Consider the following 97,427-nt stretch of genomic DNA (forward strand, 5'->3'; position numbering starts at 1 on the left):
GACCACCCGCAGCCCGGCGGACACGGCCTCGGCCGCCAGCGGCAGGCCCACATAGCCAAGACCAAGAACGACCAGGTCGGAGCTTGCCTCTGTCTTCTCCACCAGGATCTCCTTACACAACAGACTCAGGACACACGGCACATGACGTGCGATTCGTCGGGACGGGGTCGGGGACCGCCGCACGCACCTCGCGTTCATCCGACCGCACCGGCGGACGGCGCCCTGCGCCGCTCCTAGGAACGGTGCAGCCGTCTCTGGAGCGCTCCGAGGGGCGGCGGAACGAGCACCAGGTGTGCGCCGGACCGGAGGGATCCTGGTCGGGCAAGGTGCGTGAACAGGACCCTGGGACGCAGCGGCGTCCGCCTGACCTTGAGGGAGAGGCCGCCCCCGCCACCGGTGAAGTAGTACTCCACGGTGCGGACTCGCGCGTCCCTCCCACCGAACCTCATCAGGGTACGCCGCGTTCGACGTGTTTCGATCCCGGGGGCTCGCCTGGCCCCCATCCGGGTCCGCCACAGCACCCCCTCGTCCTCCACTTCCAGGTAGAGGTCCCACACGCCGACGCCGAGCCCGCCCCGCAGCACGGCGTCCAACGGCGCCACGGCGGTCGCGAACCCGGCCGCCTCGGAGCGCTGCCGCTCGTCCCACTCGGGGTTCAGCCGGTCCCCGGCCGCCCCCGGCTCGAAGGGGACCCGGTACTCCCCGTCCCCGTCGCGCTCACGGACCAGCACCCAGGCGCGCGCTCGGGGGGACATCGCGTACCGGTCCGGACGCACGGCCCCGGCCAGTCGCAGTCTCGCGCCCGACCAGCGCACCTCGGTGACGTAGTGGCCCAGGACCAGTTCGTCGGTCACGTCGAAGAAGGAGTCCGGGATCCCCAGCTCCGGATCACGGAAGTAGGGGTAGTCGGCGTAGGCGCGACCTTTCTCACAGTGGACCGTCCAGGGCTCGCGGTCCAGGTGGAAGCGCATGGCCCTGATCGCCTCGTCCATCCTGCCCCGGCGGATCAGCTCCAGTCGCAGCCGGTCCCCCGCGGGCAGTCCGTCGAGCACACCCTGGCCGCACCATCGGCGGACGAACCCCCGGAAGACGGCGAACGCCTCCTGCCGCACCCGGGGGTCGGGCTCCAGCCCCAGGTGCTCCAGGAACTCCCGCTGTTCGCTCTGGAAGTGGCGCCTGAGCAGCAGGTCCCGGTCGGGCCCCTCGGGCACCTCACTCGGGATCAGCTCGAACATCGCGCGCAGGAAGGGCAGGCGTCGGCGCGCCCCTCCCGGCCGTCGGGTGTTGTTCTGCCCGTCGGAGCGCAGGTCCGCGTAGTAGCAGTCGTAGTCGGCCACGACGGAGATCCGCCGCGCCCGCAGGTAGGCGGTCGCGACGAAGGGCTGGTCCTGCCCCACCGGCAGGTCGGTGCGGAACCTGAGCCCGAGCTGCTCCAGGAAGTCCCGTCGGAAGAGCTTGAGGGGGTTGAGCGCCCAGTAGACGCGTGAGGCGAACAGGGGCGCGTCAGTCTGGTTCCGGACGAACATGGTCCTGGGCACCGTGCGGCCCCCCGACCCGACCATCCGGCCCAGGACGATGTCGGAGCCGTGTTCCGTGGCCATCGCGAGCATCCGCTCCAGGGCCTGTTCGCCGAGCCAGTCGTCCGCGTCCAGGAAGAAGACGTACCTTCCCCTGGCGACGTCCAGACCGGTGTTGCGCGGTCCCGCCGGTCCGCCGGAGTTGTCCTGGTGGATGACCCGCAGCCACGGTCTGGTCGCGGCGAGGCCGTCGAGCTCCTCGCCCGTCCCGTCGGTGGAGCCGTCGTCGACCACGACGCACTCCAGCGCGTCCGTTCCCAGGGTCTGGCGTTCGACCGACTCCACGCAGCGGGTGACCAGGCCCCCCGCGTTGTAGGCCGCGATGATCACGCTGACGTCCGGGACACCGTTCACGGAGCGGTCACCGCCGTTTCGGCGCCCTGACGCTCCCTCACGTGCCGGGCGGTCCGCTCGTAGAGGTCCGCGACGGCCGCGGCGAACCTCGTCTGCGCGTCCGGGGAGTCCGGGCCGAGCAGGTACTCCTTCAGGTCGCGGCGCTCCTGGAGCATCGGGTCCCGGCCCCTGAGCGCGGCCAGCGCCGTGTCCAGGCCCGAGGCGTCGGGGGCCAGGAGGTAGGCGGCCCGGCTGGTGGGGTGCTTGATCCGGAACTCCTCGTCGGTGATGCCCTCGCAGTTGGTGATCGCGTAGGGCTTTCCGCTGGCGACGAAGTCGGCGACGACGCTGGAGATGTCGCTGACGAGCAGGTCCGACTCGTTGAAGCAGGAGTAGAGGGTGGGTGTGGCCCCCTCGATCACCAGGTGCTCGCGGTCGCCGACCCCGGACCAGAACGCCTCGTCGGAGGAGTGGTCGCCCCCGACCCTTCCCCCGGCCCGCCGGATGAGGTCCACGACCCGCTGGTGGGCCCGCTTGGCGGCGGGGCTCCTCATCCCGGTGAAGGGGTGCGGCTTGTAGACCACCCGCAGCTCGGGGGAGGCGTCGAGGAGCGCGGCGACGAGGTTCGGTCCGGCCTCGATCAGGGAGGTGTTGCCCGGGTCGTCCGTCCACCCCTCCCAGGTGGGGGCGTAGAGCACCGTGCGGACCTCACGGCCGGGGCCGGTGGTCCGGATCGGAGCGAGCTGGGGCCGCCCCACCTCCACGATCTCGTCGTCGCGGACACCGACCGCCGCACGCGCGTACCGGTCCCGGCCGCCCCGGCCCGCAGTCCACACCTCGTCGTAGACCTTGCTGAAGGGGTTGACGCTCGCGACCTTGTCGCTGTCGCCGTGCCCGATGAAGACGTGGCGCATCCCGGGGTTGCGGAGCATGTGGATGTTCTTGCCGGTGTTGGCCGAGTAGAGGGCGACCCGCGCGTCGGCGAAGTCCAGGGCCATCAGGTCCGTGGCCTTGGGCACGCACAGGACCGGGAGCGTGGTGGGGCCGAGTCTGTCCGCCACCGGCCGTTCCCGCAGGACGACCACACAGCGCTGCGGCAGCTTCTCCACCGTGCCCAGCCACATGTTCACCTGGTAGGCGGAGTCCGCCGAACCGCTGAAGTACAGGACCACTTCGGGGCGGTAGGAGTTCAGCCAGGACTGGACGCCGCGCATGCCCCGTGCGGCGCCGGACGCGCGCCTGGCACGCGACCACTCGGCGCACACCGCGCCGACGAGCGCGAGCGTGGGGAGGACGCAGAGGGCGCCGCCGACCACGGCGACCGGGGCCGCCCCCGTCAGGGCCGCGGCGCCCACGCCCAGGACCAGCGGCGCCTCCAGGAGGACGGCGGCGGGGCCCGACACGGCGGAGAGCAGACGCTCGCGGGGCTTGAAGGGCGCAAGGCCGGGGGCGTCGATGTTGCGCACGTCCACCGGTGGCAGGGCACGCTGGATCAGGACCGTCAGGCCCGCGCAGAGGACCCTGCCGCCGACGAGCACCGCGGCGGCGGCCAGGACCCAGCCGGCCGCCGCACCGGCCAGGAAGGCCAGGGTGAGCGCGAGCGCGACCCGGACGAGCGAGCGGGACGGGACGCCGAAGCCGACCCTGTCCAGGACCGCGCCGAGCTTCCTCGGCGTGCTCCGGAGGGCGAGTTCGCCCGCGTAGCCGACCAGCGCCGCGACCAGGAACACCGCGGGGAGTCCGGCGACCAGGGCCACACCGGACACGAGCAGACCGAGGCCGGTGAGGGCGACACCGGCCAGCAGGGAGGGGCGCTTGATCTCCATCAGGCCGACTCACCGTTCCGCGCCGGGTTCTCCCGACGGACGTCCACGGTGTTGCCGGTCAGGTCCGACAGCAGGACGTCGACGGAGGTGCGGGCGACCTGGTCAGCGCTGAGCAGGGTGTCCGCGGGCTCCTCGCCGAAAGCCTTGGTGCGCATGGGGGTCTGGGTGCGCTCCGGGTTGATGCAGTTGATCCGGACCCCGGCCTCCGACCACTCGTCGGCCAGTGCCTGGGTGAGGTTGACCGTGGCGGCCTTGGCGGAGGAGTACAGGCTGTACTCGGCCCGCCCCCGGGTGTAGGAGCTGGACGTGTACAGCAGCAGGTGCCCCTGGGTCTTGGCCAGGTAGGGGAACGCCGCGCGGGCGATGTGCACCGGCGCCAGGTAGTTGACGCGCAGCGACTCCTCGATGTCCTCGGCCGGGGTTCCGTCGAGGCGGCCGATCCGCAGCACACCGGCGGTGTTGACCACGAAGTCGACGCGGCCGGTGGCCGAGTACGCCTGGGACAGGGCGGCGGCGACGTCGTCGGGGTTGGCGACGTTGGTGCGGGTGGTGCTGCGGGAGTAGCGGAAGACCCGGGCGCCGTGCTTCTCGGCCAGGTCGGCCACGCCCGCGCCGATACCGTAGCTGCCGCCGAAGACCACGACCGTCCTGCCGGAGAGCCCCCGCGTGTACTCGTCGTCGGCGTACTCGGGGGTGACGGCCGAGGAGAGCTGGAAGAGCTTGTCCGCGATGAAGATGTCGACCGGCTGGGTCACCTTCATGTTGCGCTCCTCGCCCTCGACCACGTAGATGGGCACCTCGGGCAGGTAGCGCAGGACGACCGAGCAGTCGTCGGTCGCCTCGAAACCGGGGTCCTTCCAGGCTCGGGCGTAGGCCTCGCGGATCGTCGAGCACCGGAAGGCCTGGGGGGTCTGCCCGCGCCGCAGTCGGGAGCGGGTCGGCACGTCGGTGATCACGTGGTCCTCGTTGACCTGGATGATCGTGTCCGAGGAGGGGATCGCGACGTCGACCGCCGAGTAGGTCTCCAGGGCGGTAAGGCAGTCGTCGATGATCCGCTGGGAGAGCAGGGGCCGGACCGCGTCGTGGAACAGGACGTTGGTGGAGTCGGCCGGGTAGTGCGACAGGGCGTCCAGTGCCAGCTGGGTGGTGGCGTTGCGGGAGGTGCCTCCCGGCAGTACCTGGGACACCTTGGCGAAGCCCGCCTTGGCGACGATCTCCTCGGCGTCGTTGACGAAGCCGGGGTTCATCATGACCAGCACCTCGTCGACCCCCCTGGCCTGCTCGAACAGGCTCAGGGTGTGCTCGAGGATGGTCTTGCCCGCGATCTTCAGCAGCTGCTTCGGCGTCGCGAGCCCGATACGCTGCCCACTGCCTCCGGCCAGGACGACGGCGACCGTACGGGTCGCGGGGCGAAGAGGGGGCCGTGCGTCAACGCTCGTGGACAAAACGATCTCCAAGAGAGGGGCTTCACCAGACGGGTCACGGGGAAGTGCCCGGGCACGGCGAGGGCACGCGTCAACCTCTGCCGCTACAGACGAACACTGAAGAAACCGGACACGTAAGATTCATCGGGACTTCACGGACACTCTATGTCAACCAGGAACCTGGTTCGCGGGTTCCTGCGCTGGGCCTTCCGCGTGAAACGGGGCCGTTCGACGGGGCGACACGCATCGGTGACTTCATGGGGGAAGACGCCCGAGCGGAATGGTCGGTTCGCATGATCTTGATCACCAAAGGGTTACTTGTCCGTCATGATCGGGACTGAGGAAGTTCACGCGTCGCCCGGGGCGCCCCGGGCACACGTTCGCCCAGTTCGGGATACGTGATCACACAGATTTCATCTCGACTCGGCAACGGGGGGCGCGCGTTCCACGGGGCGGTGACGGGGCCCGCCGATACTGGACCGGCAGGGTAGGCCCCCGGCCTCGACCGCCGCCACGGCTCCACCGCCACGCCAGGCCCCCTCCTCGGGCCTCCGCCGCGCCCCTGCCGCCACCTTCGCCCAACCCGAGGCTGACTCGTGTCCGATCCTGCCCTGAACCGCACCACCGGCACGGTTCCCGCGACCGCCACCGTCCGCCGCCCCGACATCGAGGGCCTGCGCGCCGTCGCCGCGCTGCTGATCGCCGTCTACCACATCTGGTTCGGCACGGTCTCCGGCGGCGTGGACGTCTTCCTCGTCCTCACCGGGTTCCTCATCACGGGCTCCCTGGTGCGCGCGTTGGAACGCGACGGGCGGATCGCGTTCGGGGCGTTCTGGGCCAAGCTCGTCCGACGTCTCTTCCCGGCGGGCGCGATCGTCCTCGGCGCGGTCCTGGTCGGCGCCCACCTGTTCCTGCCCCGGTCACGTTGGACCGAGGTCATCGCCGACGTGCGTGCCGCGGCGCTCTACCACGGGAACTGGCACCTGGCGCTGGGCTCGGTCGACTACATGGCGGAGAACGGCGCCGCCAGCCCGGTCCAGCACTTCTGGTCGCTGGGCGTGCAGGGGCAGTTCTATCTCCTGTGGCCGCTGCTGCTCACGGCCGCCGGGCTCGCGGCCGCGGTGCTGGGCGCCCGGGTCCGCGCGGCCTCGACGGCGGCGCTGTCCGCCGTGTTCGCCGGGTCGTTCGGGTACTCGCTGTGGATCACGGCGAACGATCCCGTCTGGGCCTACTTCGATACCGGCGCCCGCCTGTGGGAACTCGCCCTGGGCGGGCTGCTCGCCCTGGCCCTGCCCGGCGTCCGGCTGCCCGCCCGGGTGCGCGGCGCCGCCGGGTGGACCGGGCTGACCGCCCTGGTCCTGTGCGGTGTCGTCGTCGGCGACCGGCTGCCCTACCCGGGCCTCGCGGCGCTGTGGCCGACCCTCGCGGCGGTCCTGGTCATCGCGGCCGGGGCCGGTACGGACGCGGGGCGGCTGTCCGCCAACCGGCTGCTGGAATGGGCGCCGCTGGCCCGGCTGGGCGGGCACGCCTTCCCGCTGTTCCTGTGGCACTGGCCGATCCTGGTGTTCTACCTGGAGGTCACCGGGAGCGAGCGGCCCACGCTCGGCGGCGGGCTGATCGTCCTGGGCCTGTCCTTCGCCGCCGCGCTCGCCACGAGCCGGGTCGTCGACGGCGGACTCACCCGGCTCATCCGGACGCGGACGGCCCCGTCGTGGTCGCTGGCCGCCGGGGTCCTGTTCGTGGTGCCCGTGCTGGTCGGCGGACTGGCGTGGTCCCAGGCGATCCAGCGTGACCGGGAGCTGCGGCTGGAGCTGGCCTCCGACCCCACCGCCTACCCGGGCGCGGGTGTGCACCTGAGCCCGGTGCTGGCCGAGGAGCTGCCCGACCTGCCCGTGTACCCCGACACGACCACGGTCGCGCGCGAGACCATCGACCAGACCCGGGCGTGCAACGCGCTCATCGACGACACCGAACTCGTGCGGTGCGACGCCGGGGACGCCGAGGGCGGCTACACGATCGCGCTCGTCGGCAGTTCGCACGCCCGCCACTGGTTCCAGGCGTTGGAGACCCTGGCCGACCGGCACGGCTGGCGGCTGGTCGTGATGACCAAGAACGCCTGCCAGTTCAGCGCGGCGGACCAGACCTACCGGGGCGAGGCGTTCGAGGAGTGCGACGCGTGGAACGACCAGGTCATGGCCGAGCTGCGCCACCTGCGCCCCGACGCGGTGTTCACCACGGGCACGCGGACGCGGAAGGGGGCCGACCGGCCGGAGCACGTGCCGGACGGGTACGTGGAGCGGTGGCGTGAGCTGGACGGGTGGGGGATCGACGTGGTGGCGGTGCGCGACACCCCGCGGTTCGGGTTCGACGTGCCCGAGTGCGTCGACCGCCACGGAGCCGACTCCTCGGAGTGCGCGGAGCGGCAGTCGTACTCGATGGCGCGTACGTCCCCGGCCAACGCGCTGACGGACGTCCCGGACAACACGGTCTTCGTGGACATGACCGAGTACCTGTGCTCGGACGGCCGCTGCCCGGGGGTCATCGGCAACCAGTTGGCGTACTACGACACCAACCACATGTCGTACGCGTTCTCCCGGTCCATGGCGACCGTCCTGGAGCCCGACCTGCTCGACGCCCTGCCCGAGGCCCCGGAGGCCGACGCGAGCCTGGTGGAGTCGGCGGCGGTGCTGTACGGGGAGACCTAGCCGTGTTTGTTCTGGGCCTCCGCTTCGCTTCGGCCCGGGTTCGGGCGCCCCGAAGGCAGGGATGCTTCATCCTCGGCGGCGCCTGACGCTCGTTCCTCGCTACGCGGCTTACCTCGCCTTGCAGCACCCTGCCGGTGCCCGAACGGCGGCGGCCGCCCCCGAGGGGACGGCCGCCTCGCACGCGGGTCGGGGCTACTCGCCCTTCCACACGGGGGCGCGCTTCTCGGCGAAGGCCGCCGCGCCCTCCATCGCGTCCTGGCTGACGAAGACCGGGCCCGCCAGCTCGTTCTGCCTCTCCCACATCTCCTCGGTGGACCAGTCGTCGGAGGACTGGATGACCTGCTTGGACACTTTCAGCGCCAGAGGGCCGTTCGGGGTGATGCGGGCGGCGAGCTCCCTGGCCCCGGCCAGGGCGCCACCGCTGGGCGTCACCTGGTTGACCAGGCCGAACTCGGCCAGGCGCGCGGCGTCGACGAAGTCACCGGTCAGGGCCATCTCCATCGCGATGTTGCGGGGGATCCGGTGGTGCAGGCGGAGCAGGCCGCCCGCGCCCGCGACGAGGCCGCGCTTGACCTCGGGGATGCCGAACCTGGCGTCCTCGGCGGCGACCACCAGGTCGCAGGCGAGCACCGCCTCGAAGCCGCCCGCGAGGGCGTACCCCTCGACCGCCGCGATGAGCGGCTTCTTCGGGCCGCGCTCGGCGAAACCGCCGAACCCGCGGCCCTCGACGAGCGGCAGCTCGCCCTTCATGAACGCCTTCAGGTCCATCCCCGCGCAGAAGGTCCCGCCCGCGCCGGTGATGATGCCGACGCTCAGGTCCTTGCGGGCGTCCAGGTCGTCGAGTGCCTCGGCGACCTGCCGGGCGACGGCGGCGTTGACCGCGTTCTTGGCCTGGGGCCGGTTGATGGTGATGACGGCGATGCCGTCCTCGGCCGTGTAGAGAACCTCGTCGGACACGGGGACCCCCTACTTCGGCGGCATGCGCAGGGCGCCGTCGATCCGGACGACCTCGCCGTTGACGTAGCTGATCTCCAGCAGGGCCCTGGCGAGCTTGCCGAACTCGGCGGCGGTGCCCAGGCGCTTGGGGAAGGGCACCGGCGCGGCGAGGCGCTTCTTGAACTCCTCGGCGCCCTCGCCCTCACCGTAGATGGGGGTCTCCAGGATGCCGGGGGCGATGGTGTTGACGGTGATGCCGACCGCGGCGAGGTCGCGCGCGGCGGGCAGGGTCATACCGATCACGCCGCCCTTGGAGGAGGAGTAGGCGATCTGGCCGATCTGGCCCTCGATGCCCGCCAGGGAGGCGGTGTTGACGATGGCGCCGCGCTCGCCGTCCTCGTTGACCGGTTCGGTCTTGGCGATCTCGGCGGCGGCCAGGCGCAGCACGTTGAAGGTACCGATCAGGTTGACCTGGATGATCTTCTGGTAGCTGTCCAGGTCGTGCGGGTTGCCGTTCTTGTCCACGGTGCGGTTGGCCCAGGCGATCCCGGCGCAGGAGACGGCCGCGCGGAAGGGCTTGCCGGTGTCGACGGCGGCCTGGACGGCGGCCTTGACCTGGTCCTCCTGGGAGACGTCGGTGTTGACGAAGACACCGCCGATCTCCTTGGCGATGGCTTCGCCGCGCTCGGCGTTGAGGTCGGCGATGACGACGGTCGCGCCGGCGCTCGCGAGTTCCTTGGCGGTGGCCTCACCGAGGCCGCTGGCGCCGCCCGAGACGAGGGCGGAGATTCCGTTCAGATCCATGAGCCGCACTCTACAGACGATGTGACCCACGCACTAGAACCGGGTTCGGTTTTTCGTGGACCGGAACTCGTGGCCCGGTTCATCCCGAGCCAGGCGCGGGTGAGGTCGCGCAGTTCGTCGAACTCCCCGGGCCGGGGCGGGACGGGGGCGAGCAGGTCGCCATCGGGCACCGGACGGGGCGCGGGAACGCGTGGGGCCGCGTGTTTGGGGGTGTAGGCGGGGGTCGATACCGGGGGGCCGTCGGCGGTCGGCCGGGTCGTGCGGGCGCGCAGGCGCCGGGCGGGGTGCGCGCTGGCGTAGGCGAGGTCGCGCTCGTGGGCGAGGTAGAAGGGCCGGACGAGGGCGGTGTCGTCGACGGGAGGGGCCGGGCGGGGCGAGGGCGAGGCGGGGACCGACGCGGGCTCGGGAGTGGGTTCGGAAACCGGGGTGGGCACCGGCGCGTAGCGGCGGACCCGGGTGGAGCGGCGCCGACGGGCGCTGTGGCGGCCACGGGCGGGGGCGAGGAGGGTCTTCAGGCAGTCCAGGGCGGAGCCGAGGACGGCACGGCTAGACTCAGCCATGTCGGCAATCCGTTTCTTCAAGGGTGGAAGTTGCTGGCCACGACCCCGGGCGGTTAGGTACCGTCGCGGGGTCTTCGTATGCGGTTGTCGTTCGCGACAAAGAGTAGAGCACTCCGGCGGATTGGGTGAACTTTTCTGCGAAACCGCGCTGCTTTGAGAACCAGGTTTTTCATTTCCCCAGTTCAACCGGCGTGTCGCACAGAACCAGCCCGGTTTATCCGCCAAGCCAGAAGAATCCACTTTCGCCCGAATTCGACGTGCCTATTCCAGAAGATCTCGGCCGTCGTGCGTACGGATCCGCGGCGGCCCGGAGAGCACGGCGTCCAGGAGGCGGCAGGCGTAGGCGGGAGCCATGCGCTCCCGCACCTCATCCGGGGTGCACCACTCGACACGGGTGGCTTCCTGTGACGGCCGAGGCTCTCCGTCGCGCGGAGTGCAGCGGAAGACCAGGGCGACGATGCCGCGTTCGAGGTTCTTGTAGACCCCGGTCAGCTCCCCCACCCGAACACGCAGGCCGGTCTCCTCCAGCACCTCACGCCGCACCCCCGGATTCGATGTCCTCGTCCAGTTCGAGGACGCCACCAGGCGGTTCCCAATGCCCGTTGTCGGTGCGCTGGATCGCGAGGACGCGCCCGTCCTCGCGAATGACGGCTCCGGCGACGGAGACCGAGTGCATGGCGGGGAACGGCGGGGAACTCATTCCCTGCGAGCGCCTTCGGGCCAGATGACGTCGACCGGGACACCCCTCCCCCGGGCGGCCTCGACCGCGTCTCCCGTGCCGCCCTTGCCATCGGAGGGCTGGCCGTCCCAGACCGCGAACAAGCGGTCGATCCCGCCCAGCACGGCCTCGTTGGCGTCCTCGTAGGCGGTGCGCCCGGCCGTCCGGTGCGGCATGTACCGCACCAGCGCCGACCGCATGAGCAGGCCGTCGAACCGGTCCAGATTGTCCGGCTTGACCTTGGCCTCCCGGTAGTCGACCGATGGCAGGACGACCTCCAACCGCCCTCCCGCGTCGAGCACGACCTCCGCGAAGAGCTGATCGGCCCCACGCGCCAGGCACGACAGACCGGTCAGGTCGCCGTTCGCGTACGGGGCGAGAGCCTCCGCCAGCGCCGCGCGCACGAGCGGCACGCTGTCCGCGCTGAGGTTCGAGTGCCCAGTGATACCGATGCGCGTCACACCGACTCCTTCACGTCCGACTGTCCGGCCAGCAGGGTATTCGACAACTCGTCCCGGACCTCCGCGACGGAGGGATCCCGGTGGAAGGCCGCAGCCTCCCTGTGCCAGTCATGCAACCGCCGACGGACACGCCCGGAGCCGAGAGTACGTTCGATTGAAGCGGCTTGACGCACTACACGAGCGGCTTCGGTTGGCTCGCCGAGCAACAAGTAGGTCCTTCCGAGCCCAACGAGGTCGAATGCCCGATTCCGTTTCTTCTCCGAGTCTCGTAGTTGAAGCGCCTGGTTAATGTAGATTGCGGACAATTCAGCATGTTTGCGAAGAACTACCCTATCCTGCTGCTCCGACGCCAGATCTCGGTAACGGGCACCGACGACACCAGACAGTTCCGCATGGTCAAAGTTGCGTGCCCAGTGGGGAAAGCCGTCCTCACTACCGGATCCCAGCAGATCCTCAGCCTGGGAGACGGTACGGTGAAATGCCTCCGCCCGTCCCATACGCGCATACGCCCACCCCTCACGCGTTCGCAGCAGGGAGAGGACCTGTGCCGGCGCCTGGTGTGCGTGTGCGCTGTCGAGGGCGAGCCGGGAGATATCCAAGGCGTCCTGAGGGCGCTTCACGTCCAGCATCTGACGTGCCATATCGGCGAGGACTCCGACGCCGTACAGACGGTGTTCGGGCCCAGCCTGGTGGATCGCTCGCAAGGACGCCGTGTAGTACCTCTGCGCGGTGGGGTGGTCCCCCTCGTCGTAGGACATCGAGGCGATGATCTTGGACAGTTCGGCCATCACCGCGAACAGTCGCGACTGGACACCGGCGGGTTGAGGCGTATCGACGAGCTCCCCCACCTCAGAGAGTTGACCGACGACGGCCTTGCGACGAATACCCAGACGCCATCGGTCGTCCCAGTGCCGGAGCGCAACAGTCGCGGCTTCGATCCGCCGTAGCTCCGACTCCCCGATCGTGCCCCCTCGGGGGCCGGGCAGCCTGGATGCGGGCATCAGCCAGTGTTCCAGCGTCTCGGTCAGAGCCGCGCCTACGACGAGAGCGCCGCCCACAGCGAGAGCGTCTCTGCGTTTCATCAGGTCCCTCAGGGTGATCTCAGCAATGTCCTGCACTGTCCTTGGCGCTGACCATAGATCACCTGAGCTGCTTTGGGACACTTCCGCCTCTGTGTCCCTATAGCTGAATCCAGCACACGAATCGGCAAGGCCGAGAATCCTTCTCGGTTCGTTCGGCATCCTGAGGCCCTCGGCGATGCGCTGCCAGGTCCGCAAAGCTGTGACCTGGCGCTTTCCAGACATGATTCCGCTGACATGCGGCTGTGCCATGTCGATGGCAGCACCGACCATCTGCTGGCTTGCCCCGAGGTACTGCCTGACCAGACGCAGCAGTGCTCCGGCGTCCTGATCCTCAAGAGCCTCCAGAACATCAGCACGTGACCAGAACGTGGGTGGAGCGGGCAGCCACGAAGAACGAAGAGGGCCGTTCACACATACCGCCTGTGGATATCGCTGCTGGATTCCGAGGTTACGGCTCTCTGACGTTACATCGCCGTACGGAGTCCCTACACGAAAACGACCATCCTCGTGATGGACATTGAGGTGAACGGTGATGACCACCCCACTGACAACAACCACGGTGACGCCCCGACGGCTGAGCTTCGCCGACCCCAACCGGTGCGGGATCATGCTCGGTCCGGACCTCTACCACGTCCGTGTCGCACGCACCTGGGCCCACCAGGTCGCATGCACCACGCCCAACGCAGCCTTTCCACTGGTCACCGTGGTCAGCGAGCTCGTCTCCAACGCGCTGCGGCACACCTGCTCCGGTGACCCTGGCGGCACCACCCGCGTCGTGATCGAACGCCGCCCCTTCTCCTATGTCCTCACCGTCACCGACAACGGACCCCGTCCCGGAGACACCATCCCCGTCCCCCGTATCGAGGGCCCCGACAACCCCCGGCCGATTGGCGGCTACGGACTCCGGATCGTCGACACCCTCGCCGCCTACTGGGACTGGTCCGGCACGGCCGGAGGTCCCCTCACTGTCCGCGCCCTCATCGAACACGCCCCCCGCCCGATCCGGAAGGGACGAAAGAAGGTAGGACGACCGTGACCACCTCCCTCGAAAGCGCTACCCCCACCGGCCCGACCGTGCCGCCGTTGCGGTTCGTCTGGTTGGAGATCACCGGCAAGTGCCAACTGGCGTGCACCCACTGCTACGCCGACAGCGGCCCTGACGGAACCCACGGCACCATGACCACCGACGACTGGCGGCGTGTCATCGACGACGTCGCCCACACCGGCGCTGGCATGGTCCAGTTCATCGGCGGCGAACCGGTGCTCCACCCCGGCCTGGGCGAGCTGATCGAGCACGCGCTCAACCAGAGGCTCGAAGTCGAGGTCTTCACCAACCTCGTGCACGTCCCACCGGGGCTGTGGGAGGTCTTCAAGCGCCCCGGTGTGCGGCTGGCAACGTCCTGGTATTCGGACAACCCAGACGAGCACGAGCAGATCACCCAGCGCCCCACCCACGCCCGCACGCTCGCCAACATCGCTGAGGCCAAGCGGCGCGAGATTCCTTTGCGCGCTGGTGTCATCGGTGTTCTGGAGTCCCAGCGCAGCGACCAGGCGAGCCGTACTCTCCTCGACCTGGGAGTCGACGAAGTCCGGTACGACGACCTTCGAGGGGTCGGCCGCGGTGCCGTCGCGGAGGTTGAGCCGGACACGTCGGTGTTGTGCGGGCGGTGCGCGCACGGCAACCTCGCGATCTCCCCCACAGGTGAGGTGTGGCCGTGTGTCTTCACCCGGTGGATGCCGATCGGTAACGTGCGCGAGCAATCGTTGAACGACATCCTCAACAGCGACCGGATGGCTACGGTGGTGGGTGAGCTTCGCAAGGAGTTCACCCACCGCGCGGTATGCGTGCCCAACATGTGCGACCCGCAGTGCGGCCCCTCGTGCAGCCCGGCATGCCAGCCCAAGGGAGACTGCACCCCCGCGGGCAACTGCGCCCCGAACTACCGGTAGAGGAACAGCGTGTTCGTCCAAGGCATCGACATCCCCGAAGGACTCGACCCTCCGAACCCGACCGCGTGGCCGTACTCGGTTCCGGCCGTCGGCCGCCTGCTCACCGAACCGCTGGAGTTCCACGCCCCCGTGACGTTCCTGGTGGGCGAGAACGGTTCGGGCAAGTCGACCCTGGTCGAGGGGATCGCCGAAGCCTACGGCCTGGACGCGCGCGGCGGCCGGGCCGGACGCAAGTACGCCAACAACCGACCCAAGACCCCCCTGGGCGAGCGGCTGCGCCTGGACCTGACCGCACGCGGCGCCCGGCAGTTGTCCTCCGGGCGCCGCGCCCGCACCGGGTACTTCCTCCGCGCCGAGACCACGTTCGGGTTCGCCGAGGCGGTCTCGGGCATGCACGGCTACTGGGAGGAGAACCTGTCCGAGCACAGCCACGGCGAAGGGTTCCTCATCATCCTCCAGAACATGTTCGACAAGCCCGGCCTGTACCTCATGGACGAACCCGAGGCCGCGCTGTCGTTCATGTCCTGTCTGCGCCTGGTCGGACTCATGCACGACCTGGCCGAAGCCGGGTCGCAGATCATCTGCGCCACACACAGCCCGATCCTGTCGGCGACCCCGGGCGCGGACATCATCGAGGTCGGTGACCACGGGGCGCGCCGCACGAAGTGGGACGAGTTGGAGATGGTCGACCACTGGCGCCGCTACCTGTCCGATCCCGGCAGGTACCTACGCCACCTGATCGACGCATGACCTCGGCCCAGTCACTGGCGAACCAGCGTCACCGGGCGCGCATGCGTGAACTTCTCACCCGAGCGGCGGAGGGTTTCGGCACCATCCTGGTGGGTGAGGCGGTGTTCGGGTGGCGTGACCGCAGCATCGGCGCACCCGCCCACGGACCTCGGGGAGACGCGTGGGTACGCGTGACCACCGAGCACCTCTCGTGGGCGCACGGCACCTACTGGACGGGCAACGCCGACTCCTCAGCCATCACGAACGTTCCCAAACCGGAGATGATCGAGGTGACCGAGTGGGAGGATACGCCCAACCGTGTCCGGGCCGAGTTAATGACGCGCCTCCCCGGGCGGGTGTGCTCACAGACCGCCGAGCTCCGGCATTCTCCCGAGCTCGACGACACCTGGTGGACGGACCTGAAGGCGGCGGTCGACCGTGTCGGGGAGACCTCCACGGAGCGGGTCGCGGTCAGCCAGGAGGCCATCACACGTCGGCTGACGGTGTTCTTCGCGGACGCCATCGACCCGACCGTCCACGAATGGCGCACTGCCCACGCCGACCTGCACTGGAACAACCTGCTCGCCCCAGAACTGGGCATTCTCGACTGGGAGAGTTGGGGGCGGGCGCCGGCCGGACTCGACGCCGCGACCCTGTTGTGCCACAGTCTCTCGCGGCCAGCGACCGCGACCCTGGTGCGTGAGACCTTCGCCGACCAGCTCAACACCCCGGACGGTGTGCGGGCCCAGCTCTACGTCATCGCCCGACTGCTGCTGCGCATCGAACGCGGTGACAGTCCCGAACTGACGATTCCGCTGCACCGCCACGCCGCAGGGTTACTCCACGGCTGAGGAGCGGAGTGGGGCTGTGCTCCTGACAGCCCTCCGAGTTGCTGCCCCAGGGATGGAGAACCCGCTACCAGGGCCACCAGGGGACGGGGGCCTCCTCGACCGGCTCCTCGTCCTCCGTCTCGGTCGGTTCCGGCTCGGGGCGCTCCGGCTGTGGTTCGGGGGCGGGCTGCTCGGGTTCCGGCTCCGGCTCGGGTTCCTCCCCGGACGTCGCGGAGGCGGTCGCGGAGGGCGACGCCTCCGGTGACGGCGGGGACGACGGTTCCTCCCCCTCGTCGTCCTGCGGCAGGACGGCCGAGGCGGTGGGTGTGGAAACGGCGCTCGGGAGCGGCGAGGCCGGGTCCGTGGCCGGACCGGAGGGCAGTTCCTCGGCCTGCCCCACGCGCTGGCGGTCGTCCCCGCCGGTCTCCGGCGGGGCCTGGGACACGAGGACGAAGACGAGCACTCCGGACATGGTGATCACGCCCACGGAGCAGGCGATCGCTGCCTGGAGGAGACGCTGGCGGCGCCGTTCGATGCGGCGCGCCTCGCTTCGCCGGAGTCGCGTCGGATGAGATGTGCGGGTCATCGCGTGCGTCGGCTTCTCTTGGGAGTCGGTGGCGGGCTCGGCCCCACGGGGCGTGGAGCCCGCGGAAGTTCGGGCTACCTTACATAAGCGGGGCGTGAGATCGCACGTTACCCGGGAGGAACCCACGCCGCGCGGGAAACGCGAAAAGGGCGCCGCACATGATCGCGTGCGGCGCCCGGTCGGGGCGTTGGGCCCCTCGGCCGTCCCTGCGCGGGACGGGCCGACACGACACCCCGACGTCCTGGTCAGGAGGCGAGTTCCCGGGTCACCCTCCTGAGCATGAACTCGGAGGACTCCCGCGCCCGCTCCTCCCACGCGAACACGCACACCGTGGCCACGCCGTCGAAGTTCAGGTCGCGCAGTGTGCCGAAGAACTCGTCCCAGTCCACCTCGCCCTGGCCGATGTCCAGGTGCTGGTGGATCCGCGCGGGGGTGCCGGGCGGGTTGAGGATGTACCGCAGCCCGGACGAGCCCTTGTGGTCGAACGAGTCGGCGATGTGCACGTGCTGGAGCTTGTCGCCCGCGTACTCCATCATCCGCCGGATGTCCGCGCCCGGTTCCTCCCCCGACAGGTGGAAGGTGTGCGGCGCGCAGTACAGGTAGTTCACCCAGGGTCGGTTGATCGCCCGGACCAGGTCCACCGCGGGTTCGTTGACCTCGCAGAAGTCGTCCGGGTGCGCTTCGAGGTTGAGGGCGATCCCCTCGCGCTCGAAGATCGGCAGCAGCTCCTCCATCGACCGCCAGAACGCGCCCTCGCTCTCGGCGGCCCGCTCCGGTCGGCCGTTGAACTCGGAGTTCATCAGGTTCACGTCGAGCTCGACCGCGACCTCGATCATCCGCTTCCAGTAGCGGACCGCGTCCCGGCGCTCCTGTTCGATCGGGCTCGACCACCTGTACAGCGGCAGGATGGAGGACAGCTTCACCCCGGTCTCGCGCAGCGCGGCCCTCAGCTCCGCCACCCGGGCGTCGTCAGCCCTCGGGTGCCGGAAGAACGGCATGAACTCCGCCCGGGGGGAGAGCTCGATGTACTCGTAGCCCAGGTCCGCCACGGTCCGCACCATCTCGGTGACCGGCAGCCCCCGGAACATGTACGGGTCAATGGCGATCTTCATGTCCTGTCTCTCCCTCAGGCGTAGAACGCCGGACGTTCCTTGATCCCGGTCTCGACGACGCCGCCCGAGTACAGCGACCGCACCAGGGCGTCGGTGACGATCGCCGCGGCGTAGCCGTCCCAGGCGTTCGGTCCGGTGGTCGGCCTGCCGGCGGCCACCTCGTCGATCCACGCCTGGAACTCGGCGTCGAACGCGGCGGCGAACCGCTTCACCCAGTCCTGGAGGACGGGCGTGCTCCTCCAGCCCGCCGAGCGCACCACCGCACCGGGGATCTCCGGAAGCCGGATCGTGCCCTCCTCCCCCACGACCTCACAACCGATCTCGTAGCCGTACTGGCAGTTGACGAACACCTCGACGTCCACCCGGGCGCCGCCGGTCATCTCGAGGAGCATGATCTGCGGGTCGCGCAGGTGCTCGAACCGCCTGGCGGTCGGGCGCGGGGTGAGCACCTGCACGGCGGAGATCTCGTCGTCCAGCAGCCAACGCACCGCGTCGACCTCGTGCACGGCGGTGTCCTGCGCGGCCATCTCGGAGTGGTAGGACTCGGGCACGGTGGGGTTGCGGTGCACGCAGTGCGCCATCAGCGGCGTGCCGATCGTCCCCTCGGCGATGGCCTCCCTCATCTGCCGGTACCCGGGGTCGAAGCGGCGCATGAAGCCGACCTGGACCAGACGCGAGCCGTGCGCGGCCTCCGCGTCCAGGATGCGCCGGGCGTCCTCGGCGGTGGTGGCCAGCGGCTTCTCGCAGAAGACCGGCTTGCCCTCGGCGATCGCCGCCAGGACCGACTCGGCGTGCGCCGGGCCCCAGGAGGTGACCACGACCGCCTCGACCTCCGGGTCCGTGATCACGTCCGTGCCGGTGGGCAGCACACGCGCGCCGGTGCCCTCGACCGCCCCGGCGGCGCGGTCGACGTCGATGTCGGTCGCCGCCACGACCTCGGCACCGCCCACCGAGGCGGTGATCCTGCGGATGTGCTCGGCGCCGATCCAGCCGGTGCCGATCACTCCTACCTTGACGGTCATCGTCCCTTACCTCTCTTGGTTCCTCGACGGCCGAGCGGGTGTGGCCACCCGGCCGTCGCACTCGGTCTCCCCGGCCGGCGGGGCCGGGGTCCCCGGTCGGCCGGAGACACCGGCCGATCCGGTCAGCGCCCCTGGACGGCCGGGCCCTCGCCCGCCGCGTCGTGCGCCGGACCCTCCTCCGGTCCCCTGCCCCGCGCCAGCTCGTGCTGGAGCGCGTCCAGCTCGGCGCCGCCCGCCATGTGGTGGGTGAGGTCGTCGAGGGTGAGGTCGGACCGGGGCCGGTCGAGCTCGGTCTCGCCCAGCTTGATCACCACGAAGTGGTCGCCGACCAGGTACGCGTGGTGCGGGTTGTGCGTGATGAGGATGACGCCCAGACCGGCCTCGCGGGCCGCGTCGACGTACTTCAGGACCACACCCGACTGCTTGACGCCCAGCGCGGCGGTCGGCTCGTCCAGGATCAGCACGCGGGCGCCGAAGTAGACGGCCCGCGCGATGGCCACGACCTGGCGCTGGCCGCCGGACAGGTTGCCGACGGGAGCGTCGATGTCGGGCAGGTCGATGCCCATCTTCCTCAGCTCCTCGTCCGCGATGCGGCGCATCCGGGCGACGTCGAGCATCCGGAGGGGACCGACGCCCCTGTGCAGCTCGGATCCGAGGAAGAAGTTGCGCCACACCGGCATCAGGGGAACCATCGCCAGGTCCTGGTAGACCGTGGCGATGCCCCGGTCGAGGGCCTGTCGCGGGGACGAGAAGTCCACCGGTTCGCCGTCCACCAGGTACTCGCCCGACGTCGGCCGGTACAACCCGGCGATGATCTTGATCAGTGTGGACTTGCCCGCGCCGTTGTCACCGAGGATGCAGGTGACCTCGCCCGCGTCGACCCGCAGACCGATCCCGGCCAGGGCCCTGATGTTGCCGAAGGTCTTGCCGACGTCGCGCAGTTCCAGCAGCGGCGCCTTCTCCGGTCCGGCGCCCGCGGCCCCCGTCGGCGTGGTGCCCGTCTCGGTCATCGTGCTCACCCCGGTCACCTCTTGTTCGCTTGTGTACGGACCCAGCCGTTGACCACGACGGCCAGCAGCAGCATCGCCCCGACGAAGAAGAACACCCAGTTGTTGTCCCAGCCGGCGAGGACGATGCCCTGGCGGGTCATGCCGTAGATGAACGCGCCGACGGCGGCGCCGATCACCGTTCCGTAGCCACCGGTGAGCAGGCATCCCCCGACGACGGCCGCCATGATGTACAGCAGCTCGTTGCCCACGCCCTCACCGGACTGCACCGTGTTGAACATGAAGAGCAGGTGCATGCCGGAGAACCAGGCCATGAGGCCGACCGTCATGAACAGGCCGATCTTGACCTTGGCGACCGGGACACCGACCGCCCGGGCGCTCTCGGCGTCGCCGCCGACCGCGTAGATCCAGTTGCCGACCTTGGTGCGCATCAGCACCCAGGTCGCCAGTCCGACGAACACCATCCACCACAGGACGGTCACGCGGACCTCGACCCCCGCGACGCCGAAGCTGGAGGCGAAGACCGCGCGGGCCGAGTCGAAGCCGTCCATCGCCGAGATGTTGCGGGTGGAGACACTGCCGGTGACCAGCTTGGTGATGCCGATGTTGAGCCCCTGCAGCATCAGGAACATCGACAGCGTCACCAGGAAGCTGGGCAGTCTGGTGCGGACCAGGATCCACCCGTTGAGGAACCCGATGGCGAGCGACACCGCCAGGGCGAACAGGACACCGACCCACACGTTCAGCGAGAAGTACCAGGAGAACATGGCCGCGGACAGGCCGGAGGCGACCACCGCGACACCCGCGGACAGGTCGAACTCACCGCCGATCATCAGCAGCGCCACGCCCACGGCCATGATGCCGATGGTCGAGCTGGCGTAGAGGATGTTGGTGAACGCGCCCGCCGAGCGGAACGGGTCGGCGATCGTGAAGAAGACGGTGAAGACGATCACCGCGCCGACCAGGGAGCCGACCTCGGGTCGGGTCATGAAGCGGCGCAGCGTGGATCTGCGGCTCACCCGGAGGGTTCTCTCCGAACCGCCCCCCGGACGCAGCGCCTCGGACGTGAGGGTCTGGCTCATCGTCACCGGGTTCCTTCCTCGGCGAACACGGCGACCTCGTCGATGTTGGTCTCGTCGATGAACGCCGGACCGGTCAGGACGGGCTCGCTTCCGCCGCCGGAGATGTTGCCGTTGGTGTTGTGGAGCCACAGGCCGTCCACGGCCAGGTAGCCCTGGAGGTAGGGCTGCTGGTCGACGGCCCACTCGACGATGCCGCCCTGGATGGCGCCGACGAGGTCCCGGTTGGTGTCGAAGGTGGCCACCTTCGCGTCGCTGCCCGCGTCGTCGACCGCGTCGACGGCGGTCATGGCGATCGGCGCGCCCAGGGTGACCACGTAGTCGAACTCCTCGTCCGCCTGGAGGCTGGAGGCGATGCTGGACCGGACCTCCGGCATGTTCGCGCTGTCCACGTACAGCACCTCGGACTCGCCCTCGAAGGCATCGCCCAGGGAGGCGCACCGGGTCTCCAGGGCCACGTGGCCCTGCTCCTGGATGACGCACATGACCTTCTCCGCGCCGACGTCGTTCAGCCGCTCCCCGAACGCGGTACCGGCCAGGTGCTCGTCGGTGCCGAAGTACTCCAGCACGCCCATGTCCTGCCACTCCTCGATCCCGGAGTTGAACGCGACCACCGGGATGCCCGCCTCGACGGCGTCGGAGATGGCGCCCTCCAGCGCGTCCGGCTTGGCGAGGGTGACGGCGATGCCGTCCACCTCGCGGTCGATGGCGTTCTGGATGAGGTTGGCCTGTTCCCGGGCCTCCGGCGCGGAGGAGTACTCCAGCTCGATCCCGCTCTTGGCCGCCGCGTCCTCGGCTCCCGCGCGGATGATGTCCCAGAAGGTGTCACCGGGGACCTCGTGCGTGATCATCGCGACGGTCATGTCGGGCAGCTCGACGTCACCGCCGCCTCCGCCGGTCTCCCGGCCTCCCTCCGAGCTGCACGCCGTCGCGGCGAGCGACAGGCTCACGGCCCCTGCGATCAGGGCGGTGTGGGTGGTGTTGCGCTTCATGGTTCGACCTCTTGTCGGTCTGGGGGATTCACTCAACCTGTGGTTGGTCGCAGGGGCCGGTGCGACTTGCGGGGAGTCCGCGCTTTGGGCGGCGGGCTCAGCGTGTGGTACGGACGTCAGGCCCTCTGGTGGCGCGCTCCCAATCCGCAGCTGTTGAGGTATCTGCGGGTCCGGACCGCGATGGGCAGCGGAACGTCCGGCTCGCACGGGTACAGGTCCTGCTCGACGATCACGAAGAGCCGGGCGTCGACCTCGTCGAGCGCGTCGATGACGGCCTTGGGCGAGGGCTCGCCCGCCGGGGGCTCCACGCACACGCCGCGCTTGACGGCCTCGCCGAAACCGAGCTTCTCCTCGTGGACCTGCCGGACGACCTCCGGGTCCATCTGCTTGATGTGCACGTAGTCGACGCGCTCGGAGTACCGGCGGATCAGGTCCACGGCGTCACCGCCGCCGTAGGCCACGTGGCCGGTGTCCAGGCACAGGGAAACCAGGTCGGGGTCGGTCCCGTCGAGGAACCGCTCGATCTCGGGCTGGGTCTGGATGTGGGTGTCGGCGTGCGAGTGCAGGCACAGGCGCACGTCGTAGTCGTTCAGCAGGATCCTGCCGAGCTCGTCGGCGGACCGGTGGAGGTTCCTCCAGCGGCCGTCGTCGAGCGTCGGGGACTCGGTGAACTCCCCGGTCTTCTCGTCCCGGTACATGGGCGGGATGAAGACCAGGTGGTGCGCGCCGACGGCGGCGGTGAGCTCGGCGACCCTCCGGACGGTGGCGACGGTGTCGTCCCATGCGTCCGGGTCGTGCAGGTTGCCGAACACCGTGCCGCCGGAGACCTTCAGGCCGCGCCGGCCGACCTCGTCGGCGAGGCGCTTCGGCTCGGTGGGCAGGTAGCCGTACGGACCCAGTTCGAGCCACTCGTACCCGGCCTCGGCCAGCTCGTCGAGGAAGCGGTGCCACGGCGTCTGGTGTTCGTCCTGCGGGAACCACACCCCCCATGAGTCGGGGGCGGATCCCAGGACCAGTTTCTCCGTCATGTCCATCTCGTTTCGTGAGGGGTGTGGCTGGTCACCCGGCCGGAGCCGGTCGCGGTTTCGCGGCGAGGGGTTTTCGGGGTGTCGTCCGGGCGCCCGGACCCGGGCCGGAGCGGAGGCCCGGAGCGGACACCCCCTAACCGTGGGTGGGGAAGTTGAAGGCGGCCTCGACCGAGCGGCCGACGTGCGGCCAGCGGCTGGTGACGACCTTGGCGCGGGTGTAGAACCGCACGCCCTCGGGGCCGTGGATGTGGTTCCCGCCGAAGAGCGAGTCCTTCCAGCCGCCGAAGGAGTAGTGCGCCATCGGCACGGGGATCGGCACGTTGACGCCGATCATCCCGACCGTCACCCTGCGCTGGAAGCGGCGCGCGGCCTCGCCGTCGCTGGTGAAGATGGCGGTGCCGTTGCCGTACGGGTTGGCGTTGACCAGCGCGATCGCCTCGTCCAGATCGGCGGCGCGGACGATGACCAGCAGGGGCCCGAAGACCTCCTCCCGGTACACGTCCATGTCCGGGGTGACCCCGTCGAGCACCGACGGGCCGACGAAGAAGCCCTCCTCGTGCCCCTCCACCCTCAGGTCGCGGCCGTCGACCACGACCACCGCGCCCTGCTCCTCTCCGGAGGTGACGAACCCGGCGACGCGGTCGCGGGCCTGGGCGGTGATGACCGGGCCCATCTCGTTCGAGGGGTCCTGCCCCGGGCCGACCCTGACCGCCTTGGCCTTGTCGGCGAGCACCGGCACCAGGGCGTCGGCGGCCTCGCCGACGGCGACCGCGACGGAGATCGCCATGCAGCGCTGACCGGCGGAGCCGAACGCGGCCGCGGTCAGGTGGTCGGCGGCGAACTCCAGGTCGGCGTCGGGCATGACGACCGCGTGGTTCTTGGCTCCGCCCAGGGCCTGGACGCGCTTGCCGGAGGCGGTGCCGCGCTCGTGCACGTACCTGGCGATCGGCGTGGAGCCGACGAAGGAGACGGCCTCGACGTCCCCGTGGTCCAGGAGCGCGTCGACGGCGGTCCTGTCCCCGTGCACCACGTTGAACACGCCGTCGGGCAGCCCCGCGTCGGCGTAGAGCCGGGCGACGAGGTTGGACACCGACGGGTCGCGCTCGCTGGGCTTGAGCACGAACGTGTTGCCGCAGGCGATCGCGATCGGGTGCATCCACAGGGGCACCATGATCGGGAAGTTGAACGGGGTGATCCCCGCGACGACGCCGAGCGGCTGACGGAAGTCGAAGGAGTCGACCCCGGTGGAGATCTGGTCGGAGTAGCCGCCCTTGAGCGCGCTGACGATGCCGCAGGCGTACTCGACGACCTCGCGGCCGCGGACGATCTCGCCCCTGGCGTCGTCGACCACCTTGCCGTGCTCGGCGGCGATGATCCGGGCCATCTCGTCCTCGTGTCTGGCCAGGAGCTCGCGCAGCGAGAACAGCACGCGCGTGCGCTTGGTCAGGGACGAGTCGCCCCAGCTCTCGAAGGCCCTGGCCGCCGCGGCGACGGCGGCGTCGACGGCGGAAGGCTCGGCGAGCAGGACGTCGGCCTGCCGCTCCCCCGTCGCCGGGTTCCACACCGGCGCGGTGCGGGTCGAGGCCCCGAAGGTCGCGGCCCCGTCGATCCAGTGCTGGATGGTCTTCACTGTGGGTTCCTCGGATCCGGGAGGCGTCACAGGTAGTGGCGCTGTCCCTGCTTGTGCGAGCGGTAGGTCGGATAGGCGTCGCGGGTGGAGTCGAGGTCGGACACCTGGCTGACGGGCACGTCCCACCAGGCGCTGCCGGGCGGGTTGGGGCCCTCCGGGTCGGTCTCGATGTGCACGACCGTGGTGGTGTCGGCGGCCTTGGCCTCGACGAGGGCCTGGCGGAACTCCTCGATCCCGTCGGCGCGGATGACGCGGGCGCCGAGGCTCGCGGCGTTGGCCGCCAGATCGACGGGCAGGACGGGCCCGTCGAGCTGTCCGGTGGACGGGTCGCGGTAGCGGTACCTCGTGCCGAACCGCTGGGAGCCGAGTTCCTCCGACAGGGACCCGATGGAGGCGAAACCGTGGTTCTGGACCACGACGATGATCACCTTGATCCGCTCGGAGACCATCGTGACGATCTCCTGGGCCATCATCAGGTAGGACCCGTCGCCGACCAGGACGACCACCTCACGGGAGGGATCGGCCATCTTGACGCCGGTCCCGCTGGCCACCTCGTAGCCCATGCAGGAGTAGGCGTACTCGACGTGGTAGGACTTCGGGTCCCTGGCCCGCCAGAGCATCTGGAGGTCCCCGGGCATGCTCCCGGCGGCGTTGACGACCACGTCGCGGTCGTCGAGGACGTCGTTGAGCGCTCCGAGCACGGCCGTCTGGGCGGGCGGCGGGCCGTGCTCGACGGTGTAGCAGGCGTCGGTGACGGCGGCCCACTCGTCGGCCAGCGCCCGGGAGCGGGCCCAGTGGTCGGCCGGGACCTCCCAGCCGGCCAGTTCCCGGCGCAGCGCCTCCAGGCCCGCGCGCGCGTCGGCGACCAGCTGGGTGGCGGCGTGCTTGGCCGCGTCCAGCCGGGCCACGTTCAGGTTGACGAAGGTGACGTCCGGGTCGGCGAAGACCGTGTGGCTGGCGGTGGTGAAGTCGCTGTAGCGGGTGCCGACGCCGATCACCACGTCCGCCTCGCGGGCGAGCGTGTTGGCGCTCCTGGCGCCGGTGGAGCCGATCCCGCCGACGGCGCGGTCGTGGTCCCACGGAAGCGCCCCCTTGCCCGCGTGGGTGTCGGCGACCGGGATACCGGTGGCCTCCGCGAACGCGCGCAGGGCCGCGCACGCCTCGGAGTAGACCACGCCGCCGCCCGCGACGATCAGCGGCCGCTCCGCGCGGCGGATCACGTCGGCGGCCCGCGCCAGGGCGTCGGGCTCGGGCACCGGTCGGCCGATGTGCCAGACGCGCCGGCGGAAGAACTCCACCGGCCAGTCGTACGCCTCGGCCTGGACGTCCTGGGGCAGGCAGAGGGTGACCGCCCCGGTCTCCGCCGGGTCGGTGAGCACCCGCAGGGCGGCCTGGGCCGCCGGAATCAGCTGTTCGGGGCGCGTGATCCGGTCGAAGTACTTGGAGACCGGCCGGAACGCGTCGTTGACGGTGACGTCGCCGCCCCGGGTGTCCTCCAACTGCTGGAGCACCGGGTCGGGCATGCGCGTGGCGAACATGTCGCTGGGCAGCAGCAGGACCGGGATGCGGTTGGTGGTGGCCAGCGCGGCGCCGGTGACCATGTTGGTGGAGCCGGGGCCGGTCGAGGCCGAGCACGCGAAGGTCTGGAGCCGGTTGCGGGTCTTGGCGAACCCGACGCTGGCGTGGACCATGCCCTGTTCGTTGCGGGCCAGGTAGTAGGGCAGGTCGGCCTCGCCGGTCGTGGCGGCCTGGAGCAGCGCCTGGCCGAGGCCGGCGACGTTGCCGTGCCCGAAGATGCCCCACACCCCGGGGATGAACCGCTGCTCGACGCCGTCGCGCTCGCTGTACTGCGCGGCGAGGAAGCGGACCAGGGCCTGGGCCGTGGTGAGCCTGACGGTGGACCGGGTCATCACGCCTCCCTCTCGACGGCGGAGGTCAGCGGCAGGCGGCGGTCCGTCTCCTGGTCGGCCCAGGTCTGGCGCACCCACCCGTGGGCGGGGTCGTCGCAGATCCTCCAGGCGCGTTCCTCGCCGGGGCCCGCCATGACGTTCAGGTAGTACAGGTCGTATCCGGGGGCGGCCATGGAGGGGCCGTGCCACCCGTGCGGGATGAGGACGGCGTCCTCGCTGCGGACCTCCTCGAAGACGTCGATGGGACGCTTCTCGGTCCCGTAGACCCGCTGGTAGCCGATGCCGGGGCCGGTGGGCCCCTCGGAGACCTCGTAGTAGTAGATCTCCTCCAGTTCGCACTCGGTCCCGGTGGCCTCGTCGTGCTTGTGCGGCGGGTAGGAGGACCAGTTGGACGCGGGGGTGAGCACCTCGCAGGCGATGAGCCGGTCCGCCTCGAAGGTCCCCGGTACGCAGAAGTTGTTCACCTGGCGGCTGGACTGGCCGGCGCCGCGCAGTTCGACCGGGACGTCCTCGGCGGCGCCGTACCTGGCGGGCAGGCGCCGGTCGCAGCGCGCGGACGGGAGCGCGAACCGGCCGCCCCCGCTGCTGGTGACCGTGGCGCGGGAGTCGCGCGGCAGGTAGACGAAGTCGGTGACCCGGGTGAACACGCTCCGCCGCCCGGTGACGCGGAACTCCTGTCCGTCCACCGTGACGACGCAGCCGCCGTCCAGCGGCAGGACGAGCGTCTCGGCGTCCCCCGTGGTGATCTGCTCGGTGGCGCCGGGCGCCAGTTCCAGGACGCGCAGCCCGCAGTAGCCCCACCCCGCGGACTCGGGGGTGATGACGGTTCGGAAGGGCTTGGCCGCGGTGCTTCCCGCAGGCAGGTAGTGCTTGGTGTCGGTCGGACTCACAGCAACCCCACAGCGGTGTCGACGGCGGCCACGACGTCGTCGTCGGCCGGGTACAGCAGGGACCGGCCCACGGTCAGGCCGATGACGTTGGGCAGTTTGAGCGCCTCGCCCCAGCGGGCGAACGCGGCGTCGGGGTCCTGCGACAACTCCCCGCCCAGCAGGACCGTGGGCAGGGTGGAGGTGGCCACGACCCGCTCCATCTCGTCCACGACCGGGAGCTTGAGCCAGGTGCGGGCCGAGGTGTTGCCGAGCCCGGAGCCGATGGCCACGGAGCGGGCGACCGCGTCCGGCGACAGGTCGTTGCGGACCACGCCCCCGGTGCGGCCGGAGATGAACGGCTCGACCATCGCGATGACGCGGGCGGCGTTGAGCTCGTCGACCGCCCTGGCGCAGCTCTCCAGGGTCGGGACGGTCCGGTCGTCGTCGTAGTCCAGCCGGAGCAGCATCTTGCCGCCCTCGAAACCCATCCGGGCGATCCCGGCGGCGTCGTAGCCGGTGAACCGGTCGTCGATCTCCCACGCGGCACCGGCCAGCCCGCCGCGGTTCATCGAGCCGAAGACCGACTTGCCGTCCAGGACCCCGCTCCCGTCGGGGTTCCGCAGCAGGAGCAGGTCCTCCAGGATGTCCGCCGTGGCCAGGACACCGGTGACGCCGGGACGCGCCAGCGCGGTGCGCAGCCGGTCGAGCAGGTCGGCGCGGTCTGCCATGGCCATCGGACGGCTGCCCGAGCGCAGCGCGCCGCGGGCGGGATGGTCGGCGGCGACGATCATCGCCTTGCCGTTCCCCGCCACGGGCGAGGCGGGCCGGACCCGCTCGGCGGCGGCCTCGGCGATGGCGTCGGGGTGGTGCAGGCGGGTCTCGACGATGGATCTGAACAGGTCATCCGGCATGGGCCGCCTCCTCCAGTGTGGCCTCGACCTCGGCGGAGGTGGGCATGGCGTCGGAGCAGGACAGGCGGGAGGCGACGATGGCGCCCGCGGCGTTGGCGAAGCGCATGACGCGTTCGGTGTCCCACCCGGAGAGCAGGCCGTGGCACAGCGCGCCGCCGAAGGCGTCGCCCGCGCCGAGGCCGTTGACCACCTCGACCGGGACCGGAGCGACGCTGACCTGGCCGGAGTCGTCCACGGCGAGCACCCCGGCGGGTCCCCGTTTGACGACGGCGAGGTCGATTCCGGCCGCGCGCCCGGCCTTGGCCGCGGCCTGGGGGTCGCGGTCCCCGACCGCGGTCTCCCACTCGTCGAGGTTGCCCGCGGCGACGGTGGCGTACGGGAGCGCCTCGGCGACCCAGCGGCGGGCCTCCGCGCGGGACTCCCAGAACATCGGCCGGTAGTCGAGGTCGATGACGGTGATCCCCCGCCGTCCCCGTGCCCGGAGGGCCTCCAGGGTGGCGGTGCGGCTCGGCTCCCGGCTCAGGCCGGTGACGGTCACCCAGAACACGTCCGCCGTGGCGATCGCGTCCAGGTCGAGGTCCTCGGCCCGGATCATCAGGTCGGGCGCGACGGGGTCGCGGCCGTAGAAGTACAGGGGGAAGTCGTCCGGAGGGAAGATCTCGCAGAACGTCACGGGGGTCGGCAGGTCGGCGACCGGCGTGACGAAGCGGTCGTCGACTCCGAACCCGCGCAGCGCCCGGTGGACGAACCGGCCGAAGGGGTCGTCGCCGGTGCGGGTGATCACGGCGGACCGGTGGCCGTGGCGCGCGGCGGCGACGGCGACGTTGGTGGGACTGCCGCCCAGGAACTTGCCGAAGGAGCTCACCGCGTCCAGGCCGACCCCGGTCTGCTCGGGGTAGACGTCGACGCCGACGCGGCCCATGGTGACGACGCCGAAGGGCGCGTCGGAGCTTCGGCCTGCACTGGCGTTCACGGGGACCTCCGTGGATAGCGGTACACCGGGGCTTCTCTTCTCTTCCTCGGGTGCGGTTCGTCGGTGGTGTCCCGCGCTCCGGACGGCGCCGGCCGCGGGGGATGAACTCCCGGGACTAGCGCGCTCTACTAGAGCGCTCTAGTCTGAGCAATGGTGATCCAGGTCACATGTGGTGTCAATACCCCGTTCCGGATCTGGTAGGAGAGGTAGGGCGATGGGAGGCGACAGAGTGACCAACACCGACGGCGACACCGCCCCCGGGGACGACGCCTCGAAGCGTCCGAACCGGCGCGGGAACCGGCGCCCCACCATGGAGGACGTCGCCGCCCGGGTCGGGGTCTCGCGCGCCCTGGTCTCCGTGGTCTTCCGCGACGCCCCGGGTGCGAGCCCGCAGACCCGCGCGCGGGTTCTGCGCGCGGCCGAGGAGATCGGTTACCGGCCGGACGTGGCCGCGCGAACCCTGGCCAGCTCGCGGAGCCGGGTGCTCGGCGTCATGCTCACGGTGCACAACGCGTTCCACGCCGACCTCGTCGAGGCGGTGTACACGGAGGCGGAGCTGGTCGGCTACGACGTCCTGTTGTCGGCGCACGCGCGCACCCGGCATACGGAGAAGGCGGTCGGCGCCCTGCTCGGACACCGCTGCGAGGCGCTGATCCTGCTCGGCCCCGAGACGACCACGGACTTCCTCGGCGAGGTGGTCGAACGGGTCCCCGTGGTGTCGGTCGGCCCGCGCTTCCCCGGTGTCCACGTGGACACCGTGCGCACGGCCGAGGGCAGGGCGACCCGCCAGGCACTCGACCACCTGGGGGGACTCGGCCACCGGGACATCACCCACCTGGACGGCGGCACCGGCGCGGGATCGGCCGAGCGCAGGCGCGCCTACCGCGACTGGATGCGCCGCCGCGGCCTGGCCGACCGCGTGCGGGTCCTGCCGGGCGACCACACCGAGTCCAGCGGGGCCGAGGCCGCGCACCGGCTGCTCGCCGAGGGGCGCGTCCCCACCGCGCTGTTCGCCAGCAACGACCGGTCCGCGATCGGCTTCCTCGACGCGATCACCCGCGCCGGGGTGCGGGTCCCCGAGGACATCTCGCTGGTCGGGTTCGACGACATCCCGCTGGCCCGGCTCGCGCACATCCAGCTGACGACGGTCCGCCAGGACGTCCAGGGGCTGGCCCGCGCGGCCGTGCGCGCCGCCATCGACCGGTTGGCGTCGCCGGACCTGCCCCCGCGGGTCAGCGTGCTCGAACCGGAGCTCGTGGTGCGCGGCACGACGGCCGCCCCGCGGGCCGCCGGGACCTGCTGAGTTCACGGGCGCACCTCCTCGATCCGCACCGGTCGGCCCTCCCGGCGCGACCGTTCGGCGGCGTCCGAGACCAGGACCGCCTCCAGCGCGTCGGCGACGGTGCACGGGCTGGGGCCGCCCTCGCGCACGGCGCCGAGGAAGGCCGCGATCTCGGCGCCGTAGGCGGGGGCGAACCGGGACCAGAACTCGTGGTGGGGGTCCTGGGAGGGGAAGTCCGCCCCCGCCTCGGCCGAGCGGAGGGCTGCGTGCCCGTCGAGGCCGACCGCGACGGTCCCGGCCGAACCGGCCAGCTCCATCCGCACGTCGTACCCCGCGCCGTTGTAGCGGGAGCCCTGCACGGTGGCCAGGGTCCCGTCGTCCATGCGCAGAACCGCCGCCGCGGTGTCGACGTCGTCGGCCGCGGCGAAGTACCCGGCGCCGCGGTTGGCGCCGTAGGCATGGACCTCCGCGACCTCGCGGCCGGTGACCCAGCGCAGGATGTCGAAGTCGTGCACGAGGCAGTCGCGGAAGAGTCCGCCCGAGGTCGGCAGGTACTCGGCGGGCGGCGGCGCGGCGTCGCAGGTCACGGCGTGCACGCGGTGCAGCTCGCCCAGTTCGCCGTCGCGCAGGGCCCGCCGCGCCTCGGCGTACCCGGCGTCGAAGCGCCGCATGAAGCCGATGTGGACCAGGACCCGGCGCTTGTCGACCTCGCGCAGGACGTCGACGGTCTCCGCGACGGTGGGCGCGACCGGCTTCTCGCAGAAGACCGGCGTCCCGGCGCGGACCCCGGCCAGGATGAGCTCGGCGTGCGCGGAGGTGGCGGCGGCGACCACGAGCGCGTCGACCGCCCCGGGGTGGAGGAGGGTGTCGATGGTTCCGGCGACGTGGGCCCCGACCCGCCCGGCGACGTCGCGGGCGCGGGCGCCGTCGGCGTCCACCAGGACGAGCTCGCCGACCTCGGGCCGCGCGGCGATGGCCGCCGCGTGCGACGCACCGATGCGTCCCGCTCCCACCAGTCCGACGCGCATGCCCACCCCTTCCGGTGTCCGGGCTCCGGGACCGGTCGGCCCCGGGGTTCACGTGGCTGTTCCGTGGGTCACAGCCACGGCCCCATGTTCACTCGGGCGAAACAGACCTGTCAATAGTTTGTCTAGACATAATTACCTATGAACGTAAAGACAACCGGGCATCATTACACTGACCGGGGGAGGGCGACTCCTCCGAGGCCGCACACGACGAACGGACGCGCACGTGACCGAGACCCCGCTGTCGATCCCGATCGACCGGTCCAGCCCGGTACCCCTGTACTTCCAGGTAGCCCAGGAGCTGGAGCGGCGCATCACGTCGGGCGAGCTGGCCGTGGGCACGCGCCTGGAGAACGAACTCGTCCTCGCCGAACGGCTCGGGCTGTCCCGGCCCACGCTCCGCCGCTCCATCGAGTACCTGGTGGACCGGGGACTCCTGGTCCGCAAACGCGGCGTGGGAACCCAGGTCGTCATGCCCCGCGTACGCCGACCGCTGGAGCTGTCCAGCCTGTACGACGACCTGAGCCGCGCCGGGGAGCACCCCCGGACCGAGGTCCTGAGGCTGGCCGTGGAGGCCCCGCCGGACGCGGTCGCCGCCTCGCTGGAGGTCGATCCCGGCACCGAGGTGTACGTGCTGGAGCGGCTCCGCTACGCGCGCGACGAACCGCTGGCCCTCATGCACAACTACCTGCCCGTCGGGCTGGTCGACCTCGACGAGGGAAAACTCGCCCACCAGGGGCTCTACCAGCTGCTGCGGGCGGCGGGCGTCACGCTGAAGATCGCCTCGCAGAGCATCGGGGCGCGCAACGCCACGGCCGCGGAGGCGCGCGTGCTCGACGAGACGCGCGGGGCCCCGCTGCTGACCATGGAGCGCACCGTCTACGACGACGTCGGCCGGGTGGTCGAGGTCGGATCGCACGTGTACCGGGCCTCGCGCTACTCCTTCGAGCTCACCCTGACCGACTGACCCTCTCCGCGAACCCCCGCGATCGTGTCGTCACCGTGCGCTACGTTCCTGCCATGAGAAGACCGGCAGTACTAGAGTGGCCCCAGGAATCGACCGTGGAGGATTCGATGACCGCCGAGCCGCTCCCTGAATGGTTCACCCCACCACCCGGCGGCTGGACCGCCGATGACATGGACGAACTTCCCCCGGGAGCCCCCCGGATGGAACTCATCGACGGAGCGCTCGTTTTGCTGTCCCCCCAGACCAAGTTCCACGCCAAGGTCATGCTCCGCCTGGTGGCCGCCCTGGAAGAGGTGGCCCCGGAAGGCATCGACATCCTGCACGAGATGACCATGAAGCTGGGCAAGTACCAGCGGCCGGAACCGGACGTCCTCGTCTACAGGTACGAGGAGGGGGACGACGACCGCCTCGACTGGTACAGGGCCACCCACGTCCCGCCCGAGGACGTGCTCATCGCCGTCGAGATCGTGTCCGAGGAGTCCCAGGACCGGGACCGCACCACCAAACCGCTCAAGTACGCCCAGGCGGGCATCCCCCACTTCTGGCGGATCGAGCCTGAGAAGAACGGCCCCGCGATCCACGTCTACGAGCTCGACGGGACGCGGGACCCCAGGTACGTCCCGATCACCATTGCCCGGGAGCGGCTCAAACTGGACGTCCCGTTCCCCATGGACATCGACGTGAGGGCACTGGCCCGGAGGTAACACCATCTGTCCGGCACGGCGTCGACCGGGTCTCGGTCGGACCTGCCGCGGCGGTCCCGCCGCGAGGGTGGCGAAGCCCTCCGGACTGTCGGGGACGGCGACGGACACTGTCACCGTCGGGGCCTTCCTTCCCCGCCGTGCGCCGGCCGGGCGGTCAGTGCTCCCGGTCCGGAAGCGTCTCCCGCGCCAGTGCGGCGGCACCGATCAGCCCCGCCTCGTTGCCCAGCGCCGCCGCGACCACACGCGCGGTCGGCCGGTAGCCCCGCCCGGTCAGGTTGCGCTCGAAAGCGGTCCGGGCCGGGCCGAGCAGCAGCTCACCGGCCTCCGACACCCCGCCGCCGATGATGAACAGCTCCGGGTCGAACGCGGCCGCCAGGTTGGCCAGGCCGGTACCCAGCCACGTCCCCACGTCCTCCAGGATCTCCACGCACGCCCGATCGCCCTTGCTCGCCAGCTCACTGACCAGGGGTCCGGTGATCAGGTCGGCGTCACCGCCCACGGCCTGGTGCAGCACCCGGGCCACGGGCGACTCGGCGCGCACCAGTTCCCGGGCCTCCCGGGTCACGGCGTTCCCGCTCGCGTACTGCTCCCAGCAGCCCCGGTTGCCGCATTCACACCGGTGGCCGCCCGGGACCACCGTCATGTGGCCGAACTCCCCCGCCAGCCCGTAGCGGCCGCGGTGCAGCCGTCCGCCGAGGACCACCGCCCCGCCGATCCCGGTGCCCAGGTTCACCACCACGACGTTGTCCACGCCCTGCCCCGCCCCGGCGCGCACCTCCGCCCAGGCGGCGGCGTTGGCGTCGTTCTCCACCACGACCGGCAGGTCGAGCCGGTCGGAGAGCGCGTCACGGAGCGGCTCCCGGCGCCATGACAGGTGCGGGGCGAACAGGACGTTCGCGCGCTGCTCGTCGACGAACCCCGCGGCGCCCACTCCCACGGCGACCACCGTGAACTCCCGCATCAGTTCCCGGACGACACCGACGATCGTCTCCTCGACGACGGCCGGGCTCTTGCTCCGCTCCGGAGTCTCGGTCCGCAGGCGGGCCAGCACGTGTCCCTCGGCCGTGACCACACCGGCGGCCACCTTGGTCCCGCCGATGTCCACCCCGATCGTCAGGGCGTCCTCGGCCCGTGGCTCCGTCATACGTTCACTCCAGTGTCCCGACACGCGATGACCGGGGGCCGTCGGGACGGCCCCCGGTCATCACAACGCTCACACGCCCGTCTCTCTGCCCACAGACCTCGGCTCCGTTCCGTTCCACCGGTCACCCGAGGGGGTTCGTCGCTCGGGCGCCGGCAGGGTGCTGACGGACAGGGCTGCGCCGAAGGCGTCCGTCTAGCCCAGCGCCGACCGCACCGCGGCGGCCAGGCGCTCGGCCACGGCACCGGCCTGCTCCTGTTCCGGGGCCTCGACCATCACGCGCACCTTCGGCTCGGTCCCGCTGGGCCGGAGCAGCACACGCCCGCTCGTGCCGAGTTCGGCCTCCGCCTCGCGCACGGCGGCGGCGAGCTCCTCGGACTGGTGGGTCCGGGACTTGTCCACACCGGACACGTTGATCAGCACCTGCGGCAGCCGCGTCATCACCTTGGCCAGCTCCGCCAGACCCAGCTGCCGTCGCGCCATCGCGGCCAGCAGGTGCAGACCGCACAGGACGCCGTCCCCCGTGGTCGCGTGGTCCAACAGGATGACGTGCCCGGACTGCTCCCCGCCCAGGCCGTACCCGCCGCGCTTCATCTCCTCCAGGACGTACCGGTCGCCGACGGCGGTCTCCACCACGGCGATGCCCTCACGCTCCATCGCCTGTTTGAGCCCGAGGTTGGACATGACCGTCACCACCAGGGTGTCCTCGACCAGACGGCCCGCCTCCTTGGCCTCCACCGCCAGGATCGCGAGGATGTGGTCACCGTCGACCACCCGCCCCTCGGCGTCCACGGCCAGGCAGCGGTCGGCGTCGCCGTCGTTGGCGATACCGGCGTCCGCTCCGTGCAGCACCACCGCCTCGCGGAGCGCCTCCAGGTGCGTGGACCCGCACCCCTCGTTGATGTTGAGCCCGTCCGGCCGGTCGCCGATCGTCACGACCTCGGCGCCCGCCCGGCGCAGCGCCTCGGGCGCCACGGTGGACGACGCGCCGTTGGCGCAGTCGACGACGACCTTCAACCCGTCCAGCCGGTGCGGCAGCGACGACAACACGTGCTCGACGTAGCGCTCCGCCCCGTCGGTGGCGTCGGTGACCCGTCCGACCGCGTCGCCGACGACCGGGGGCGCGGGGACGCCGAGCATCCCCTCGATCTCGTCCTCCAACGCGTCCTCCAGCTTCTGGCCGCCGCGCGCGAAGAACTTGATCCCGTTGTCGGGAGCGGGGTTGTGACTGGCGGAGAGCATGACGCCGAAGTCGGCGTCCAGCTCCCCGGTCAGGAACGCGACGGCGGGGGTCGGCAGGACGCCGACCCGGACGACGTCCACACCGGTGCTCGCCAGTCCGGCGACCACGGCCGCCTCCAGGAACTCACCCGAGGCCCTCGGGTCCCGGCCCACGACGGCCCGGGGACGCCACCCCTCGGTACGGTCGGCGAGCACGCGGGCCGCCGCGACGGACAGCTCCAGAGCGAGTGGGGCGGTCAGGTCCCGACCGGCGACACCCCGTACACCATCTGTTCCGAACAGCCGTGCCACAGGCCACAGCCCCTTTCGAAAGCGGCGCCGGACACGGCGCCGGAGAAGAAGATCGACGTGGCGCGGACGCCACCGAACAAGCGAAAAACCCGTACGCCGCCCCCGACTCGGGGACGACGCACGGGTGGAGACTCAGCCGAGCGGGTGTCGGCGCATGAGCACTAGCGCTTGGAGAACTGGGGAGCCTTGCGCGCCTTCTTGAGACCGGCCTTCTTCCGCTCGACCTCGCGGGAGTCGCGGGTGAGGAAGCCGGCCTTCTTCAGGGTCGGGCGGTTGTTCTCCGGGTCCAGGGCCGCGAGCGCACGGGCGATGCCGTGGCGCAGCGCACCGGCCTGGCCGCTGGTGCCGCCGCCGTCCAGACGGGCGAAGACGTCGTAGGCGCCGTCGAACCCGAGGGAGACGAGCGGCTCCTTGATGGTCTGCTGGTGGACCTTGTCCGGGAAGTACACCTCGAGCGGCTTCCCGTTGACCTTCCACTCGCCCGCACCGGGAGTGATGCGGACACGCGCGACGGCCTGCTTACGGCGACCGGTGCCGGCGCTGGGGCCGGAGGCGGTGGGGACGTAGGCGGCGGTCGTCTCGTCGGACTCGCTGGTGTACTCGGAGGGGAACTCCTCCGGGTTCTCCGCGTAGTCCTGGGCGACGTCTTCGATGCCGGTGGGCTCGGACACGGTTCTCCTCGTGCTTCCTGTAAAGTCTCGCGAACGCCTAGGCGGGCTGCTCGATCTTGCTGATTTCGAACGGCACCGGCTGCTGGGCCTGGTGCGGGTGCTCCGGCCCGGCGTACACCTTGAGCTTCTTGGCCATCTGGCGGCCGAGCGAACCCTTGGGCAGCATCCCCTTGACGGCCTTCTCGATGGCCCGCTCCGGGTGCTTCTCCAGCAGCTCGGCGTAGGCCACGGAGCGCAGACCGCCCGGGTAGCCGGAGTGCCGGTAGGCGCGCTTCTGGGCCAGCTTGTTACCGCTCAGGGCGACCTTCTCGGCGTTCACGACGATCACGAAGTCGCCGGTGTCGATGTGGGGCGCGTAGTACGGCTTGTGCTTACCCCTAAGGAGCGTGGCAACCTGGCTCGCCATACGCCCGAGCACGAGATCGGTGGCGTCGACTACATGCCACTGACGCTGAACATCGCTTGGTTTGGGGCTGTATGTGCGCACGATCGTTTGCCTTCGCTCTTCAGTCGGCTGCCCCATCCCGCACGGGGATGGCGGACTCGTATTACGAAACGCCGCCGCGGTTGCGGGACGTTCTTGGCCGGATGTCCCATGCCAATGAGGACGATCCGGAGGTGAGTGCGCAGACGATGGTGCGTGGATCGGCACCCGACTTCTTCGAGTCTGGGGCCCACGGCAACTCAACGCACAACGACGGAATATCCTACCTGGCCACCATGCGCAGGTCAAAGCCAGCGGCGGGGCGACCCGGCAAGACCACGCCTGGCGGGAAAGCGCCGGCACGGGGTCACATCCGTGACCTCTCCGCCTTTTATTATGCCTGCCGTCGGGAGTGCTTCGTCCTTCCCCCGCCTCCGCGTTGGCTACGCTTGCACCGAAAGGCCGTTCTCAGCCCGCCTCGACGGGCGCGGACGCGAATCGTGGAGACGCCCGTCACGGTAGCCCCGAGCAGGGACCCGGCGGCCGTCCAATCCCCCCTCTGAGCCTTCGGAGACACCCATCAGTACGCACCCGAACCAGCCGCAGCCCGGCCCCGACGGGTATCCCACCGGCCCGGAGAGCGGTGACGGACAGGACCTGCTCGGCCCCGCCCCGGCCCGGCCCGACGGTCAGCATCCCACACACGGCGCCCCGGCGCCGCACGGCGCGCCCGGACAGCCGATGCCCCTTCCGCCGCACCCCGACGCGTACGGGCAGCCGTTCTCCCCGCCCCCGTCGACCGGCCCCGGCGGCCCCCGACCCGGCGTTCCCAGCGGGCCCCAAGCTCCCGTACACAACGGCCCGAGCGGTCCGCAGGCCCCCGTGCCCGGCGGCCCCAGCGGCCCGCAGACACCTCCGTCCCGCCCGTCGGCCCCGGGGTCGCCGAGCGGAGGACAGCCGCCGATGGGTCCCGGAACGCGGCAGCCGTACGGCTCCGCCCCGACGGGCGGCCAGCCCGGGATGACACATCCCACACCCAGCGGCCCGAACCCGCCCGTCGGCCGCCCCGGATCCGGCCCGCAACCGCCCCAGCGTCCGGGCACGGCCCCACACAGTCCCGCGGCACCGCCGCAGCCGCCGTTCCCTCCGGGACAGCCCGGCACCCCCGGCCGACCCTCGCCGGGCGGCCCCGGGCAACCCGCCCGGGGCGACCACGGACAGCCTCCGGCCGTCCACCAGGGCAGCGGCGGCCAGCCCCCCGGGGCGCCCCCGACGGGAACCCCGCAGGGACCGCCCCCGCCCCCAGCGCCGCCGCAGGGCGCACCGATCAACCCGCCGCCGTACGCCCAGCCGCCCGGCCAGATACCCCAGGGCCACCAGCCGCCCGGCGCGCACCAGGCGGACCCCGCGCTCCCGGTGGACGCCGCGGGCCCCACACAGCACATCCAGGCGGTCCCCGCCGCTCTCGGCCCGCGCGAGGACCGCCCGCTCTACCGCGACGAGGTCCCCGAGGACGCGGGCGCGGCCACCGCACAGTTCGACCTCCAGGACCTGGACGACTACGACGGCTACTCCGACCGGCCGTCCACCGGGTCCCGCGACTCCGGCGGGGGGAGGACGAAGCTCCTCCTCATCGCCGGTTTCGTCGCGCTGCTCGTCGTCGCGGGCGGCGGAGCCTTCCTCTTCGCCCGGAACGGAGCCTCCTCCGGGGGCTCCTCCGACGGCGCCACCGGCCCCGAGGGGCCGCTCTCCGCCGAGGCCCTGTTCCCGGAGACCGTCGACATCGAGGGCGCCGGCACCTTCACCCGCGTGGTGACGGAGGACACCGAGGACTGCGCGACCGCCGCCCACGGCGACTACGGCGCCGTCCTGACCGAGCAGAACTGCGAACAGGTCATCCGGGCCTCCTACCTCAACGAGGAGGAGACGCGGGCCGTCACGGTCGGAATCGCCACCATGGCCACGGAGGGCGAGGCGGTCACCGCCCAGAGCGAACAGAACCTGGTCGCCGCCAGGTGGTTCGCCGGACTCGCGGGCGAGGAGGGCAGCGGCACCGAGCGCCTCGGCTTCGCCGGCGGTTACGGCAGCAGCGGCCAGTGGGGCAACCACATCGTCTTCTCCCTGGCCGCCAACAAGGACGGCAACGACGCGGAGGAGGACTCGCAGGTCGCGACCGAACTCCAGACGATCGGCGAGGGCTTCCTCGACGAGACCTTCGGCCTGCTCACGGACGGCGGAGCCTGACGCGCCGCCGTCGACACGCGTGAGGGCGCCCGGAAGCCGTTCCGGGCGCCCTCACGCGTGTTCGGGTGTCCTCGCCGTCCGCGCGTCCCCACAAAGCTCGGCCGGGGCTCGGGGCGTGGAGAACGGTGTCCTTCATCCTCGGCGGCGCCCGCCTCGTCCCTCACCGGCGGCTCGCCCCGTCCTGCAGAACCCCGTACGCCCCTCGCGCTCAGCCCCGGTGACCCGGGCACGGCAGGGTCCGCACCCTCCGGGTGGCGGTGGCGCGCTCGGCCAGCTCCTCGTCGGCCGGGTAGCGCACCTCCTCCAGGCTGAGCCCCTCCGGCCCCACCACGTGCACCGAGGAATCACGCACAGCGGCGTCGAGCACCTCGCCGGGCCACGTGACCCCCCGGCGGCCGTCCCCGACCGCCAGGAGCGCGCCCACGAGCGCGCGGACCATGTTGTGGCAGAACGCGTCCGCCTGGATCGTCCCCCGCAGCAGGTACCGGTCCGTGCGCTCCCACTCCAGGCGCAGCAGTTCACGGATGGTGGTGGCGCCCTCCCGCTTCCGGCAGAACGCCGCGAAGTCGTGCTCGCCCACCAGACGCGCCGCGGCCTCGTTCATCCGGTCCACCTCCAGCGGGTTCCGGTGCCAGAGCACGTACCGCCGCAGCAGCGGGTCGGCCCCGTAGGGAGCGTCGCTCACCAGGTAGGCGTAGCGCCGGAACAGCGGTGAGAAGCGCGCGTCGAACCCGGGCGGCGCCAACCGCACCCCGGTCACCCGCACGTCCCTGGGCAGCACACCGGCCAGACGGCGCGCCACCCGCTCCCCCTCGCTCTCCCAGACCGCCGCCGGGACGTCGGCCTGGGCCACCTGCCCCCTGGCGTGCACCCCGGCGTCGGTGCGCCCGGCACAGGTCAGCGAGACCGAGGGCAGCCGCAGTACCCGCGCCAGCGCGGCCTCCAGCTCCCCCTGGACCGTACGCCGACCGGGCTGGACCGCCCATCCGGAGAAGTCCGTGCCGTCGTAGGCGATGTCCAGCCGCAGCCGGACCGTCGTGTCGTTGTCGTCCATCGCACCCCTCCCGGAAGAAACACGAGTGCCCGACCCCCAGGGGATCGGGCACTCGACGGACGGTGGGCGCCGGGTCCTCGCCCGACCACGCCATCGCGTCCTACTTGCTCTCGGAGCTCTCCTCAGCGGAAGCCTCGGCCGGAGCCTCAGCGGTCTCCTCGACCGGGGCCTCGGTGGCCTCGGCGGCGGGGGCCTTGGCCGGAGCGGCCGGGGCGGCGAGCGCCTCGACGAGCTCGATGACCGCCATCGGGGCGTTGTCGCCCTTGCGCGGACCGATCTTGGTGATGCGCGTGTAACCACCGGGGCGGTTCTCGTAGCGCGGACCGATCTCGGTGAACAGCTCGTGCACGACCGACTTGTCCGTGATCTCGGTCAGGACCTGGCGGCGGGCGTGGAGGTCACCGCGCTTGCCGAGCGTGATGAGCTTCTCGGCGTAGGGGCGCAGGCGCTTGGCCTTGGCCTCGGTGGTGCGGACACGGCCGTGCTCGAACAGCGCGGTGGCGAGATTCCGCAGGATGTGCCGCTCGTGAGCGGGCCCGGAACCCAGACGGGCGCCCTTGGTAGGCGTGGGCATGGTGTCGTTCTCCTAGTGATGCGGTCCGCGGCCGCACTCGGCCGGGGACCATGTGGGCGACGAAGGTCGGTTAGTACTGCTCCGTCTCGACGAAGGACTGGCCCTCGTCGTCATCGGAGCCGTAGGAGTCAGCCGCGGTGCTGGGGTCGAATCCGGGCGGGGAGTCCTTCAGCGACAGGCCCATGTCGACGAGCTTCTGCTTGACCTCGTCGATGGACTTGGCGCCGAAGTTGCGGATGTCCAACAGGTCCTGCTCGGAGCGGGCAACCAGCTCGCCAACGCTGTGGATGCCCTCACGCTTGAGGCAGTTGTACGACCGGACCGTGAGGTTGAGGTCCTCGATCGGCAGCGCCAGGTCCGCCGCGAGGGCGGCGTCCGTCGGCGACGGGCCCATGTCGATGCCCTCGGCGTCGACGTTGAGCTCGCGCGCCAGGCCGAACAGCTCGACCAGGGTCTTGCCCGCGCTGGCGACCGCGTCACGGGGACGGATGGCCGGCTTGGTCTCGATGTCGACGATCAGACGGTCGAAGTCGGTGCGCTGCTCGACACGGGTGGCCTCGACCTTGTACGTCACACGCAGCACGGGCGAGTAGATGGAGTCGATCGGGATGCGGCCGATCTCCTGGCCCGCCTGCTTGTTCTGCGTCGCCGAGACGTAACCGCGGCCGCGCTCGACCGTCAGCTCCATCTCCAGCTTGCCCTTGCCGTTCAGCGTGGCGATGTGCAGGTCGGGGTTGTGCACCTCGACACCGGCCGGCGGGGCGATGTCCGCCGCGGTCACCACACCGGGGCCCTGCTTGCGCAGGTACATCAGCACCGGCTCGTCGTGCTCGGAGCTGACGACCAGGCCCTTGAGGTTGAGGATCATCTCGGTGACGTCCTCCTTGACACCGGGCACGGTGGTGAACTCGTGCTCGACGCCCTCGATGCGGATGCTGGTGACAGCCGCGCCGGGGATGGAGGACAGCAGGGTACGCCGAAGCGAGTTGCCGATGGTGTAACCGAAACCCGGCTCCAGCGGCTCGATGACGAACTTCGAGCGCAGGTCCGAGATGGCTTCCTCGGTCAGCGTGGGACGCTGTGCGATCAACATGGTCCGTGTCTTCCCTTCCACATGGCCGACCGCTATTTGACGGCCATCGGACGGACACCGTCCAGACGACGGTGTCCACTACTCGGATTCCTACCCAGCCCGCGCGGCCCCAACGGGGACCACGCGGGCCAAGCGCCGCGTACGCCCCGCGCGGTAGGAGGCGCGGTGCGACGGCCGGGGGTCAGACCCGGCGGCGCTTGGGCGGACGGCAGCCGTTGTGCGGAGTCGGGGTGACGTCCTGGATGGAGCCGACCTCGAGACCGGTCGCGGTGAGCGAGCGGATGGCGGTCTCCCGACCGGAGCCCGGGCCCTTCACGAAGACGTCCACCTTGCGGACGCCGTGCTCCTGGGCACGGCGCGCGGCGGCCTCGGCGGCCATCTGCGCGGCGTACGGGGTCGACTTACGCGAACCCTTGAAGCCCACCTGTCCGGAGCTGGCCCACGAGATCACGGCACCGGTGGGGTCGGTGATGCTCACGATCGTGTTGTTGAACGTGCTCTTGATGTGAGCGTGACCGTGAACAATGTTCTTCTTTTCCTTGCGGCGCACCTTACGCGCGGCACCCTGCTGACGGCCCTTAGGCGGCATGAGCGAAACTCCCAGAGATCATCGGTCCGTGTGTGTCTCGGACGCGGTCGACAGTCCGAGCGGACTACTTCTTACCGGCCTTCTTCTTACCGGCCACGGTCTTCTTCTTGCCCTTGCGGGTACGGGCGTTCGTCTGCGTGCGCTGACCGCGGACCGGGAGGCCACGACGGTGCCGGATGCCCTGGTAGCTGCCGATCTCCATCTTGCGACGGATGTCGGCCTGGACCTCACGACGCAGGTCACCCTCGACCTGGTAGTTGGCGTCGATCCACTCGCGCAGCTTGACCAGGTCCTCTTCGGACAGGTTGTAGACGCGCGTGTTGCCGTCGACACCGGTGTTCTTCAGCGTTTCGAGCGCGCGCGTGCGACCGACCCCGAAAACGTACGTGAGAGCGATCTCCACCCGCTTGTCGCGGGGGAGGTCGACGCCGGCGATACGTGCCATGTGGGCGAGACTCCATCCAATGTGTGTGCGGAGGTCTGACCCGTTCCACCCTCCCGTCGCCCAACCGACGAGGCCCCGGCCTCCGACCGGGGGTGGTTCCCGGGCACTCCCGGGAATCGGAACAGGTGTTCGTTCTTGCAGGCCCAGTGGGGAACGCGTTCCCCGTTCCGGGCGGTCGCGACGCGGAAGCCGCGGCGAGCGAGGGTGCTAGCCCTGGCGCTGCTTGTGCCGCGGGTCCGAGCAAATGACCATGATCCGGCCGTTACGGCGGATCACGCGGCACTTCGCGCAGATCTTCTTCACGCTCGGCTTGACCTTCATGGTGACTCCGAACTCGATGTCACCCGCTCTGGGCCGTGCGGCCCGCGACGGGCTACTTGTAGCGGTAAACGATGCGCCCGCGCGTGAGGTCGTACGGGCTCAGCTCCACGACGACGCGGTCGTCGGGGAGAATACGGATGTAGTTCATCCGCATCTTGCCGCTGATATGGGCAAGGACCTGGTGCCCGTTGTCGAGCTCTACCTTGAACATAGCGTTGGGTAGGGACTCGACAACGGAACCCTCGATCTCGATGGCGCCGTCCTTCTTTGCCATGTCCTCCACGCCTCGCTCATCGATTGGTTGATCAGGACAACCCGACGGGTCCGGTGTGCCCTCGCATGACACGAGGGCCCCGACGACGGTGCAGGGAAGCCAACCGTCGTCGACGCCGAAGCACACTGGAAGTTCGGGCCAACTGCGAGAGCGTACGTCGTCGGGAAGACGGGGCACGAAGAAGGCAGACTGACCCAACAGCCCGCGTATGGGCAGTGTCAGTCTATCCCCTCCGGGCAAGTACTCCTAACCGGCGGGCAGAGAACCCTACACCGTCACGTCGACGGGGCGAAACGGCCCGCCCGGGCCCGGCACCCGGACACGGGGCGAGGCGGAGCGGAGGCCCGAAGCACACACGGTCCGGAGATCAACCGCCGTCCTGACCCCGTTGGGCGGCCAGCACGCCCACGGTCACCACACCCATCACGATCCCCCACGGGCCCAGGACCCACAGGAACCACGGGTAGCTGTTCTGTCCGGTGAGGAAGAGGATGAGCCAGATGACGAAGCACAGGACGTTGACGCCGCCGTAGAGGATCCACGGCACGAGCAAGGCCGGGTCGCGCATGCTGATCGGGGGCGCCACGGCGAACTCGGCGCCGCGGGGGGCGGAGCCGGGCAGGTCGGCGAGGTCGCGCTCGGGCAGGTCCCTGGTCACCTCCGCCAGCTCGCCGACGGTGCGTGCCTTGTACGCCTGCCCCAGGCGGTCGGTGAACTCCTCCTGGTCCAGCCGCCCCTGGGCGAACTGCTCCTGGAGGAGTCGGGCCACCCGGTCGCGTTCCTCGTCGGACGTCCGCATCGACGGAACCGGTTCGGACACCGCGCACACCTCGCTTCTCCCCCGGAGGGCGCCACGCGCCGCGCGGCGCGGAAGGTCACTACCAGGTCGGCTGAACGAACCCCATCTCCGCGATTTTATCGCGGTTGGACTCGCGTGCGGTCAGGACCAGCGGGCCCTCGGCGGTGATGGCCACCGAGTGCTCGAAGTGCGCCGCGCGCTTGCCGTCCCTGGTCACGACGGTCCAGTCGTCGTCGAGCGTGACCACGTCGTGCCTGCCGAGCGTGGTCATCGGCTCGATGGCCAGGCACATCCCCTCGACCAGGCGCTGGCCCTTGCCGCGCCGGCCGTAGTTGAGCACGTGCGGGTCCATGTGCATCTCGGTGCCGATGCCGTGGCCCCCGTACTCACGGACGTTGCCGTAGCCGCCGTGCTTGGAGATGTGGGCGGCGATCGCGTGGCCGACGTCGCCCAGGCGCTTGCCCGGGCGCAGCTCGGCGATCCCCTTCCACATGGACTCCTCGCACACCTCCATCATCCGGAGGTCCTCCGGACGGCCCTCGCCGACCGCGACGGTGATCGCCGAGTCGCCGTGCCAGCCGTCCAGGACGGCCCCGCAGTCGATGGAGATGATGTCGCCCTCGGCCAGCACCCGCTCGGCGCTGGGGATGCCGTGGACGACCTCCTCGTTGACCGAGGCGCAGATGGAGCCGGGGAAGCCGTGGTAGCCCTTGAACGACGGGACGGCGCCCGCGTCGCGGATCATCCTCTCCGCGATCGCGTCCAGCTCCAGGGTGGACACCCCGGGCCGCACCGCGGCCCGGAGGGTGTCCAGGGCACGGGCCACGACCTGGCCCGCCGCCCTCATCTTGGCGATCTGCTCCGGCGTCTTGATCTGCACGTCCGGTTCCGCCTTACGAAACATCAGGAGCCGGCCTTCCCGACCTTCTCCTCGATGGCGGCCTTGGCGCGGGCCGTCACCTCCTCCACGGCACCCGCCGCGGCGATGGTGGACAGCAGACCCTCCGCCTCGTAGAACTCCACGAGCGGAGCGGTCTGCTCCCGGTAGACCTTGAGACGGTGGCGGATCGTCTCCTCGCGGTCGTCCTCGCGCTGGTAGAGCTCGGCGCCCTCGGTGTCGCAGCGGCCCGCCGTCCTGGGCGCGTCGTACTCCACGTGGTACACCCGACCGCACTCGGGGCACGAACGGCGGCCGGAGAGCCGCTTGACGACCTCGTCCTCGTCGACCCTCAGCTCCAGTACGACGTCGAGCCGTGTCCTGAGCTCGGCGAGCATCTCCTGGAGTTTCTCGGCCTGGGGGACGTTGCGGGGGAAACCGTCGAGCAGGAAGCCCGGCTTCGCGTCGTCCTGGGCCAGGCGGTCCTTGACCATGGCGTTCGTGACCTCGTCCGGGACGAGGTCGCCGCGGTCCATGTACTCCTTGGCCTTCTTGCCCAGCTCGGTACCGCCGCTGACGTTCGCCCGGAAGATGTCGCCCGTGGACACCTTGGGGACCGACAGCTCGGCCGCGAGGATCTGGGCCTGGGTGCCCTTACCGGCCCCAGGGGGTCCCACCAATACTGCACGCATTTATCGCAGAAAACCTTCGTAGTTCCTCTGCTGGAGGTGACTCTCGATCTGCTTCACCGTGTCCAGCCCGACACCGACCATGATCAGCACGCTCGTACCGCCGAAGGCGAAGCTCATCGAGGCGCCGGTGGCGCCCAGAGCCACCATCGGCAGGAGAGCGATCACGCCCAGGTACAGGGAGCCGGGGGTCGTCAGCCGCTTCAACACGTAGTCGAGGTACTCGGCGGTCGGACGCCCCGGTCGGATACCCGGGATGAACCCACCGTACTTCTTCATGTTGTCGGCGACCTCAACGGGGTTGAAGGTAATGGCCACGTAGAAGAAGGCGAAGCCGACGATCATGAGGAAGAACGTCGTCATGTACACGGGGTGGTCGCCGGTGAGGAAGTAACTCTGGAGCGTCCTGATGACGACGTTGTCCGACTCCGGACCCACGAGGTTGATGATCATCTGCGGCAGGAACAGCATCGACGAGGCGAAGATCACGGGGATGATGCCCGCCTGGTTGACCTTCAGCGGGATGTACGTGGAGCTGCCGCCGTACATCCGCCGGCCCACCATCCGCTTGGCGTACTGCACCGGGATGCGGCGCTGCGCCTGCTCCATGAAGATCACGGCGGTCACCAGCGCCAGGGCCGCGATGCAGATGATGATGAAGGCCCAGACCGAGCGCTCCTCGTACATGCCCAGGATCGTCGACGGGAGCACCGCGATGACGGTCGTGAAGATCAGCAGCGACATGCCGTTGCCGACGCCGCGCTCGGTGATGAGCTCACCGAACCACATCACCAGCATCGTGCCCGCGGTCATGACGAAGACCATGGTGACCAGGGTGATGATGTCCTGGTTGGGCATGTAGGCCTGGACCGGAATGATCCCCTGGAACAGCAGGTTGGTCCGGGCCATCGCCACGATGCTGGTCGACTGCAGGACCGAGAGCATCAGGGTCAGGTAGCGGGTGTACTGTGTGATCTTCGCCTGACCGGCCTGGCCCTCCTTCTTGAGGGCCTCCAGACGGGGGATCACCACCGTCAACAGGTTGATGATGATGCTCGCGGTGATGTAGGGCATGACCCCGAGCGCGAACACCGCCAGCTGCAACAGCGCACCGCCACTGAACAGGTTGACAAGGTCGTACACACCTGTGGCGTCACCGGCCTGCAGCGCCTCCATCTGGTCCCGGATCGCGGCCGAGTTGATGCCCGGCGCGGGAATGACCGCCCCCAGACGGAACAGCGTCAGGATGAACAGTGTGAACAGCAACTTGTTGCGCAGATCGGGCGTGCGGAATGCACGGACGAACGCACCTAGCACGTCTCCTCCTGCGCGATTTCGGCGGCGGAACGGGTTCCAGACATCGCGGCCGATCCTGAATCGTCGTAGATCGTCAGCACGGGGCTCCTGCCCCGTACTCGGAAGTACTCACATTACGTCAAGCGGGGGGTTCGAACAGATGGCACTGTAACAGTCATCACCCCGGCGCGGCGGACCGACCGTCATAACGATCGCCACTCACAACGCGCGAGGGCGCCCGCCGGCGGGTCGGTCACTGACCTGCCGGGCGGGCGCCCCCTGCAAACGCATCGCGGGGAAGACCCCTACAGCTCGGTGACGGAGCCACCGGCGGCGGTGATCTTCTCCTTCGCCGAGGCGGAGAACGCGTTCGCGCTCACCTGCACGGCGACGGTGATCTCACCGGTCCCCAGCACCTTGACGGGCTGGTTCTTGCGAACCGCGCCCTTGGCGACCAGGTCCTCGACCGTGACCGTGCCACCCTCGGGGTAGAGCTCGGTCAGGCGGTCCAGGTTGACGACCTGGTAGGTCGTCTTGAACCGGGCGTTGCTGAAGCCCTTGAGCTTGGGCACCCGCTTGATGAGCGGCATCTGGCCACCCTCGAAGCCGGGGCGCACGGTGCTGCGAGCCTTCGTGCCCTTGGTGCCCCGACCGGCGGTCTTGCCCTTGGACGCCTCGCCGCGGCCCTTGCGGATCTTGGCCTTGTTGGCACCCGGGGCCGGCCGCAGGTGGTGCAGCTTGAGCAGCTCGTCGGGGTTGTAGTCGCTCATTCGGCAACCTCCTCGACAGAGACGAGGTGCGAGACGATCGTGATCTGACCGCGAACCTCGGGACGGTCCTCACGGATGGTGGACTTGCCGATCCGGCCCAGGCCCAGCGTCTGGAGGGCAGCGTGCTGCTTCTCCTTGCCGCCGATCTTGGAACGGGTCTGCGTGATCTTGAGCTTGGCCATGGTCAGGCTCCTGCCTTCGCCTCAGCACGAGCACGCAGGAGCGCGGCCGGGGCGATGTCCTCGATCGGCAGGCCACGGCGGGCGGCGATCTCCTCGGGCTGGTTGAGGCCCTTCAGAGCGGCCACGGTGGCGTGCACGATGTTGAGCGGGTTGGACGAGCCGAGCGACTTGCTCAGGACGTCGTGGATGCCGGCGCACTCCAGGACGGCGCGCACGGGACCGCCGGCGATGACACCGGTACCCGGGGCGGCCGGACGGAGCAGGACAACGCCCGCGGCGTCCTCGCCCTGGACCTGGTGCACGATCGTGCCCTGGACGCGGGGGACGCGGAAGAAGTTCTTCTTCGCCTCCTCGACACCCTTGGCGATCGCGGCCGGGACCTCCTTGGCCTTGCCGTAACCGACACCGACCATGCCGTTGCCGTCACCGACGACGACCAGGGCGGTGAAGGAGAAGCGACGGCCGCCCTTGACGACCTTCGCGACCCGGTTGATGGTCACGACCTTCTCGATGTAGGAGACACCCTTGTCTGCGGCGCCGCCGCGGCGATCGTCACGGCGATCACGCCGCTCGCCACCGGCGCCGCGCCGCGGTGCTGCAGCCATCAGTGGTTCCTCTTCTCGTGGTTGATGTTGCCAGGTACAGAGGTCATCGACTAGAACTCCAGTCCGCCCTCGCGCGCCGCGTCGGCGAGCTTGGCGATACGGCCGGCGTACTGGTTCCCGCCGCGGTCGAACACGACCTGGGTGATGCCGGCGTCCTTCGCGCGCTGCGCGAGGAGCTGGCCCACCTTGACCGACCGGTCGGACTTGGTGCCCTCAAGCCCGCGGACATCGGGCTCGACGGAGGACGCGGCGGCCAGCGTGTGGCCCTTCGTGTCGTCGATGATCTGCGCGACGATGTGCTTGGAGGAGCGGAACACGGCCAGACGCGGACGCTCGGCGGTGCCCACGACCTTCTTGCGGACGCGGAACTGGCGGCGCGCACGGGAGGTGGCGCGCTTGGCGGTCCGCTTGCGGCTCACGGTGATGCCCATGCCTACTTACCAGCCTTTCCGGCCTTGCGGCGGATGTGCTCACCCTGGTACCGCACGCCCTTGGCCTTGTACGGGTCAGGCTTGCGCAGACCGCGGATGTTCGCGGCGACCTGGCCCACCAGCTGCTTGTCGATGCCCTCGACGTGGAGGAGCGTCGGCTTCTCGACGCGGAACTTGATGCCCTCGGGGGGCTCCACCACGACGGGGTGGCTGTAGCCCAGCGAGAACTCCAGGTTGGCGCCGCGGGCCTGGACGCGGTAACCCACACCGTGGATCTCCAGCGTCTTGGAGTAGCCCTCGGAGACACCCTTGATGAGGTTGGCGATCAGCGCACGGGTCAGACCGTGCAGCGACCGGTTCTCCGGCTTGTCGTCGGGACGCACCACCGTGATCAGGCCGTCCTCGTCCTTGGTGACGGTGATCGGCTCAGCGATGGTGTGCTTCAGTTCGCCCTTCGGCCCCTTGACAGTGACGTCTTGCCCGTCAATCGTGACTTCGACGCCCTTGGGGACCGAGATCGGCAGTCGACCGATACGCGACATGCTTCAATCTCTCCCTGTTACCAGACGTAGGCGAGGACTTCGCCGCCAACGCCACGCTTCTTGGCCTGCTTGTCGGTCATCAGGCCACCGGACGTCGAAATGATCGCCACGCCGAGGCCGCCCAGCACCCGGGGCAGGTTCTCCTTCTTCGCGTACACCCGCAGACCGGGCTTGGAGACCCGGCGGATGCCCGCGATGGAGCGCTCACGGGTGGGGCCGTACTTCAGGTCCAGGACGAGGCTCTTGCCCACGGCGGCCTCTTCGGTCCGCCAGCCCTGGATGAAGCCCTCCTGCTGGAGGATCTCGGCGATGTGCGCCTTGATCTTGGAATACGGCATCGTCACGGTGTCGTGGTACGCCGAATTCGCGTTACGCAGACGCGTCAGCATGTCTGCGATCGGGTCGGTCATCGTCATGGCCGACTGGCCCTTCCTCACCGCGGTTTCCGAGTGCGGGCCTTCCCAGAGCCTGTCCCCGCACGGGCGTACCCGTGGAGGTGCACAACCGGACCTACGGCGTGGTCGTGGGCACCGCGATCCCGAGAGGGACTGCCGTGCCCTGATGGTTGGATGGTGCCAGACCGTTCCCGACGTGTGGGAACGGTCACTGCTGTTGAGCCGGTGAGCGGCGGCTCCGGGGGGCGGCCCCGCGGTGCTCTCCCCTACGGGAGCGCGGACGGGGCCGGCCCCACCGGGAACTACCAGCTCGACTTGGCGATACCGGGCAGCTCGCCCCGGTGGGCCATCTCGCGGAAGCAGATGCGGCAGAGGCCGAACTTCCGGTAGACGGCGCGGGGGCGGCCGCACCGCGAGCATCGAGTATACGCGCGAACGGCGAACTTCGGCTTGCGGGCCGCCTTCGCGATCAGGGACTTCTTAGCCATCTTGCGTTACCCCTCAGGCTTCCTTGAACGGGAAACCGAGCCGCTTGAGCAGGCTGCGGCCCTGGTCGTCGTTGGTCGCCGTGGTGACGACCGTGATGTCCATGCCACGCTGCCGGTCGACCTTGTCCGGGTCCACCTCGTGGAACATGACCTGCTCGGTCAGACCGAAGGTGTAGTTCCCGTTCCCGTCGAACTGCTTCGGGGACAGACCGCGGAAGTCCCGGATCCGGGGCAGGGCCAGGGAGAGCATCCGGTCGAGGAACTCCCACATCCGGTCGCCGCGCAGCGTGACGCTGGCGCCGATCGGCTGCCCCTCGCGCAGCTTGAACTGCGCGATGGAGTTCTTCGCGCGGTTGATCCGCGGCTTCTGCCCGGTGATCGCCGACAGGTCGGCGACCGCGCCCTGGATCAGCTTCGCGTCCCGCGCCGCCTCGCCGACACCCATGTTGACCACGATCTTCGTCAGACCGGGGATCTGCATGACGTTGGTGAGCTCGAACTCCTCCTTGAGGGCGGGAGCGATCTCGTTACGGTACTTCTCCTTCAGCCGCGGCATCGGAGGGACCGTGATGTCGTTGGTGACCGTCATCAGATGTCCTTACCAGTGCGGCGGGAGACCCGAACCTTGGTTCCGTCTTCCTCGAAGCGGTAGCCCACCCGGGTAGGCTTGCCGTCCTCCGCGAGCGCGACGTTGCTCACGTGGATCGGGGCCTCCTTGGTGACGACCTCGCCCTGCTGGCCGCCCGCCGGGTTGGCCTTCCTGTGCTTCTTGACCAGGTTGACGCCCTCGACGACGACACGGTCCTCACGCGGGAGGGCCTTGACGACCTTCCCGGTGGCACCCTTGTCCTTGCCGGCGATGACGATGACCTCGTCGCCAGATTTGATCTTCATCGCCTACAGCACCTCCGGCGCCAGCGAAATGATGCGCATGTACTTCTTGTCCCGCAGCTCGCGCCCGACCGGGCCGAAGATACGGGTGCCTCGCGGGTCCCCACCGTCCTTGATGAGCACGGCAGCGTTCTCATCGAAGCGGATGTAGGAGCCGTCGGGCCGGCGGCGCTCCTTGACGGTGCGCACGACAACGGCCTTGACGACGTCGCCCTTCTTGACTCCAGCGCCAGGCAGGGCGTCCTTCACCGTGGCGACGATCGTGTCGCCGATCCCGGCGTAGCGCCGACCCGAGCCACCGAGAACACGGATGGTGAGGATCTCCTTGGCACCCGTGTTGTCGGCGACCTTGAGTCGCGACTCCTGCTGAATCACGTCTGCTCCTGATGTGATGCGTGCGGTCCACTGCCGCACGGCTAGGTGGTCTCACCCCTCGCGCCGGCGGCCGACACCGAGTGTCGGCCGCCGACAGGCCGGGGTTACTTAGCCTTCTCCAGGATCTCCACGACGCGCCAACGCTTCGTCGCGGAGAGCGGCCGGGTCTCCATCAAACGGACCCGGTCACCGACGCCACAGGAGTTCGCCTCGTCGTGCGCCTTGTACTTGGTCGTCCGACGGATGACCTTGCCGTACAGGGCGTGCTTGACGCGGTCCTCGACCTCGACAACGACGGTCTTGTCCATCTTGTCGCTGACGACGTAGCCCTCGCGCACCTTGCGGTAGTTGCGGGTCGCGGTCTGGTTCTCACTCATTCGGCTGCTTCCTTCGTCTCCTCAGCCGACTCACCAGACAGCGGGACGATGCCCAGCTCGTGCTCCCGCAGGACCGTGTAGATCCGCGCGATCTCACGCTTCACGGTACGCAGACGGCTGTGGTTGTCGAGCTGGCCGGTGGCGGCCTGGAAGCGGAGGTTGAAGAGCTCGGTCTTCGCTTCCTTGAGCTTGCCGACCAGGTCCTCGACGGACTGGTCACGCAGCTCGTGGGCAGTCACGGACTTCGCCATCACTCCCCCTCCCGCTTAACAAACTTGCACTTCATCGGGAGCTTGTGCATCGCACGGCGCATAGCCTCCTTGGCCACCGCCTCGGGCACGCCCGACAGCTCGAACATCACGCGCCCGGGCTTGACCGGCGCGACCCACCACTCGGGCGAACCCTTACCGGAACCCATGCGGACCTCGGCGGGCTTCTTCGTCAGCGGGCGGTCCGGGAAGATGTTGATCCACACCTTGCCGCCACGCTTGATGTGCCGCGTCATGGCGATACGAGCCGCCTCGATCTGGCGGTTCGTCACGTAGGCCGCGTCCAGCGCCTGGATGCCGTACTCACCGAAGGTCACCGTGGTACCGCCCTTGGCCTTGCCACGAAGGTCCGGGTGGTGCTGCTTACGGTACTTGACCTTACGAGGAATAAGCACTGGTCAGCTCCCCTCGGTCTTCGCGGACTCAGCCGGGGCCTTGGACTCGGCGCCCTGCTGGCCACCCTGCTGGCCGCCGCCACCGCCGCCACGACGGCGGCGCTGCGGACGCTCGCGGCGCTGACCGCCACCACCGCCGGCGGAACGCTGGGCGGCCTGGGCCGCCTCGCGCTCGGCGCGGGTCGCGGGCGCGTCGCCCTTGTAGATCCAGACCTTCACGCCGATGCGGCCAAAGGTCGTGCGGGCCTCGAAGAAGCCGTAGTCGATGTCGGCGCGCAGCGTGTGCAGCGGAACCCGACCCTCACGGTAGAACTCCGAGCGGGACATCTCGGCCCCGCCCAGACGGCCACCGCACTGGATACGGATGCCCTTGGCGCCGCTCTTGACGGCGCTCTGCATGGCCTTGCGCATCGCGCGGCGGAAGGCCACGCGGCTGCTCAGCTGCTCGGCGACGCCCTGGGCGACGAGCTGAGCGTCGATCTCGGGGTTCTTGACCTCGAAGACGTTCAGCTGGACCTGCTTGCCGGTCAGCTTCTCCAGGTCGGTCCGGATGCGGTCGGCCTCCACACCGCGGCGGCCGATGACGATGCCCGGCCGGGCGGTGTAGACGTCCACGCGGACACGGTCACGGGTGCGCTCGATCTCGACCTTGGAGATGCCCGCGCGCTCCATGCCGCGGGTCAGCATCCGGCGGATCGCCACGTCTTCCTTGACGTAGTCCTTGTAGGCCTTGTCCGCGTACCAGCGGCTCTTGAAGTCGGTGGTGACACCGAGGCGGAACCCGTGCGGGTTAACCTTCTGCCCCACTATCGGGTCCTTTCCTTCGTCTTGGACGAGGCGCCCGAGTTCTCAGCGACGACCACGGTGATGTGGCTCGTGCGCTTGGTCACCCGGAAGGCGCGGCCGAAGCCTCGCGGACGAATGCGCTTCAGGGTCGGACCCTCGTCCACCCACGCGCGCTCGACCACCAGCGTCTCACGGTCCAGCTTGTCATTGTGCTCAGCGTTGGCGATGGCACTGGCCAGTACCTTGCCAACAGGCTCGCTCGCCGACTGGGGCGCGAACCGGAGCACCGCCTGTGCCTCGTCAGCGGGCAACCCGCGAATAAGGTCCACCACCCGGCGGGCCTTCCGGGGCGTAACACGGACGAACCGTGCCTGAGCCCTCGTTCCCATCGCTTTTCCCTCGCTCACGGAAATTCATCTCCACTCACCGTGGAGAAATGGTTCTTACTCCTGCTGCAACCGCTAACGGCGGCTACGGCGGTCTTCCTTGACGTGGCTGCGGAAAGTACGCGTGGGAGCGAACTCGCCGAGCTTGTGGCCGACCATCGACTCGGACACGAACACGGGGACGTGCTTGCGACCGTCGTGGACGGCGATCGTGTGGCCGATCATCTCCGGGACGATCATGGACCGCCGGGACCACGTCTTGATGACGTTCTTGGTCCCCTTCTCGTTCTGCGCTTCCACCTTCTTGATCAGGTGGTCGTCGACGAAGGGACCCTTCTTCAGGCTACGTGGCATCAGACGTGCTCCTTACCGCTTCTTCTTACCGCTACGCCGACGCCGCACGATGAGCTTGTCGCTGGCCTTGTTCTTGGCCCGGGTCCGGCCTTCCTTCTTACCCCAGGGGCTGACCGGGTGCCGACCACCGGAGGTCTTGCCCTCACCACCACCGTGCGGGTGGTCAACCGGGTTCATGACCACACCACGGACGGTGGGGCGCTTGCCCTTCCACCGCGAGCGGCCGGCCTTACCCCAGTTGATGTTGGACTGCTCGGCGTTGCCGACCTGTCCGACGGTCGCGCGGCAGGTGATCTCCACCATGCGCATCTCGCCGGAGGGCATACGCAGCGTGGCGTACCCGCCCTCCTTGGCCAGGAGCTGGATCTGGGATCCCGCGGAGCGGCCGAGCTTGGCACCGCCACCGGGCTTGAGCTCCACCGCGTGCACGAACGTACCCGTGGGGATGTTGCGCAGCGGGAGGCAGTTGCCCGGCTTGATGTCCGACTGCGGACCGTTCTCGACGCGGTCGCCCTGCTTGAGGCCGGCGGGCGCCAGGATGTAGCGCTTCTCGCCGTCCACGTAGTGCAGCAGGGCGATGCGGGCCGTGCGGTTCGGGTCGTACTCGATGTGCGCGACCTTGGCCGGCACGCCGTCCTTGTCGTGGCGACGGAAGTCGATCACGCGGTAGGCGCGCTTGTGACCGCCACCCTGGTGGCGGGCGGTGATGCGGCCGTGGCCGTTACGCCCGCCCTTGGAGTGCAGCGGACGCACCAGGGACTTCTCCGGCTCCGAGCGCGTGATCTCGACGAAGTCGCTCACGCTGGAACCGCGACGACCCGGTGTCGTCGGCTTGTACTTACGAATGCCCATCTTCTTCGCGCATTCCTTTACGTGTTACTTGGTGTGTAGCGGTCAGACCCGGAAGGTCAGACACCGAAGATGTCGATCCGGTCGCCCTCGGCGACACCGACGATCGCGCGCTTGGTGTCGGGACGCTTCCCGTAACCGAAGCGGGTGCGCTTGCGCTTGCCCTTGCGGTTGATCGTGTTCACGCTCGTGACCTTCACGTCGAAGATCTTCTCGACCGCGATCTTGATCTGGGTCTTGTTGGCGTCCGGGCGGACGATGAACGTGTACTTGTTCTCGTCCATGAGCCCGTAGCTCTTCTCGGAGATCACCGGCTCGATGATGATGTCCCGGTGGTCGGCGATCCTCACTGGTCGTCCTCCTCGGACTGCGCGGCCTTGGCAGCACCGGCCGCGTGGGCCAGGAACTCGGCGTAGCCCGCCTCGGTGAAGACCACGTCGTCCGAGTAGAGGACGTCGTAGGTGTTCACCTGGTCCGCGTCGAGGATGTGGACCTCCTCGAGGTTGCGCAGGGCGCGCCGGTTGTGCTCGTCCTCGCGGGCCAGGACGACCAGGACCTTGTCGGACTCGGTCACCTGACGCAGCGCCTTGCGGGCCGTCTGCGTGAGCTTGGTGTCGGCGTCCTCGGCAACGAAGGTGCTGAGGACGTGGATACGCCCGTGGCGCGCCCGGTCGGAGAGGGCTCCGCGCAGGGCGGCGGCCTTCATCTTCTTCGGGGTGCGCTGGGAGTAGTCCCGCGGCTGGGGGCCGTGGACCGTGCCGCCGCCGGTGTACTGCGGAGCCCGGATGGAACCCTGTCGGGCCCGGCCGGTCCCCTTCTGGCGGTACGGCTTCTTACCACCGCCGCGGACGTCGCCGCGGGTCTTGGTGGCGTGGGTGCCCTGGCGGCCGGCGGCCAGCTGGGCGTTCACGACCTGGTGGATCAGCGGGATGCTGACCTGCTGGGCGAAGACGCTCTCCGGCAGCTCCACGCTGCCCTTGGCGCCGCCCTCGGGGTTCTTGACCTCGATCTGGGCCATGGCTTACTTGTCCCCCTTCACAGCGGTGCGGACGAGCACCAGACCGCCGTTGGGACCGGGAACAGCACCCTTGACCAGGATGAGACCCTTCTCCGCGTCCACGGAGTGGACGGTCAGGTTCTGGACGGTCTTGCGCACGTTGCCCATGCGCCCGGCCATCCGCATGCCCTTGAAAACGCGGCCGGGTGTGGCGCAGCCGCCGATGGAACCGGGAGAGCGGTGCTTGCGCTGCGTGCCGTGCGTGGCGGAGAGACCACGGAAACCGTGGCGCTTCATCACACCGGCGAAGCCCTTGCCCTTGCTCTTGCCCGTGACGTCGACCTTCTGGCCGCTCTCGAAGCTGTCCGCGGAGATCTCCTGGCCGAGCTGGTACTCGGAGGCGTCCTCGGTGCGGACCTCGACGTAGTGCCGGCGCGGGGTCAGGTCGTGCTTGCGCAGGTAGTCGCCGAGCGGCTTGTTCACCTTGCGCGGGTTGATCTGCCCGTAGCCGAGCTGGATAGCGGAGTAGCCATCGGTGTCCGGAGTCCGGATGCGGCTCACGACGCACGGACCGGCCTTCAGAACCGTCACGGGCACGATCTTGCCCGCGTCGTCGAAGACCTGGGTCATGCCGAGCTTCTCGCCCAGAACTCCCTTGATCTGCTTGGTGGCCATGTCTGTGCGTCCTTAAAGCTTGATCTCGATGTCAACGCCCGCCGGAAGGTCGAGCCGCATGAGCGAGTCGACGGTCTTCGGCGTGGGGTCGATGATGTCGATCAGCCGCTTGTGCGTGCGCATCTCGAAGTGCTCGCGCGAGTCCTTGTACTTGTGCGGCGACTTGATGACGCAGTAAACGTTCTTCTCCGTCGGCAGCGGCACCGGGCCCGCGACCTGTGCGCCAGTTCGCGTCACAGTCTCGACGATCTTCTTCGCCGAGCTGTCGATGACCTCGTGGTCATAGGCCTTTAGCCGAATGCGGATCTTCTGTCCCGCCATGTGGCCTGTTCGTCCTTCGCTTCAGTGTCCGTAACGGTGTCTGTCCCGGTCACAGACGCCCAGGCCCCGGCGGAGACCGCCGTTGTAGCCGTGAGCCCCTATTCCCTTGAGAAACCGCAACAGGGCTTGCCCCTGCGGTGCGTCACCGTCACAGAGCCCGATGACGTCTTTGGTGGTGTGGTGGTCGGGCCGTGCGGACACGGCCCGACCACCACGTTGGGGTGGCGGTTTCGCCACCCCAACCTGGGTACTACTTGAGGATCTTCGTGACGCGACCGGCGCCGACGGTCCGGCCACCCTCACGGATGGCGAACTTCAGGCCCTCTTCCATGGCGACCGGCTGGATGAGCTGGACGGTCATCTCGGTGTTGTCACCGGGCATGACCATCTCGGTGCCCTCCGGCAGCGTCACGACGCCGGTGACGTCGGTCGTGCGGAAGTAGAACTGCGGGCGGTAGTTGTTGAAGAACGGCGTGTGGCGGCCACCCTCGTCCTTGGACAGGATGACGACCTGGCCCTCGAACTCGGTGTGCGGGGTGGTCGTGCCCGGCTTGATGACGACCTGGCCGCGCTCGACGTCCTCGCGCTTGATGCCGCGCAGGAGCAGACCGACGTTGTCGCCGGCCTGACCCTGGTCGAGCAGCTTGCGGAACATCTCGACACCGGTGACCGTGGTGGTCTGCTTCTCTTCCTTGATGCCGACGATGTCAACGGTCTCGTTGACGTTGATGACGCCGCGCTCGATACGACCGGTGACGACGGTGCCGCGACCGGTGATCGAGAAGACGTCCTCGATCGGCATGAGGAACGGCTTGTCGGTGTCACGCTCGGGCTCGGGGATGAAGCTGTCCACGGTGCCCATGAGCTCCAGGACGGAGTTGGCCCACTTCTCGTCGCCCTCGAGGGCCTTGAGCGCGGAGACCTTGGTGACCGGGACGTCGTCGCCCGGGAACTCGTACTCGTTGAGCAGCTCGCGGACCTCGAGCTCGACGAGCTCGAAGATCTCCTCGTCGTCCACCATGTCGGCCTTGTTCAGGGCGACGACGATGGCGGGGACGCCGACCTGGCGGGCCAGGAGCACGTGCTCCTTGGTCTGCGGCATCGGGCCGTCGGTGGCGGCCACGACCAGGATCGCGCCGTCCATCTGGGCCGCACCCGTGATCATGTTCTTCACGTAGTCGGCGTGGCCCGGGCAGTCGACGTGGGCGTAGTGACGCGCCTCGGTCTGGTACTCGACGTGGGCGACGGAGATGGTGATACCGCGCTCGCGCTCCTCAGGAGCGTTGTCGATGTCCTCGAACGGGGTGAACGGGTTCAGCTCCGGGTACGCGTCGTGCAGCACCTTGGTGATAGCCGCGGTCAGCGTGGTCTTGCCGTGGTCAATGTGACCGATGGTGCCGATGTTGACGTGCGGCTTAGTCCGCTCGAACTTTTCCTTCGCCACTGGATGTCTCCTAGACGTACAGAGCTATCTGGTGCCCGTTCCCGCGGCCGCGGGAACGGGCTGGTTACGTGTCCGCGAGCGACTACTCGCCGCGGACCTTCGCCACAATTTCTTGGGCGACAGCGGACGGAACCTCCGCGTAGGAGTCGAACACCATCGAGTAGTTGGCTCGACCCTGCGTGCGGCTACGCAGGTCACCCACGTAGCCGAACATCTCGGAGAGAGGAACCTGGGCCTTGACGACCCGGACGCCGGAACGCTCGTCCATGGACTGGATCTGTCCACGGCGGGCGTTCAGGTCGCCGATGACGTCACCCATGTAGTCCTCCGGAGTGGTGACCTCGACGGCCATGACCGGCTCCAGGAGCGTGGGCTTGGCGAGCTTGACGGCCTCCTTGAAGGCCATCGAGCCGGCGGTCTTGAAGGCCATCTCGGAGGAGTCGACCTCGTGGTACTGACCGTCCGTCAGCGTCACCTTGATGCCGACCAGCGGGTAGTGCGCGAGCACACCCAGCTCGGCGGCCTCCTGGCAGCCCGCGTCCACCGACGGGATGTACTCCCGCGGGATGCGGCCACCGGTGACCGCGTTGACGAACTCGTAGCCGGACGCGTCGCCGCTCTCGGTCTCGAGGGGCTCCAGGTCGATCTTGACCTTGGCGAACTGACCCGAACCACCGGTCTGCTTCTTGTGCGTGTAGACGTGCCCCTCGACCTTCTTGCGAATGGTCTCGCGGTACGCCACCTGCGGCTTACCGATGTTCGCCTCGACCTTGAACTCGTCGCGCATGCGGTTGACGAGCACCTCGAGGTGCAGCTCACCCATGCCGGAGATCACGGTCTGGCCGGTCTGCTCGTCCGAGGCCACCTGGAAGGAGGGGTCCTCGTCGGCCAGGCGCTGGATCGCGATGCCCAGCTTCTCCTGGTCGCTCTTGGTCTTGGGCTCGATGGCCACCTCGATGACCGGAGCCGGGAACGACATGGACTCCAGGACGATCGGAGCCGACTGGTCGCACAGCGTCTCACCGGTCGTGGTGTCCTTCAGGCCCATGACGGCGACGATGTCGCCGGCGCCGGCCTGGGAGATCTCCTCACGCTTGTTGGAGTGCATGCGGTAGATCTTGCCGATGCGCTCCTTGCGGCCCTTGAGGCTGTTGAGCACCTGGGTGCCCTGCTCCAGGACGCCGGAGTAGACGCGCACGTAGGTCAGCTTGCCCAGGTGCGGGTCGCTCATGATCTTGAAGACCAGGGCGGACATGGGCTCGTCGACGCTCGGCTTGCGGGCGAGCTTGGTCTCCTCGCTCTCGTCCTTGGGGTCGTGGCCCTCGATGGCCTCGACGTCCAGGGGGGAGGGGAGGTAGTCCGTGACCGCGTCGAGCAGGGGCTGGACGCCCTTGTTCTTGAACGCGGTGCCGCACAGCACCGGCACGGCGGTACCGGCGATGGTGGCGCGACGGATCGCGGGAACGAGCTGCTCCACGGTGGGCTCCTGGCCCTCCAGGTACAGCTCCATGATCTCGTCGTCGGCCTCGGCCAGCGTCTCGATGAACTGGTCACGCGCCTCGCGGGCGGCGTCCGCGTGGGTGTCGGGGATGTCGATCGTGTCGTACATCTCGCCCAGCGCGGCCTCTTCGTTCCAGACGTAGGCCTTCATCCGGACGAGGTCGATGACGCCCTTGAAGTCGCTCTCGGCGCCGATGTTGAGCTGGATCGGCATCGCGTTCGCGCCCAGGCGCTCGCGGAACATGTCCACGCAGCGCTGGAACTCGGCGCCGATCTTGTCCATCTTGTTGACGAAGCAGATGCGCGGAACACCGTAGCGGTCAGCCTGGCGCCAGACCTGCTCCGACTGGGGCTCCACGCCCTCCTTGGCGTCGAACACGGCGACCGCACCGTCGAGGACACGCAGCGAACGCTCGACCTCGACCGTGAAGTCGACGTGGCCGGGCGTGTCGATGATGTTGATGGTGTGGTCGTTCCAGTGGGTGGTGGTAGCAGCCGAGGTAATGGTGATACCCCGCTCCTGCTCCTCCTTCATCCAGTCCATCGTGGCGGCGCCGTCGTGGACCTCACCCACCTTGTGGGTGACACCGGTGTAGTAGAGGATGCGCTCGGTCGTCGTGGTTTTACCCGCGTCGATGTGGGCCATGATGCCGATGTTTCGCACCTTGGCCAGGTCAAGCAAAGTCTTAGCCATGAGGCTCGTCGTCCCTCGGTCTGTTCCGATCCAGCCGCTTTACCAGCGGTAGTGAGCGAAGGCCTTGTTCGACTCGGCCATCTTGTGCGTGTCCTCACGCTTCTTGACGGCCGCGCCGAGACCGTTGCTGGCGTCGACCAGCTCGTTCATCAGACGCTCGGTCATGGTCTTCTCGCGACGCTGACGCGAGTAGGAGACCAGCCAGCGCAGGGCCAGCGTGGTGGACCGGGAGGCGCGAACCTCGACCGGCACCTGGTAGGTCGCGCCACCGACGCGGCGGCTGCGGACCTCGAGCGCGGGCTTGACGTTGTCCAGGGCGCGCTTGAGAACGACGAGCGGGTCCTGGCCGGTCTTCTCGCGAGCACCCTCCAGGGCGTCGTAGACGACGCGCTGGGCGATGGAGCGCTTGCCGTCGAGCAGCACCTTGTTGATCAGCTGCGTGACGAGCGGCGAGCCGTAGACCGGGTCGGTGATGAGCTGGCGCTTCGGCGCCGGGCCCTTGCGCGGCATGCTTACTTCTCCTTCTTGGCGCCGTAGTGGCTACGCGCCTGCTTGCGGCCCCGGACACCCTGGGTGTCGAGCGAGCCGCGGACAATTCGGTAGCGGACGCCCGGCAGGTCCTTCACACGACCACCGCGGACGAGCACGATGCTGTGCTCCTGGAGGTTGTGGCCGATGCCGGGAATGTAGGCAGTGACCTCAATGCCGCTGCTCAGCTTCACGCGAGCGACCTTGCGCAGAGCGGAGTTGGGCTTCTTCGGCGTAGTGGTGTAGACACGCGTGCACACACCACGACGCTGCGGACTCCCCTTCAGCGCCGGGGTCTTGTTCTTTGCGACCTTGTCCTGTCGGCCCTTACGGACCAGCTGCTGGATGGTGGGCACCGCGTCTCCGTCTTCCTCGTGACCTACGCCGGTTCTCGTAGCCGATATCGCTATTGACCTGCTGGATTTCCCGAATCTTCCCGACCCCCGATGTCGGGCGTGTCGCGCTCGTTCTCGCGCAGGGCGAAGCGGAGCACACCCGGCCAGGGGCCGTTGATGGAAGGGGGTTCACATGAGCGGCACGCCAGTGCCGAACCTCGGGAGGGTTCAGGCCGCTCCCGGTCGGGCGAAAGGCGCCGCACACACACGTGTGACCCGTCGACTCACGGGCACAATCACACAGGCTACCGCTCGCCGTGTACACGGTCAAAACGGTGTGCGACATGGCGAGTTTCGATCCTCGCGTAGCCGTGGGTCCCCTCTAGTCTACGCGCTTCGGGGCTTGTTTCGTCCCAGCTTTCCGTGCTGGATGGGGATGTCGTCCCCCACACGGACGGCCGCCCTCCGCCGGACGGGGTCCGGAGAGGGCGGCCGATGCGCTAGAGGACGAAGAAGAAGGCGACCGAGATCACTGTGACCAGGATGCCGACCACCGCGAACACCGTTCCGGTGGTGATCAGCCCCAGGCCGTCGAGTTGGCCGTTCGACCCGCGGATCGCCCGCTTGGCCTTCGGCCCGGTGACGAACAGCGCCACGGCGGCGGTGACCAGACCGATGCCGGGCAGCAGTGAGGCCAGGCCCAGCCACAGGGTGACCAGCGCCCCCCGGTCGGTGTCGGCGAGGAACTCGATGCTGTCGTAGCCGGGGTAGGCGTCGCCCACCTCACCGCCGGGCGGCCGGTCGTCGAAGCCGGGGAAGTCGCTCGCGATCGGGTCGCGCCGCCGCCGCTGCTTCGACCGGTCCACCGGCATCCCGTAGTCGGCGGGGGTGAACCCGTCGTCGTAGGCGGACTCCGAGTCCGGCGCCTGCGGACCGCCCGCCTCCTCCGGTGCGGGCCCCAGGTCCGAGGGCACCCCGGGAGCGGCGGCGCGGGGGGCGTCGTCGTAGCCGTCCGCCGTGTCCTCGTCGTATCCGGTGTCGTGGTACCGGGAGTCGTACGGCTGCCCGGCGTACCCGTCGTCGGCGTAACCGTCCTCGGGGTAGCCGTCGTCGGCGTACCCCTCGTCGGTGTAGCGGGGGTCGTCGTAGCCGTCCCCGTAGTCGTCGTAGTCCCCGTCGTCGTAGGCGGGCGCCCCCTGGCGGTCGGCCCCCGGCTCGGGGTCGTCGAAAGAGAGGGCGTCGAACATCTGCGTGGCGCCGCCGGGCTGCTGGTCCGCGTCGCGGACCTCCGCCTCGTCCTGGGAACGGGCCCGCGTCTGCATCTCGGCGATCGCCCCGAGCGGGTCGTCGGAGGAGGGAACGGCGGCGGAGAGGGCGCCGGTGTCCGGGTCCTCGGGGTCCGCCCCCCACTCCCGGAACTCGGGTTGGGCCGGGCCGTTCTCACGGCGGCGTCGCTCGGCCTCGCGCACCGAGTCGGGCAGACGGGCGTCGTCCCGGTCGAACACCCACGTGTTGCCGGTGCCGCCCCCGGGCGGATCCTGCTCGACGGGTGTCGGGGCGGGCGAGAGTTCGTCGTCGTAACCGTCGGTGGACCGGCCGGTCCACGGCTCGGCGGCCCCCGCGCCGTCTCCGTCCCGGGCCGAAGCCCAGGCGTCGAGGTCGTCGGTGCGCTCGTCCCACGCCCGGGGACCGCCGGGGTCACCGGAGCGACGGGCGTCCGTGCCCCAGGAGTCGGCACCGAGTTCGTCGTCGGCCCAGGAGTCCGGAGGCGGGGCCAGGGGGTCCGGACCCTCCGCCGAGGGCATCGGGGGGCGGGGCCCGAGTCCGTCGTCGGTCGGGGCGCCGGGGGTCCAGGGCTCGTTGGCCGGAGGAGTGCCGGGGGACCACGCCTCGTTGACGCGGTCGAGGGCGGAGTCGGGGGTCCAGGGCCGGTCGGTGGAGGCGCCCTGGGGCTCGTCGGCACGCGCAGGCTCGGCCGCCCACGGCCGGTCACCCCGGTCATGTGCGTCACCGGTGTCCCACTGCTCATCGGCCGCGGGCGCGGTGGGGTCGGCGGGAGCGGTACCCGTCCCCCACGGTGCGTCGGCCGACGGCGACGCGGGCTCGGAGGACCACGGCTGGTCGGTCTCGTCGAGCGGCGAAGCAGCGGCCCCGGAGGACTCGGCGGCCGCACCCGGCGACCACGGCTCGTCATCCCGGTCACCCGCGTTCCACGGCTCACCGCCCAGGGAGGAAGCGGGGTCCGGCGACCACGGCTGATCGACGGAACCGTCCCGGGACCCGTCGAACGACGGCACGGCGGACCCGGCGGACGGACCGCCCGAAGCCGAGGGCGCACCCGGCGACCACGGTTCATCGCCCAGGAGACCCGCGTCATCAGGGGCCCCCGGAGCACCGGTCGACGGAGCGGCGGTCTCGGGGGACGCCGAGGCGGAGGGGGCGACACCCGGATCCCACCGCTCGTCACCCGAGGCGCCATCGGATCCCGGGGACCACGGCTGGTCGATGCGCGGCGCATCGGAGGACCACGGATTATCACTCAGGCCACCCGGTCCACCGGCACTCCGCGACTCGTCGACAGACGGGTACTCGGGCTCGGCCGTCCACGGCTGAGCGGTGGAAGCGCCCCGGGACTCGTCGAACGACGAAGCGGCGCCCGATGCCCAGGGCTCCTCACCCAGGCCATCCGTGTCACCGGCACCCCGCGACTCATCGACCGGGGAGGAGGCGGGGTCCGACGACCACGACTGACCGGTGGAACCGTCCCGGGACCCGTCGAACGACGGCGCGGCAGACCCGACGGACGCGCCCGGCGACCACGGCTCATCACCCAGGCCACCGGTGCCACCGGCACCCCGCGACTCATCGACAGACGGGTACTCGGGCTCGGCCGTCCACGGCCGGTCACGCGTGTCATCGGCGTTCCACGGCGTGTCCTCGGATTCGGGAGGCAGCGGGACCTCCGCGCTCGCCGCGATCCCCGGGAAGCTCGGCTCGTCATCCGGCTCGGGCTCCCCAGGGACCCGGGTCAGCGGCTCGTACGCCGAGGGGCTGGCACCGGGGTAGGAGAGGGCGCCCGGTGTCGGCGGGGCCGGAGGGGTCTCCTGCGGCGGGCCGCCCAACGCCTCCGGGTACGGCTCGACCATCGGGGGGCGCGACGTGCTCAGCCCCGCGTAACCCCCGCTGTCCGGGAAGACCGTGTCGCCGGTCTCACCGTTCTCCATCGGGTCCTGGTACTCCGACTGCGTGCGGTAGCGGTTCTCGCTCGGCTTGAACCACGAGTCCGCCTCGCGCGCGCCCGAGTCCCGTCCGCCCCCGTTTTCAGTCACTGTGCGCCTGCTCTCCCGACAGCGCCGAAGCGCCCTCTCCCCGTCCACACCGCGATGTGCGGACCGACCACGTCGAACGGCGGCGGCACCACCCCCGTGAGGAGGTGGTGGACCGCCGCCGTCCGTTCAGTCAACCGCTCTTACCGGTTGTAGGGCCCGAAGTCGTACTCCTCCAGCGGGACGGCCTCGCCCGACCCCTGCCCGAAGGTGTACTCGCTGGGCTCCTCGTACCCGGAGACCGAGTACATCGAGGCCTTGGCCTCCTCTGTCGGCTCCACCCGGATGTTGCGGTACTGCGGAATACCGGTACCGGCCGGGATGAGCTTACCGATGATGACGTTCTCCTTGAGGCCGAGGAGCGGGTCGCTCTTGCCGTGGATCGCGTTCTCGGTGAGCACCCGGGTGGTCTCCTGGAAGGAGGCCGCCGACAGCCAGGACTCCGTGGCCAGCGAGGCCTTGGTGATGCCGAGCAGCACCGGACGTCCGGCCGCGGGCTGTCCGCCCTCGGAGACGACCCGGCGGTTGATCCGCTCGAACTTCGGCCGCTCGACCATCTCACCCGGCAGCAGCTCGGTGTCACCCGACTCGAGGATGTTCACCCGCTTGAGCATCTGGCGGACGATGATCTCGATGTGCTTGTCGTGGATGGACACACCCTGCGACTTGTAGACCTCCTGGACCTCCGACACGAGGTGCTGCTGCACCGCGCGCGGGCCCTGGATGCGGAGGACCTCGTGCGGGTTGATCGCACCCTGGATCAACTGCTGGCCGACCGACACGTGGTCGTCGTCGCTGACCAGGAGCTGGGCGCGCATCGGCACCGGGTAGGCGATCTCGTCCGAGCCGTCGTCCGGGATGACGACGATCTTACGGCTCTTCTCCGTGTCGTCGATCCGGATCCGGCCCTCCATCTCGGAGATCGGGGCCACGCCCTTGGGGATGCGGGCCTCGAAGAGCTCCTGGACACGGGGCAGACCGTGGGTGATGTCCTGACCAGCCGAACCACCCATGTGGAAGGTCCGCATGGTCAGCTGGGTACCGGGCTCACCGATGGACTGGGCCGCGATGATACCGATCGCCTCACCGACGTCCACCGGCTTGCCGGTCGCCATGGAGCGGCCGTAGCAGGTGGAGCACACACCGATCTTCGCCTCACAGGTGAGCGACGAGCGGATGCGCACGCGGGTGATGCCCGCCGCGACCAGCTTGTCGATGTTCTGCTCGGAGGTGTCGGTGAGCGCGGGCAGGATGACGTTGCCGTCCGCGTCCACGACGTCCTCGGCGAGGGTGCGACCGAAACCGGTGTTCTCGACGTTGTGCTTGCGCACGACGGCGCCGGAGGCGGTCTTCTCACCGATCTCGTGCCAGAGCGAGCGGTCGGTGCCGCAGTCGACCTCGCGGACGATGACGTCCTGCGCGACGTCCACCAGACGACGGGTCAGGTAACCCGAGTCGGCGGTACGCAGGGCGGTGTCGGCCAGACCCTTGCGCTGACCGTGCGTGGAGATGAAGTACTCCAGGACGGACAGGCCCTCGCGGTAGGAGGACTTGATCGGGCGCGGGATCGTCTCACCCCTGGTGTTGGAGACCAGACCGCGGATACCGGCGATCTGACGCACCTGCATCGGGTTACCGCGGGCGCCGGACTGGACCATCATCCACACCGGGTTGTCGGCGGGGAAGTTGTCCTCCATGTTCCGGGCGACCTCGGCGGTGGCCTGGGTCCACACCTCGGTGAGTTCCTGACGGCGCTCGTCGTCGGTGATGAGACCGCGGTCGAACTCGCGCTGGATCTTGTCGGCCTTGCGCTCGTAGCCCTCGAGGATCTCCGTCTTGGCCGGAGGCGCGACGACGTCCTCGATACCGATGGTCAGACCGGACCGGGTGGCCCAGCGGTAACCGGCGTCCTTCAGGGCGTCCAGGGTCGTGGCGACCTGGACCTTGGGGTAGTTCTCGGCCAGGTCGTTGACCAGCGCCGAGATCTGCTTCTTGCCCACCTGGAAGTTGACGTACGGGTAGTCGACCGGGGTGGTCTCGTTGAAGAGGTACCGGCCCAGCGTCGTCTCCAGGGTGTAGGGCTCACCCGGCTGCCAGTCCTCCGGCGGGGTCCAGTCCTTGGGCGCGGGAGCGCCGTCGGCGATCCGCAGCCGGATCTTGGCCTGGAGGTCGAGGTCGCCCAGGTCGTAGGCCATGATCGCCTCGGCCGGGGAGAGGAACGCCCGCCCCTCGCCCTTGGCTCCGGCCTTCTCCGTCGTCAGGTAGTACAGACCGATGATCATGTCCTGGGTGGGCATGGTCACGGGCTTGCCGTCGGACGGCTTGAGGATGTTGTTCGTGGCCAGCATCAGCAGCCGCGCCTCGGCCTGGGCCTCGGCGGACAGCGGCAGGTGCACGGCCATCTGGTCACCGTCGAAGTCGGCGTTGAACGCCGTGCAGACGAGCGGGTGGATCTGGATGGCCTTGCCCTCGACCAGCTGCGGTTCGAAGGCCTGGATGCCCAGGCGGTGCAGCGTCGGAGCACGGTTGAGCAGCACCGGGTGCTCGGTGATGACCTCTTCGAGGACGTCCCACACGACCGGGCGGGACCGCTCCACCATCCGCTTGGCGCTCTTGATGTTCTGCGCGTGGTTCAGGTCGACCAGGCGCTTCATCACGAACGGCTTGAACAGCTCCAGGGCCATCTGCTTGGGCAGACCGCACTGGTGCAGCTTCAGCTGCGGACCGACGACGATGACCGAACGGCCGGAGTAGTCGACGCGCTTACCGAGCAGGTTCTGCCGGAAGCGGCCCTGCTTGCCCTTGAGCATGTCGGACAGCGACTTGAGCGGACGGTTGCCCGGACCGGTGACCGGACGGCCGCGGCGGCCGTTGTCGAACAGGGCGTCGACGGCCTCCTGGAGCATCCGCTTCTCGTTGTTGACGATGATCTCGGGCGCGCCGAGATCGAGCAGTCTCTTGAGGCGGTTGTTCCGGTTGATCACCCGGCGGTACAGGTCGTTGAGGTCGGAGGTCGCGAAGCGGCCACCGTCCAGCTGCACCATCGGACGCAGGTCCGGCGGGATGACCGGGATGCAGTCGAGCACCATGCCCATGGGGCTGTTGGTGGTGTTGAGGAACGCCGAGACGACCTTGAGCCGCTTGAGGGCGCGGGCCTTCTTCTGGCCCTTGCCGGTGCGGATGGTCTCGCGGAGCTTCTCCGCCTCCTGGTCCAGCTCGAAGTTGGAGAGCCGGTCCTGGATGGCCTGGGCGCCCATGCCGCCGCGGAAGTACTTCCCGAAGCGGTCCCGCATCTCGCGGTAGAGCATCTCGTCGCCCTCGAGGTCCTGGACCTTGAGGTTCTTGAAGCGGTTCCAGACCTCGTCGAGGCGGTCGATCTCGCGCTGGGCCCGGTCGCGCAGCTGGCGCATCTCGCGCTCGGCGCTCTCGCGCACCTTGCGGCGGGCGTCGCCCTTGGCGCCCTGCTCCTCCAGCTCGGCCAGGTCGGCCTCGAGCTTGCGGTGGCGCTCCTCGATGGTGGAGTCGCGGCGCTGCTCCAGGTGCTGTTTCTCGACCGAGATCCGCGCCTCCAGGGACTGCAGGTCGCGCTCACGGGCCTCCGTGTCCACCCACGTGACCATGTAGGCGGCGAAGTAGATGATCTTCTCGAGATCCTTCGGCGCCAGGTCCAGCAGGTAGCCCAGACGGGAGGGCACGCCCTTGAAGTACCAGATGTGCGTGACGGGCGCGGCCAGCTCGATGTGGCCCATCCGCTCACGGCGCACCTTGGCACGGGTCACCTCGACGCCGCAGCGCTCACAGATGATGCCCTTGAAGCGGACGCGCTTGTACTTGCCGCAGTAGCACTCCCAGTCCCGGGTCGGACCGAAGATCTTCTCGCAGAAGAGGCCGTCCTTCTCGGGCTTGAGGGTCCGGTAGTTGATGGTTTCGGGCTTCTTGACCTCGCCGTGCGACCACTGGCGGATGTCGTCGGCCGTGGCCAGGCCAATGCGCAGCTCGTCGAAGAAGTTGACGTCGAGCACTTAATTCGTCCCCTGCTCTCGAAGATCGCGGAAGTTAGACCTCTTCGACACTGCTCGGCTCACGCCGACCCAGGTCGATTCCCAGCTCTTCCGCCGCGCGGAAGACGTCCTCGTCGCTGTCCCGCATCTCGATGGACATACCGTCACTGGACAGCACCTCCACGTTCAGACAGAGCGACTGCATCTCCTTGATGAGCACCTTGAAGGACTCAGGGATGCCCGGCTCGGGGATGTTCTCGCCCTTGACGATGGCCTCATAGACCTTGACCCGGCCCACCACGTCGTCGGACTTGATGGTGAGCAGCTCCTGGAGCGCGTAGGCGGCGCCGTACGCCTCCAGCGCCCAGACCTCCATCTCACCGAAGCGCTGACCGCCGAACTGCGCCTTACCGCCCAGCGGCTGCTGGGTGATCATCGAGTACGGGCCGGTGGAGCGCGCGTGGATCTTGTCGTCCACGAGGTGGTGGAGCTTCAGGATGTACTTGTAGCCGACGGAGATCGGCTCGGCGAACGGCTCACCGGTGCGGCCGTCGAACAGCCGCGCCTTGCCGTCCTCGTTGATCAGGCGGTTGCCGTCCTTGTTGGGACGGACCGACTGGATCAGGCCGCTGAGCTCGTCACCGCGCAGGCCGTCGAAGACCGGGGTGGCCACGTTGGAGTCGGGCTCGGCCTCGGAGGCCCCGATCTCGTGGAGCGACTGCTTCCACGGTTCGTCGAGCCCGTCGACCTTCCAGCCGTTCTTGGCCAGCCAGCCCAGATGGACCTCCAGGACCTGGCCGACGTTCATACGGCCGGGGACGCCCAGCGGGTTGAGGATGATGTCGACCGGCGTGCCGTCCTCCAGGAAGGGCATGTCCTCCTGGGGCAGGATCTTGGCGATGACGCCCTTGTTGCCGTGCCGGCCGGCGAGCTTGTCGCCGTCGGTGATCTTGCGCTTCTGGGCGACGTAGACGCGGACCATCTCGTTGACGCCCGGGGCGAGCTCGTCGCCGTCCTCACGGCTGAACACGCGGACGCCGATGACCTTGCCGGTCTCGCCGTGCGGGACCTTCAGGGAGGTGTCGCGGACCTCGCGGGCCTTCTCGCCGAAGATGGCGCGCAGCAGGCGCTCCTCCGGGGTCAGCTCGGTCTCACCCTTGGGGGTCACCTTGCCGACGAGGATGTCGCCGTCGACGACCTCGGCGCCGATCCGGATGATGCCCCGGTCGTCGAGGTCGGCCAGGACCTCCTCGCTGACGTTGGGGATCTCGCGGGTGATCTCCTCCGGGCCCAGCTTGGTGTCACGGGCGTCGACCTCGTGCTCCTCGATGTGGATCGAGGAGAGGACGTCGTCCTGCACCAGACGCTGGGAGAGGATGATCGCGTCCTCGTAGTTGTGGCCCTCCCAGGACATGTACGCCACGAGCAGGTTCTTGCCCAGCGACATCTCACCCTGGTCGGTGGACGGGCCGTCCGCCAGGACCTGGCCCTCCTCGACCCGCTGGCCCTCGTGCACGATCGGCCGCTGGTTGAAGCAGGTGCCCTGGTTGGAGCGCTGGAACTTGCCCAGGCGGTAGGTCTTGCGGGTGCCGTCGTCGGCCATCACGGTGACGTAGTCGGCGGTGACGTCCTCGACCACACCGGCCTTCTCCGCGAGGATGACCTCGCCGGCGTCGGTGGCGGCGCGGTACTCCATGCCGGTGCCGACGTAGGGCGCCTCGGCCCGCAGCAGCGGCACGGCCTGGCGCTGCATGTTGGAGCCCATGAGCGCGCGGTTGGCGTCGTCGTGCTCCAGGAAGGGGATCATGGCGGTGGCGACCGACACCATCTGGCGCGGCGACACGTCCATGTAGTCGACCTCGTCCGAGCGGACCTGCTCGAACTCCTCGCCCTTGCGGCGCACCAGGACGTGGGACTCGGCGAAGGTGCCGTCCGGGTTGATCGGCGTGTTGGCCTGGCCGATGACGTACCGGTCCTCCTCGTCCGCGGTGAGGTAGTCGACCTGGTCGGTGATGCGACCGTCGACCACGCGGCGGTACGGGGTCTCGACGAACCCGAAGGAGTTGACCCGGCCGTAGGCGGCCAGGGAGCCGATCAGACCGATGTTGGGACCCTCGGGGGTCTCGATCGGGCACATCCGGCCGTAGTGGGAGGCGTGGACGTCACGGACCTCGAAGCCCGCGCGCTCACGGGACAGACCGCCCGGGCCCAGCGCCGAGAGGCGGCGCTTGTGGGTCAGACCCGCCAGCGGGTTGGTCTGGTCCATGAACTGGGACAGCTGCGAGGTGCCGAAGAACTCCTTGATGGAGGCCACGACGGGGCGGATGTTGATCAGGGTCTGCGGCGTGATCGCCTCGACGTCCTGGGTGGTCATCCGCTCGCGGACGACGCGCTCCATACGGGCCAGGCCCAGGCGGACCTGGTTCTGGATGAGCTCGCCGACCGTGCGCAGGCGCCGGTTGCCGAAGTGGTCGATGTCGTCGGTCTCGACGGGGCGGACGCCGATGGCCGTCTCGCGCTCGACCTCGCCAGCGTGCAGGCGCACGAGGTAGTCGATGGTGGAGACGATGTCCTCTTCGGTGAGGGTGCCCTGGGTGTAGTCGGTCTCCAGACCGAGCTTCTTGTTGATCTTGTAGCGGCCGACCTTGGCCAGGTCGTAGCGCTTGGGGTTGAAGTAGAGGTTCTCCAACAGCGCCTGGGCCGACTCCTTCGTGGGCGGCTCCCCCGGACGCAGCTTGCGGTAGATGTCCAGCAGCGCGTCGTCGGTACCCGCGGTCGGGTCCTTCTCCAGCGTGTTGCGGATGGACTCGTACTGGCCGAAGCGCTCGAGGATCTGGTCGGTGGTCCAGCCCAGCGCCTTGAGCAGGACGGTGACGCCCTGCTTGCGCTTGCGGTCGATACGCACACCGACGAAGTCGCGCTTGTCGACCTCGAACTCCAGCCAGGCGCCGCGGGACGGGATGACCTTGCAGCCGAAGAGGTCCTTGTCCGAGCTCTTGTCGACCGACCGGTCGAAGTACACGCCCGGGGAGCGGACCAGCTGGGACACGACGACGCGCTCGGTGCCGTTGATGATGAAGGTGCCCTTGGCGGTCATGAGCGGGAAGTCGCCCATGAACACCGTCTGGCTCTTGATCTCACCGGTGTCGTTGTTGATGAACTCCGCCGTGACGAACATCGGGGCGGAGAAGGTCATGTCCTTGTCCTTGCACTCCTCTTCGGAGTACTTGGGCGGCTCGAACCGATGATCGCGGAACGACAGCGACATCGTGCCCGAGAAGTCCTCGATCGGACTGATCTCCTCGAAGATCTCTTCGAGACCTGACTGCTCCGGAACGTCCTTGCGGCCAGCGTTTCGGGCCGTCTCGACCCGGGTCTTCCACTTCTCGTTGCCCAGCAGCCAGTCGAACGACTCGGTCTGCAGGGCGAGCAGGTTCGGGACCTCGAGAGGTTCCTGAATACGGGCGAACGAAACGCGGTGCGGACCAAGGGCGTTAGCGGAGGCGTTGCGCGAGGCTGCCAACAGGGGTCCTTCCGAAGGCTTGTGGCGGTTGAAGCGCGCACGCCAGACGATCCGTCACGGGAGGACCGCCGCAACACGGTTGAGACGGTCACAACGAGCGGGAACGGGCTACCGTGTCCAGACGAAAACGGGATGGCGGAAGCCGTACACCGACACAGGGATCACCAAAGGGCAGCGCAAAAGAGCAGTGTAGCCGAACACCACACCGCTGTCCACTCACGGTCCACGGCGCCACTCACGACACCGGCAGGATCACCCCTGGCGGGCGATCCGTCAAGCCCGGACACCGTCCCGGGCGCGGAACACGACCCCGGATTCCGTCCCCGGGCACCCGCCGGGACCGCACGGGTGGTCCAGCGCGCCCGCCCCGGCCCCGAGGGGGGTACGAGCCGTCGGACACCCGGAAGAGTTCCCCCGCCCAGGTCGGGTAAACACTCTCCCCCGGGCCCGTCAAGAATCCCGGGACGGGAGATTATCGCGTCCGCCGGACAGTTCGCACACGCGGATCCCCGTCCCACCGCCGACCCAGCTTCGCACACCTCACCCCCGGGAAGGGATCGGACACGGCGCCGAGGGCGGGGAAGGGGCCGTCCCCGCCACAGGACCCCGGACACACGACGGCGCGGCCGCCCCTCCCGGAGGAGGAACGGCCGCGCCGCGGGTGCCAGCGGGCCCGTACGGCCCGCGTGGGACTACTTGAGGGTGACGGTGGCGCCGGCGCCCTCCAGGGCGGCCTTGGCCTTGTCAGCGGCCTCCTTGTTGACGCCCTCGAGCAGCGGCTTCGGAGCGTTGTCGACCAGGTCCTTGGCCTCCTTCAGGCCCAGGCTCGTGAGGCCGCGGACCTCCTTGATGACCTGGATCTTCTTGTCACCGGCGGACTCGAGGATGACGTCGAACTCGTCCTTCTCGGGCTCGGCCTCGGCGGCACCGCCACCGGCGCCCGGAGCGGCGGCGACGACGGCGGCCGGAGCGGCGGCCTCGACGTCGAACTTCTCCTCGAACAGCTTCACGAACTCGGACAGCTCGAGGAGGGTCATCTCCTCGAACGCGGCCAGCAGGTCCTCGTTGCTGAGCTTCGCCATGATGCGATCTCTCTTTCTCTACGGACACGCGCGCCCGTCGGCGCCACGTGCGAGCCATGAGGCGGATGACGTCGACATCCGCCGGAAAACAGGTTGTCTAGGCGGCTTCCTCGGAGCGCTTGTCCGCCAGGGCCTGCGCGAGACGCGCAGCCTTGGTCGGGAGCGCCTGGAAGACGGCGGCGGCCTGGCCCTGCTTGGCCTTGAGCGCACCGGCCATCTTCGAGAGAAGCACCTCGCGGGACTCCAGGTCGGCCAGCTTGGTGACCTCGTCGGCGGACATCGACCTGCCGTCGATGACGCCGCCCTTGATCACCAGGGGCTCGTTCGCCTTCGCGAAGTCACGCAGGCTCTTGGCGGCCTCGACCACATCGCCGCGGATGAAGGCGACGGCGGTGGGGCCCTCGAGCAGGTCCTTGACCTTCTCGTCGACCCCGGCCTCGCTCACGGCGATCTTGGTCAGCGTGTTCTTCACGACGCGGAAACGCGCGTTCTGGCCGAGGCTGCGGCGGAGCTCGTTGAGCCCGGCCACAGTGAGTCCCCGGTATTCCGCCAGCACGGCGCCGTTCGACTCACGGAGTTCCTCCGTGAGTTCGGCGACCGCGGCTGCCTTGTCCGGCCTCGCCATGGGACTCCTTCCAACAGTGAACGCTGGTTGGTCCCCAAGGACTCATGCGATCGGCGTCAGCACGAGAAAAAGCCCCGAGCGCCAGGCGCACGGGGCACGACCGCGTCCGCGGGGCGTCAGGACGCGCCCGGAACGGGAAAGCTCTGGTGACACCTGCGCGGGCGCCCATCGCGGATGGGTCCTTAGGTCACCCGTTCGGGTGACGACCAGCGGTCTTCGGCAAGTACCCATGCTACAGGAGCCGGAGGGATGCCGGGAACGGATTCCCGGGCGACGGACGCTCCCGCAGGGTGACGCACCTCACGAAACCCCGGAAAGGTGGGACAACGTCCCAGTAACAAACGTCGGCGAACGTCCGGAACGTCATACCCGCATGCCAGTATGACGCTTCGGGCGTGTCCGCCCCGACGAGTTCTCTTCCCCCGACCGAGAAGGTATCCACCCACATGAAGACCCGTGTGCCGGCTTTCTTCGCCGCCGGCGCCCTGACCCTGTCCCTCGCCGCCTGCGGTGGTGACGAGCCCGCGGAGCCCGAGGAGACCACCGACGCGGCCGCGGAGGAGGGCGAGGGCGGAGGCGTCCTGAGCCTCCTCGCCGACCTCGCCTCGACCACCGAGGAGGTCGACAACTACACGATGGACATCGCCGTGACCACGACCGACCCCGAATTCGGGGACTCGGAGGTCACGATGACCTACGAGGTCATGGACGACCCGGAGGCCGTGCAGGTCACCATGGTCATGCCGGACCTCGGTGAGATGTTCCTGGGCCTGGCCGAACTCAGCGGTGAGAGCTCGGACCTGACCGCGGAGGAGCTCGGCACCTCGATCTTCATCATCCCCGCCGAGGGCGAGCCGCTCGTGTCCAACCACAACGGCAATCTCGACGTGCCCACCGAGTGGGCGCGCGGCGCCAGCGGCATGGAGGGCGCCCCCTCCCCGGAGAACACGTTCGACGCCTCGGACCTCTCCGACATCGCCGGGGTGGTCGCCGGAATCGAGACGTTCGAGGAGGCCGGGAGCGAGGAGATCAACGGCGTCGGGACCACCCGTGTCGACGGCTCGCTCACCGGTGAGGAGATCGACGCCCTCCCCGAGGAGCAGCGGAGCGCCCTGAACAAGCTCACCGGCGGCTCCCTCGAAGGCGCCATGAACATCTCCCTCTGGATCGCCGACGACGGCTTCCCGATGCGCATGGACTTCGCCGACGACGTCTCCGACGTCTCGATCGTCTTCTCCGCCCTGGGCGAGACCTCCTTCGAGATGCCCTCCGAGGACCAGATCACCGACCAGTAGTCGGCCTCGGCTCTCCGGCACGACGACGGCCCCCGGTTCCCGAGCGGGAACCGGGGGCCGTTCGGCTGTAGGCCGTTCGGGCGCCCGTGATCAGGCTTCGAGCGGGATGCTCGGGCCCATGGTCGTGGTGACCACGGCCTTCTTGATGTAGCGCCCCTTGGCGGCGGACGGCTTGAGGCGGTTCACCTCGTCGATGGCGGCCTGGTAGTTCTCCACCAGCTTGGCGTCGTCGAAGGACGTCTTGCCGATGATGAAGTGCAGGTTGCCGTGGCGGTCGACGCGGAACTCGATCTTGCCGCCCTTGATGTCGGTCACGGCCTTGGCCACGTCCGGGGTGACGGTGCCCGTCTTGGGGTTGGGCATGAGACCACGCGGACCGAGCACGCGGCCGAGGCGGCCGACCTTGCCCATGAGGTCCGGGGTCGCGACGACGGCGTCGAAGTCGAGGAAGCCGTTCTGGACCTCCTGGACGAGGTCGTCGTCACCGACGTAGTCGGCGCCAGCGGCGCGAGCCTGCTCCGCACGCTCACCGGTCGCGAAGACCAGGACCCGGGCGGTCTTACCGGTGCCGTTCGGCAGGTTCACGGTGCCGCGGACCATCTGGTCGGCCTTGCGCGGGTCGACACCCAGACGCAGGGCGACCTCGACGGTCGCGTCGAACTTCACGCTGGCGGTCTCCTTGGCGAGCTTCACGGCCTCGGCGGGGCTGTAGAGCTTGTCACGGTTCACCAGCTCGCTGGCTTTGCGGTGGTTCTTGCTGCGCTTCACGCTGTTCTCCTGTGGAACGTGTGGTCGATGGGCCAGCGCCTGGCCCTGCCACTGTCGGTTCTTGACGACGAGCACCCCACGCGGCCCGGACGTCGGCCCGGAGCCCCGCTGCGGGGAGCTACTTGACCTCGATGCCCATCGAGCGGGCGGTGCCGGCGACGATCTTGGCGGCGGCCTCGATGTCGTCGGTGTTGAGGTCGGGCAGCTTGGTCTGCGCGATCTCGCGGACCTGCTCGGCGGTGATCGAACCGGCCGTGCTGCGACCCGGGTCGGTGGCGGCCTTGTCCAGGCCGGCGGCCTTGAGGATCAGCTTCGGCGCCGGGGGCGTCTTGGTGACGAAGCTGAAGGAGCGGTCCTCGTAGATGGAGATCTCTACGGGGATGACGTTGCCGCGCTGGCCCTCCGTAGCAGCGTTGTACTGCTTGCAGAAGTCCATGATGTTGACGCCGTGCGGACCGAGGGCGGTACCGACGGGCGGCGCCGGGGTGGCCTGACCGGCGGGGAGCTGCACCTTGACGAGTGCGGCCAGTTTCTTCTTCGGAGGCATATCGGGTCCTTTGCCTGATGTGCGATGTGTGCTGGTCCCCGCCCTGCCGTGGGCGGAGCACAAGAGTGGGTCCGCCCGGAGGCGGACCCACCAAGTCTACGTCGACCGGGTCACTGCCCGGACGGTTCAGATCTTGGCGACCTGGTTGAAGGAGAGCTCGACCGGGGTCTCGCGGCCGAAGATCGACACGAGCACCTTGAGCTTCTGGGTGTCCGGGTTGATCTCGCTGACCGTGGCGGGCAGGGTCGCGAACGGACCCTCCATGACGGTGACGGACTCGCCGACCTCGTAGGCCACGTCGGAGCGGACCTCGCCGACACCGGCGGCGGCCTTGGCCTTGCGCTCCTCCTCCGGCTCCTCCTCGGGCTCGGGCGCCAGGAGCTTGGCGACCTCGGTGAGGCTGAGCGGGGCGGGCTTGTTGGACAGGCCGACGAAGCCGGTCACGCCCGGGGTGTTGCGGATGGCCGACCAGGACTCGTCGGTCAGGTCCATGCGGACGAGCACGTAGCCGGGCAGGACCTTCTCGGTGACCTGCTGGCGCTTGCCGCTCTTGACCTCGGTGACCTCGTGCTCGGGCACCTCGACCTGGAAGATGTAGTCCTCCATGTTGAGCGACTGGGTGCGGCTCTCGACGTTGGCCTTGACCCGCTTCTCGTACCCGGCGTAGGTGTGCACGACGTACCAGTCGCCGGGAAGCAGGATCAGCTCGTTCCGGAACTCCTCGACGGGGTCGAGCTTGGGGAGCTCGGGCTCCTGCTCGGCCTCCTCGTCGGCCTCGTCGGCCTCGTCGGCGTCGCCGGTCAGCTCCGGGCTGTCGGTGTCGGCCCGCTCGGCCGTGTCCTCGGACAGCTCGCCCGCCGGGCCGGCCTCTTCCTCCGACGGCTGACCCGGCTCCTCTTCGGGGAAGTCGTCAGGGGTCAGTGGGGACTCGGACACGGCTGCTCTTTCTCTCGTCGGATGCGCTACTGCGGGTCGACGCGCACCGGACAGCGGTCGACGTCGAACCCCGTCCTGCCAGCTTACGGTCTCCGCGCCCGGGATGGGACCAGGCACGGGGCGACGCGGGCGGCGACCGTGCCGCGGTCGCGACGCGAACCCGGTCCGGGGCCGGGGATCGTCGGGAGAGGGCCTCAGTCGCCCTTGCTGCGCATGAGCCCCATCGCGCCGAGGATGACGGCGAGGCCGCCGGTGGCGATGCTGGTCCACATCGGCAGGGACTGGAACTCGCCCTCGGGGCTGAATCCGGCGTAGAGCCAGGTGGTGAGCTCGGCGAAGACGAAGTCGAGGAGTGAGACGTAGCTCAGGACGAGGACGACGAACACCAGGACGACGATGGTGTACGTGACCAGCTCGCGGCGCGTGGGCCAGCGGACCTTGCGCAGCTCTCCGACGACCTGCTTGGTGAAGGTCACAGGACCGGTACGACGCTTGGGCTCCTTGTCGGGCTTGGCGTCGGCGTCAGTCTGGGTCACCTGGGGTCCTTAGGGTCGCGGGCTGCTGGTCATCCCCGTAGTTCCGTATACCCCGCGCGGTGCGGCGGCCACCAGGCCGCCACACCGCGCGTTCGTGCAGGGCAGGAGGGACTCGAACCCCCAACCGCCGGTTTTGGAGACCGGTGCTCTGCCAATTGAGCCACTGCCCTTGAGCGGAAACTGCGTTCCCCACCATAGCCGGTCCGAACCGGGTCCGCACCCCGCTTGTCCGCGGGGCCGTCCCGCCGTCGGCCGGTCGGCGCGAACGAGTGTATGCCCTGGGCGCGCGGAGGCCAAACCGCGCCCCTCCGGCCCACCCCGGCGCACCGGCCCCGCGCCCGGCCTGTACCCTCCCCCGGCACCGCGGTCGGGGGCACGTGACACCATGGAGGCATGACTGAGCGACCGCGAGTCTCTGCACGTATCAGCGCTATCTCCGAGTCGGCCACCCTCGCCGTCGACGCGAAGGCCAAGGCCATGAAGGCGGAGGGGCGCCCCGTCATCGGCTTCGGGGCCGGAGAGCCGGACTTCCCGACCCCCGACTACATCGTCGAGGCCGCCGTCGAGGCGGCCCGCGAGCCGCGCTTCCACCGCTACACCCCGGCCGGGGGCCTCCCCGAGCTGAAGAAGGCCATCGCCGAGAAGACCGCCCGCGACTCCGGGTACCGGGTCGAGCCCTCCCAGGTCCTGGTGACCAACGGCGGCAAGCAGGCCATCTACGAGTCCTTCGCCGCCCTGCTCGACCCGGGGGACGAGGTCATCATCGTGGCCCCCTACTGGACCACCTACCCCGAGTCCATCAAGCTCGCGGGCGGCGTCCCGGTGTACGTCACCACCGACGAGACCACCGGCTACCTGGCCAGCGTCGAGCAGCTGGAGGCCGCGCGCACCGAGCGCACCAAGGTCCTGGTGTTCGTCTCCCCGTCCAACCCGACGGGCGCCGTCTACCCGCGCGAGCAGGTACGCGCGATCGGCCGGTGGGCCCTCGAACACGACCTGTGGGTGCTGACCGACGAGATCTACCAGCACCTCGTCTACGGCGACGCCGAGTTCTCCTCGATCCCCGTCGAGGTGCCCGAGCTGGCCGACCGCACCGTCATCGTCAACGGCGTGGCCAAGACCTACGCCATGACCGGCTGGCGCGTGGGGTGGATCATCGGCCCCAAGGACGTGGTCAAGGCCGCGGGCAACCTCCAGTCGCACGCCACCTCCAACGTCGCCAACGTCTCGCAGGCCGCCGCGATCGCCGCCGTCTCCGGTGACCTGTCCGCCGTCGACACGATGCGCGAGTCCTTCGACCGCCGCCGCAGGACCATCGTCCGGATGCTCAACGAGATCGACGGCGTGGTCTGCCCGGAGCCGCAGGGCGCCTTCTACGCCTACCCGTCCGTCAAGGGCGTCCTCGGCAGGGAGATCCGCGGCCGGCGGCCGAGCACCTCCACCGAGCTGGCCGAGCTGATCCTGGAGGAGGCCGAGGTCGCGGTCGTGCCCGGTGAGGCCTTCGGCACCCCCGGCTACCTCCGGCTGTCCTACGCGCTCAGCGACGAGGACCTCGTCGAGGGCGTGAGCCGCATCCAGAAGCTGCTGGCCGAGGCCGAGTAGACGTGCCCGCTTCGGGCCCCGCTCCGCCTCGGCCCGTGTCCTGGCGCGTGAGGAGCCGGGGACTCTCCGTCCTCGTCCTCGCCTGACGCCCGTTCCTCGCTGGCGGCCCGGCTCGTCCCCGGAACCCCGGCGGCGCCCGAACGGATCGGCGGGAGCGCCCCCGACCGCGGTCGGGGGCGCTCCCGCGTTCGCGTTCGACCGGTGTTTCCCGTCCGGTCTTCGGGTCCCGGTACCACGCGTGCGCGGTTTGCGGCAGCATTGCGTCATGGAGACACCGACCAGCGCCCGCCGGTTGGACCGGCTGCCCAAGGCACACCTGCACCTGCACTTCACCGGATCGATGCGCCACTCGACCCTCGTGGAACTCGCGGGGGAGCACGGGATCCACCTCCCCCAGGCCCTGGTCGACGAGTGGCCGCCCAGACTGCGCGCCACGGACGAACGCGGCTGGTTCCGCTTCCAGCGCCTCTACGACATCGCCCGCTCGGTCCTGCGCAGGCCCGAGGACGTCCACCGGCTGCTGCGCGAGGCGGCCGAGGACGAGCGGGCCGCGGGGTCGGGGTGGCTGGAGATCCAGGTGGATCCGAGCGGGTACGCCGCCCTGTTCGACGGCCTGACCGCCACCCTGGAACTCATCCTGGACGCCGCGCGCGCCGCCGAGCGGGACACGGGCGTCCCGATCGGCCTGATGGTGGCCGCCAACCGTACGCGCCACCCGATGGACGCCCGGGCGCTGGCCCGGCTGGCCCGGCAGTACGTGGGCCGGGGGGTGGTGTCCTTCGGCCTGAACAACGACGAGCGCCGGGGGCGGGCGCGCGAGTTCGAGGCCGCCTTCCGGATCGCCCGGCGCGCGGGGCTGCTGTCGGCGCCGCACGGCGGGGAACTCCTGGGGCCGCGCAGCGTGCGCGAGTGCCTGGACGACCTCAGGGCCGACCGGGTGGGGCACGGCGTGCGCGCGGTGGAGGACCCGCACCTGGTGGAGCGGATCGCCACCCAGGGCGTGACGCTGGAGATCTGCCCGACCTCGAACGTCGGGCTGGGGGTGTTCGAGAGGCTGGAGCACCTGCCGCTGCGCAGACTCTTCGACTCGGGGGTGCAGATCGCCCTGGGCACCGACGACCCGCTGCTGTTCGGGCCGCGCCTGGTCGAGCAGTACCGGATCGCGCGGGAGGTGTTCGGCTTCTCCGACGCCGAGCTCGCCGAGCTGGCGCGGATGTCGGTACGGGGATCGGGCGCCCCGGAGGCCGTGCGCAAGGACCTCCTGGCGGGGATCGACGCGTGGCTGGCGGCGCCTCCGGAGGGCGACCCGGTCTGAGCCGGCCCCGGGGCCGGTTCAGCTCAGCAGGAGCCAGGCTCCCTGGCCGGTCATGGCCGCCCCCGCGGCGAAGAACAGGGCCGCGGCGCCCCTGCGGACGGCCTGTTCGGGGAGCTTCCTGCCGAGGACCGCGCCGAGCACGATGGCGACGGCGTCCGCCGCCACCATGCCGACCGTCGAGCCGATCCAGACCGCCAGCCAGTGGTACTGGGTGCCGACGGTGACGGTGGCGAGCATGGTCTTGTCCCCGAGTTCGGCGGCGAGGAACACCACGAACACGGTGAGCAGGCCGGAACGGATCCGCCGGGAGGCGGCGCGCTCCTCGTCCCTGGCGGTCATCTCGTCCCCGCGCAGGGTCCAGAACCCGAAGACGACGAAGGCGAGCCCGGCCGTGAAGGTCAGCCAGTCGGTGGGGATACCGGACCCCAGGACCTCGGCCAGCAGGACGCTGCCCGCGTGGACGACGGCGGTGGCCGCGGTGATGCCGAGGATGACCGTGCGGGCGCGGTAACGGGTCGCCAGGGACATCGCCACCAATTGGGTCTTGTCGCCCATCTCCGCGACGAGAATGGCGATGCTGCTCACAGCCAGACCCGTGAGAAATGCCGTCACACGTCCTCCTCCGACCGAGGGTTTCGGGCAGAAGGAAGCAGGGAACGCCCCTTCAACCCGGTCGTTTCCTACCGGGTCAAAGGTCTCGTCCGCCCTGGCCGGAACCTGCGTGGTGGCTGTTCATCCACCGCCGTGACGGGCTCGTGCGACCGGGCCGCCGGGCGGCCAGTGTGTCGATCGCACGCATTGGGGACTACTCCCCTTCGACGAACACGACTTTATCAAAACAAAGGGAAAAGGCAATTCATTCGCCCGGCGAATTTGTTTTTCAGGAGCCCCTGATAAACAAGTTGGCCGTGCCCAACTCAAGAATTGGGCGCGGCCACGGGAGCGGGGGCGCACCCCCTACAGGGACACCCCGACCAGCACGGGTTCGTTGACCAGGCGCACGCCGAACGCGGCCTCGACCCCGGACCGCACCTCGCGGGCCAGGTCCAGCAGGTCGCGCGTGGTCGCGCCGCCCGGGTTGGTCAGCGCCAGCGTGTGCTTGCCCGAGATCCGGGCGGGGCCGGCCCCGTACCCCTTGGTGAACCCGGCCCGGTCGATCAGCCAGGCGGCGGACAGCTTGACGTTGCCGTCGCCGTCCGGGTGCCCGGGGACCTCGACGTCCGGGCCGAGCCGCGCGGCCGCGCGGTCGCGCACGGCGGCGAACTCCTCGGCGGTCACGACGGGGTTGGTGAAGAACGACCCCGCGCTGCGCGTGTCGGGGTCGTCCGCGTCCAGGACCATGCCCTTGCCCGCGCGCAGGGCCAGAACGGTCTCCCGGGCCCTGGCCAGGGGCACCCGGGCGCCCGCCTCGGTCCCCAGGGCCCTGGCCACCTCGGCGTAGCGGATGGGTCGGCTCAGCTCGGATCTGCGCAGCTCGAAGACGACCTCGCACACGACGTAGCGGTCCTGGCCCTTGAACACGCTGTCGCGGTAGGTGAAGCCGCACTCGGCGTTGCTCATGGTGCGCCGCTCACCCGTGCGCCGGTCGTGGACGAGCACCTCGCGCACGGTCTGGCTGACGTCCTGGCCGTAGGCGCCCACGTTCTGGATGGGGGTGGACCCGACCCGGCCGGGGATCCCGGACAGGAACTCGATGCCGCTGAGCCCCTCGGCGACCGTGCGCTCCACCAGCGGATCCCACTCGACGCCCGCCTCCGCGCGCAGCAGCACGACGTCCTCACCGGTCTCGGGGTCGCGTCCGGCCTCGGTGAGAAAGACCCCGCGCGAGTCGACGTGCACGACGGTGCCCGCGAAGCCGTCGTCGGCGACGACCAGGTTGCTGCCGCCGCCCAGGACCAGGAGCGGCTCGCCGTCCCGGTCCGCCGTGGTGACCGCCTCCACCAGCGCCTCGGTGGTGCGGGCGGCGAGGAAGGTCTTGGCCGGGCCGCCCAGCCCGAGCGTGGTGTGGTCGGAGAGCAGGGCTCCGGGGAGTGTGGACACGGGTTCTACCTCACTGCTTCACTGCCGCCGCGACACGGTGGTGGGGCGGGCCCGCCGTTCAGGCCAGGCGGACGACGGCGGTGGACTTGGCCAGTACCTTGGCGCCGCCGGAACGCGCCGTCAGGAGCACGTTCACGGTACCGTCGTCGTTCTTGGCCCGCACCTTGCCGCCGACGGTGATCTCGGCGCCCTCGTCGTCGTCGGGAACCACGACGGGCGCGGAGAAGCGCACCGAGTAGTCGACGACGCAGCCGGGGTCCCCGGTCCAGTCGGTGAGCACCCGCCCCGCCTCGGCCATGGTGAACATGCCGTGCGCGATCACGTCGGGCAGGCCGACGGACTTGGCGAAGCGCTCGTTCCAGTGGATGGGGTTGAAGTCGCCCGAGGCGCCCGCGTAGCGGACCAGGTCCAGGCGGCGGACCCGGAAGGTCCGCTCGGGCAGTTCGGTGCCGACCTCGACGTCGGCGTGGCGCAGGCTCACGGTCGCGTTCCTCACGTTCCTGGTCGTCGGAAGGGTCCTGGTCAGGCGCGCACGACGAGCATCATGCCCGCCGTGACGACGTGCTCGCCGTCGGCCGCCGTGGCCACGGTCTCCAGCGTGAGCATCCCGTTGCCGCCGAGGGTCCTGACGTCGGCGATCCGGGTGACGGCGGTCAGGACGTCGCCCGCGTGCAGGGGGCGGGTGTAGTGGAAGCTCTGGTCGCCGTGGACGACGCGGGAGAAGTCCACCCCCAGGTCGGGGTCGGCGACGGCCTGCGCGGAACCGGCCATGCCCAGGATGACGGGGAAGGTGGGCGGCGCGATCACGTCGGGGTACCCGGCGGCCTTGGCCGCCCCGGGATCGACGTAGACCGGGTTGGGGTCGTTGATCGCCTCCGCGAACTCGCGGATCTTGCCTCGGGTCACCTCGTAGGGTTCCGGCGCCGGGTACTCCCGGCCGACGTACTCGGCGTTGATCGCCACGGTCTCCCTCTCCTGGTCCTCCTTGCCCGGGGAGGGGCCCCGGACACACGAACAACCCGGCGAGCGGATCGCTCGCCGGGCCGGAAGTCTAAGTCGAACGGAGCCACCGCTCACACGCGCCCGCGGGCGGGCGACGGCACACGACGGGACTCAGCGGGTCTCGCGGTGCTCGTTGTGCTTGCGGCAGTTCGGGCAGAACTTCTTGATCGCGAGACGGTCGGGGGTGTTCCGACGGTTCTTACGCGTGATGTAGTTCCGGTGATTGCACTCCTGGCAGGCCAGGGTGATCTTCGGCCTCACGTCGGTGGCAGCCACTTCGGAGTGCCTTTCTCGCTGGAGACGGTACTTGGTGCGCAGTGAACACTGCAAAGGGCCCGCGTCGACCCCTGAGATGGCCTCAGGGGTCAGCGGGTTGGTAGCGGAGGCCGGACTTGAACCGACGACACAGCGATTATGAGCCGCTTGCTCTACCGACTGAGCTACTCCGCCCCGATCGGTGGGGACGGTCACTGCTGACCGTTCCCGGTGCCAGGCCGGTAGTCGCTCCACCGGCCACCCACCTGAGTGGACCGGACCGCTTCAAGTGGTGGAGCCCCTTTACGGAATCGAACCGTAGACCTTCTCCTTACCATGGAGACGCTCTGCCGACTGAGCTAAAGGGGCGCGCTGTGGGGCTTTCTCTCGTCCGCCCCGGGGGCGTTGCCCCCTTGCGCTGGTCATGACTATACAGGTCTTCGGGGGTGGTCTGCCAAATCAAATCCCCTCCGCCCCCGTACGGGGCCCCCGTCCACGCGCGCACCCCACCCCTCCGGGGGGAGAAACCCCAGCGCAGAGACGGTCTCGCGGCTCGGGACGCCCTCGCGCGCGGAGCCCGTGGAGAGCGTCGATGTGATCCAGACCGCTCTCCTGGGGCGGCTCCCCGGGCTCATCCGTCCCCCTCCGTCACCCACACGTTGGACATGGCGTCGCGGTTGATCGTGCGGATGGCGGCGGGCAGCCCGAGCCGCCGCAGGGCGTCGGACAGGCGCGTGTCGTGCGTGAACACGATGAGCTGCCGGTGGCGTCCCACCTCCGACAGGACGGAGGCCAGGCCCTCGACGGTCTCGGTGTCCATCGCCTGGACCGGGTCGTCGAGCACGAGGAAGCCGAAGGGGTTCCCGTCCACGAGGGCGCGCGGCAGGCAGATGGACAGCGCCAGCGCCTGGAACTCGCCCTGGCTGAGCAGACCGGGCGCGCTGGTCTGGTCCTCCACCCCGTCCACGGACACGTCCACCTCGACCCTGCGCCGGGCGCCCCGGCCGATGAGACGCATCCCCTGGAGGTCGATGTGGCGCTCCTGGCGCAACCGGAACCACACCTGCTCGGCCTGGGCCGCGACCGGACCCAACTGCTGCGACCGCAGCTCCCTGGCCTGCTCGGAGAGCCAGTTCAGGGCGGCCTCGGCGGAGGCCAGCGTCTCCCGGGCCGCGATGGCCTCCTGGGCGTCGTCGAGCCACCCGGAGAGCTGCTCGGCCAGGGGCGCCCATCCTCCGCTGGGGTCCTCCAGCCGCTCGCTGGCGTCGCGGCGGGCGCTGACGGCGGCGGCGCGGAGCTTGCGTCCGACCGTCTCGATGTGCTCGGCCAGCTCCCCGAGGTCGGTGATGTCCGCCCCGGACTCCCACAGGGCCCACACCTGTCCCAGTTCGCTCTCCGGCGGCAGCCATGAGGGCGCCGGGGCCAGGAGGAAGCGCGCCTGGTCGCGCGCGGCGTCGGCGCGCTCGTAGGCCGCGGAGGCGGGCGCGGCCTGGGCGCGCAGCGTGCGGAGCTGGGCGCCCGCCCGACGGACCCAGTCGGGGCCCAGGGCCCCCTGTGCGGAACAGGTGGGGCACGTGGTCTCGGTGGGGTGGCGCTGGTGGTGTTCCAGTGCCTGTTCCAGGAGGCGGACGACGCCGTGGGCGTGGTCGCCCTTGGTCCCGGCGGCCATCGCGAGCTCCATCGCCGCGCCGCGGAGCTCGTTGACGACGTCGTTGATCACGACCCGTTCGGGGACGGAGAGCCGACGCAGTCGGCGCAGGACGGTGTGGAGGGCGGGGTCGCTCGGGCCGTCGTCGGCGGCGATCGAGCGCAGCGCGTCCAGGTCCAGGTGCGGCGCCGTCAGGAGCTGGGCGGCGCGGGCGGCGCGGGGGTCGTCCGAGTCCTGGAGCGCCTCCAGGAGGAACCTGAGTTCGCGGGAGGGTCGGTCACGGCGCTTGACCAAGCCGTCGCACACCCGGGCCAGCCTCCGTTCGGCCTCCGCGAGGCCGGTGAGGCCCAACAGGGCGGTGAGGGTGTCGTAGAGTTCGGCGGCCCGCCCGGTGACGGTGCGGCCGAGTTCGTCGTAGGACAGGAACGGCCGGTAGCGGACGAGGTGCTCGCCCCAGGCGAGGGTGCGCAGCGGGGCGGTCTCCCCGTCCGGGTGGACCACCTCGCCGCGTGCCGAGCGCACGCTCTCCCCGGTCCAGCGCCGGTTGACCCGGGTGGGGCCGTCGTCGCCCGCGATGTGCAGGTCGACGGTGGCCTCGGTGCGCTCGTCGTAGTGGAGGTTGCGCCACCCGTCGCGCCACCCGGTGGGCATGGCGTCCCAACGGGGGTTGCGACCGGTCAGGGCGGCCTCGGCGGCCTCGGCGAAGCTGGACTTGCCCGAGCCGTTGCGGCCCACGATGACCGTGAGACCGGGGCCGGGCGGGAAGGTGAGTTCGGCGGGGCGGCCGATGCCGCGGAAACCCTGCACCCGGATCCGGGTGAGGTAGGCGCGGCGGACCGGGCCCGCCGGGCGCCTCTCGGGTCCGGGTGCGGCGCCCTGGGCGGCGTCGGGCATGCGCTCGCCGTTCAGCAGGGCCGTCAGGGCCTCGTCGCCCCACAGGGCGGCGGTGACCCAGGAACGGACCTCGGCGGGCAGCCCCGACCCCGCCAGTTCGTCCAGGAGCCCCTCGGTGACGGGGTCGTCCACGGGCGGTGGGGCATGGCGGTCGTGCCGTCCCCGGTCGTCGAACGCCTCGGGTCCCCGAGTCACCTGCGCCACCCCGCTCCGTTGTCGATCCTGCACAAGCAGATTAGGACAGAGAGGGAAGTACGGCCCGAACTTCCCCCCGTTCTCTCCCCGTTCACACCCCGACCAGCCTGCGCCTGCTCCCGTCCCAGGTGAAGTGCAGGGTGGCGATGCCGGGCACGTCGGGGTCGCGCAGGCACTCGTAGATGTTGAGGCTCGGCACGCTGGCGAAGCAGCCCCACACCCGTTCGGAGGTCAGCACGAAGTCGAGGTCGAGTTCGACGAGCAGGCCGAGCAGGCGCCCGTGGGTGGGTTCGTCGACCTTGGCGAACGCGTCGTCGAGCAGGATGAGCCGCGGCGCCCACGGGGCGTGGGCGCCGAGGGCGTCGAACTGGGCGGCCGCGGCGGCGAACAGCACCAGGTAGGCCACGACCCGCTGCTCCCCCTGGCTGAGGGCGGTCCGGTGGCCGAGCCTGCGCTCGTGGCCGCTGCTGTCGGTGACGTAGACGGTGAAGGCGAACCAGGAGCGGTAGTCCAGGGCCGCGCGCAGCTGGGCGCCGCCGGTGGCGGTGGGGTCGAGTCGACGGATCGCCTCGATGCAGCGGCGCAGGGCGTCGCGCAGGCGGGTGGTCTGGACCCGGGTGCGCTTCTCGGCCGGGGTGGCCAGGAGCGGGACGACGGCCTCCACGTCGGCCCCGGCGTCGGGGGCCAGGTCCCAGTCCAGGCGGACGCCGAGACCGGCGGAGGTGGTGACGTCCTTGAGGACCCCGTTCATGGTGGCGATGAGGCGGCGCGCCTCGTCGATCTGGCGGGAGAGGTGGCCGGCGAGCTCGCCGAGGAGGTGCCGCTCGAAGGCCTCCTCCTCGGCGATGGCGACGGTCTCCTCGGCGCGCGCGGCGGCGGCCGTGAGGCGTTCCGCGTAGGCGGTGACGTCGTGGGCGCCGTCCTCGTCGTGGACGGTGAGCCGTTTGAGTCCGCGCGGTTCGCTGAGTTCGGTGCGGGTCTGGGACCAGCCGACCGAGGCGAGCAGGCGGCGCAGCTCCTCGCGGCTGCCGAGGATCGCGCTGTCGTCGACCTCGGCGACGTCGTCCTGCTCGGCGAGCCCCTCCTCCAGTTGGGTGACGAAGTCCTCCAGCAGGGCGAGGCGGGCGTCGGGGCCGGGCGGCGCGCCGGAGGCCGCCTCGGGCGCCGGGGCGTCGGCGCCGTCCGCCGGAACGGCGCTCTCGGCGCGGGCGGCGAGGTAGCGGGCCAGGGGCGCGTCAGCGGCCGCGCAGGCGGCGAGACCGGCGGCGCCGAGCAGGACGGCGTCGGGGGTGTCGCCACAGGTCCCGGAACCGGTCGTGACGGCGGAGACGAGCGCGTCCCCACTGGCGAGGGCCAGACGGACCTGTTCGGCCCGTTCCCGGGCGGCGGCGGCGAGGCGGGCCTCGGCGCTGACCCGGTCGTCGCGGGCGCGCTGGGCCGCGCGTTCGAGTTCGGGCAGGCGGGCGGCGGCCTCCTCGGCCCGGGCCCGGACCTGTTCGCGGGCGACGTCGAGCTGCTCCTCGGGTACGCCGCGGGCGCGGTCGCCGAGCTCGATCTGACGGCGGACCGTGATCATGTCGTCGATGGCGGCGGCCCGGACGTCCTCGGCCAGGATCCGGTCGGAGCGGGCGCGCCCCCAGGCGGCGAGGTGGCGCTCGTGGTCGGCCAGGCCCCAGGCCAGGACGTCGAGGTCGCGCAGCGCCGTGGCGACCAGGACGCGCAGGTGGTCGAGGGCGCGCAGGGTGCTGTCGAGTTCGGCGCGCACGGTCGGGAGCGGGTGCGTCGAAGCCCCTCCGTGGGCGGCGGCGGCCTCGCGGAGCCGGGCGCGGATGTCGAGGAGTTCGGCCCGGGCCTCGTCGGCGGCGGTCTGGGCGATGTCGTGGGCGCGGCGGGCGGCGGCCACGTCGGCCCGGGCGACGTCGAGGGTGGCCCAAGCGCGGACCAGCGGGGCGGGGTCGGGGAGGTCGCGGGAGATCTCCAGGAGTTCGGCGTAGGAGCTCTCCACGGCCCAGCGGCGCTCCCCGGCCTCGGACAGCAGCGCCTCGGCGATGGCCCGGCGCCGTTCGGTGTTGGCCAGTTGGCGGTCGCGGGCGCGTTTGCGGGCGGCCTCTCCGATGAACTCGGGCTCGGACTTGTGGTGTGTCCCGGAGGCGACGCCGAGGCGCCAGCCGCCGCCCAGGGACACGGAGCTGACGGTGGCGACCGCAGTGTCGCGGCGGTGCTTGGGTTCGGAGTCCTCGGCGGCGTCCTGGGCCTCGGAGCGCAGCGCGATGGAGGAGAGCAGCGTACGCAGCGTGTCGTGGCTGACCCCGGTGTCGGGGGAGGCGACGGGGACGAGGGCGTCGAGGAGGGTGCGGCCCTTGGCGGGGCGCGCGGGGGTGAGGACGACGTCGCGGGTGGCGGGGTCGTGGAGGGCGCCGTCCGCGCGGATCCACGCGGTGAGCAGTCCACTGGCCTCCAGGGCGGCCTCGAGTCCGGCTCGCTGTTCGTCGGTGAGCGTCTCGGCGAAGTCGACGGCGAGGTGGAAGGGGACGCCCTCCCCGTCGGGGCGGGGGTGGGTGGCCCAGGCGGGGCGCTCGGGGGCGTGGTCGGCGCTCCGGGTGCGGCGGTCGGCGAGTTCGTGGAGTTCGTCGGAGAGCTGGCCCTCCTCCCCCACGGCGACGTCGCGGCGGGCGCGCAGCTCCTCCAGGAGCGGGTCGACGGCGGCGTGGGCCAGCCGGGAGACGGTGGCGGGCACGTCGGCGGCCAGGACGCGCAGGTCCTCGCTGATGGGCAGTTCGACGCTGCCCTCCAGTTCGTGGATGGCCTCGCCCAGGGCGTGGGCGTGGCTGGAGTCGCGCAGGCGGGCGGCCCAGGCGCGGACGCCCTCGGCGTAGTCGGCGCTCTCCTCGCGCAGGCGGGCGATGGCGTCGCGTTCGCGGGTGTGCGCCTGTTCGAGGTGGGCCTCGGCGCTCTCCGCCTCGCTGGTGAGGGCGACCAGGCGGCGGTCGGCGGCGGCCTCGGCGGTGGTGAGGCCGGTGAGGCGGGTGGCGGCGTCGGTGCGGGCGTCGGCGAGGGCGGCGGCCGAGGTGTACCGGTCGTGGAGCCGGCCGAGGTGCTCGCGCAGGGCCTCGAGGTCGATGCCGTCGACGGGCGGCCGTTCGACGGCCTGTTCCAGGCCCTGGAGGTCGACGCGGGTGGTGCTCTCCCGGGGGGCGTGGACGCGGGCGTCGGTGTCGGGGACGCGGCCGAGGGCGGCCGGGTCGATCCCGGCGGCGACGGCGGCGCGGGTGGCCTCGGCGTGGGTCTGCCGGAGGACGTCGAGGGCGCGTTCGATGGCCCTGGTGTCCTCGCCGAGCCGCTCCACGGCGTGGTCCTCGGTGCGTTCGGCGTGTTCCGCGGCGACCCAGGCGGCTTCGGCGGCGCGGATGTAGGCGCCGATGGCGGCGTCGTAGGCGCGGCGTTCGTTGTCGGTGGCGGTGGCTCCCCCGCCCCCGGCGGCGGCGAGGGTGCCCGCGTCGGCGTTGGCGGTGTCCCGGGTGCGGCGGGCCTGGTCGCGTTCCTCGAAGACACGGCCCTCGGCGGTGACGAGTTCGTCGAGTTCGGCGCGCAGACGGTCGGCCTCGGCGGTGCGCTCGGCGCAGGCGTCGAGGCGCTCGCGGACCGCGGTGGCGCGGGCGCGCAGGGCGTGGACCAGGTAGCCGCGGTAGTCGGTGAGGAAGTCGGCGACCCCGGCGTCGGCGCGGGTGAGGGCGTCCTTCTCGGCGCGGGCCTGTTCGAGGTCGGCGATGTTGCGGGCGACCTCGTCGAGGACGGTCTCGTCCATCGGCGGCAGGGCCTCGGACAGGACGCTGACGAGTTCCCCGGCCTCGAGGCGGTCGCCGATGGTGGGCCTGCGCAGGCGGTAGAGCAGGTGGACGAGGTTGCGGTAGCGGACGGAGTCGTCGAGGCCGAAGAGGGCGCTCATGACGCGGGCCCGGTAGGCGACCGGGCTGGTGAAGCAGTGGTCGGCGCCGAGTTCGGAGCGGAGGCGGTCGACGGGTTTGGGCCGGCCGTCGGTGACCAGCTCCAGGTCGTACCCGACGCGGCGCTCGGTGACGAAGAACACGCAGCGCGGGTCGGCGTCGCCGACGGCCAGGACCGCGGCGCCGAGGGTGAGGTGGCGGGGCGGGGTGTCCGGGCCGTCGGCGGGGTCGTCCCGTTCCGGGGCGGTACCCCGTCCGGCCGCGTCCAGCCCGCGGTCGCCCCGCGCGGTGGTGAACTCGACCCACAGGTAGCCCAGGCGCGTGGCGGGGCCGGTGCCGTCGGGGTCCTCGTCCTGGTCGTCGGGTTCGGTCCGGGCCGTGCCGCCCAGCAGGTCGGGGCCGGTCTCCTCGGGGTCGGGGCCGCGGCCCGTCCGGGGGCCGTCGGCCATCAGCCAGCGCAGGCTGGTGCGGTTGGTGCCGGTGGTGTCGAGGCGGCGGACGTCCCCGTCCAGCAGGAAGGGCAGCAGCATCTCCAGTGCCTTGGACTTGCCCGCGCCGTTGCGGCCGCGCAGCAGCAGCCGCCCCTCGGCGAAGTCGAGGACCTGGTCGTCGTACTGCCAGACGTTGCGGATGCCCGCCCGTTCGAGACGGTAGCGGGGGGTGCTGGCCGGGTCAGTCGGAACCGTTCCGGGGGTCTGACTCGTCTCCTGGGTCACCACTGGTCGCGCTCACCTTCTCGTTCGCCACCGCTTGCAACACGGACGCCACGCGGCTCAGATCACCGTGGGGGTCGGCGCCGACCCCGGGCGCGCCGGGGTCGGCGCCACTCGTTTCGTCGGGGTGTGTCCGGCTGTTGTCGTCATTGTCCTGGATCCGGGGGACGCGCTCGTCCACGTCGGCGCCGTAGCGGGCGGCCGCGGCGGTGAGCCGTCGGTGGCCGGGGGCGCCGACGAGCAGGCCGAGGTCGACCAGCAGGGTCAGCACCCGCGCGCGGAGCCGGTCCGGGTCGGGGATCTCCGGTCCGGCCGTGCGGGCCCACTCGGCCCGTTCCGGGGTTCCCTCGGCGCACAGGACGTCGAGGGCGGTGTCCAGTTCGTGTTCGGGGACGGGGACGGCGGTGGCGGGTCGGCCGGGGTGCAGGCGGCCGGAGAGGTGTCGGATCAGGGCGAGAGCGGTCTGGCCGACGGGGTCGTCGGAGGGGAAGGCCGCGTGCGGGGCGGCCTCGTCGGGGGAGACGAGTGCGACGCCCTCGGCGCGGACCTCGGTGTCGACGCCGAGGAGGTTGCCGAGGGCGGCGGCAGCGCGCCACTGGTGGGCGGCGAGCCGGTCACGCTGGCGGTCGGGGAGTTCCTCGCGGTAGACGACGGCGGTCTCCGCGAGCAGGCGGCGCAGGGCGATCTCCCCCGCCTGGTCACCGGAGGGGTCGGGGTCGTCGGCCTCCGCGAGGAAGGTGTCGGGGGTGTCGTCCGCGTGCGGCGGGTGCGCGACGACGGAGCGGAGTACCTGGTGTTCCGGGTGCAGGAGGGGGTCGGCGGTGGCGTCGGCGCGGTGGTCGGCGATGGTTCCGGACACCTCGGTGAGGGCGCCGAGGTCGACCAGCCGGGTCAGGGCGGCGCAGAACGCGCGGCGTTCCCCGAGTCCGCGCGCGGGGTCGGCGTCGACACCGGCCTCCCGTCCGGCGGCGCGGACCCGGGCGGCGAGCGTCCGGACGGGGACGGCCGTCGGTTCCTCCACCAGCACCGCCAGGGACAGCGCCAGGTAGGTGTGGACACGCGGGGTGAAGCGGGCGCCGGTGTGTCGGGTGTGGGGCCGGGTGACCTCGGTGACCAGGCCGCGCTTGGCGAGGCGCGCGTGGTCGTCGGCGACGGTCAGCCGGTAGCCGAGCACGCGGTGGAAGCGCTGGATGAGCCACTCGGCGTGCGAGCGCACCAGAGCGAACTCGGCCGGGTGGGTACGCGCGGTGATCAGCGGCCACGCCATGAGCGCGCGGGCGGCCGCCTGGCGCTCGCCGATGAGGGCGGCGTCCTCGCTGTAGGTGTCCGTCTCCTTCACCCCCGTCTAGTGGTCGTCGCGCCGGTGCGCGGACAGGTCGATCGGTCCGGTGGTCTCGTTGTCGGGGTCGCCGCTCGCCGGGGGCGGGGCGCTCCGGGGGGGTGGGGCGTCCCCGTCGTCCGGCCGGCTCTCGGGGGCGGGGGGTGCGGCCGTGGCGGTGTCGGGGGCCCCGTGGTCCTGCCGGGGGGCGGCGACGTCCTGGGGCAGGAGGGAGGTGAGGAGCTCCGTGGCGGTCTGGGGTTGGGCGGCTTGGCGGGGGTGCGGGGACGCCGAGGCTCGGTCGGCGCCGGGGGGTTCCTCGTGCGCCACGGTGTCCCGGGGGTCGGGGGACTCCACCGGGTCCTCCCGAGGATCGGGTGACTCGGGGGTCTCCTGGATCTTCTGAGGTGTGTCGGCCTCCGGCGTCTCGGGCTCCCCCTGGGCGGCCGGAGCCTCCTGGGGTCCGGAGGGATCCTGGGCCGGTGAGTCCGCACGGGTCTCCTGGAGTCCCTGGGTCCCCTCACCCTCCCACGTCTCGGCAGCCTCCCGGCCCACCGGGTTCACCAGGATCTCGGAAGGCGTCCGGTCCGCCGGGTTCTCCCGGGGCTCGGAGGGGTCCTGGTCCCCCTGACCCACCGGGCTCTCCCGCGTCTGGGAAGGCTCCCCTCCCGCACGGTCCTCGGACGGCTCCCGGGTGCCGGGCTCGGGCAGGGGAGGGAGTTCGACGACGTGCTGGTCGTAGGGGGTGACGCAGAGGCGCAGCCCCTCCAGCGTCAGCTCGCCGCCCTCTCCCAGGACGGTGACCTCGGCCCCGGGTTCGGGGACCACGTGCAGCCGCAGGGAGAACTCCAGGTCCCCCGCGGACGTGGGCCGTCGGCTGGCGTCACCGGAACCGAGGGCCGCGGTGAGGAGCTCCATGAGGACCTCCATCCCGGCCCCGGACAGGTCCAGGCTGGCCCGGACCCCCGTGGGTTCGGTGAGCAGGGACCGCACCTGCGCGGCGCCCGCGCGGCGCCAGTGGGCGGAGGACTCGGCGGCGTCGCGAAGCCGGGCCCGCTGGGCGCGGTGGTCGCGGACGGGTTCGGGCGGGCGGGTGCCGGGGCGTTCGGTGACCGGACTGCGGTCGGGGTCGGCCTGCCACCAGCTGGTCGTGGCGGCGACGCCGTCGTCCACGCGGCCCCCCAGGTGGAGGGAGGCGTGCAGGCCGTAGGCGGCGGTGGCCAGCGCGTCGGCGCGGTCGGGGTCGGCCTCCTCGAACCAGGAGGCCAGGCGCAGCAGGGCCGCGCGGCCGTGCCGTGGCGTCGGCTGGTCGCCGGCGCCGTGTCCGTCGTGCGTGCCGTCCTCCGGACGTTGCTTGAGTCCCACAACTCAGCAGAGTAGAGACCTCCCGGACACGCCACGCCCGATTCGGCCCCGCATGGTCCGACCGAGCCACCCCCATCACCCGCCCTGAGCAGGGACTATGCACTTTTTCGGAAGTTTGGCCCGATTCCGGGTCACGGCCTCACTCCTCCGGCGGCAGGTCCAACCGGCCGCCGTCGGCGGACTCCATCGCCTCACGGACGTCGGCGGGCATGTCACCGTCGGGGTCGCTGACCGTGTAGGTCGAGAAGTACGTGGTGCCGCCGACCTCCGTCGGGTCGGAGAGTTCGACGTCCACCTCGTAGGGGTCGTCCACGCAGTTCTGCTCGAAGCACCAGGTGCCGGAGAGCTCGCCGTGCCCCCGCGCGGTGTCCTCGGACCACTCCTCCCAGTTCATCCGGCCGAAGGTGGTGAACTCGGTGGCGACGTAGTCCGTGGGCCGCTGGTCGTCGTACCCCTCGGGATCGCCGTAGCGGTTGAACACGTAGGTTCCGCCGTCCCCCCCGTCGGAGTAGGGCGTCCCGCCGTCGTCGGGGGAGGTCTCCCCCTCCTCGATCTCCTCGGGTGTGGTCACCTGCTGTCCGCAGGCCGTCAGCAGGGCAAGGGCGATGCCGCTCAGCAGGACACGCTTCATTCCGACCTCCTCCGTGGGACCCCATCATGCCCCTGAACAGCGAGAAGGCCCCCCAGCACACGCCGGGGGGCCTCCGAACCGCTCTGTTCCGTCACTGTGGGGCCAACGGCCCCGCCACACGCGGGTGGGCTAGAAGCCGTACCCGCTGTCCTCGTTGCTCAGGTTGGTGCTCTCCGGGCCGTTGGTGCAGTCGCCGGTGGTCTGCGGCGACAGGACCGGGACGTTGACGGCCACCAGGCCGACGGCCGCGCTGGTGTTGCAGAGCTGGACCGGAACGACCTGCAGGTTCTGGTTGTACTGCTGGTCGCCGCCGTGCGAGGCCGAGGCCGGGGAGGCCGCCAGAGCCGCCCCGAACGCGATCCCCGCGATGGCACCGGCCGCGGTGAGCTTACGCAGCATCGCTGGTTCTCCTTAGTCGATGTTGGTGTGCGTGGGCCCGTTGACGCAGTCGCCGGTGGTCTGCGGCGACAGGATCGGGATGTTGACACCGGCCAGGAGACCCACGGTCAGCTCGGTGTTGCAGAGCTGGACCGGAACGACCTGCAGGTTCTGGTTGAACTGCTGGTCGCCGCCGTGCGAGGCGGAGGCGGGCGTGGCGGCCAGGACGGCGCCCAGAGCAATACCGGCGACGGCGCCGGCGGTGGTGATCTTGCGCAGCATGTCGGTAAACCCCTAGTGGATGTTGGTGGAGACCGGGCCGTTGGTGCAGTCGCCGGTGGTCTGCGGCGACAGGACCGGGACGTTGACGGCCACCAGGCCGACGGCCGCGCTGGTGTTGCAGAGCTGGACCGGGATGCCCTGCAGGTTCTGGTTGTACTGCTGGTCACCGCCGTGCGAGGCCGAGGCCGGGGAACCGGAGAGGACCACGCCGAAAGCGGCGCCAGCGATGAGGCCGGCAACACCGAGCTTACGCAGCATTTGCATTACCCTTCAGAAAAGATTGTGAACTGTCTCGGTCTGGCGAATTGCCGGCGACTAGCTGATGTTGGTGCCGACGGGCCCGTTGACGCAGTCGCCCGTGGTCTGCGGCGACAGGATCGGAATGGTGACGGCAACCAGGCCGACGCTGCCGGTCAGGTTGCAGGACTGGATCGGAACCACCTGCAGGTTCTGGTTGAACTGCTGGTCGCCACCGTGGGAGGCGTAAGCGGGAGCCCCCGTGAGGATCGCGCCCATCGCGGCACCGGCGACCAGGCCAGCAGCAGCCATCTTCTTGATCATGACTTCCCCCGAGAATCAAAGCGAGGTGTTGACAGAAAAAGACGCAGGCGCTCTTGCACCTGTGTCGCGGTGGACTGGGGCAATCATCATCCGCCCCCCGTTTTTTGTCAACGCCGAAACCCGGAAAGCAATTTGTCCGTATTGTCCGCGACATTCTTTATGCGCAGGGAACGAATCATCACCAAAGCCCGCACGGACCCATGACAGCGACCTGGCTCGCTATTCCCCCGCCAAGACCCTCAGGACAGACGAAGAGCGCCAAAGCCACGAATCCCCGCACACCCCCCGCTCCCCCACCCCCGGATCCCCCGCTCCGCCGGAGAAACCGCAGATCAGCGACGTGCGGCCACACGGCGGGAAGCGGCCGACCCCCACGAGCCGTCCATCGCTCAGCGTGATTTTCCCGTGACGGCATCGCGATCCATCCGCGACCGGCCGAATCCACCGAGAGTGACGACGGCGGCCTCCAGGGCCCGCCAGGGCTCACAGAGAGTGACGCACACCACTCTCGCCGGGACACGGGACCCCGGACACGCGAAAGGCCCCGGTGACCAGCGTGTCCGCTGGTCACCGGGGCCTTCTCCCCGTGTGGCAGGTCAAGGATTCGAACCTTGGAAGGCAAAGCCGACGGATTTACAGAACTCTCCCACTTTGCCCCGCTTCGTCACTCTGACCTGCGCATACGTCCGGTTCGGAGGGTGTTCCAAGCCGGACGTTCCATGGTGGTTCCACCGGAGGCGCTCAGACGCCCTCCGCCGACTCCCGATCGGCCTACGACGGATCACCCGCGAGCCGATCCGTTCGGCCGTCAGTCACCGTCTCAGGGATTCGACTCGTGATCTTGGTGGGACTTGCGGCGAGGAACCAGCAGTCCTCTCCCTGAGCCTGCCGCCGCAGAACCCACAGAACTCACACAACCCCCGTCCTGGCTGGTCAGCACCCCGGTACTCCAGTTGTAGATCCGTTTTGTCATGATTCTTGGGCTGCCTGTCTGCGGTAG

Annotated in this window: 95 protein-coding genes, 3 tRNA genes and 2 pseudogenes; 12 read left to right on the forward strand and 88 right to left on the reverse strand. The window is 70.1% G+C overall.

What is annotated here, in order from left to right; genetic code table 11:
* Nucleotides 1-233: 233 nt before the first annotated feature.
* From DVR05_RS19625 to DVR05_RS19635, 3 genes are read right to left on the reverse strand one after another with little or no spacing between them, the layout of a single operon-like run.
* Entirely contained in the window at nucleotides 234-1,931 is a 1,698-nt protein-coding gene (locus tag DVR05_RS19625; protein WP_116247383.1) for a glycosyltransferase family 2 protein, read from the reverse strand.
* Nucleotides 1,928-3,736 (reverse strand): CDP-glycerol glycerophosphotransferase family protein, encoded by a 1,809-nt coding sequence (locus DVR05_RS19630; RefSeq protein WP_116247384.1) that lies wholly within the window; start codon nucleotides 3,734-3,736, stop codon nucleotides 1,928-1,930. Before DVR05_RS19630 ends, DVR05_RS19625 begins: the two co-directional genes overlap by 4 nt.
* Nucleotides 3,736-5,181 (reverse strand): bifunctional cytidylyltransferase/SDR family oxidoreductase, encoded by a 1,446-nt coding sequence (locus DVR05_RS19635; protein WP_116247385.1) that lies wholly within the window; start codon nucleotides 5,179-5,181, stop codon nucleotides 3,736-3,738. The genes DVR05_RS19630 and DVR05_RS19635 overlap by 1 nt, the downstream gene beginning before the upstream one ends.
* A 575-nt stretch (nucleotides 5,182-5,756) precedes the next feature.
* Between DVR05_RS19635 and DVR05_RS19640 the strand changes: the two genes are divergently transcribed.
* On the forward strand, nucleotides 5,757-7,865 hold the full coding sequence (locus tag DVR05_RS19640; protein WP_116247386.1) for an acyltransferase family protein: 2,109 nt from the start codon (nucleotides 5,757-5,759) through the stop codon (nucleotides 7,863-7,865).
* A gap of 192 nt (nucleotides 7,866-8,057) precedes the next feature.
* Here the strand turns inward: DVR05_RS19640 and DVR05_RS19645 are convergent, their stop codons facing one another.
* From DVR05_RS19645 to DVR05_RS19670, 6 genes and pseudogenes are all read right to left on the reverse strand, one after another.
* Entirely contained in the window at nucleotides 8,058-8,822 is a 765-nt protein-coding gene (locus DVR05_RS19645; RefSeq protein ID WP_116247387.1) for a crotonase/enoyl-CoA hydratase family protein, read from the reverse strand.
* A gap of 9 nt (nucleotides 8,823-8,831) precedes the next feature.
* The gene (locus DVR05_RS19650) at nucleotides 8,832-9,605 is read right to left on the reverse strand and encodes an SDR family NAD(P)-dependent oxidoreductase (RefSeq protein ID WP_116247388.1); all 774 of its coding nucleotides are present in this window, start codon (nucleotides 9,603-9,605) and stop codon (nucleotides 8,832-8,834) included.
* Nucleotides 9,596-10,165 carry a hypothetical protein gene (locus tag DVR05_RS19655; RefSeq protein WP_198659253.1) on the reverse strand — a complete coding sequence of 190 codons (570 nt, stop codon included), beginning with the start codon at nucleotides 10,163-10,165 and terminating at the stop codon, nucleotides 9,596-9,598. The genes DVR05_RS19650 and DVR05_RS19655 overlap by 10 nt, the downstream gene beginning before the upstream one ends.
* A 261-nt stretch (nucleotides 10,166-10,426) precedes the next feature.
* Nucleotides 10,427-10,841, reverse strand: a pseudogene (locus DVR05_RS19660) (NUDIX hydrolase).
* A 20-nt stretch (nucleotides 10,842-10,861) separates the two neighbouring features.
* Entirely contained in the window at nucleotides 10,862-11,344 is a 483-nt protein-coding gene (locus DVR05_RS19665) for a hypothetical protein (protein WP_116247389.1), read from the reverse strand.
* Nucleotides 11,341-12,966, reverse strand: a complete 1,626-nt coding sequence (locus tag DVR05_RS19670; protein ID WP_232832230.1) for a helix-turn-helix transcriptional regulator — start codon at nucleotides 12,964-12,966, stop codon at nucleotides 11,341-11,343. The genes DVR05_RS19665 and DVR05_RS19670 overlap by 4 nt, the downstream gene beginning before the upstream one ends.
* Here DVR05_RS19670 and DVR05_RS19675 point away from each other — a divergent pair.
* From DVR05_RS19675 to DVR05_RS19690, 4 genes are read left to right on the forward strand one after another with little or no spacing between them, the layout of a single operon-like run.
* Nucleotides 12,959-13,462, forward strand: coding sequence for an ATP-binding protein (locus DVR05_RS19675; protein ID WP_116247391.1), 504 nt, complete (start codon nucleotides 12,959-12,961; stop codon nucleotides 13,460-13,462). The genes DVR05_RS19670 and DVR05_RS19675 overlap by 8 nt on opposite strands.
* Nucleotides 13,459-14,376 (forward strand): radical SAM/SPASM domain-containing protein, encoded by a 918-nt coding sequence (locus tag DVR05_RS19680; protein WP_232832231.1) that lies wholly within the window; start codon nucleotides 13,459-13,461, stop codon nucleotides 14,374-14,376. Before DVR05_RS19675 ends, DVR05_RS19680 begins: the two co-directional genes overlap by 4 nt.
* 9 nt (nucleotides 14,377-14,385) lie before the next feature.
* A complete protein-coding gene (locus tag DVR05_RS19685; protein WP_116247392.1) occupies nucleotides 14,386-15,126 on the forward strand; it encodes an AAA family ATPase in 741 nt (246 codons plus the stop codon).
* Nucleotides 15,123-15,956 (forward strand): phosphotransferase, encoded by an 834-nt coding sequence (locus DVR05_RS19690; protein ID WP_116247393.1) that lies wholly within the window; start codon nucleotides 15,123-15,125, stop codon nucleotides 15,954-15,956. Before DVR05_RS19685 ends, DVR05_RS19690 begins: the two co-directional genes overlap by 4 nt.
* Before the next feature lie 64 nt (nucleotides 15,957-16,020).
* On the opposite strand, the gene DVR05_RS27115 is transcribed toward DVR05_RS19690, so the two are convergent.
* From DVR05_RS27115 to iolC, 12 genes are all read right to left on the reverse strand, one after another.
* Nucleotides 16,021-16,521 carry a hypothetical protein gene (locus tag DVR05_RS27115; protein WP_198659254.1) on the reverse strand — a complete coding sequence of 167 codons (501 nt, stop codon included), beginning with the start codon at nucleotides 16,519-16,521 and terminating at the stop codon, nucleotides 16,021-16,023.
* Nucleotides 16,522-16,766: 245 nt separating this feature from the next.
* Nucleotides 16,767-17,633 carry a sugar phosphate isomerase/epimerase gene (locus tag DVR05_RS19700; protein ID WP_116247394.1) on the reverse strand — a complete coding sequence of 289 codons (867 nt, stop codon included), beginning with the start codon at nucleotides 17,631-17,633 and terminating at the stop codon, nucleotides 16,767-16,769.
* A 14-nt stretch (nucleotides 17,634-17,647) separates the two neighbouring features.
* Nucleotides 17,648-18,655: a Gfo/Idh/MocA family protein gene (locus DVR05_RS19705; protein WP_116247395.1), complete on the reverse strand. Its 1,008-nt coding sequence runs from the start codon at nucleotides 18,653-18,655 to the stop codon at nucleotides 17,648-17,650.
* Nucleotides 18,656-18,777: 122 nt separating this feature from the next.
* A complete protein-coding gene (locus DVR05_RS19710) occupies nucleotides 18,778-19,665 on the reverse strand; it encodes an ATP-binding cassette domain-containing protein (protein WP_116247455.1) in 888 nt (295 codons plus the stop codon).
* A gap of 14 nt (nucleotides 19,666-19,679) precedes the next feature.
* A complete protein-coding gene (locus DVR05_RS19715) occupies nucleotides 19,680-20,744 on the reverse strand; it encodes an ABC transporter permease (RefSeq protein WP_116247396.1) in 1,065 nt (354 codons plus the stop codon).
* Between the two features lie 2 nt (nucleotides 20,745-20,746).
* Nucleotides 20,747-21,733, reverse strand: a complete 987-nt coding sequence (locus DVR05_RS19720; RefSeq protein WP_116247397.1) for a substrate-binding domain-containing protein — start codon at nucleotides 21,731-21,733, stop codon at nucleotides 20,747-20,749.
* Between the two features lie 116 nt (nucleotides 21,734-21,849).
* Nucleotides 21,850-22,767, reverse strand: a complete 918-nt coding sequence (locus tag DVR05_RS19725) for a TIM barrel protein (RefSeq protein ID WP_116247398.1) — start codon at nucleotides 22,765-22,767, stop codon at nucleotides 21,850-21,852.
* 127 nt (nucleotides 22,768-22,894) lie between these two features.
* Nucleotides 22,895-24,391, reverse strand: coding sequence for a CoA-acylating methylmalonate-semialdehyde dehydrogenase (locus DVR05_RS19730; RefSeq protein ID WP_116247399.1), 1,497 nt, complete (start codon nucleotides 24,389-24,391; stop codon nucleotides 22,895-22,897).
* 26 nt (nucleotides 24,392-24,417) lie between these two features.
* A complete protein-coding gene (gene iolD, locus DVR05_RS19735; protein WP_116247400.1) occupies nucleotides 24,418-26,301 on the reverse strand; it encodes a 3D-(3,5/4)-trihydroxycyclohexane-1,2-dione acylhydrolase (decyclizing) in 1,884 nt (627 codons plus the stop codon).
* On the reverse strand, nucleotides 26,301-27,191 hold the full coding sequence (gene iolB, locus DVR05_RS19740; RefSeq protein WP_116247401.1) for a 5-deoxy-glucuronate isomerase: 891 nt from the start codon (nucleotides 27,189-27,191) through the stop codon (nucleotides 26,301-26,303). Before iolB ends, iolD begins: the two co-directional genes overlap by 1 nt.
* Nucleotides 27,188-28,081, reverse strand: a complete 894-nt coding sequence (locus tag DVR05_RS19745) for an aldolase (RefSeq protein WP_116247402.1) — start codon at nucleotides 28,079-28,081, stop codon at nucleotides 27,188-27,190. Before DVR05_RS19745 ends, iolB begins: the two co-directional genes overlap by 4 nt.
* Complete coding sequence (gene iolC / locus DVR05_RS19750) at nucleotides 28,071-29,003, reverse strand: 5-dehydro-2-deoxygluconokinase (protein WP_116247456.1); 933 nt, start codon at nucleotides 29,001-29,003, stop codon at nucleotides 28,071-28,073. The genes DVR05_RS19745 and iolC overlap by 11 nt, the downstream gene beginning before the upstream one ends.
* Before the next feature lie 265 nt (nucleotides 29,004-29,268).
* Here iolC and DVR05_RS19755 point away from each other — a divergent pair, with 265 nt between their 5' ends.
* Nucleotides 29,269-30,357 (forward strand): LacI family DNA-binding transcriptional regulator, encoded by a 1,089-nt coding sequence (locus DVR05_RS19755; RefSeq protein ID WP_116247403.1) that lies wholly within the window; start codon nucleotides 29,269-29,271, stop codon nucleotides 30,355-30,357.
* Between the two features lie 2 nt (nucleotides 30,358-30,359).
* Here the strand turns inward: DVR05_RS19755 and DVR05_RS19760 are convergent, their stop codons facing one another.
* Nucleotides 30,360-31,364, reverse strand: coding sequence for a Gfo/Idh/MocA family oxidoreductase (locus DVR05_RS19760; protein WP_116247404.1), 1,005 nt, complete (start codon nucleotides 31,362-31,364; stop codon nucleotides 30,360-30,362).
* 223 nt (nucleotides 31,365-31,587) lie between these two features.
* On the opposite strand from DVR05_RS19760, the gene DVR05_RS19765 reads away from it, so the two are divergent.
* Nucleotides 31,588-32,328 (forward strand): GntR family transcriptional regulator, encoded by a 741-nt coding sequence (locus tag DVR05_RS19765; protein ID WP_116247405.1) that lies wholly within the window; start codon nucleotides 31,588-31,590, stop codon nucleotides 32,326-32,328.
* 107 nt (nucleotides 32,329-32,435) lie between these two features.
* Nucleotides 32,436-33,032: a Uma2 family endonuclease gene (locus DVR05_RS19770; RefSeq protein ID WP_116247406.1), complete on the forward strand. Its 597-nt coding sequence runs from the start codon at nucleotides 32,436-32,438 to the stop codon at nucleotides 33,030-33,032.
* 154 nt (nucleotides 33,033-33,186) lie between these two features.
* On the opposite strand, the gene DVR05_RS19775 is transcribed toward DVR05_RS19770, so the two are convergent.
* From DVR05_RS19775 to rplM, 4 genes are all read right to left on the reverse strand, one after another.
* The gene (locus DVR05_RS19775) at nucleotides 33,187-34,176 is read right to left on the reverse strand and encodes an ROK family glucokinase (RefSeq protein ID WP_116247407.1); all 990 of its coding nucleotides are present in this window, start codon (nucleotides 34,174-34,176) and stop codon (nucleotides 33,187-33,189) included.
* Between the two features lie 192 nt (nucleotides 34,177-34,368).
* Nucleotides 34,369-35,706, reverse strand: coding sequence for a phosphoglucosamine mutase (gene glmM / locus DVR05_RS19780; protein WP_116247408.1), 1,338 nt, complete (start codon nucleotides 35,704-35,706; stop codon nucleotides 34,369-34,371).
* 161 nt (nucleotides 35,707-35,867) lie between these two features.
* Nucleotides 35,868-36,377 carry a 30S ribosomal protein S9 gene (gene rpsI / locus DVR05_RS19785; protein ID WP_116247409.1) on the reverse strand — a complete coding sequence of 170 codons (510 nt, stop codon included), beginning with the start codon at nucleotides 36,375-36,377 and terminating at the stop codon, nucleotides 35,868-35,870.
* A gap of 37 nt (nucleotides 36,378-36,414) precedes the next feature.
* Nucleotides 36,415-36,864: a 50S ribosomal protein L13 gene (gene rplM, locus DVR05_RS19790; protein WP_116247457.1), complete on the reverse strand. Its 450-nt coding sequence runs from the start codon at nucleotides 36,862-36,864 to the stop codon at nucleotides 36,415-36,417.
* Between the two features lie 1,353 nt (nucleotides 36,865-38,217).
* Here rplM and DVR05_RS19795 point away from each other — a divergent pair.
* A complete protein-coding gene (locus DVR05_RS19795; protein WP_232832232.1) occupies nucleotides 38,218-39,045 on the forward strand; it encodes a hypothetical protein in 828 nt (275 codons plus the stop codon).
* A gap of 208 nt (nucleotides 39,046-39,253) precedes the next feature.
* Here the strand turns inward: DVR05_RS19795 and truA are convergent, their stop codons facing one another.
* The 41 genes from truA to rplJ all read right to left on the reverse strand — a co-directional run bounded on the left by truA (nucleotide 39,254) and on the right by rplJ (nucleotide 74,202).
* Nucleotides 39,254-40,099: a tRNA pseudouridine(38-40) synthase TruA gene (gene truA / locus DVR05_RS19800; RefSeq protein ID WP_116247410.1), complete on the reverse strand. Its 846-nt coding sequence runs from the start codon at nucleotides 40,097-40,099 to the stop codon at nucleotides 39,254-39,256.
* Nucleotides 40,100-40,199: 100 nt separating this feature from the next.
* Nucleotides 40,200-40,673 carry a 50S ribosomal protein L17 gene (gene rplQ, locus DVR05_RS19805; RefSeq protein WP_116247411.1) on the reverse strand — a complete coding sequence of 158 codons (474 nt, stop codon included), beginning with the start codon at nucleotides 40,671-40,673 and terminating at the stop codon, nucleotides 40,200-40,202.
* Nucleotides 40,674-40,743: 70 nt separating this feature from the next.
* Complete coding sequence (locus DVR05_RS19810; protein WP_017598562.1) at nucleotides 40,744-41,766, reverse strand: DNA-directed RNA polymerase subunit alpha; 1,023 nt, start codon at nucleotides 41,764-41,766, stop codon at nucleotides 40,744-40,746.
* A 181-nt stretch (nucleotides 41,767-41,947) separates the two neighbouring features.
* The gene (gene rpsK / locus DVR05_RS19815) at nucleotides 41,948-42,355 is read right to left on the reverse strand and encodes a 30S ribosomal protein S11 (protein WP_116247412.1); all 408 of its coding nucleotides are present in this window, start codon (nucleotides 42,353-42,355) and stop codon (nucleotides 41,948-41,950) included.
* Between the two features lie 64 nt (nucleotides 42,356-42,419).
* Nucleotides 42,420-42,800, reverse strand: a complete 381-nt coding sequence (gene rpsM, locus DVR05_RS19820) for a 30S ribosomal protein S13 (RefSeq protein ID WP_017598560.1) — start codon at nucleotides 42,798-42,800, stop codon at nucleotides 42,420-42,422.
* Between the two features lie 207 nt (nucleotides 42,801-43,007).
* Nucleotides 43,008-43,121 (reverse strand): 50S ribosomal protein L36, encoded by a 114-nt coding sequence (gene rpmJ / locus DVR05_RS19825; protein WP_013156136.1) that lies wholly within the window; start codon nucleotides 43,119-43,121, stop codon nucleotides 43,008-43,010.
* Nucleotides 43,122-43,173: 52 nt separating this feature from the next.
* Complete coding sequence (gene infA / locus DVR05_RS19830; protein WP_013156135.1) at nucleotides 43,174-43,395, reverse strand: translation initiation factor IF-1; 222 nt, start codon at nucleotides 43,393-43,395, stop codon at nucleotides 43,174-43,176.
* Nucleotides 43,396-43,762: 367 nt separating this feature from the next.
* Nucleotides 43,763-44,215: a DUF1707 domain-containing protein gene (locus DVR05_RS19835; RefSeq protein WP_116247459.1), complete on the reverse strand. Its 453-nt coding sequence runs from the start codon at nucleotides 44,213-44,215 to the stop codon at nucleotides 43,763-43,765.
* Between the two features lie 58 nt (nucleotides 44,216-44,273).
* Nucleotides 44,274-45,098 (reverse strand): type I methionyl aminopeptidase, encoded by an 825-nt coding sequence (gene map / locus DVR05_RS19840; protein WP_116247413.1) that lies wholly within the window; start codon nucleotides 45,096-45,098, stop codon nucleotides 44,274-44,276.
* On the reverse strand, nucleotides 45,098-45,763 hold the full coding sequence (locus DVR05_RS19845; RefSeq protein WP_198659255.1) for an adenylate kinase: 666 nt from the start codon (nucleotides 45,761-45,763) through the stop codon (nucleotides 45,098-45,100). Before DVR05_RS19845 ends, map begins: the two co-directional genes overlap by 1 nt.
* Nucleotides 45,764-47,077 carry a preprotein translocase subunit SecY gene (gene secY, locus DVR05_RS19850; protein WP_116247415.1) on the reverse strand — a complete coding sequence of 438 codons (1,314 nt, stop codon included), beginning with the start codon at nucleotides 47,075-47,077 and terminating at the stop codon, nucleotides 45,764-45,766.
* 284 nt (nucleotides 47,078-47,361) lie between these two features.
* Nucleotides 47,362-47,826, reverse strand: coding sequence for a 50S ribosomal protein L15 (gene rplO, locus DVR05_RS19855; protein ID WP_116247416.1), 465 nt, complete (start codon nucleotides 47,824-47,826; stop codon nucleotides 47,362-47,364).
* Nucleotides 47,823-48,008: a 50S ribosomal protein L30 gene (rpmD, locus tag DVR05_RS19860; RefSeq protein ID WP_116247417.1), complete on the reverse strand. Its 186-nt coding sequence runs from the start codon at nucleotides 48,006-48,008 to the stop codon at nucleotides 47,823-47,825. The genes rplO and rpmD overlap by 4 nt, the downstream gene beginning before the upstream one ends.
* A gap of 2 nt (nucleotides 48,009-48,010) precedes the next feature.
* Entirely contained in the window at nucleotides 48,011-48,613 is a 603-nt protein-coding gene (gene rpsE / locus DVR05_RS19865; protein WP_017598553.1) for a 30S ribosomal protein S5, read from the reverse strand.
* A 50-nt stretch (nucleotides 48,614-48,663) separates the two neighbouring features.
* Nucleotides 48,664-49,044, reverse strand: a complete 381-nt coding sequence (gene rplR / locus DVR05_RS19870) for a 50S ribosomal protein L18 (protein ID WP_116247418.1) — start codon at nucleotides 49,042-49,044, stop codon at nucleotides 48,664-48,666.
* Nucleotides 49,045-49,046: 2 nt separating this feature from the next.
* On the reverse strand, nucleotides 49,047-49,586 hold the full coding sequence (gene rplF, locus DVR05_RS19875) for a 50S ribosomal protein L6 (RefSeq protein WP_116247419.1): 540 nt from the start codon (nucleotides 49,584-49,586) through the stop codon (nucleotides 49,047-49,049).
* Nucleotides 49,587-49,603: 17 nt separating this feature from the next.
* Nucleotides 49,604-50,002, reverse strand: coding sequence for a 30S ribosomal protein S8 (gene rpsH / locus DVR05_RS19880; protein WP_116247420.1), 399 nt, complete (start codon nucleotides 50,000-50,002; stop codon nucleotides 49,604-49,606).
* 281 nt (nucleotides 50,003-50,283) lie between these two features.
* Entirely contained in the window at nucleotides 50,284-50,469 is a 186-nt protein-coding gene (locus tag DVR05_RS19885; RefSeq protein WP_017598549.1) for a type Z 30S ribosomal protein S14, read from the reverse strand.
* 13 nt (nucleotides 50,470-50,482) lie between these two features.
* On the reverse strand, nucleotides 50,483-51,058 hold the full coding sequence (gene rplE / locus DVR05_RS19890) for a 50S ribosomal protein L5 (protein WP_116247421.1): 576 nt from the start codon (nucleotides 51,056-51,058) through the stop codon (nucleotides 50,483-50,485).
* Nucleotides 51,058-51,363, reverse strand: a complete 306-nt coding sequence (gene rplX, locus DVR05_RS19895; protein ID WP_116247422.1) for a 50S ribosomal protein L24 — start codon at nucleotides 51,361-51,363, stop codon at nucleotides 51,058-51,060. Before rplX ends, rplE begins: the two co-directional genes overlap by 1 nt.
* Before the next feature lie 3 nt (nucleotides 51,364-51,366).
* Nucleotides 51,367-51,735, reverse strand: a complete 369-nt coding sequence (gene rplN, locus DVR05_RS19900) for a 50S ribosomal protein L14 (protein ID WP_013156121.1) — start codon at nucleotides 51,733-51,735, stop codon at nucleotides 51,367-51,369.
* Nucleotides 51,736-51,839: 104 nt separating this feature from the next.
* Nucleotides 51,840-52,112: a 30S ribosomal protein S17 gene (gene rpsQ / locus DVR05_RS19905; RefSeq protein WP_017598546.1), complete on the reverse strand. Its 273-nt coding sequence runs from the start codon at nucleotides 52,110-52,112 to the stop codon at nucleotides 51,840-51,842.
* Nucleotides 52,109-52,363, reverse strand: a complete 255-nt coding sequence (gene rpmC, locus DVR05_RS19910; RefSeq protein WP_116247423.1) for a 50S ribosomal protein L29 — start codon at nucleotides 52,361-52,363, stop codon at nucleotides 52,109-52,111. The genes rpsQ and rpmC overlap by 4 nt, the downstream gene beginning before the upstream one ends.
* Nucleotides 52,363-52,776 (reverse strand): 50S ribosomal protein L16, encoded by a 414-nt coding sequence (gene rplP, locus DVR05_RS19915; RefSeq protein WP_116247424.1) that lies wholly within the window; start codon nucleotides 52,774-52,776, stop codon nucleotides 52,363-52,365. Before rplP ends, rpmC begins: the two co-directional genes overlap by 1 nt.
* A 3-nt stretch (nucleotides 52,777-52,779) precedes the next feature.
* Complete coding sequence (gene rpsC / locus DVR05_RS19920) at nucleotides 52,780-53,583, reverse strand: 30S ribosomal protein S3 (RefSeq protein WP_116247425.1); 804 nt, start codon at nucleotides 53,581-53,583, stop codon at nucleotides 52,780-52,782.
* Complete coding sequence (gene rplV / locus DVR05_RS19925) at nucleotides 53,583-53,951, reverse strand: 50S ribosomal protein L22 (RefSeq protein WP_017598542.1); 369 nt, start codon at nucleotides 53,949-53,951, stop codon at nucleotides 53,583-53,585. The genes rpsC and rplV overlap by 1 nt, the downstream gene beginning before the upstream one ends.
* 72 nt (nucleotides 53,952-54,023) lie before the next feature.
* Nucleotides 54,024-54,302 (reverse strand): 30S ribosomal protein S19, encoded by a 279-nt coding sequence (gene rpsS, locus DVR05_RS19930; RefSeq protein ID WP_116247426.1) that lies wholly within the window; start codon nucleotides 54,300-54,302, stop codon nucleotides 54,024-54,026.
* Nucleotides 54,303-54,314: 12 nt separating this feature from the next.
* Nucleotides 54,315-55,154 (reverse strand): 50S ribosomal protein L2, encoded by an 840-nt coding sequence (rplB, locus tag DVR05_RS19935; protein ID WP_116247427.1) that lies wholly within the window; start codon nucleotides 55,152-55,154, stop codon nucleotides 54,315-54,317.
* Between the two features lie 56 nt (nucleotides 55,155-55,210).
* Entirely contained in the window at nucleotides 55,211-55,501 is a 291-nt protein-coding gene (gene rplW, locus DVR05_RS19940) for a 50S ribosomal protein L23 (RefSeq protein WP_116247428.1), read from the reverse strand.
* Nucleotides 55,498-56,169 carry a 50S ribosomal protein L4 gene (rplD, locus tag DVR05_RS19945; protein WP_116247429.1) on the reverse strand — a complete coding sequence of 224 codons (672 nt, stop codon included), beginning with the start codon at nucleotides 56,167-56,169 and terminating at the stop codon, nucleotides 55,498-55,500. The genes rplW and rplD overlap by 4 nt, the downstream gene beginning before the upstream one ends.
* Before the next feature lie 3 nt (nucleotides 56,170-56,172).
* Entirely contained in the window at nucleotides 56,173-56,823 is a 651-nt protein-coding gene (gene rplC, locus DVR05_RS19950; RefSeq protein ID WP_116247430.1) for a 50S ribosomal protein L3, read from the reverse strand.
* Between the two features lie 12 nt (nucleotides 56,824-56,835).
* Nucleotides 56,836-57,144 (reverse strand): 30S ribosomal protein S10, encoded by a 309-nt coding sequence (gene rpsJ / locus DVR05_RS19955; protein ID WP_017598536.1) that lies wholly within the window; start codon nucleotides 57,142-57,144, stop codon nucleotides 56,836-56,838.
* A 250-nt stretch (nucleotides 57,145-57,394) separates the two neighbouring features.
* A complete protein-coding gene (gene tuf / locus DVR05_RS19960) occupies nucleotides 57,395-58,588 on the reverse strand; it encodes an elongation factor Tu (protein ID WP_116247431.1) in 1,194 nt (397 codons plus the stop codon).
* A gap of 82 nt (nucleotides 58,589-58,670) precedes the next feature.
* Nucleotides 58,671-60,782 carry an elongation factor G gene (fusA, locus tag DVR05_RS19965; protein WP_116247432.1) on the reverse strand — a complete coding sequence of 704 codons (2,112 nt, stop codon included), beginning with the start codon at nucleotides 60,780-60,782 and terminating at the stop codon, nucleotides 58,671-58,673.
* A gap of 39 nt (nucleotides 60,783-60,821) precedes the next feature.
* Nucleotides 60,822-61,292, reverse strand: coding sequence for a 30S ribosomal protein S7 (rpsG, locus tag DVR05_RS19970; RefSeq protein WP_017598533.1), 471 nt, complete (start codon nucleotides 61,290-61,292; stop codon nucleotides 60,822-60,824).
* Between the two features lie 2 nt (nucleotides 61,293-61,294).
* The gene (gene rpsL / locus DVR05_RS19975; protein WP_014912437.1) at nucleotides 61,295-61,666 is read right to left on the reverse strand and encodes a 30S ribosomal protein S12; all 372 of its coding nucleotides are present in this window, start codon (nucleotides 61,664-61,666) and stop codon (nucleotides 61,295-61,297) included.
* Nucleotides 61,667-62,145: 479 nt separating this feature from the next.
* A complete protein-coding gene (locus tag DVR05_RS26690) occupies nucleotides 62,146-63,942 on the reverse strand; it encodes a hypothetical protein (protein WP_157982483.1) in 1,797 nt (598 codons plus the stop codon).
* Between the two features lie 1,172 nt (nucleotides 63,943-65,114).
* A complete protein-coding gene (locus DVR05_RS19985; protein WP_116247434.1) occupies nucleotides 65,115-68,993 on the reverse strand; it encodes a DNA-directed RNA polymerase subunit beta' in 3,879 nt (1,292 codons plus the stop codon).
* A gap of 34 nt (nucleotides 68,994-69,027) precedes the next feature.
* Nucleotides 69,028-72,495: a DNA-directed RNA polymerase subunit beta gene (gene rpoB, locus DVR05_RS19990; protein WP_116247435.1), complete on the reverse strand. Its 3,468-nt coding sequence runs from the start codon at nucleotides 72,493-72,495 to the stop codon at nucleotides 69,028-69,030.
* A 692-nt stretch (nucleotides 72,496-73,187) separates the two neighbouring features.
* Nucleotides 73,188-73,577: a 50S ribosomal protein L7/L12 gene (gene rplL / locus DVR05_RS19995; protein ID WP_116247436.1), complete on the reverse strand. Its 390-nt coding sequence runs from the start codon at nucleotides 73,575-73,577 to the stop codon at nucleotides 73,188-73,190.
* A 97-nt stretch (nucleotides 73,578-73,674) separates the two neighbouring features.
* Entirely contained in the window at nucleotides 73,675-74,202 is a 528-nt protein-coding gene (gene rplJ / locus DVR05_RS20000) for a 50S ribosomal protein L10 (protein WP_116247437.1), read from the reverse strand.
* A gap of 446 nt (nucleotides 74,203-74,648) precedes the next feature.
* Between rplJ and DVR05_RS20005 the strand changes: the two genes are divergently transcribed.
* Nucleotides 74,649-75,497 (forward strand): LppX_LprAFG lipoprotein, encoded by an 849-nt coding sequence (locus tag DVR05_RS20005; RefSeq protein ID WP_116247438.1) that lies wholly within the window; start codon nucleotides 74,649-74,651, stop codon nucleotides 75,495-75,497.
* Between the two features lie 90 nt (nucleotides 75,498-75,587).
* Here the strand turns inward: DVR05_RS20005 and rplA are convergent, their stop codons facing one another.
* The 5 genes and pseudogenes from rplA to DVR05_RS20030 form a co-directional block, all read right to left on the reverse strand.
* On the reverse strand, nucleotides 75,588-76,265 hold the full coding sequence (gene rplA / locus DVR05_RS20010; RefSeq protein WP_116247439.1) for a 50S ribosomal protein L1: 678 nt from the start codon (nucleotides 76,263-76,265) through the stop codon (nucleotides 75,588-75,590).
* 118 nt (nucleotides 76,266-76,383) lie between these two features.
* Nucleotides 76,384-76,812 carry a 50S ribosomal protein L11 gene (gene rplK, locus DVR05_RS20015; protein ID WP_017598524.1) on the reverse strand — a complete coding sequence of 143 codons (429 nt, stop codon included), beginning with the start codon at nucleotides 76,810-76,812 and terminating at the stop codon, nucleotides 76,384-76,386.
* 126 nt (nucleotides 76,813-76,938) lie between these two features.
* On the reverse strand, nucleotides 76,939-77,748 hold the full coding sequence (nusG, locus tag DVR05_RS20020) for a transcription termination/antitermination protein NusG (RefSeq protein ID WP_116247440.1): 810 nt from the start codon (nucleotides 77,746-77,748) through the stop codon (nucleotides 76,939-76,941).
* 302 nt (nucleotides 77,749-78,050) lie between these two features.
* Nucleotides 78,051-78,284, reverse strand: a pseudogene (gene secE, locus DVR05_RS20025) (preprotein translocase subunit SecE); the annotation flags it as partial.
* Nucleotides 78,285-78,381: 97 nt separating this feature from the next.
* A tRNA-Trp gene (locus DVR05_RS20030) sits at nucleotides 78,382-78,454 on the reverse strand.
* Between the two features lie 223 nt (nucleotides 78,455-78,677).
* Between DVR05_RS20030 and DVR05_RS20035 the strand changes: the two genes are divergently transcribed.
* Nucleotides 78,678-79,886 (forward strand): pyridoxal phosphate-dependent aminotransferase, encoded by a 1,209-nt coding sequence (locus tag DVR05_RS20035; RefSeq protein ID WP_116247441.1) that lies wholly within the window; start codon nucleotides 78,678-78,680, stop codon nucleotides 79,884-79,886.
* A gap of 265 nt (nucleotides 79,887-80,151) precedes the next feature.
* Nucleotides 80,152-81,201, forward strand: coding sequence for an adenosine deaminase (locus DVR05_RS20040; RefSeq protein ID WP_116247442.1), 1,050 nt, complete (start codon nucleotides 80,152-80,154; stop codon nucleotides 81,199-81,201).
* A gap of 18 nt (nucleotides 81,202-81,219) precedes the next feature.
* Here the strand turns inward: DVR05_RS20040 and DVR05_RS20045 are convergent, their stop codons facing one another.
* The 16 genes from DVR05_RS20045 to DVR05_RS20120 all read right to left on the reverse strand — a co-directional run bounded on the left by DVR05_RS20045 (nucleotide 81,220) and on the right by DVR05_RS20120 (nucleotide 96,427).
* Nucleotides 81,220-81,813, reverse strand: coding sequence for a TMEM165/GDT1 family protein (locus DVR05_RS20045; RefSeq protein ID WP_116247443.1), 594 nt, complete (start codon nucleotides 81,811-81,813; stop codon nucleotides 81,220-81,222).
* Between the two features lie 345 nt (nucleotides 81,814-82,158).
* A complete protein-coding gene (locus DVR05_RS20050; RefSeq protein WP_198659256.1) occupies nucleotides 82,159-83,241 on the reverse strand; it encodes a UDP-N-acetylmuramate dehydrogenase in 1,083 nt (360 codons plus the stop codon).
* Between the two features lie 58 nt (nucleotides 83,242-83,299).
* Nucleotides 83,300-83,722 carry a MaoC family dehydratase gene (locus DVR05_RS20055; protein ID WP_116247444.1) on the reverse strand — a complete coding sequence of 141 codons (423 nt, stop codon included), beginning with the start codon at nucleotides 83,720-83,722 and terminating at the stop codon, nucleotides 83,300-83,302.
* Between the two features lie 41 nt (nucleotides 83,723-83,763).
* Entirely contained in the window at nucleotides 83,764-84,204 is a 441-nt protein-coding gene (locus DVR05_RS20060) for a MaoC family dehydratase N-terminal domain-containing protein (RefSeq protein WP_116247445.1), read from the reverse strand.
* Between the two features lie 150 nt (nucleotides 84,205-84,354).
* The gene (rpmG, locus tag DVR05_RS26695; protein WP_158613006.1) at nucleotides 84,355-84,504 is read right to left on the reverse strand and encodes a 50S ribosomal protein L33; all 150 of its coding nucleotides are present in this window, start codon (nucleotides 84,502-84,504) and stop codon (nucleotides 84,355-84,357) included.
* A gap of 113 nt (nucleotides 84,505-84,617) precedes the next feature.
* Nucleotides 84,618-84,693, reverse strand: a tRNA-Met gene (locus tag DVR05_RS20070).
* Nucleotides 84,694-84,791: 98 nt separating this feature from the next.
* Nucleotides 84,792-84,867: transfer RNA gene (locus DVR05_RS20075), tRNA-Thr, on the reverse strand.
* Between the two features lie 262 nt (nucleotides 84,868-85,129).
* A complete protein-coding gene (locus DVR05_RS20080) occupies nucleotides 85,130-87,244 on the reverse strand; it encodes an AAA family ATPase (RefSeq protein WP_198659257.1) in 2,115 nt (704 codons plus the stop codon).
* Nucleotides 87,245-87,326: 82 nt separating this feature from the next.
* Nucleotides 87,327-91,898 (reverse strand): SbcC/MukB-like Walker B domain-containing protein, encoded by a 4,572-nt coding sequence (locus tag DVR05_RS20085; RefSeq protein WP_116247447.1) that lies wholly within the window; start codon nucleotides 91,896-91,898, stop codon nucleotides 87,327-87,329.
* Nucleotides 91,852-93,231 (reverse strand): TIGR02678 family protein, encoded by a 1,380-nt coding sequence (locus DVR05_RS20090; RefSeq protein ID WP_116247448.1) that lies wholly within the window; start codon nucleotides 93,229-93,231, stop codon nucleotides 91,852-91,854. The genes DVR05_RS20085 and DVR05_RS20090 overlap by 47 nt, the downstream gene beginning before the upstream one ends.
* Nucleotides 93,232-93,237: 6 nt before the next feature.
* The gene (locus DVR05_RS27525) at nucleotides 93,238-94,575 is read right to left on the reverse strand and encodes a DUF2397 family protein (protein ID WP_232832233.1); all 1,338 of its coding nucleotides are present in this window, start codon (nucleotides 94,573-94,575) and stop codon (nucleotides 93,238-93,240) included.
* 139 nt (nucleotides 94,576-94,714) lie between these two features.
* Nucleotides 94,715-95,206 carry a hypothetical protein gene (locus tag DVR05_RS20100; protein WP_116247449.1) on the reverse strand — a complete coding sequence of 164 codons (492 nt, stop codon included), beginning with the start codon at nucleotides 95,204-95,206 and terminating at the stop codon, nucleotides 94,715-94,717.
* A 129-nt stretch (nucleotides 95,207-95,335) separates the two neighbouring features.
* The gene (locus DVR05_RS20105) at nucleotides 95,336-95,605 is read right to left on the reverse strand and encodes a hypothetical protein (RefSeq protein ID WP_116247450.1); all 270 of its coding nucleotides are present in this window, start codon (nucleotides 95,603-95,605) and stop codon (nucleotides 95,336-95,338) included.
* Nucleotides 95,606-95,617: 12 nt separating this feature from the next.
* Complete coding sequence (locus DVR05_RS20110; protein WP_116247451.1) at nucleotides 95,618-95,866, reverse strand: hypothetical protein; 249 nt, start codon at nucleotides 95,864-95,866, stop codon at nucleotides 95,618-95,620.
* 12 nt (nucleotides 95,867-95,878) lie between these two features.
* Nucleotides 95,879-96,124 carry a hypothetical protein gene (locus DVR05_RS20115; protein ID WP_116247452.1) on the reverse strand — a complete coding sequence of 82 codons (246 nt, stop codon included), beginning with the start codon at nucleotides 96,122-96,124 and terminating at the stop codon, nucleotides 95,879-95,881.
* Nucleotides 96,125-96,181: 57 nt separating this feature from the next.
* On the reverse strand, nucleotides 96,182-96,427 hold the full coding sequence (locus tag DVR05_RS20120; RefSeq protein WP_116247453.1) for a hypothetical protein: 246 nt from the start codon (nucleotides 96,425-96,427) through the stop codon (nucleotides 96,182-96,184).
* Between the last annotated feature and the right edge of the window lie 1,000 nt (nucleotides 96,428-97,427).

It is taken from the genome of Nocardiopsis sp. FIRDI 009 (genome assembly GCF_003386285.1).
In the GTDB taxonomy this organism is placed as follows: Bacteria; Actinomycetota; Actinomycetes; order Streptosporangiales; family Streptosporangiaceae; genus Nocardiopsis.

Excerpts from the sequence above, each read along its gene's own strand:
- DVR05_RS19630 (WP_116247384.1), bottom strand. The coding sequence starts at position 3,736 with ATGGAGATCAAGCGCCCCTCCCTGCTGGCCGGTGTCGCCCTCACCGGC.
- DVR05_RS19650 (WP_116247388.1), bottom strand. The coding sequence starts at position 9,605 with ATGGATCTGAACGGAATCTCCGCCCTCGTCTCGGGCGGCGCCAGCGGC.
- DVR05_RS19655 (WP_198659253.1), bottom strand. The coding sequence starts at position 10,165 with ATGGCTGAGTCTAGCCGTGCCGTCCTCGGCTCCGCCCTGGACTGCCTG.
- DVR05_RS19675 (WP_116247391.1), top strand. The coding sequence starts at position 12,959 with ATGACCACCCCACTGACAACAACCACGGTGACGCCCCGACGGCTGAGC.
- DVR05_RS19690 (WP_116247393.1), top strand. The coding sequence starts at position 15,123 with ATGACCTCGGCCCAGTCACTGGCGAACCAGCGTCACCGGGCGCGCATG.
- DVR05_RS27115 (WP_198659254.1), bottom strand. The coding sequence starts at position 16,521 with ATGACCCGCACATCTCATCCGACGCGACTCCGGCGAAGCGAGGCGCGC.
- DVR05_RS19700 (WP_116247394.1), bottom strand. The coding sequence starts at position 17,633 with ATGAAGATCGCCATTGACCCGTACATGTTCCGGGGGCTGCCGGTCACC.
- DVR05_RS19705 (WP_116247395.1), bottom strand. The coding sequence starts at position 18,655 with ATGACCGTCAAGGTAGGAGTGATCGGCACCGGCTGGATCGGCGCCGAG.
- DVR05_RS19710 (WP_116247455.1), bottom strand. The coding sequence starts at position 19,665 with ATGACCGAGACGGGCACCACGCCGACGGGGGCCGCGGGCGCCGGACCG.
- DVR05_RS19715 (WP_116247396.1), bottom strand. The coding sequence starts at position 20,744 with ATGAGCCAGACCCTCACGTCCGAGGCGCTGCGTCCGGGGGGCGGTTCG.
- DVR05_RS19720 (WP_116247397.1), bottom strand. The coding sequence starts at position 21,733 with ATGAAGCGCAACACCACCCACACCGCCCTGATCGCAGGGGCCGTGAGC.
- DVR05_RS19725 (WP_116247398.1), bottom strand. The coding sequence starts at position 22,767 with ATGGACATGACGGAGAAACTGGTCCTGGGATCCGCCCCCGACTCATGG.
- iolD (WP_116247400.1), bottom strand. The coding sequence starts at position 26,301 with ATGACCCGGTCCACCGTCAGGCTCACCACGGCCCAGGCCCTGGTCCGC.
- DVR05_RS19745 (WP_116247402.1), bottom strand. The coding sequence starts at position 28,081 with ATGCCGGATGACCTGTTCAGATCCATCGTCGAGACCCGCCTGCACCAC.
- iolC (WP_116247456.1), bottom strand. The coding sequence starts at position 29,003 with ATGGGCCGCGTCGGCGTCGACGTCTACCCCGAGCAGACCGGGGTCGGC.
- DVR05_RS19755 (WP_116247403.1), top strand. The coding sequence starts at position 29,269 with ATGGGAGGCGACAGAGTGACCAACACCGACGGCGACACCGCCCCCGGG.
- DVR05_RS19760 (WP_116247404.1), bottom strand. The coding sequence starts at position 31,364 with ATGCGCGTCGGACTGGTGGGAGCGGGACGCATCGGTGCGTCGCACGCG.
- DVR05_RS19770 (WP_116247406.1), top strand. The coding sequence starts at position 32,436 with ATGACCGCCGAGCCGCTCCCTGAATGGTTCACCCCACCACCCGGCGGC.
- DVR05_RS19775 (WP_116247407.1), bottom strand. The coding sequence starts at position 34,176 with ATGACGGAGCCACGGGCCGAGGACGCCCTGACGATCGGGGTGGACATC.
- truA (WP_116247410.1), bottom strand. The coding sequence starts at position 40,099 with ATGGACGACAACGACACGACGGTCCGGCTGCGGCTGGACATCGCCTAC.
- rplQ (WP_116247411.1), bottom strand. The coding sequence starts at position 40,673 with ATGCCCACGCCTACCAAGGGCGCCCGTCTGGGTTCCGGGCCCGCTCAC.
- DVR05_RS19810 (WP_017598562.1), bottom strand. The coding sequence starts at position 41,766 with ATGTTGATCGCACAGCGTCCCACGCTGACCGAGGAAGCCATCTCGGAC.
- rpsK (WP_116247412.1), bottom strand. The coding sequence starts at position 42,355 with ATGCCGCCTAAGGGCCGTCAGCAGGGTGCCGCGCGTAAGGTGCGCCGC.
- rpsM (WP_017598560.1), bottom strand. The coding sequence starts at position 42,800 with ATGGCACGTATCGCCGGCGTCGACCTCCCCCGCGACAAGCGGGTGGAG.
- rpmJ (WP_013156136.1), bottom strand. The coding sequence starts at position 43,121 with ATGAAGGTCAAGCCGAGCGTGAAGAAGATCTGCGCGAAGTGCCGCGTG.
- infA (WP_013156135.1), bottom strand. The coding sequence starts at position 43,395 with ATGGCAAAGAAGGACGGCGCCATCGAGATCGAGGGTTCCGTTGTCGAG.
- map (WP_116247413.1), bottom strand. The coding sequence starts at position 45,098 with ATGTTTCGTAAGGCGGAACCGGACGTGCAGATCAAGACGCCGGAGCAG.
- DVR05_RS19845 (WP_198659255.1), bottom strand. The coding sequence starts at position 45,763 with ATGCGTGCAGTATTGGTGGGACCCCCTGGGGCCGGTAAGGGCACCCAG.
- rplO (WP_116247416.1), bottom strand. The coding sequence starts at position 47,826 with ATGAGCGACTACAACCCCGACGAGCTGCTCAAGCTGCACCACCTGCGG.
- rpmD (WP_116247417.1), bottom strand. The coding sequence starts at position 48,008 with ATGGCCAAGCTCAAGATCACGCAGACCCGTTCCAAGATCGGCGGCAAG.
- rpsE (WP_017598553.1), bottom strand. The coding sequence starts at position 48,613 with ATGGCTGCAGCACCGCGGCGCGGCGCCGGTGGCGAGCGGCGTGATCGC.
- rplR (WP_116247418.1), bottom strand. The coding sequence starts at position 49,044 with ATGGGCATCACCGTGAGCCGCAAGCGGACCGCCAAGCGCGCCACCTCC.
- rplF (WP_116247419.1), bottom strand. The coding sequence starts at position 49,586 with ATGTCGCGTATCGGTCGACTGCCGATCTCGGTCCCCAAGGGCGTCGAA.
- rpsH (WP_116247420.1), bottom strand. The coding sequence starts at position 50,002 with ATGACGATGACCGACCCGATCGCAGACATGCTGACGCGTCTGCGTAAC.
- DVR05_RS19885 (WP_017598549.1), bottom strand. The coding sequence starts at position 50,469 with ATGGCTAAGAAGTCCCTGATCGCGAAGGCGGCCCGCAAGCCGAAGTTC.
- rplE (WP_116247421.1), bottom strand. The coding sequence starts at position 51,058 with ATGACGGTCACCAACGACATCACGGTCCCTCCGATGCCGCGGCTGAAG.
- rplX (WP_116247422.1), bottom strand. The coding sequence starts at position 51,363 with ATGAAGATCAAATCTGGCGACGAGGTCATCGTCATCGCCGGCAAGGAC.
- rpsQ (WP_017598546.1), bottom strand. The coding sequence starts at position 52,112 with ATGAGTGAGAACCAGACCGCGACCCGCAACTACCGCAAGGTGCGCGAG.
- rpmC (WP_116247423.1), bottom strand. The coding sequence starts at position 52,363 with ATGGCGAAGTCCGTGACTGCCCACGAGCTGCGTGACCAGTCCGTCGAG.
- rplV (WP_017598542.1), bottom strand. The coding sequence starts at position 53,951 with ATGGGAACGAGGGCTCAGGCACGGTTCGTCCGTGTTACGCCCCGGAAG.
- rpsS (WP_116247426.1), bottom strand. The coding sequence starts at position 54,302 with ATGCCACGTAGCCTGAAGAAGGGTCCCTTCGTCGACGACCACCTGATC.
- rplB (WP_116247427.1), bottom strand. The coding sequence starts at position 55,154 with ATGGGCATTCGTAAGTACAAGCCGACGACACCGGGTCGTCGCGGTTCC.
- rplD (WP_116247429.1), bottom strand. The coding sequence starts at position 56,169 with ATGGCCCAGATCGAGGTCAAGAACCCCGAGGGCGGCGCCAAGGGCAGC.
- rplC (WP_116247430.1), bottom strand. The coding sequence starts at position 56,823 with ATGGCCACCAAGCAGATCAAGGGAGTTCTGGGCGAGAAGCTCGGCATG.
- rpsJ (WP_017598536.1), bottom strand. The coding sequence starts at position 57,144 with ATGGCGGGACAGAAGATCCGCATTCGGCTAAAGGCCTATGACCACGAG.
- fusA (WP_116247432.1), bottom strand. The coding sequence starts at position 60,782 with ATGGCTAAGACTTTGCTTGACCTGGCCAAGGTGCGAAACATCGGCATC.
- rpsG (WP_017598533.1), bottom strand. The coding sequence starts at position 61,292 with ATGCCGCGCAAGGGCCCGGCGCCGAAGCGCCAGCTCATCACCGACCCG.
- rplL (WP_116247436.1), bottom strand. The coding sequence starts at position 73,577 with ATGGCGAAGCTCAGCAACGAGGACCTGCTGGCCGCGTTCGAGGAGATG.
- rplJ (WP_116247437.1), bottom strand. The coding sequence starts at position 74,202 with ATGGCGAGGCCGGACAAGGCAGCCGCGGTCGCCGAACTCACGGAGGAA.
- DVR05_RS20005 (WP_116247438.1), top strand. The coding sequence starts at position 74,649 with ATGAAGACCCGTGTGCCGGCTTTCTTCGCCGCCGGCGCCCTGACCCTG.
- rplK (WP_017598524.1), bottom strand. The coding sequence starts at position 76,812 with ATGCCTCCGAAGAAGAAACTGGCCGCACTCGTCAAGGTGCAGCTCCCC.
- DVR05_RS20035 (WP_116247441.1), top strand. The coding sequence starts at position 78,678 with ATGACTGAGCGACCGCGAGTCTCTGCACGTATCAGCGCTATCTCCGAG.
- DVR05_RS20040 (WP_116247442.1), top strand. The coding sequence starts at position 80,152 with ATGGAGACACCGACCAGCGCCCGCCGGTTGGACCGGCTGCCCAAGGCA.
- DVR05_RS20100 (WP_116247449.1), bottom strand. The coding sequence starts at position 95,206 with ATGAAGCGTGTCCTGCTGAGCGGCATCGCCCTTGCCCTGCTGACGGCC.
- DVR05_RS20105 (WP_116247450.1), bottom strand. The coding sequence starts at position 95,605 with ATGCTGCGTAAGCTCACCGCGGCCGGTGCCATCGCGGGGATCGCGTTC.
- DVR05_RS20110 (WP_116247451.1), bottom strand. The coding sequence starts at position 95,866 with ATGCTGCGCAAGATCACCACCGCCGGCGCCGTCGCCGGTATTGCTCTG.
- DVR05_RS20115 (WP_116247452.1), bottom strand. The coding sequence starts at position 96,124 with ATGCTGCGTAAGCTCGGTGTTGCCGGCCTCATCGCTGGCGCCGCTTTC.
- DVR05_RS20120 (WP_116247453.1), bottom strand. The coding sequence starts at position 96,427 with ATGATCAAGAAGATGGCTGCTGCTGGCCTGGTCGCCGGTGCCGCGATG.